The following is a 115,343-nucleotide window of genomic DNA, read 5'->3' on the forward strand; positions in this document are numbered from 1 at the left end:
ACCGACTTAGGGAGAAAGGCATGAACACAGGCAATGAACCGGCATTAACAGAAGTGGCACAGGCAGTGTTTGCCTGCCTGCTGGCCTTTGGCGAAGCCACCAGAAAACAAATGGCGGAAGAAACCGGCTTCAGTTTTCCCTCGCTTACCGTCGCTCTGGCCGAACTGGCGGCGGGCAACAGAGTCTGTGAACTGCGCCGTGAACAAGGTGCCCGCGGCAGAGCGACCCTGGTTTATGGCGTCAGTGATGAGGCCGGGTGGGTGCTGGGGGTTGATATCGGCTCTACGCAAATTAGCTATGTGGGACGCGCGCTGAATGGGAAACTGCTGGGCAGCGGCAGTATCAAACATGGCGAATCTGCGCTATCGCCGGGCGAGTTGGCGGGTAAACTGGTGGCCGGCGCCGCCTGTCTGCAGGCGATAACAGCGCCGCCGCAAGTGGTGACGGTGGCAATAAACCAGGTGGTGCCACGTCAATTATTGCATCCCGAACGCCCGCCATCGCGCGCCCTGGAGATAGCGTTGCAATTTGCCGCTTTTGCCGGTCTACCCTCCTCCACGCCTTTTATTCTCGAAAACAATGTCAATTGTGCTGCGGTCACCGAACACCAGCATGGCCTGATGCGCGGCTATGAAGATGCGGCCTATATGCAGATAGGCATCGGTATTGGCCTGGGATTTTTCAGTGACGGCACCTTGATTCGTGGCGGCCAGGGATGCAGCGGCGAGCTGGCGCAGATCCCACTGAGTTGGCATCATTCAGAACCGTCCGGCCCAGATGCTATCGAGCAGCGTTACGGCTCTAACGGCCTGATGCAGAGGGCGGCGGAAAACGTAAACCCTCAGGCGAGCATCAAACCGCTCTCGCCAAAAGCGCTGTTTGCACTGGCTGACGAGGGTCATCCGCAGGCGCTGGCGCTAATGAGAGAGTACAGTGTTGCCCTGGGACGTATCGCCACTACGGCTGCGACCATACTCGACCCCAGCATCCTGGTGCTCGGCGGCGGCTTAGCCCGAAATGCGGCCTTTGCCCGGATGATCGTCGATGAATTTGTGAGTCGGAATCGCGACACGCGGATTGAAATTTCACAGCTGGGGCCAGACGCTACCGTTGAAGGAGCCTGTTTACTGGCCCGGGATTTAGCCATTAGCCAGATTGTCGCTCGTTTTCATCGGCCCCTATGCGCCAGACCCACTTTATTGCCTCATTGACCGGGGGTACGGCCAGGCAATACCCCTGTTCAAACCAGCGCTAGCAAGTGCGTAGCGTCTGTTTATGCAGACACCCGGTTCGTATTTGTGAATCCAAACAAATTGTGCCATGCGGTAATCTCTCCCGTTCTCTCTCCATTACCTGTGCCCCACAGCATTACGTCGAAAAGGGAGCTCACGTTCTGCGTCGGATTATTCAGTCCGTTTCCAAGGCATAAATCCAAACGAGAGTTAAATAAAAGTTGATAAAATCGCTAACTCAGGTCACTGCATTGGCGTCGATTTTGCGCTCGGGTTAATATCGGAAATTATATATTTCATCACACTCTATTACAGAGTGCCTTATTTCCGTGGAAAGTAAAGCATGGCATTTCAGCATATCAGGACATTAAACCGTCGCAAAAACGTGTACCTGAAAAAGATTAAACTTGATATTAAATTATTTTTTCTCGATAAATTATCTCGTTCACGTCCTCATACTCAACCCGAAAGAATGAATATTATCATTCTATGTAATGGGTTTGGCATTGGTGACGCCATTGTCACCACCGGTCTGATTTTTTCACTTCATCAGCATGGGCATACCGTCACGGTGTTGTGCGAAAAAAGAACAGCATTTATCTTTGAGTACTCTCCTGCGGTGGAGCATGTTGTCATATATGATGGGTTGCGGCATCTTCGCTCACAGCATAGATCGCGTTACGACCTTCTTATTGACATCAATGAGAAAAACCACCTTAGTCCGCTGCGTTTTAGAATCATCAAAGCATTAAAGCCAGCAATAGCTTTGGGGATTAACCAGAGCAACTATAATATTTATGATGTTTCAGTTTATTACCGGCAGCCGTTGAAACATATCAGTAATAAGCATCAGGAAATATTGCATCACCTGGGGCTTGCTGTTGACAATTACAGCTATCACCTTACCGTCCCTGAGAACATTACCCTAGAGGTGAAGGCGTTTATTTCTCAGCTTGATTCAGACAATTTCGTGGTCATCAATCCGTTTGCATCAGAGCTTAGCCGAGACATGTCCGATGCCCAGATTGAAACCCTGACTAAGTATATCCTTCAGGAAATTGGAAAAACGGTTATATTTATAGGGACGCCGTGCCAATTAGAGCGTATAACGGTGAAATCAGGCATAAAGTTTCCCTCTGCTACCTTTTTGCATGCGGCAGCACTGATAGAATCGGCAAAGCTGGTCATTTCGCCGGATACATCAATCGTTCATTTGTGCAAGATATATGACAAAAAACTTGTCTGCCTCTACAACAATAAAATTATCAACGATGGAGAGCAGAACAATATCGTATGGGGTCCCGGTTACAGCAATGCCATGCAAATTCTTTCCACCGGCAACCGGATTGACGATATCTCTGCTGATGTCCTGTGCCGAACCGTTCTGGACGCGGCAATACAGCTAGGCTGGACCATTCCCGCTATAACTCGAATCAACGGCGAACTGCGTAATTTCGATGCACTGTTGGCGGAAATGACCCATTGAAGCCAACGCCATTCGGACTGCGGACTGGTCACCGCCAGGCAGGCTTCAATCCTTAGTCTTACCGCGACTATTGATGCCAATGCCGGTAACACCGCCGGTACTAAGCCGGCCGGGTTATCCGAGCCCAGTGGCAGTTGAACGCTCGCTGAATTAACCTGTACATATCCCTGAATAGAGTTATTCGCTTTACTTTCCAACTGTCAGCCTGTTTTATGCTCTTCTTTATTTTTGAAAGGGCCATAAGATGTTCTCTGTAAACAGCTGCCATAATAGTATCACTTTATATACTTTACCCGGAAATGATTTGGATGATTTGGCATACCCTGAAAAGCAGCATATAAGATATCTAAATGGCATTTCCAAAAATGGGAATATATCTCTTCCAATCAGCGAGACTGAGGCAATAAATGAAGTGCAAGACTGGTACGGCACCCATTTTATCAACAATGTTACCTTTTTGAATCTCTCTGAAGAAATCATTAATTTCAACCTCAACAGCGCGTTTGCAAAAGCGAATTTCATTGATTGGTTTTCATTCCGGGATTTTAAGGAAGATGGCTACATCCGAATAAATAATTTTTTACGCAATGTTAGCAACCAGGACCGCCGGACGCCTTTAGATGTATTTCAGCTTAAGTTATCCCTGATGCACCAAATGGTGTATCAATCCACCACCTTTAGCAACAATCTTACGTTAATGCGCGGCGAAATAAGACCCAGTTACGTCAAGCGCCAATGGCATGAAGGGTCTATTTTTTCCGCCAAAACGTTTATGAGCACCTCCCGGGACGAAGCGGCGGCCAGGACATTTTGTGGTCCTAAAGATGCATTAAAGTATGGCCAGATATATGTATTCTATACCATCACCAATAATAATCCTTACGCAGGCGCCAATATTTCCGATATCTTGTGCGATGGAGAAGAAGAATACGTGTTCCTGCCCAACACGGAATTTGTGATAACAAGCATGGATTATGACAAGCATGCGAAGGTGTTGTCTGTCGGATTATCCACCTGCCAATCAAATAGCCACGAGTTTACCTCCCGTCTGCATGAGCTGGTTTTTTCTACCAAATAAAATCCGTACCACAGAGTGAGTAAGGCGCCACGGCGGCATCAGCCAAAATCCTCGGCTGACCATGCTAAGAATGGATGGCGCCTTGAGTTTGTTCGATTGCTGTTAAATCAATTCTGCAAAAGGTTAACCTATCTGTATCCTGCCCCTGTGAATGACATTACGGCCTGTGACCAACTTATGCATCGACATCATGTGCTGTCTGCAAAACTGACTGGATAATTGACATTCCCTGGGCATCGAGATCAGTTCTAAAAATCCATGAACAGAGAGCATATCGCCGCTACCCTGCTACCGGCTAAGCACAGTCATCAGTCGAGAACGTCTGCAGAGCGCGCCCGGCCATGCCAGCTACAGATTCCTCAGGCTTGAGGATAAAATTGCGGCAGGGTTCGCTTCATGACCGATGCCGCTGCGCATAACTGCCGATATTCTCGCGTATTGTGGCATAATAGTGTCTATCCAGGCAGAACCGAGACCACAGACGATGCTTCACATTCAGACACGAGTATCCCCAGGCCCAGCAAAAATTTTGCGCAGATCATTCCTTCATGCGCTGAAATAAGGTACAAGGCTGCATGAAAATTCCAAATAGAATCCAGCCGCTGGTCGATGATGGCCTAGTCGATGATGTCATCCGCCGACTGAAAAGCGGCAAAGAAGCCGATGTCTACACCGTGTTATGCGGTGACAACATCCGTTGCGCCAAAGTGTACAAAGAAGCCAGCCAGCGCAGCTTCAAGCAGGCTGTGCAGTATCAGGAAGGCCGTACCGTCCGTAATAGTCGTAATGCCCGGGCAATGCAGAAAGGGTCGAAATTCGGCCGTAAACAGCAGGAAGAATCCTGGCAGACGGCCGAGGTTGACGCGCTGTTCCGTCTGGCCAATGCCGGCGTTCGCGTGCCGCAACCTTATCTCTGCCTGGATGGCGTGCTGCTGATGGAGCTTATCACTGACGCCGACGGCATGGCGGCGCCACGTCTAAGTGATGTCATTCTGACTGAACAGCAGGCCCTGGCCGATTTCGACACGATGATTCGCAATATCGTGCGGATGCTGTGTGCCGGCGTCGTACATGGCGATTTGTCTGAATTCAACGTGCTGATGGATGCGGAGGGGCCGGTGATTATCGACCTTCCCCAGGCGGTCGACGCTGCCGCGAACAATCATGCTGAATCGATGTTCGAACGCGACGTCAATAATATGACCGAGTATTACGGTCAGTTCGCCCCGCAATTGCTTACCACGCGCTATGCAAAAGAAATCTGGGCCCGTTACGAAGAGGGCAAGCTGACGCCGGAAACCATCCTCACCGGGGAATTCGCCGAAGATACCCATAAAGCTGATGTGGATGCGCTGCTGGATGAGATTATCTCCGCCGAGAACGAACACTACGAGCGCCAGCGAGCTCAGAAAGAGCGGGACGATCTCTAACACAGACGTCAAGCGATCTGACCGCCGCGAGTCCGGCTGACGTCAAGGGCCGATCTGCTGCCAACGGTGAAAGGAAAAGCCGTTGAGCATAACGGCCCCATTATGACGTTAAGCCTTAAGCCATTAAGCCTGAAGCCATTAAGCCATTAAGCCATTAAGCCATTGAGCCGTTAAGCCGTTAAGCCGTTTGCCATTAAGCACTTAGGCCATCAGGCGCTTTGGCGGGCCATCAATTTAAAGCCGACATCAACAATATTATTTGCAACCGGCCGCCCTTCTATCTTGGCTATCAGAATATCCGCAGCCCGCTGCCCTATCGCCTTCTTGTCAATATGCACCGTTGAAATGGACGGCGAACAGCAATGGGCGAAATCCAGATCGCCAAAGCCCATTACCGCCAGTTCGGCCGGTACTGAGATGCCGTTGATGCCTGCTTCAACGATTACCCCCTGGGCCAGGGCATCCGAACTGCAGATGATAGCGTCAAACGACTGACCGGTGGCCATCAGTTGAACCAGCCCCTGACGGCCCAGTTCCAGAATGGCGGGCGTAGGCACCCGAATGATCGGAATATCCGTTATGCCATGCGGTTTAACTCCCGCCAAGATACCTTGGCGGCGGATCTCGGCCCGTTCGTCGTCTGCCCACACCATGCCAAAACGACGATAGCCTTTGCCCATCAGATAACCGGCGATGTCATTGCCCACCTTTTCGTGGGAAAACCCTACCAGCATATCAATCGGCGTCGGTGTTAAATCCCAGATTTCCACAACCGGTACTCCGGTCAGCAACAGGCGCTTTTTCAATAGCTGGGTGTGATTGATCCCGGTAAGCACGATGCCGTCAGGTTTTCTGCTCAGAATGGCCGATACGAGCTGTTCCTCTGACTGCTGGGCATAACCCGCCAGGCAAAGCAGCATATGATAGCCATAAACCGCCAGTTGATCACTTAGCGCCTGTATGGAATCGACGAACATGGCATTGTTTATCTGAGGTACTGCCACCGCAATCATTTTGCTGCGCTTAGATGCCAGCCCACCCGCCAGCAGATTGGGAATATAGCCAGTCAACGCAATGGCGGCGTTGACTTTTTCAATGGTTTGCGGGCGCACCATATGGGGATGATTAAGCGCCCGGGAAATGGTAATCGGTGACAGGCCCGACACCCTGGCCACATCATCAAGGGTAGGAGCGCCGGGGCGGTTTTCGCTGGTTGATTGCGCACTTTTTCTGGCTACCATCGGAAACAGTCACTTATAGAATCAAAGGAAGTAAATAATAACATTAATTGAAGCCAGGTCTGCAAATCGAACGCTAGCCCGTGGCTGATATTTCATCGCCTATCGTTCAGTATTGGGCCAGTGGTAGCAATCACTTGAACATGGATGCGCAATCATTTAACTCGGTAACTCCATGATCACTGTCACATATTTATAATTGAGTTAATTTTTATCTATCTGTTTATATGCACTATTTTTAAAACATCTCCTGACTAACCTTTACATTTCCTGGTTTGAATTTATTATGATAGCGCTATCATTTACAAAATATGTCCTTTTTCCAGGCGTTGTTTCAAGCCCACCTTGCCAGCGCCATTATCCTACTATGGAGAGACATCCCATGGCTGTTGAATCAGATGTTGTGTCATACGCTAGCGCTAGCGGCGGTAAAACCGCCGCCGATGTCGCCGACCAGATCGAGAGCATCCAACTTTCGCTGATATTCCTACCGTTGGCGACACCGGTCAGTGACGCCAAAGTCTTGACCGGCAGGCAAAAACCGCTAACCGAAATCGCATTCATCTTTGCTGAAATACGCACCCGTGATGGTCATGAAGGCATTGGCTTCGGCTATTCCAAACGGGCTGGCGGCCCCGGTATTTATGCCCACGCCAAAGAACTGGCGCCCAACCTGCTGGGCGAAGATCCCAATGACATTGCCAAACTGTTCACCAAACTGCTTTGGGCAGGCGCATCTGTGGGACGCAGCGGCATGACCACCCAGGCCATTTCGCCTTTTGATATTGCCCTGTGGGATTTGAAAGCCAAACGCGCCGGATTGCCGTTAGCCAAGCTGCTCGGCGCCCAGCGCGATTCGGTTCAGTGCTATAACACCTCGGGTGGTTTTCTGCACACGCCGCTGGATCAGGTACTGAAAAACGTGGCTATCTCTCGCAGCAGCGGGATTGGCGGCATCAAGCTGAAAGTCGGCCAACCTGATATTGCTGCCGACCTTAAACGTTTGTCCGCGGTACGCCGCGAACTGGGCGATGATTTTCCCCTGATGGTGGACGCCAATCAACAATGGGACCGTGCCACCGCGATGCGCGTTGGCCGCCGCATGGAAGAATTCAACTTGATCTGGATTGAGGAGCCGCTGGACGCCTATGATTTCGAGGGACACAAAGCCTTGGCTGACGCTCTCGACACCCCGATAGCCACCGGTGAAATGCTGACCAGCTTCGGCGAACATGCCCAGCTCATCATGGGCGGCGCCAGCGATTTTATCCAGCCGGATGCGCCGCGCGTCGGCGGCATCACGCCATTCCTGCAGATTATGGCGTTGGCTGATTTTAAAGGCCGCAAACTGGCGCCCCACTTCGCCATGGAAATCCATCTCCATCTGGCGGCCGCCTTCCCTCAGGAGCCATGGCTGGAACATTTTGAATGGTTAGGTCCATTGTTCAACGAGCAGTTGGAATTGCGCGAGGGTCGCATGTGGGTTTCAGACCGTCCGGGACTGGGTTTCAGCCTGAGTGAACAGGCACTGGCGTGGAAAGTGGACAGCTGTCATTTTGGCAAGTAATCACCGGGCAACGCATTGAAAATAAAGGCGGCATAGCGTTATGCCGCCGGTATTTACTGGACGGAATTACCGTTAAGTCTGATAAACCGCCTATCCACCTATTCGCCTATTCGCCTATTCGCCTATAGCGTACAGCTATCGGTTCTGTATAAATAACGTTAATTGCTGCGGCTGAAATTAAAACTCAGCGTTTATATCCACCACCGATATCAACTTATGATTGACAAATTCCTTGATGCCCAGGCCAATCAGTTCGCGACCATAGCCTGAACGGCGGACACCGCCGAACGGCAGATCGGCTTTGACGCGGGTCGGATGATTGATATAGACCATACCGGTCGAGACTTGACGGGCCAATGACGCCCCCTTTGCCGCATCCCGGGTAAAAATGGAACCGCCTAAGCCGAAGGGGGAGTCATTGGCAATCCTGACGGCATCCTGGTCATCTTTTGCACGAAACAGCATCGACACCGGGCCGAAGAATTCCATCTCATACGCAGGATTATCAGGCGTGATACCGGTCAAAATAGTGGGCTGCACAAAAGCGCCGTTTGCCGGGACCTGCGGACCGACTTGCAGTGCAGTGGCGCCGTGCTGTACCGCCAGCCTGATTTTTTCTTTGACTTCATCGGCGGCTGCCTGCGAGGACAGCGGCGCCAGGGTGGTGGTGGCAAGCATCGGGTCACCGGCGCGCAGTCCCGCTACGCCTTCCTTGTAAAGTGTCAGGAAGTCGTCATAAACCTTTTCGACAATAATCATACGCTTGGATGAGACGCAGACCTGTCCGCCGTTCCAGTGACGGCCGAATACTGCCCATTTTACCGTCGGCGCCAAATCCGCATCCGCCAGAACAATAAACGCATCCGCGCCGCCCAGCTCCAACGTGGATTTTTTCAGCGCCTTGGCCGCCTGTTGGGCAACGATAGCGCCGGCCGCTTCGGAGCCGGTCAGCGCGACGCCCTGAACGTGCTTATGATTGAGGATAAGCTCGATTTGAGCCCGGCTGGCATAGAGGTTTTTAAACGCCCCTGCCGGTAAACCGGCGTCTTTCATGAGTTGCTCAAACAGGGCCGCCGCCTGGGGTACATTCGAGGCATGCTTTAGCAGTAGGGTATTGCCGGCAGAGAGTTGGGGAGCAATGATACGGGCGATTTGGTAGTAAGGAAAATTCCAGGGCTCAATCGCCAGCAGCACGCCAAGAGGTTCATGATAGACGATCGATTCCCCCTCTTCGGGCTTGGCCACCTTGAGTGTTTCAGGTGCCAATAGTGTCTCTGCCTCTCTGGCATAGTACTCGAATATCTGCGCCGATAGCTCGACTTCCGCTTTAGCTTCAGACAGCAGCTTGCCCATTTCCAAGGTCAACACTTTCGCAAAATGTTCGCTGTCGCGTCGTAGCAGGTTCGCGGCCTGCTGCATGATCTGGCTGCGCCCAGAGAAAGAGCTATTGCGCCATTCCAGGAAAGCGGCATGTGCATTGTCGATAGCGGATCGCACTTCGGCATCCGTCGCCTCTTGAAAAGTTTCGTATAACTCTCCGGTATAAGGATTTCTTGAAGCATAACCCATTTGACTCTCCTTCGCGGCCAGGCGCTGGCCGGCAACAGCAAACGCCTGGGGCCACGGCATAAAGCTTACTAACGGGAAATTGAGGCAACATCGACGGGTCTGATAACCGCGTAGTCAGGCGGGTTAGTTGCCGCTAATTATTGGCAGCAGGCATCAAGCGTCACCAACAGCGAGCGCCTGCTTGAGGAACAACTCGATAATACGCTCGGCTATTTTTCGATACAATGAAAACCACAACGCGATAAATTATTGGAGTCATCAAGAGCAGTCCGGTTAACATTAAAGCAGCCCGGCGGCAGCTCCCGGAGCGCCAGAAAAATCCGGCCAGTCTACCCGGCTGGACCGTGCTAAAGCCCACACCCGCAACGTCATACTGCTGACTCGGCTGCCTGGCTGGCTGTTTATCGTCTTTTTACTGCTGGTATGGCAATGGTTTGCTACTCACGTACCGGGTCTTAATCTGGTGTTATCGCCGGTAGATGTGATTGTCCGGCGCGGTCAGCAGGTGTTGGCTGATGGGACCTTGATGCAGCGTATGACCGAAACATTAAAGGTGATGTTTAGCGGTTATCTCGGCGGTTGCCTGGCCGGTTTGCTGCTGGGAATGCTGATTGGCCGGATAAAAATAGGCTACCTTTTGTTAGAGCCGCTGCTCGAACTGGCTCGGCCGATTGCGATTGCGGCAATTATCCCTATTTTGATGCTGTTTCTGGGTCTGGGTGATGGCTTGAAAATCGGCGCGGTCGTCATTGCTTCTTTCTTTCCGGCGATCATCAATACTTATTCAGCCATGCGCGCGACGCCGCAAACGCTTGAGGAAACCTCGCTGACCTTTGGCCTATCCAGACTGCAGGCTACCCTTCTGGTGGCGCTGCCGCATGCGCTGCCGGTGATTCTGATTGATTTCGACTGGCCTTGACGATTTCGCTGGTGGTGACCGTGTTTACCGAAATGATTGCCGGTAATAGCGGTATGGGGTACTTCATCTTGAACAGTCAGCAGAATATGGCGGTGGACGACATGTACACCGGCGTATGTTCACTGGCGATCATCGGCTATATGCTGAATCTGTTGTTTCTGTGGCTGGAACGCCGGCTGATCTTCTGGCATGCCAGCATGCATCGCCGGCCCGTTTAATCCCCCTTATGCAATGCTAAATTTCGGCCTCATACAGGGAATCTACCGATAGCAATTACAGCAGAGCGACACTTGCACGGGCGGTGTTGAAAGAAAGGTAGGCCGTGAGACGTTTTCCTGTAGCGACTCGCGTTTGAAAGGAGCCATGCTCTCATTCGACCGCAACATGCTCGCGCTAACTGCAAATGAAATCAGGCCTACGTCGACAGGCAGCTTCCGATCCGAAACTGGCGTCCAGTGTTGTTGGATAAAGTGTTAACTTACATTTACAAAATTCCGACGACACCATTATTTAATTAATTCGCCAATGCGGATATGAGGTGAGTTACCAGCGCTTGAACCTTAGTCGAGGGCCTGGGACCGGACGGAAATACGGCAAAGGCTTTCAATGGCTCAAGTTCGTACTCGGACATCAGCCGGACAAGCTTACCTTCCCGCAACTCCTGTTCGGACATAATCGTTGTCACATTCGCTATGCCCAAGCCTGCCAAAGCAGCAGCCAGGACTCCAGGCGCCGCATCAATCTTGAGCTTTCCGCGTAGCGTCACCTTCTGTGCTGTCCCTTCTTTCAGCAGTACCAAGGTACTTTTTCCTGGCGAGCCTAGTTCATGCAAAATCGTGTCATGATCGGTTAATTCTTCGGGCGTTCGAGGCGTACCTCGCTTAGCCAGGTAAGACGGCGCGGCGACTAGTAATCTTTCCACAGATGCAATTTTTCTTGCGCCGAATGTTGAGTCTTCAAGCGTACCCATCCGGATCGCCATATCAACTCCAGCGGAAACCAGATTTTGACGTTCATCCCGCATCGTAATTTCAACTCGTAGTTCGGGGTAGCGCTCAAGAAACCTGGGTAACGCTGGGATGATTGCTCTAGTACCGTAAACAATCGGTACGGCGAGCCGTATGGTCCCACGAAGAGAATCTATGCCTCGAACAGCATCTTCTGCGTCTTCAATATCGGCCGTTGCTTGGCGAGCTTTTTCCAGAAATAAAGCTCCAGCCTCGGTCAAAGCCACGTTCCTGGTCGTTCGAAGCAGGAGTTTCACCCCCAATCGAGCTTCCAGGCCTGTGACGATTCTGGAAGTGGAAGGTTGGGAGAGTTCAAGCTCCTGAGCGGCGCGAGAAAAACTCCCTGACTCAGCCACACGAGTGAAAACTTCAATCTCAAGCCAGCGGTTATTCATTCGATTCCCAAATAAGTGTTCTGTATTTCATCGGCATTATTTATATATGAAGAATAGACTAGTATGACCTACTCACCTAACCATCTGAAGGAGATCACCCATGATCCTGCAAGATAAGCTCGATGCCTTACGAACCGATTTCGAAGCCGGCCGGTTTCCCCGGGTTCCCACGGCGGCGCAACTCGAGACAATGGACCGTGCCACGAAGGAGCTGATCGCGTCTGGCCAAGCGGCGCACGCCCTGAAAAAAGGCGACCGTGCTCCCAATTTCGAACTGAACGATCCTGATGGCAGCCCCGTCAGGCTGCTTGACCTGGTCGCCTCGGGCCCGCTGGTCCTCACCTTTTATCGGGGCGTGTGGTGCCCTTATTGCAACCTGGACCTCGGTGCACTCGAAGCGGTGCGACCTGAACTGGAAGCCCTGGGCGCCCACCTGGTTGCAATCTCTCCGCAAACGGCAGCGAACAGCCGCAAGTCACAACGCGATAACAAGCTGAATTTTCCAATCCTGAGCGATCCGGGCGCCAAGACGGCTCAAGCGTTTGGACTGCGTTTCGAACTACCGGGCGACCTGATCGAGGTCTACAAATCGTTCGGCAGTGACTTACCCCGTTTTAACGGTATGAATGAGTGGGCTCTTCCAATGCCTGCCCGCTATGTCATCGGCCGCGACTACGTCATTGAATATGCTGAAGTCAATCCTGACTATAGCCGTCGACCCGACCCATCAGAACTTCTTCCAGTGCTGAAACGTCTGCAGCGCTGATCCAAAACCTCTCTATTTAAATCCAGGAATATTATGACTATTAAAATTTATGGCGACCCAGGTTCCGGCAGCCGCCGCCGCGTTACCAGCGCTGCAAAAATCATGGGTATCGACATCGAACGTGTAAATGTTGATTTGTTCAAGGGCGAGAGCCACACACCCGAATTTCTGAAGCTCAACCCGCACGGGCTTACTCCTGTACTTCAAGATGGTGACATCGTCATCTGGGAAGCCTCTGCCATTAACCTTTACCTTGCTGAGAAAATGAATTCCGATTTGCTCGGCCGCACGCAGGCGGAGCGTTTTGAAGTATTGCAATGGATGTTCTGGTCGGGTGAGCAATGGCGGATATTCGGAACGCTCACGTTCGATGAACGGATCGGGAAGCGCTTCATGGGCCAGCCCGAGGATGAGAGCATCGTCCAGCTAGCGTTTGCCAAGATCCGGGCTGGCGCGGCCGTGTTGGACGCACATCTGGCGGGGCGGAAATTTATCGTTGGTGACCACTTGACGCTCGCCGACATTGACATTGCGGCACCCTTCTCGCAATCGGCACGCTCCAAGATACCGCTGTCTGAATTTCCGAACCTTGTCGCCTGGCAGCAGCGCCTGCTCGACACCGTCCCGGCCTGGGCGGAGACAAAGCGGGAAGTGGATGAGCGTATCGACACCGCGCTGGCTGGCGCAGGGATAGCACTGTGAGCGAAGAAGCGTCGACGCTGGATCACGAACTGTTTTGGATGAGCGGCAGCCCTTACTCGTGGCGAGTGCAATTAGCGCTCGGATACAAGCGCATACCTTATATTTCTCGTCGCTTGGATTCGGCCAAACATGAGAATCGCACATCTGAATTCCTGGGGCTCAATCCGCGCGGGAAGGTACCGGTGTTGAAGACTGGCGATGCAGCGCTCTACGAGTCCGTGGCGATCATCGCCTTCCTGGATCGTGCTCATCCCGACGTGCCGCTGTTTGGCCAGACGTCACAGCAGCACGGCCGCATCTGGCAACGCGTGAACGAGTTCGAGAACTACAATCGCGATCTGTTCGATGTAGAGATTGTCCGCCCGTTGTTACGTGGACATGCAAAAGACAATCACGAGGGCATGCGCGCGTCCGCCGCGCGCGCTTATGATGCACTCGGCTGGATGGAGCAGGCGTTGTCAATCGCGCCTTATCTGGCGGGTGACGATATGACCGCGGCGGATATTGTCGCGCTACCGAACATTCAGATGCTGCGTAGGGTCGCTGCACGTCCCGAAGCAATTCAGATGGCGCTGGGCCTCGAAGATTTAAGCGTGCGCCTGCCGGCACTGGGCGCGTGGTTGTCGCGGATGGAAACCATGCGGGGCTATGACGCCGCTTATCCACCGCACTGGCGAAATTAACAAAAGGCTGCACCCAAGCGATTGAACGGCTGCTGGCCGCCAAGCTGCGCACGCCGCTGCAGGTCCAGTTGCACCTGACGCTGACGTTCGAGGCGGGCTACCAGACGGGCGAGAAGCCGGTCACGGCGGAATTGGTGGAGACGGTGCTGTCGCGCCAGCTCGACGACCTTGAGCCGACGCTGGCGCGCCACGGCTATCGGCTCAAGGACATGATCGAGCAGTTCGATGCCAAGGCGGCCGACATCCGGGCGATGTTCAGCAACCAGCTTGAACCGAAACACACGGCTGAGATCCGCGAGCGCATGCTGGCGGCGGGTTTGCCGATATGAGCCGTCATTTGCAGTTAGCGTGAGCCGGCGCCCATCGAATGCGAGCGGGCGCCGTCGAATGCAAGCTCAATTGCAGATAGCGTGAGCATAACCCTCCGTCATTTGCAGTTAATTCGAGCCGGACTCGGGGTCGAATGCGAGCACGGTCGGTTTGAAATGCGAGCCGCTACATTCACCGCCTACAATCGCACCCTGGCAATGAGATAAAACCTGCCCAGGTGATGGGCAGGTTTTATCGCTGACATTCTGGCCGCTCGCTTATTGACAGTGTCCAGTTCTTTCAGCTCTTCAGATCATCTTTGCCGTATAGGGGTGAGCGGGGTCCATACAGGATGCCGTTGAAATGGCCGGCCGATAACATTCGGTTACTGGTAATGCCAGCAATGGTATGGCCTTCATCCCTGATAGTACTGGATATCTGTTTAACTGCGGCGGTGATAAGCATGGCAATCAGATTATTACTGTTGTTGTGGTTGTTGTCTTCACTGCTTGATGCTGAAGCTTTACCGGACCAGAGCAAAGCCCCGCTGCGCAAATCAACCAATGTTGCGGTTGCCGTCACGCGGGTATCGCTGGATATCACCATGTAGCTGGTGCCATATTCGACCACTTTGACATACATTACCGCATCGGCCCCAAATATCTGCTGTAATTTGGCTGTGCTCAATGCATGTATATCTGTTGATTCGGTAAGTCCATTTTGCTTAAAGGTTTCATCTACGACTGCCACCGGCAATACATAATAGCCCGCTTCTGACAGCGGCTGAGTTATCTGGGTCAGCATGCTGGGTCCAGCATTGATATCCGGTGATTCGTTTATTGGCGGCAGTACCAAAATGGATTTGGGCTTACTTTTCTTAAGCTCAGTGTAGTCATAAGGGACAGGTGCCGCGCAACCAGCTAGCATCAGGGCGCATATCATTACTGTAAACGCGATAATCCGATTCATTTTAGGCTTCCTTTATCTTTCTTCATTAAAAAATCCATAAAGGCGGCAGATTCAGGGAAAAGCCTTTTTTCATTATTAAATTCTTCAAAGGCCAGATCGGCATGGCCAATATTGGCATAAAGCAATCCAAGGTGAGCATGCAATCCGGGGGGTGTTTTCTGTCCTTTGGCCTGTGATTTTTCCATTGATACAAGCAGCGTAGCAATTTGATCATCTGGTGTGGATTTTTTATCGTGGTAATATTGATAAACTGTGCTTGGATACTTATCCCAGTAATATATTTTCTTAGTTGCATGAGTGCAACCCGCCAAAAAAATAACCGAAATCAAAAATATTTTTTTATTTAACATTATCATTTATTATATCATCAACTAAATAAAATCATTTCCACGAACCGTTTTCCAGCGCTGCCACCAGGCTGTCAACCGCTTCGCGGATAGCCAGGTCCATCACTTTGCCATTAAGCGTGGCGTCATAACCCGCCGTTCCGCCAAAGCCAATCACTTCACGGTTGGATAAGCTGAATTCTCCGGCTCCCTGGGTGGAATACACCACTTCGGAGGTGTGAACATTCACCACATTAAGATTGACCTTGGCATAGGCTATCTGTGATTTACCCCGACCGAATATGCCCCACAGCTGTTGATCGCCAATTTCTTTGCGGCCAAATTCAGTGACATCGCCGGTAATCACATACTTGGCGCCCTGCAATCCCTGGGTCTTTCCAGCGAGTGCGGCTTCCGTTTTCAGCTCATCCATATTGGTGCGATCCAGGACGTTGAAATGACCGGTTTGCTGGAGATGGCTTATCAGGATGGTTTTGGACTGATTGCCCAGATAGTCTATTCCGTCGGAAAATATGCCGTTCATGTAAGGAGAGCGATTACCGAATTTGCCAACGGCAATAAGGCTGCGTGGTCCTTGATAGGATGAATGATAGCTTGCGACTTTCGCTACATCGAGTCGTTGAGAAGATTCAGTCGCACAGCCGACCAGCAATAGCGATGAAATCAATGCCCCAAGATAAATAGCCGTTCTTACCATATAATGTCCTTATTACCCGAATTTCAGTGGTGCAGTGACGCTTGACAATTAACTCAGCATCGTTTCAGAAGAGATGATTATCAAGGTAATTACGTTGATCCATGCTGTCCCATTAACCGTAGGGCATGAATATTTCCCGCATACCGTATCTGATATGACGATAGGACTGGCGGGCGATTATATTATAGTTTTCTATAAAAACATCTATTTTTCTATTTTTTTCAAAACAATAAGAGAATTCGATATATAATTTTCATAAATATTATATGTTATTTGCATAACCATACTAATTACAAATTATCATAATGATTATTCTTTTTATAAAATAGCCATTCAATTGATTGGCTGTGATATATCATCCCTTTTTGAGATATTATTCAGGAACGCCTGCGATATCGTAAAAATATCAAACATCGAAGGCTTCGGTTCGCTGGCCGCCGGATAAGCAAGGGCGCAAGCGCCCTGCAATTTTCAGCGCCACTCTAGGCCTGGTGCCACCTGGGTCAGAATAGCCTCAATAACATGCGCATTGTAATCCACTCCCAATTGGTTGGGCACCGTGAGCAGCAGTGTGTCTGCTTCTGCAATCGCCTCATCCTGAGCGAGTTGACTGATAAGCGCATCCGGTGCTGCCGCATAGCTGCGACCAAATATAGCGCGGGTTTTTTCATCCAGAAACCCTATCTGATCGCCCTCTGGTCTGCTATTGCCAAAATAGGCGCGATCCCGGTGGTCAATCAGTGGAAAAATGCTGCGACTCACCGATACCCTGGGGGTCCATGCATGTCCAGCTTCTTTCCAGGCGGCGCGGTAGGCACGGATCTGCCTGGCCTGCTGAATATGGAAGGGTTCGCCGGTTTCATCATCCTTTAGGGTGGAGCTCTGCAGGTTCATGCCCTGTTTTGCCGCCCATACCGCCGTCGCGTCCGAGCCGGCCCCCCACCAGATGCGTTCGCGCAGACCGGCGGAGAAAGGCTCCAGGCGCAACAAACCGGGCGGATTGGGAAACATCGGCTGCGGATTGGGTTTGGCAAAGCCTTGCCCGCGCAGCGCATCCAGCAATACTTCGGTATGTTGCCGGGCCATATCGGCATCGGTTTGCCCTGGGGCCGGCTGATAACCGAAATAGCGCCAGCCATCAATAACCTGCTCCGGCGATCCCCGGCTGATGCCCAGTTGCAGACGACCGCCGGCGATCAGATCGGCCACGCTGGCGTTTTCCGCCATATACAGTGGGTTCTCATAGCGCATATCAATCACGCCGGTACCGATTTCAATCCGCCGGGTTTTGGCGCCGATAGCGGCCAGCAGTGAAAACGGCGCGCTAAGCTGACGCGCAAAATGATGGACGCGAAAATAGGCGCCGTCAGCGCCCAATTCCTCGGCGGCGACGGCCAGATCTATCGATTGCAGCAAGGCATCGGCAGCTGACCGGGTTGCCGATTGCGATGAAAGGGCCCAGTGGCCAAAGGAAAGAAAGCCAATCTTCTTCATGGTGATTTGTTCCTGAAGTAAACCGTTGCCATTTTAGATGAAAACGTTAAGTGCAGATGTTATTCCATTAAAGCACAAACTTCAGTTCACGACGTCAGACGGGCTTTTGCTACTGCGAAAAAGCACTTTAGGCCCGCACCCGTGACTTAACGCTTTCCAGCATCACCGCCACGATAATGATCACCCCTTTGACCACCTGCTGGTTATAGCCGGAAATATTCATCAGATTCATCAGGTTCGAAATGATGCTCAAAATCAATACGCCGATGATGGTATTCATCACCGTGCCTCTGCCGCCGGCCAGGCTCGCCCCGCCGACCACCACCGCCGCGATGACATCCAGTTCGAAACCGATGGACATCACTGGGGAACCGACGCCGGTACGGGTGGAGGCCAGGACGCCGGCCAGCCCGCACGCCAGCCCGCTCAGCGCATAAACGGCAAACTTGAACCAATCGACCCGGACGCCGGCAAAACGGGTCGCGGTTTCATTTGAGCCGATGGACACCACCAGTCGACCGAACACCGTATAGCGATAGACGAAGTGCGCCACAACGGCGAAGGCGATAAACACATAGACCGGCAGCGGCAGCCCCAAAAAGTAACCGGTGCCAAAATTCACATACGACACATCATCGATAAAAATCGGCTGACCCTTGGCGGCAATCAACGCCACCCCACGTGCAATGGTCATCATCGCCAGGGTGGCGATAAAAGGCGCGATATTGAAGAACGTGACCAGGCTGCCGGCAGCGGCGCCGACCAGAGTGGCAATACCGGCACCGGCAATAATGGCCGGCATCACGCCGATTTCCGGAATCAGCAACGCCACTGCCACCGACACCAGCGCCATGATTGACCCCACCGAGAGATCAATACCGCCGGTCAGAATAACAAACAGCATGCCGATAGCCGCCAAGCCCAGCGGCACGCTTTGCCTTAATACATTGGTGATATTTTCCGGACTGTAGAAGCGGTCGGACAGGAAATTGGCCACCACCAGCATAATAAAAAACACCAGCAAGGTGGAATTATTGGAGAAAAACTTCAGCGCTTTGGATCGTAAAGCAAAGCCCGTGGGCTGTTCGGGGGTTTTTACCTGTTCCATATTCTTTCCTCAGCTAAGCTAGCGCGCGTTTGGGGATGGCAAACCGCATAATGTTTTCTTCCGTTATCTGGTCGCCCTGCAGCTCGGCGGTAATGGTTCCCTCGCTCATGACATACACCCGGTGCGCCAGAGAGATAACCTCAATCATTTCCGAAGATATGACGATAATGGCGTACCCTTTTTCGGCCAGTTCATGAATGACGTTGTAGATTTCCACCTTGGCGCCGACATCCACGCCACGCGTCGGCTCATCCAGGATCAACAGGTCGCATTCAGTCGCCAGCCATTTGGCAATCACCACTTTTTGCTGGTTGCCGCCACTGAGGCTTGAGATAGGATCTTCAATCGAACCCAGTTTGATCGCCAGCCGCTGGCGAGACCTTTCGCTAAAGGCACGTTCTTTGCCATAGTTGAGAATACCCAGCCGATAGCACACGTTTTTCAGGCTGGATAACGTCATATTCTCTCGAATCGGGCGGCTGAGAATGGCACCCTGCTCTTTACGGCTCTCCGGCACCAGGCCAATGCCCTGGCGCATGGCATCCGCCGGGTGACGAAGGGTTATCGGCTTACCGTTTTTAATCACTTTGCCTTGGCTCATGTGATCCAGCCCGAACAGGCAGCGTGAAATTTCGGTACGTCCCGAGCCGACCAGTCCCGCCAGGCCGACTATTTCGCCTTTGCGGGCCGTCAGGCTGATATCGTTAAGCAGCGACTTGGTCGACATGCCGTAGACCTCCAGAATGGTTTCCTCCTGGGGAATATTTTTCGCCGGATAAAGGTTCTCGAACTTGCGCCCGACCATACTGGTGATAATGTCATCTTCGGTACAGGTGGCCGGATCCAGATCGGTCACCGTTTCACCGTCTTTGATGACGGTGATGGCATCGGCAATGGCGAATATTTCATCCAGCCGATGGGAGATATAAAGGATGGTGACGCCCTGACCTTTCAACAGTTTCAACTGGCTGAACAGAATGTCGATTTCGCGATTGGACAGCACCGCCGAAGGCTCATCGAGGATCAGTATCTTCACATCCCGGGCCAGCGATTTGGCAATTTCGACCATTTGCTGATAGGCGACGCTCAGCGTACCCAGCTTGGCGGTCGGCGGAATGTGAAAACCCAGGTTCGACAATACCCTGCCGGCTTTCTGATTCATTTTCTTCCAATTGATCAACGGACCGCCGAAGCCCAGATCGCCCAGGAAAATATTTTCAGCCACGCTGAGATCGGGTGCCAAGGCCAGTTCCTGGTAAATGATGCCGATATGACTTTCCCGGCTCTGCTTGGGGGTGGTGAAATGGACTTCTTTTCCAAACACCTGAAGGGTGCCGCTGTCCTTGATATAAATACCGGACAGGATTTTCATCAACGTAGACTTACCGGCACCGTTTTCACCGACGATAGCGTGGATACTGCCCTTCTTTACTTTGAGATTAATGCTTTTCAGCGCATGGACGCCGCCGAAGCTTTTTGTGACATTCTCGATAACGACTGCATACTGGTCCATGAAAATACCCCATAGTCAGTCCCCCTTGGCGACAAGGGGGAAAGCGTATTAAAAAAGTGATTTAGGATCGTAAACTTTTTTGACGTTATCTTTGGTTACCAGAACCGTGGGGGTGTAGACGTAATCAGGAAACTCTTTGCTACCGGCCTGATATTTGCCGATAATATCCAGCACCGTAGCGGTCAGGGTATCCGGGTTATTTGCTGCCGTTGCCTGCAGGTCGCCACGTTCGATGGCTTCCAGTCCTTTTTTATAGCCGTCATGGGCATAGACTTTGACGTCCTGCAGCTTATTGGCTCCCTTTAGCGACAAGATGGCGCCCAATGCCATATCGTCCATCTCGCTGTAGACGCAGTTGATTTTATTGCCCTGCGCCACCACGATATCCTCCATGGCTTTCAACCCGCCCTGCTGATCCCAGTTGCCCCAGCCCTGACTGACGATGGTCAGGTTGGTCTGGTTATATTTACGCAACTGGGCTTCCATTACGCCGCGAATAAAGTTGGACCGCCGAGCTTCACCAACCAGATTGCCCTGATTGCCGCTGATGAGAACGCAGTTCATCGGCTTATTGCCGAATTGCTCGACGGCAAATTCACCGATGGCAATATTATTCTTGGCATTATTCGCCTGTACCCGAGTGATGACCGGCGCTTCCAGCGAGATATCGCTGTCGAGAATGACGGTGGGTATATTGGCACGCTTGGCGATTTGTGTAATGCGCAGGCCAGCCTCCGGATCCTGCGGATTGAGCACCAGATAGTTGATACCCTGGGATATCATGTCCTCCACATCTGAAATCTGCTTATTCAAATCGCCGCGCGCATCGGTCGTCACCAGGGTGTAACCGCGTTCCTGAGCATGGATTTTCATATACTCCGTCAGGCCGTTGAAAAATGCCCCATTCAGGGTGCGGTTAGCGAAACCGACCTTGATTTTGTCATCAGCGTGTGCTGCGACGCTGGCAGTGGCGGCAATCAGCAGTAGACTCAATAACGTTTTTTTCATATCACTTTTCCTTCTTCTTTTGCGATGGGGTAGACGTCCGGTAGGGTAAAAATGTCTACTTCTTATGGCTGTAGCTATAACGTTTTAGGCATTCTGATAAAGCGAGCGGTCTCTGGCTGCCACCTGCTGGCGGTAGTACAGCCTGAAACGCTGCAGGCGGCTCTGCAACGCCTCATGCCGTTCGCTGCCGGCGTTGAAACACTGCTGGATGGGCGGTTTGCGACAGACCTCGCTCTCATTGCCGCCAGCCGCCAGCCAGCCAAGCCGCGCTGCGCCCAAAGCGCCTCCGGCGGTGCCGTCCCGGTGGGTCACTACCGGCACATCGAGCGCATCGGCAATCAGCTGGGCCCACCAGGCACTGCGAGCGCCGCCGCCGACCAGGGAGAACTGTTCAATGCGACTGCCGGCCCGTTTCATGACGGCCAGTCCATCGACCAGGCCGAATGCCACGCCTTCCAGCACCGCATAGCCCAGCGCGGCGCGATCGGTGGTGTGGTTCATGCCGAGGAAGGCGCCACTGGCAATCGGATCGTTATGCGGCGTTCTTTCGCCAGAGAGATAAGGCAGGAAAATCGGCGTACGCTGCTGTTCAGTCAGGCTTAGGGCGGCGACCTCGGCCAACAGCGTGGCTTCGTCGGTGCCGGTCAGACCACACAGCCATCTGAGGGCGCTGGCGGCGGTCAGCATGACGCTCATCTGATGCCAGCGATCCGGTAAGGCATGGCAAAAAGCATGTACCGCCGACTGTGGATTGGGTCTGAAACTTTGGTTTACCGCAAAAATGACGCCGGACGTCCCCAGGGAGATAAACGCATCTCCGCTGTTCACCGCGCCGATGCCGACCGCGCTGGCGGCATTATCGCCACCGCCGCCAGCGATAATGACCTGGTCGGACAACCCCCAGTCACTGGCAACCTCTGGCCTCAGGTTAGCGGAGGGCGCGCTGCCTTCCACCAACTGGGGCATGTTATCGCGGGTCAGGCCGCAGGCCTGCAGCAAGCTATCTGACCAGTCTCGTTTGGCCACATCCAGCCACAGCGTACCGGCCGCATCCGACATATCCGACACCTTCTCGCCGCTCATCTTCAGGCGCAGGTAATCTTTGGGCAGCAAAACCGTTTTGACCCGGGCAAAGATGTCCGGTTCATGTGCCGCCACCCACAGCAGTTTGGGGGCGGTAAATCCCGGCATCGCCAGGTTGCCGGACACCTGATGCAGTTCTGGCGCCCTGTCGGTCAGTTGCTGGCACTCACGGGCGCAACGGGTGTCATTCCACAGTATGGCCGGGCGGAGGACCTGGTCCCGGCTATCCAGCAGCACTGCACCGTGCATCTGTCCCGACAGTCCGATGCTGCGGATGGCTGGCCATAGCGTCTGGCGACTGGCCCGCAATCGGCCGATGGCTCGCCCGAGGGCTGACCACCACTCGGCCGGATCCTGCTCTGACCATTGCGGTTGCGGACGCTGTACGCTGAGTGGCTCGCCCTCACTGGCGATAAGCCTGCCGCTGTCATCGATCATGACGATTTTCAGCTCCGAAGTGCCTAAATCAATACCGAGATACATAATCGCTTTCTCCGGTTTTATGCGTAAATGAAGTTAATGGCCGGCAAAAACCGCGCTGTTGTCTTGCACCCAGGCATCCAGTCGATTGATGGTCCGGCGCAGCAGTTGCTCAAACTCTGCATTGCCGGCCAGCGGTCCGAACAGCTTGCTGTCATTGGCATAGGCGGCTATCGGATCAGCCGAGGCGTACAGGGCATGGGTTGCCTGCTTATCAAGAATGCCGTCCTGATAGTCATAAGGCAGCGTTGCTTCATGCCAGCGGCGCATATAGAGAAAAAACAGCGCCGGCAGCACCGCGGTGGCGTCGGGCGACTGGCCGCGGCGGTAGCATTCCACCAAGGTGGGAGTGATAAAGCCCGGGATCTTTGAACACCCGTCCGCCGCCACCCGCTGATTGGTGTCCTGGATATAGGGATTACTGAATCTCTCCAGCACCACATCACGATAGTGGGCCAGATCCAGCGGGCTTGGCGACAATGACGGGATAACATCCTGAGTAACATAGTCATAAGCCATCTGCCGAATGGGAACGGTGCCGGTGCTCTGGTGAATATATGATTGGCCCAGCAAGGTGCCGGCCCAGGCGATACAGCTATGGCTGGCGTTCAGAATGCGGATTTTCGCTTCTTCATAAGGCACCACCGAATCCACCATTTCCACCTCGACCTGTTCCAGCGCCGGGCGGCCATTGATGAAATTGTCCTCCACTACCCACTGTATAAAGGATTCCCCCATGACCGGCGCTCGGTCATCAATGCCCAGCTTGTCTTTCACGCGGCCGGCTATCTCGGCGGCCGGGCGTGGGGTAATACGGTCGACCATGGTATTGGGAGTGGACGTATGCTCGGTTACCCAGTCGGTTAACTGCGTATCACCTTGCAGGGTCAGAAATTCTGTCAGTCCCTCATGGAATCGTTCGCCGTTATGGCGGACGTTATCGCAGCTGAGCAGCGTGACGCCGCCGCTGTCCGTTGCCCGGCGTCGGCGAAGGATATGCGCAACCGTACCGTAGATGGTGCGCACGCCGCCGTTCAAATCGGCCTTGATATCGTCATTTTGCTGATCCAGCTTAAAGTCGGTATTCAGGTAATAGCCACCTTCGGTCACGGTAAAGGAAATGACGCGCGTTTGGCGGTCTGCGCCTTTGGCAATCAGCGCCGACAGTTGTTCATCCCAGGCAATGATGCTGCGCAGCGACGTGATTTTTTCGTAGCTGCGCTCACCGGCCGGCGTTACTGTTTCCAATACATATTCCCCGTTTTGTGCCGTCAGGATGTCTAGCAGCGCCCTGGCATCGTCACGGATATTGCCCAGCGCTATCGACCAGCGATCATCCCCCTTTACCCGCAGGCGGTGCAGATACCAGGCCTGATGCGCGCGGTGAAAAGATCCGGCGCCGATATGCATCCAGGTAAACTCGTCTAAGGTGGTCATAGTGTCTATTACCTCGCGTCTGAGTGATGAGCATAAGCTCACAAATTGAGTAATTGCTTGAGAATGAGCTTAATCGAACAAAAGCCCAAATAATGAGCTTTAGCTCACACAACGAAAATGAATGTTTTACCCTATACTTGCCGGAGGTTATAGTGCGATAACGGTCAAAAGGTGAGCGTTTACAATGAGTAGAGTGGATAGAAAGTTGGATCAGGCCGCGCGCGCCGCCTGGATGTATTATGTGGCCGGCAAAACGCAGCATGAAATTGCCGATGTACTGGGGGTATCGCGTCAGGCGGCCCAACGCTTGGTCGCACTGGCATCTGAAAGCGGTTTGGTGCGCGTCAGCATTGTGCATCCGGTGGCCGGCTGTACCGCGCTTTCTCAACAGTTGGCCCGGCAGTTTGGCCTGTCGGTCTGCCGGGTGGTGCCTTCTGCCGGTATGGACAGCATCAGTCTTAACCGGATGATTGCGGTGGCGGGAGCCGAGCTGATGCTGCAGTTTATCGACCAGGAGCAGCCGCAGGTAATCGCCGTAGGCTCAGGCAGAGCTTTGCGCTCCACCATCAATGAGCTGCCGCAGCTCGACCGGCCGCAGCACAGCTGTGTCTCCCTTATCGGCGCTATCGCCTCGGACGGATCCTGTACCCGTTACGATGTACCGCTATGGATGGCCGAAAAGACCCAGGGCAAATATTTCATCCTGCCGGCGCCGTTGTTTGCTGATAATGCTACCGATAAAGAGCTTTGGTGCAATCATCGCATTTACCGCATGGTGACCGACAAAGCCGCCCAGGCTGACGTGACCTTTATCGGTATCGGACAAATGAACCTGCACTGTCCGCTGCACTATGACGGCTTTATCAGCTCTGAGGAAGTGCAGCGCCTGACCGAGGCCGGGGTGGTGGCCGAAATCGTCGGCCACTTTATCGGCCAGGATGGGCGCCGCGTGCCCAGCGCGCTGGATCAGCGCTTGACCAGCGTCACCATCAACGTTCGACCGGATAAACCGGTGATCGCCTTTGCCGGCGGGGCGGAAAAATACCCTGCGATCAGAGCGGTACTTAACGGCGGCTGGTTAACCGGGCTGGTTACCGACGAAGAAACCGCCATCAAGCTGCTGGCCGTTCCAGGCCCCACAGTAAGCCCGACGCCTGGCCGGGAGTGATTGTCAATCTATTTTATATCGACTAGTATATATATAACTCGATTACGCAGGAGTGGCAATGATGAGAACCGGCAGACCCCGGCAGTTTGATCGCGACGACGCGGTTCGCCAGGCAATGCATCTGTTCTGGGAACAAGGTTATGAAGCGACGTCACTGGCCCAGTTGAAGGCGGCCATCGGTCGAGGCATAACCGCGCCCAGTTTTTACGCGGCCTTTGGATCCAAAGCAGCGCTGTTTCTCGAAACGATCAGTTGCTATATGAACAGCCACGGCCGCGTCAACGACGTGCTGTGGGATGATGCGCTGCCGCCCCGCCAGGCAATAGAAACCGCCCTGCGCCAATCGGTAAAGATGCAGTTTGGCAGCGATCATCCCAAAGGCTGCATGGTTGCCCTGGGCGTCATGTCCGCCTGCGCTACCCTGCATCAGCCGTTGCTGCAACCCCTGCAGGACGCCCGACGTCGCACGCGTAACGGCTTCAAACGCTGTATTGAACGCGGTGTGCAGCGCGGCGAATTGAGCCCGGAAACCGATATCAATGCCTTGACCGCTTTGTTTGATAGCTTTCTATTGGGAGTGTCGACGCTTGTGCGTGACGGCGTCAATTTTGCTGCAGTCGATGGCGCAACCAGCGCCATACTCAAACACTGGGATTATGCCGCCTGAGCGGGACAGGCATCATTTCAGCGCAATGGGCATCGCATCGTCGGCCAACCTCGCTCGTTACTCGCAGCGAGTAACATGCTGCAATATCGGTTTTTGCCACACCCGCATGAGGCGGGTGTGGCCTAACTGCCGCAGTTGTGAGCAAACGAGGTAAAGCGCCAGATACTCGGTTGAAAATGATAATGATAATCAATATAGTTAGTCCCCACTAAGGTGTCGGCCGGGACAAGATGAGATGCAAGACAGTAATTTATTTGACGATAGCCAATTGATTTTCCGGGTGCTGGTCAATGACCGGCTAGAGTACAGCCTGTGGCCGACGGTTGCAGGTCTGCCCGCAGGCTGGGCCGAAAGTTTTGGTCCCGCGAGCTATGAGGCCTGTGCCAGCTGGCTCGAACGCCATTGGCAGCATCTTCGTCCGTCTGGCTTGCTGGCAAAAGGGGGGGGTCGTGGCTGATTTACCCTTTATTCCTGATTCGTCCCTGCCTTTGGTGGCCGCCCAGCCGGGCATTTGGATAGCCGATCAGCTCTCTGCCTCGCCCAATGCCTATGCCGTGGCTCACTATATTGATCTTTGCGGCCCGCTGGAGGAGGCACCGCTCTGCCAGGCCATTATGCAGGGCATGGCTGAAGCCGATACGCTACGGATGAACTTTGCCGAGGTAGATGGCGAAGCCCGGCAGTGGCTGGGGGCTACCCAACAACTTCCCCGGCCCGTTTGCCGGGACCTGCGTCAGCATCCGGATGCGGCATCGGTGGCCCTGGGGCTGATGCAACAGGACCTGGCAGGCGATTTACGCATCCTCGGCGGTAATCCCTTGCTGCATAACGCCCTGCTTCGCATTGGCGACCAGCGCTGGTTCTGGTACCAGCGCTACCATCATATTCAGGTCGATGGCTTTAGTTTCACCGCCATTACCCGCCGCATTGCCGAAATCTACCGCACACTGCTCGGTGACGGTCCGACGCCCGCCAGCCCCTTTATCCCCTTTAGCGATGTCGTCAGCGAGTATCAGGCCTATCGGCAATCATCAAGCTGGGAGAAGGATGCCCGCTACTGGCAGGACGTCAGCAGCGCCTTGCCTGAACCGGCCTCGATTTCTTCTCTGCCGCTGACTGTCTTGCCGACATCGTCTCGGGTGATTCGCCGGCAGTTGGCGTTTGACCAGGGCGATTTCCGACGACTTTGCGCTGCCCAGCGTTCAGCCCAGGTGGGCGAGACCGATTTGGCTATCGCCCTGGTGGCGGTCTGGCTGACCCGCTTGTGCCGCCGCCAGGCGCTGACCGCCGGTTTTATCTTCATGCGCCGTATCGGTTCTGCCGCTTTGCAGGCCACCGGGCCAGTGATTAATGTGTTGCCGCTGCCTATCCAACCGGCGGCGGGCCAAAGCCTGGCTGAAGTGGCGGCCGGCCTGGCCTCGACGCTGAAAAAAATGCGCCGCCACCAGCGCTACGACGCCGAGCAGATCCTGCGCGATCGCTCGCGAACCGCCGAGGATAACGCGCTGTACGGGCCGGTGATTAACCTCAAAGCCTTTGACTTTCGTCTGGATTTCAACGGTATCGACAGCGTAACCCATCACCTGGCCACCGGGCCGGTGCGGGATATGGAACTGGCGTTATATCTTGGCGATCAGGGTGAGTTCAGGCTGGAGCTGCTGGCCAACGCTGAACGTTATGATGAACAGGACCTGGCCTTACACCTCAAACGCCTGCCGATGCTGCTTAACGCCTTTGCTTTAGAGCCGGCATTAGCCTGGGACAAGGCCAGTCTACTGCTGCCGGAAGAGACCGCCTTGCTTGCGCGGATCAACCGCACCCAGCGGGAGGTCGCGCCGGATACCCTGGCCAGTTGTCTGGCCCGGCAGGCCGCCGCTACCCCCCAGGCCACCGCCCTGGTTGACCAGCAGCATTGCCTGAATTATCAGCAGATGCACCAGCAAGTGATCGCCCTGGCGCGACAGCTACAGCAACGGGGTGTCACACCCGGGGATATCGTCGCAGTTGCCCTTCCCCGTTCAATTTTCCTCTCCCTGGCGCTGCAGGCCATTGTCACCGTCGGCGCGGCGTATTTGCCGCTGGACACCGGCTATCCCGATGACCGCCTGGCGCTGATGCTCGACGACGCCCGGCCGCAACTGCTGATAGCCGACCGCCTGCAGGCAGCCAGACTCTCCGAGGCCACAGCCGGGCAGGTCCTGATTTATCAAGACCTGCTGACGCCGGTGCCATCAACGCTGCCGGCCGCCGCTGTACCGACGCCACAGCAGACTGCCTATATCATTTATACCTCCGGTTCAACCGGTCGCCCTAAAGGGGTGATGGTCAGCCATCAGGCGATCGTCAACCGTTTGCAGTGGATGCAGCATCAGTATCCGCTAGGCGCAGACGATGTGGTACTGCAGAAAACCCCTTGCAGCTTTGATGTGTCGGTGTGGGAATTCTTCTGGCCGCTGATGACCGGCGCCAGGCTGGTGATGGCCCCGCCTGACGCTCACCGCGATCCTGAACAGCTGCAGCAGCTGTTTGCCCATTATCAGGTCACCACCACCCATTTTGTGCCGTCCATGCTGGCCGCCTTTGTCCATGCGCTGGATGACCGGGACGCGATAGCCCGCCTGGCCACCCTGCGCCGGGTCTTTTGCAGTGGCGAAGCCTTGCCGACCGAGCTCTGCCGCCATTGGGAGCAGTTGACCGGCGTGCAACTGCATAATCTGTATGGACCGACCGAAGCCGCGGTGGATGTCAGCGGGTATCCGGCCTATGGCGAAGCCCTGCGCCAGATAAAGGGCAGCCATGTGCCGATCGGCTATCCGGTGTGGAACACCGGAATGCGTATTCTGGATAACCGGCTGCAGCCAGTGCCGGTAGGTCTGCCGGGCGATCTTTACCTGACCGGCGTGCAGCTGGCGCAGGGATATCTGGACCGACCCTCGCTGACTGCCGGCCGATTTGTCGCCGACCCCTACGCCCAGGGTGAAAGAATGTATCGCAGCGGCGATGTGGCCCGCTGGCTGCCCGACGGGGCGATAGAGTATCTGGGTCGCAGTGACTTTCAGTTGAAGATCCGCGGCCAGCGCATAGAGCTGACTGAAATTGACGCCGTGCTGCAAAGCCTGCCCGGCGTCGCCCAGGCAGTGACCCATGCCATGGTGCTGGCTGCAGGCGAAGCGGCCCATGGCGATAATCGTCAATTGGTCGGCTATTTTGTGCCGCAGTCCGGCCTCAAGCCAGACCCATCCGCCTTGCGGGCCAGGCTTGCCGAGCAGTTGCCGGCCTATATGGTGCCGGTGGCGTTGATTGAGCTGGCCGCCCTGCCGCTCAGCGCCAACGGCAAGCTGGACCGCAACGCCTTGCCCGCCCCGGCCGCCGCCGGCAATCGCCGCCGCCGGCAACCGGCCAGTGGGCTGGAACAGCAGATCGCCCTGGCGTTTGCCGAGGTATTGGCCTCGGGACCGGTCAGCGCCGATGACGATTTCTTTGCCTTGGGCGGGCATTCGCTGCTGGCGATGCGCCTGGCGGCGACCTTGCGACGGCAGTTGCAGGTCCCGCTGACCGTCGGTCAAATCATGGTAGCGTCAACGGTCGCGTCACTGGCGAAAACCCTTGCCGGCCGCTCTGCTGATGACGGTCTGCGCCGCGACGGTTTCGAGCCGCTATTGCCACTGCGCCGGACTGACGGGCCGACGCTGTTCTGTTTTCATCCCGCGTCCGGCTTTGCCTGGCAGTTCAGCATCTTGCTGCGCTATCTGGATCCGCGCTGGGCGCTGATGGGCATTCAATCGCCGACCCCGCAGGGACCGCTGGCCCAGGGCCACACGCTGACTGACGTATGCGATGCCCATCTTGCAACGGTACGTAGCGTCCAGCCTCATGGCCCCTATTATTTTATCGGCTACTCACTGGGCGGCACCCTGGCCCAGGGCGTAGCCGCCCGACTGCAGGCCATGGGTGAGCAGGTCGAGTTTCTCGGCCTGTTGGATACCTGGCCGCCGGAGAGCCAGAACTGGGATGAAAAGCGCGGTGAGAATGTGCTCGACCAGGCGGTGCTCGATGAAATGCAGCGCGAACGGCAACAGTTTATCGCCGCCCAGCAGGGGATGCTTTCACCTGAAGAGGATAGTTCTTTCCCGCTGTTTGATTATATCGAAGCCAACTACGCCAGCTCGGTCAGGTTACTGACTACCGCCCGCAGTAGTGAGTTTAGCGGCGAGGCTACGCTGTTCGTGGCCCAGCATACCCTGCCGGCCGGGATGGATGTCACCGCGACCTGGGGACGCTGGATTAAACAGTTGCGCACTTATCCGGTGAACTGCGATCATGTCGACATAATTTCCCCGGCCACCTTCCGCCAGTTGGGGCCGCTGATTAACCAATTACTGAGTCGCTTTTGAAACCTGCAGCCAACAACAAACCTTCGGTCTTTCTCAGCTTCAGCCTGTTGAAAACTCACCCGGCGTTTCGCTCGGTATTTCTGGCGCGGCTGATCTCCATCCTGTCGCTGGGGTTGCTGGGCGTCGCTCTGCCGGTCCAGATCCAGGCGCTGACCCAGTCGCCGCTGCTGGTCGGCCTGGCGGTTACGCTGGCCGGCGGCGGTATGTTTGTCGGCCTGCTGGCCGGCGGGGTACTGGCCGATCGCTATGAGCGCAAAAAGCTTATTTTGTTTGCACGATCCACCTGCGGTGTCGGCTTTGCCGGGCTTTGCGTCAACGCCATGTTGCCGGACCCGGCGCTGTGGGTTATCTATGCATTGTCATTATGGGACGGTTTTTTCGGCGCCCTCGGGGTGACCGCCCTGCTGGCGGCCACCCCGGCGCTGGTTGGGCGGGAAAATATCATGCAGGCCGGCGCGATAAGCATGCTGACGGTCCGGTTTGGTTCAATACTGTCACCGGCGTTGGGCGGCCTTATCATTGCCAGCGGCGGCGTGGCCTGGAACTATGGTCTGGCGGCGTTGGGAACCCTGATTACCCTGCTGCCGCTGTTGCGACTGCCGCGGCTTGATCCGCCGCCCCAGGGCCGTGAACACCCGCTGCGATCGCTTACCGGCGGCATCGGTTTTCTGTTCGAAAACCGTATTCTCGGCATGGTCGCGCTGCTCGGCGCGCTGCTGACCCTGGCCAGCGCCATCAGGGTACTTTATCCCTCACTGGCGTTTAAGTGGCAGATCGATGCCGCCCACATCGGCCTGATGTATGCTTCGGTACCGCTGGGCGCCGCTATTGGCGCGTTAACCAGCGGTCGGATCACCCATACTTCCCGGCCGGGACGAATAATGCTGATGACCGCCATCGGCGGTTTCGTCGCCATCGGCCTGTTCAGCCTGATGCCGAACGCGGCGCTGGCGTTGCTGTGCCTGATGGCTTACGGCTATTTGAGTTCGGTCAATGCCCTGCTGCAGTATTCGTTGATTCAGGCGCTGACGCCGGATGCGCTGCTGGGGCGAATCAATGGCCTGTGGACTGCCCAGAACGTCACCGGCGATGCACTGGGGGCCGCGCTGCTGGGGGGCCTGGGGTCGTTGCTGTTGCCGGTGCAGGCAGCGTCAGTGTTCGGTTTTACTGCGGCGGCAATCGGTGTTTTGATGCTGTTTACCATGAGCAGACTCTACTTTATGACGCCGCCGGCAGCCAGGGCAGCCGGGTGATGCAGCGGCACCCAGGGCAGTCAGGTAATGCAGCCGCCGGCAGCCAGGGCAGCCGGGTGATGCAGCCGCATCGGCAGGCGTCGTTGGTCGCCGCCTGATCGCGCCTGGCCCCGGCATCAACAATTCATTACATTTCTGTTCCCCTGCTGACGCCTGCAACCGCCGTATCGTGCCCACCCGGCTTGACATAGAGCCGCGGTTTACGTAGCTTACGGTTAGTTAATGATAATAATTATCAATTCGCTTATCATTTGTACGAGAATAAAATGACTAATACTCAACCCCGCAATACGGCTGCGGGTTTATTTGCCCCTCTCGACGACCGCTTTTTCTTTATGTCGCCGTTTAAAAGCCTGATTACCGAAGGCTGCTACCGCCGGATTTCCACTCCGGCACTGGGCGGCGACCAGCTTGATGGTGAGTTCCAGCAGTCTATCGCCCAGGCGATGCAGGCTGCCCGCGCCGAGGGGATCGAGCGGCCACTGGTGGTCGGGGCGATACCCTTTGATCCCGCTAGCCCTTCCTCACTGTATGTCCCCAGACAGTGGCAGTTCTTCGACAAGCAGCAGGCCCGTCAGCAGGCGGCCCGCTATCCTGATAACCCACTGCCTGCCGTCAGCCAGACCCGCCCGCTGCCCGCCAAGCCGGAATTCATCAACATGGTCGCTGCTGCGATCGAGGCCCTGCGCGGGGGTACACTGGATAAAGTGGTGCTGTCGCGGTTGCTTGACATTTCCACTGCCGGGCCTGCCGATGCCGCTCAACTGCTGGCCCGGTTGGTGACGCAAAATAGTGAAAGCTATAATTTTCACCTGCCGCTGCCCGATGGCAGCCGACTTCTCGGCGCCAGTCCTGAACTGCTGCTGCGCAAGCAGGGAAACCAACTGTTTTCCCAGCCGCTGGCCGGTTCGGCCAAACGTCATACCGATGATGCCGGACTGGACGCGGCGACCGCCCGACAGTTGCTGGACTCGACCAAAGACCGCTACGAGCACCGGCTGGTGACCCAGGCCATGAACGCGACGCTGCAGTCTCGCTGCACTGCGCTTTCGGTGCCCGAACGTCCTGAATGCATCTCTACCTCGACCCTTTGGCATCTGGCCACCTCGATTGAGGGCCAGGTGAAGGATCCGCGTGATAATGCGCTCTCGCTGGCCTGCCTGCTGCATCCGACGCCAGCGCTCAGCGGCTTCCCGCACCAGGCCGCCCAGACCCTACTGAGCCAGCTTGAACCTTTTGATCGCCAGCATTTCGGCGGTATTGTCGGTTGGTGCGATGACCAGGGCAACGGCGAGTGGGTGATTGCTATCCGCTGCGGCCATATTCAGGGCTGTCAGGTGCGGCTGTTTGCCGGTGCCGGCATCGTGCCCGACTCCAGTCCGGAGTCCGAATGGCGTGAAACCGGCGTAAAACTGACGACTATGCTGCATGCCTTCGGCATGCATTGAGGAAAACCGTTCATGAAGATCCCCTTTACCCGCTGGCCGGAAGATCTGGCCGCCCGCTATCGCGCCCTGGGTTACTGGCAAGACCTGCCGCTGACCGATATCCTGACCCGGCATGCAGACAGCGACCGGATTGCCCTGATAGACGGTGACCAGCAGTTAAATTACCGCCAATTGAATCAGGCAGCCGATCGCCTGGCCGCATCCCTGCTCAGACGCGGATTGGCCGTTGGCGACACCGCCCTGGTGCAGTTGGGCAATCAAGCGGAATTCTATATCGTGTTTTTCGCCCTGCTGAAGATTGGCGTCGCGCCGGTCAATGCGCTGTTCAGCCATCAGCGGCATGAACTGACTGGCTATGCCCGACAAATCTCGCCCTGTGTGCTGATTGCCGACCGCCAGCATAGGCTGTTCACTGATGACGTTTTCGTCGACGAGCTCAAGCAAAGCTGTCCCCGCTTGTCCGTTTGTCTGTTCCATCACCAGGAACAGGGGGACAGTTCACTGTCCCAGATGACTGCCTTTCCGGCCGATGGCTTTTCACCCTCGCCGTCGGCGGCCGACGAAGTGGCCTTCTTCCAGCTTTCCGGCGGCAGTACCGGTACGCCAAAGCTGATTCCACGCACCCACAATGACTATTACTACAGCATTCGCGGCAGCGTAGACATCTGTCGCTTCGATAGGGACACCCGCTTTTTGTGCGCCCTGCCGGCAGCCCATAATTACCCGCTCAGCTCGCCCGGCGCGCTGGGGGTGTTTTATGCCGCAGGGCAGGTCGTGCTGGCCAGCGATCCCAGCGCCACGACCTGTTTTGGCCTGATTGAACAACACCAGGTTAACGTCACGGCGCTGGTGCCGCCGGCGGTCAGTCTGTGGATCCAGGCGCTGCAGGATCAGTCAGACCGGCGGTCCCTGGCCTCGCTCAGGCTGTTGCAGGTGGGCGGCGCCCGACTGAGTCCAACGCTTGCCGCCAGCATCCCGGCGGTTTTCGGCTGTCAGCTGCAGCAGGTGTTCGGCATGGCGGAAGGGCTGGTCAACTACACCCGGCTGGATGACGACGAACAACGTATTTTCACCACCCAGGGACGGCCGATTTGCGCCGATGACGAAGTCTGGGTGGCCGATGCCGAGGGCAATCCGCTGCCGTCCGGCAGTATCGGCCGATTAATGACTCGCGGCCCTTATACCTTTCGCGGCTACTTTCAAAGCCCTGATCATAATGCGCAGGCCTTTGATGCCAAAGGTTTTTACTGCTCAGGGGATTTGGTCTCAATCGACCCGCAGGGCTATATCACCGTTCACGGACGTGAAAAAGATCAGATTAACCGCGGCGGCGAAAAAATTGCCGCCGAAGAGATTGAAAACCTGCTGCTAACACATCCGGCCATCATTGATGCGGCGCTGGTAGCGATGGAAGATGATTTGATGGGGGAAAAAAGCTGTGCCTTCATCATTACCCGCGAAACGGTGAGACCGGTAGAGCTGCGGCGTTTTCTGCGCGCTGAAGGGGTGGCGGAATTCAAATTGCCCGACCGGTTTGAAGCCCTGCCCTCGCTGCCGCTGACCGCGGTCGGCAAAGTCGATAAAAAACAGCTGCGTCTGCGATTACGGCAGAAAAACGCATCTTAATTATTCTGGAGATCACATGGCAATTCCTAAACTTGCCGGTTATGCCCTGCCCACCGAGGCGGAACTGCCGGTCAATAAAGTCAACTGGCCGTTCGAGCCGGCACGAGCAGCGCTGCTGATTCACGATATGCAGGATTACTTTCTGAATTTTTGGGGTGAAGAAAGCCCACTGGTCAGCCAGGTCATCGACAATATCGTCCGACTGCGTGCCTACTGCAAATCGCTGGGCATACCGGTGTTTTATACCGCCCAGCCGGCCGAGCAAAGCGATAGCGATCGCGCCTTGCTGAACGACATGTGGGGCCCCGGCCTAAACCGGCATCCCGAGCAGAATACCGTCACCGCAGCGTTGGCGCCAGAGGCGGACGACCAGGTACTGGTTAAATGGCGTTACAGCGCCTTTCAGCGTTCTGAGCTTGAAAGCAGGCTGAAAGCGTCCGGCCGTGACCAACTGATCATTTGCGGGGTTTACGCCCATATCGGCTGCCTGACCACCGCTACTGATGCTTTTATGCGCGATATCAAACCGTTTATGGTCGCCGATGCGCTGGCCGATTTCAGCCGCGAAGAGCATATGATGGCGCTGACCTATACCGCCGGGCGTAGCGGACGCGTCGTTACCACTCAGGATCTGCTGCTGACGCCTCAGTCTGCTGAGCAACTGCGCGACCAGATTGAAGCGTTGTTGGATGATGATGACCGGCCCGAGGACCACGATAACCTGGTCGATTACGGACTGGATTCGGTGCAGATTATGGCACTGGCGGCTCGCTGGCGGCAGGTGCACCAGGATATCGATTTTATCAAGCTGGCCCAACAGCCGACCCTTGCCCACTGGTGGTCTTTACTGTCACGAAAGGTCAATCCATGAGTGTAACGTTTGATTTCACCGACAAACAGGTCTGGGTGACCGGTGCCGGCCAGGGCATCGGTCTGGCCACTGCGCTGATGTTCCACCAGGCAGGCGCCAGGGTCGTCGGGCTGGATAAAACCTTCCACGCCGCCACCGACTATCCGTTTCTGACCCAGTCGGTGGATGTGGCCGATGCAGCACAGGTGAAAAGCGTTGCCCAGGCGCTGCTGGCCCGGTTCCCCCGCCTGGATGTGCTGGTCAATGCCGCCGGTGTACTGCGCATCGGTCAGACCGATGAACTGTCGGTCGACGACTGGCAGACCTGCATGAACGTCAACGCCGGCGGGGCATTTAATCTTTTCCAGCAAACGCTGCCGGTGTTTCGCCGCCAGCGCGCCGGCGCGATAGTGACGGTGGCATCCAACGCCGCCCATGCCCCACGGCTGGGCATGTCGGCCTATGGCGCATCCAAGGCGGCCCTGCGCAGTCTGTGCCTGACGGTCGGCCTGGAAATGGCGCCCTTTGGCGTGCGCTGTAATCTGGTGTCGCCCGGCTCAACCGATACCGAGATGCAGCGCAGCCTATGGCATAATGAACAGGCTGAACAACAGACCATCAAGGGTTTTCCGGATCAATATAAGCTGGGTATCCCGCTGCAGAAAATCGCCCAGCCGGCAGAAATCGCCGGCACGGTACTGTTTCTGGCCTCCGACGCGGCCAGTCACGTGGTGCTGCAGGATATTGTCGCCGATGGCGGCGCCACCCTGGGCGCCTAGGAGCCGAAACTATGCTGTGGAAACGCAATGCCGGCCTGGAGCAGCTAAACCAGATGAGCCTCGACTCGATGATTGATCGGTTGGGCATTCGCTTTACCGCCCTGACGGCAGACACTCTGACCGCCGACATGCCGGTGGATAATCGCACCCGGCAGCCGTTTGGCTTACTGCATGGCGGCGCGTCGGTGACCCTGGCCGAATCGCTGGGTTCGTTTGCCAGTTGGCTGGCGACCGAACCGGGCCAGAGCGTGGTCGGCACCGAAATCAATGCCAGCCACCACCGGGCGGTGTATCAGGATACGGTTATCGGCTGCTGCCATGCGCTGCATCTGGGGCGCAGCAATCATGTCTGGGCGGTGGAAATTCGCGACAGCAAAGGCCGGCTCTGCTGCACCGCCCGGCTGACTACCGCGGTTATTGGCTAAGTAAATACCGCCTACGGTTATTGGCCAGGCAAATACCCCCTACGGTTATTGGCCAGGCAAATACAGCCTACGGTTATTGGCCAGGCAAATACCCCCTACGGTTATTGGCCAGGCAAATACCCTCTACGGTTATCGGCTAGGGAAATACCGTCTGCCGCCCTTATGTTCAGGAGCACAGTGGCACAGTGGCACAGATGTTACAGCGTCACCTATTTGCCTGCTCCATAAATCCGTGGCTGGGCGGCAACGCTTGCATCGGCCAGGCGGCTCGCAAACAGCTTAACCGCAGTTACAGCGCCTTGCGCAGGGTAATATTGATCCGGTGCGAGCCGACCAGCGAATGCCAGCCCTCTTTCACCGGCAGGATGCCGTGATAGTTAAGTCGCGCAGGACCGCCCCAGACCACCACATCGCCATGGGCCAGCGGGATGCGCTGGGGCCGGTCGCCGCGCGCCAGTCCGCCGAACTGAAACACTGCCGGCAGGCCAAGGGAAACCGACACTATGGGTGCGTCGAAGTCATGTTCGTCTTTGTCCTGATGCAGCGACAGCTTGCTGCCGGGATCGTAGCGGTTCATCAGGCAGGAGTCCGGCACATAGTGACCAAAACCGGCCTGCATTGCGGCTTCGTCCGCCAAGGCCATCAGGATGGGCGGTATCGGCGGCCAGGGCTTGCCGGTGCGTGAATCGCGTTCTGAATAGCGGTAGCCCCGGCTATCACTGTTCCAGCCATTGCCGCACCAGCTCATCGCCACCGACATGGTATGCCCGCCGGGAGTGACCATATGACGCCAGGGCACCTGCGCTACCACGCTTTGCACCGCCGCCAGCAGCGCCGGGCCGTGATCGCGCACGAACCCATGCAGCACCACCGCTCCGGGGGCAATCTGCTCACGCCACGGCGGCGGCAGAGCATCTTCAAAAAGGTCAATCGTCATAGAACAAGCCTGTTTATATATCCAGTCATCATAGTAGCGGCTGGCGCGCGCTTGTAAAGCAATCCTCGGCCAGGCACCGAGTGTTTTTTGCCGGCAGGATCCGCGCTAAGCTTAATTGAACGACCTCAAGGAGTGGAATGCCCTATGTCCTCATTACCTGAACGCCCTGATCAACAAAGCAATAACAACCCAAACCTGGCCGATGACGACGATTTTATCTGGCTGGAGGAGCTAAAAAGCCCGACAGTGCTCGACTGGCTACAGCAGCAGAACCTGCGTACCACCCGCGCCTTGGCTGAAAGCCCGCGGTTTCAGCAGTTGGAAAGCCAGATATTGACCCTGCTTAATCAGGATACCCAGATCCCTTGGGTGACCCAATATGGCGACTATTACTACAATTTTTGGCAAGACAGCAGCCATCCCAGGGGTCTCTGGCGCCGCACTACGCTGGCTGAATACCGCCAATCACAGCCGGCCTGGGAAACGGTGATTGATATCGATGCGCTGGGAAAAACCGAAGGTACAGACTGGGTATTCCAGGGTGCCCAGCCGCTGACGCCGGCATATCGTCGCTGTCTGGTTAAACTCTCCCCCGATGGCGGCGATGCCGTGACGGTGCGCGAATTCGATTTAGTCGGTAAAACCTTTATCAGCGACGGCTTCAGCCTGCCGGTCGCTAAAAGCATAGTGTCATGGATAGATCAGGATACCTTATTCGTGGCCACCGATTTCGGTACAGGCAGCCTGACGCAGTCCGGTTATCCGCGCATGGCCAAGCGCTGGCGGCGCGGCACTGCCCTCGGCAACGCCGAAATGGTGTATCAGGGCGCGCCTGGGGACATGAGCGTCTTTGCTTATCATAATCCGACGCCGGGGTTCGAGCGCGATTTTATCCAGCGTACCGTCGACTTTTTTCATCGGGAAAGCTTTTATCTCACCCCTGATAACCGGCAGATCAGAATTGATATTCCGGCGGATGCGGATGCGGGTTGCCACCGGCAGTGGCTGTTGATTCACCTGCGAAGCGAATGGCGACTGGGGGACCAGGCCTACAGCTCAGGTACCCTGCTGGCGGCCGATTTCGATGCTTATCTGGCCGGCAGCCGTGAGGTGACAGCGCTGTTTGTGCCTGACGCCCGGACTGCGCTTAGCACCTATACCACCACGCGTTCCCATGTGATCCTCAATATCATGAGCGATGTCACCAATCGGCTGGAAATCGTCACCCCACAGGCCGATAACCGCTGGCAGCGCCGGCTGTTATGTCCGCCGGGAGCCCTCAGCAGCAGCTATGCCGCAGGCATCAATTTCCACTCAGATGACTTTATGCTGACCCAGACCGGTTTCCTGCAGCCAAACAGTCTCTATCTGGGCAAGCTGGGCCCGCAGGACGACCATCCAGGACCGCAAACGCTCGAGTTGCTCAAACAGGCGCCGGACGATTTCGACTGCAGTCGCTATCAGGTCAGGCAGCACTTTGCCACCTCGGATGATGGCACCCGGGTGCCTTATTTCGAAATTTCCGCCAAGGATCTGCGCCTGGACGGCAATAACCCGACGCTTCTGTACGGCTACGGTGGCTTTGAAATTTCCCTGCTGCCGTTTTACCTGGGCAGTAATGGCCTGTCGTGGCTGGAACGCGGCGGCGTCTATGTGGTGGCGAATATCCGCGGCGGTGGAGAATACGGCCCGGCCTGGCATCAGGCGGCCTTGAAACAGCACCGTTCCCGGGCCTATGAAGATTTTGCCGCCGTTGCCCGGGCACTTAGCGCACGGCAGGTCACCTCTGCCGCCCGTCTGGGTATCCGCGGCGGCAGCAATGGCGGGCTGCTGGTCGGTAACATGCTGACGCACTATCCCGAGCTGTTTGGCGCGGTGGTTTGTGAAGTGCCGTTGCTGGATATGCGGCGCTATACCCGTCTGTCGGCCGGGGCGTCCTGGATTGCCGAATATGGCGACCCTGACCAGCCTGAGCAATGGGATTTCATCCGCACATTTTCGCCCTACCACAATCTCAAAGCCCAGACGCCCTATCCGCCGGTGCTGTTTTATACCGCCACCAGTGATGATCGGGTGAACCCGGCCCATGCCCGCAAAATGATGGCCCGCATGCGTCAGCTGGGCTACCAGCAGGCATGGTTCTACGAAAATACCGAGGGTGGTCACAGCGCGGCGGCTGACAAGCAACAGACGGCGTTTCATGCCGCCCTGGTCAGCGAATTCCTATGGCATCATTTGACCGCCGCTTCTCGGTAGTTTGCGCATGCATGGCGCTTAGTAATATGCCTACCAACCAAAATGGTTAAGAGGCCGCACAGGGGAAAGGGCTGCCGTTCTGCCGGGATAAATCTATCCATTAACCGCGCCGGGATAAAGAAACCGTTGGTGTAAGTAGCCGGTAAGTCTCCAGGTTCTATGGTGGGTGTAGAATATCATCCACTTTAGGACTTCATGTGAAAAATCGCTACGACCTTAGCCGCGTTTACCCATTTCTGCCTATCGTACTGCTCCATTTCACCGCCCCGGCCGCTGCCGCAGACCCGGCAAACCGACCTGACGATAGCCTTAGCAGTTTTACCTGGTTCAGCGATGAACCAAAGCACACCCAATGGGGCCTGGGCCTCGGCGCCGGCTATGAAAAATCCATTTATAAAGACGATAATGCCCAGTTTTCAGTGGTGCCCCTGGTGTTGGTGGAAAACCGGTGGTTCCGTCTGCGGGGGCCAGCGGCTGATATCAAAATCGCCCGCTGGGAGAGCGTGGCATTTACCTTGCGGGCGGAATATGGGCTGGGCGATGGTTATGAGTCCTCCGATGCATCGATCCTTAAAGGAATGGATGAAAGAAAAGACGGACTCTGGCTGGGGCCGGCCATGGAATGGGAAACGCCGTTGGTCACGTTCAGCGCGCGTTATCTGTTCGCCGGCAATAAAGGGCAAAAAGCCCAGCTTGGCCTGGAGCGCAAATGGGATTATGGTGAGGTGTCGCTTACGCCTCATGCCGGTGTAGAATGGCTCAGCGATAAAAATATTGATTACTATTACGGCGTAAGGGAGCATGAAACCCGCGCGGGACGCAGCACCTTTGAGGGTAAATCAACCTATCGCCTGTCGGCCGGTGTCAGGGTAGATTATGACCTGACAGCCCACCAGACGCTCAGTGTGGATGCCGGCGTTTCCCATGCAGGCAGCGGCATTTCCGACAGCCCGATAGTCGACAGCGCCACGCTACCGGCCATCAGACTGGCCTACTTCTACCACTTCTAACTGAGTCAGTTTATGTCACGTATCGCGCTGATTGAAGATAACAGCCGCCTGGCCGAAATGATCGGCCAGGCGCTGGCCGGAGCGGGTATCGAAACCGACTACTTCTATACCCTGTCCCAAGCCAGACAGGGTTTCAGTCTGGCAGACTATGAAGTGATGATTATCGATCGCGGCTTGCCTGATGGAGATGGCCTGGATTTTTTGAAAGCCTTCAGAGCAACCGGAAATATGACGCCCAGCCTGATGCTGACGGCGCGTGACGCGCTACATGACCGCGTGGATGGCCTGGAAAGCGGCGCTGACGACTATGTCACCAAGCCTTTTGCCATGAGCGAACTGGTGGCCAGGGTTCGTACCCTGATGCGGCGTCCGGCACATACGGTCGTGCAGGCGGAGTGCTTCGTCAATATGATGCTTAACCCGCAGCAGCAGACGCTGCATTGTGGCGATACAATAGTGCAGCTGGCGCCGACCGAACTGCAGATATTGCTGGCGTTGTTTAAGCAGCAGAACCAGACGGTGCGCCATACCGCCTTGGAACATGCGGCCTGGGGCCTAGCGGGGGCCGTCACCCCCAATGCGCTGGAAGTAACGGTACATCGGCTGCGCAAGAAAATGGCCGCCGCCGGCGCGCATGCCCAGATCGTCAACATCCGCGGCGTGGGTTTTTCTCTCCAGCCACGAGGGGACTCGCCACTGCCTGGCGGGTGAGTGTCAGCCCGTCGTTGCAAAGCGTCTTGCTAAAATAATGATATGAGGCCCGCCGATATGTACTACCAAAATGTTGTCAATGACATGCTCAAATGGATTGAAGCTAATCTGGAGGAGACGTTGAATCTACAGGTCATATCGGTCAAAACCGGGTTCAGCAAATGGTATCTGCAGCGGTTATTCAAACGAATAACCGGCTATTCCCTTGGCAGCTACATGCGTAAGCGACGTCTGTCGATGGCGGCAGTCCGGTTGATGGAAACCCGTGAACCGATCCTGACGATAGCGTTTAAATACCAGTTTGACAGCCAATCCTCGTTCAATCGTGCATTTAAGCGACACTTCCACATCACCCCGAGTGAATACCGGCTTTCGAGCCGCCCGCCGGCCAATGGCCTGCAGTGGGCTATATCGCTGCCACAGACTGGGGCCTGGCCGGACAGCGATGCCGATTGCCAACCGGCATCTTCGCCAAACGCCGACCGTCAACCGAGATATCGGCCGGATGCCGCGCACCGCGCCGGTCTGCAGCCATCCCGGTCGCAGCAGCGAAACCCCCATGCAGAATAACCCTTCCAGGCGGCCGTTGTTTCATTACATAACCCAAAGCCTGTGGTGGCGATTATGGCTGACCAGCATTGTCGTTATGACCTGCAGCCTGACGGTTATCGCCGGTTTGGTGCTGTTCGCCTTTAGCCATTATCCGTTGCAAATGTGGCAACTGGACGATAACAAAGAGACGGCGGAAACGGTCGCCGCCGGGCTGAGCTATGACGACGAAGGCCGGCCGGCAGCGGTCACCGTCGACCCGCAAACCGCCTGGCTGCTTGATGTCGCCTCAACTGAAATCATGTATCGCGTGCTGGATGAACAAGGCCGCCAGTGGCTGACCTCCTCCCAAGCTGCAGCCGAATTTTCCTGGGATCGCCAGCGCCCTGAACAGTTGGCCGGCAGGCACCGGCAAATCCAGTTCAAAAATCTGTCCTATGATCTTTATACCCTTAAAACCTACCATAAAAATCGAACGTTCTATATCCAGTCCGTCACCAGCAACGCGGTGGGCAAACTGGTTCTCGATTTGCGTGTCAGCCTGTTGCCCAATATTGTGGTGATTGCTATTTTCGTTGCCATTATTGGTTTCGGGCTGGCGTTCCCCTTTACCATCCGCCGGGTGCTGCGCCCGCTGAAAGTGGCCTCCAGTGCGGCCATGTCGATTACACCGGCCAATTTAACCACCCGTTTAAATCAAAATGACATTCCCAGTGAGATCAAGCCACTGATTTTTGCTTTCAATGAAGTGCTGAAGAGGCTGGAAAAAGGCTTTATCGCGCAGCAGGAGTTCCTGGGTTCCGCAGCCCATGAGCTGCAGACGCCGCTGACTTTGCTGCGAGGACAAATCGAACTGCAGGGTGAAATACAGCATAAGCATCTGCTGTTCCGTGAAATCGATTTAATGGCCCGGCAGGTGCGTCAGTTGCTGCATCTGGCCGAAGTCAGCGAATCGCAGAATTACACCTATTGTGAAGTAGACCGGGCGACGATTGCCGCAGATGTCATTGACTACCTGGGCAGCAAAGCGGTCGGTCAGCAGGTTGAGCTGACCCTGGTCTCGGCACCTGACCTGCCCAAGCTCAAAGCCGATAAAAGCGCGCTGTTTATTTTGCTGAAAAACCTGGTCGAAAATGCCATCAACGTTTCGGCGCCTGGCCGGCGGGTAGTGCTGACCGTGGACCTCAATGCTATCAGGGTGCGGGATAATGGCTGCGGGATTGACCCGGATGATATCCCTTTTCTGTTTGACCGCTATTGGCGCGCCAAAGGAGCAGCCCACGGCGGCACTGGCCTGGGCCTGGCGATTTGCCGTGAAATCGCGGTCGCCCATCAATGGCGGGTCACCGCTCATAATATTGCCGGCGGCATGGAATTTGCGGTGCATTTTTAACGCCGACCCGGCGGTCAGTATTGCCGACGGAAATGATAAAGGAAGGCTTTTTGCAGCGCCAGCAGCGATACCGTCTGGTGGGATTGATCCGGGAAAATAAACAGCTCTGTCTGCAGGTTGACCGCGCCAGGCTGTTGCACAGTCCAGGCCAGTTCGCGAATGCCATCCACCATATGACGCTGGCGGCGATGTTTGGCCAGCGCCACGCGCTGCGGGGCCGGTAAACCGGTTTCCCAACGTTCCAGGGACTGCTCATACTCGCCAACCGAGACATACAGCATTTTCGGCGACAGCAGCGGCTGGACGGCCAGTTGCTGGGCGAAGGTTTCGGCCGCCCGGCAAATAGCGCGGTCATTCCACCACACCGACGGGCTGGAGGCAAAATAGTGCTGGAAAGCATCGCTTTGGGTGAACAGGGTATTTAGGGTAAACAGGCCGCCATAGGAATGGCCGAACAGCGCCTGCTGCTGGAGGTCCAGCGGCAGCTGCTCGGCGATATAAGGCTTGAGTTCCAGCTGGATGACATCCAGAAAGTCCTGCGCGCTGCCATCCATACCGGCCGCGTAATAGCCGCCGTGCGGATTGGCTTCGGCAACAATGGCCTCTGCCGCCGGGCGATAATCCCGCTCACGCCGTGAAGGCCCCGGATAATCAATCGCCACTACCACGCCTGGAACCATCGGGCAGCGCGGTCGCCCCAGCGTACTCAGCAGCGAGCTGGCGATAGCAAAATAACGGGCGCCGTCCAGCAGATAGATAACCGGCCAGCCCTCGTCCGGTGCCGGTTGGTCCGGCCAACACATCATAATGCGGTAGTCGCCGCAGTTTTGGGAATGAAAGATTTCGTCCCGGGTATGGTAAAGCTCCAACACTATCACGCTCTCATCAGGTTAACACTGCGTCCCGCCTGAGGGGATTATGATCCAGCGGCCGATGACCGGTCAAACGTCAATTGCCCTCAGGCAAAAAAAAACCCGACCAGCACAGGGGCTGGGCGAGCTGCAGATAGCGTTGACCGACAGGAAAAAAACCGTCCAGCCTAGGCTCAGTACCTTTCCAGCCAGTGGGCATAAGGCGCCGGTAGGGTCCAGGATGCCTTATCGACCCCCAATTCCCGCGCAGCGAAATAGCTCCAGTGCGGATCGGCCAGATGCGCTTTACCGACCATCACCAGGTCCAGTTGCTGTTCCTTGACCGATTGTTCCGCCAGCGCCGGCGTGCCGAATCCCCAGGCGGAAGCTACCGGCAGGCCGGTTTCCTGACGAACGCGCTGGGCGATGGGGCCCATGAATGCCGGTCCCCATGGGATCTGGGCGGTCGGTGTCGAGAAGCCGATACTGACGCTGAGCATATCCAGGCCACCCTGTTTAAACTGGCGCACCAGTTCAATGGACTCACGGAGGGTCTTTTCATCGCGGCCGTCAAATTCAAGCACCCCGAACCGGGCGGTCAACGGCAAGTGTTCAGGCCAGACTTCACGGACGGCGGCCAGGGTTTCCAGCAAAAAGCGGCTGCGGTTTTCCAGGCTGCCGCCGTACTGGTCGTCACGCTGGTTTGAATGCTCGGAGAAAAAGCTCTGGGCCAGATAGCCATGGGCAAAATGCAGCTCCAGCCACTCAAAACCGGCATCGCGCGCCCTTCTGGCGGCGGCTTTGAAATCGTCCCGTACCCGGGCGATGTCTTCCACAGTCATGGCTTTGGGTTGTTTCGGCAGGTTGGCGCCAAAGGGAATGGCGGAAGGGGCAATGGTCTGCCAGCCGTTGGCATCGCCTGCGGCGATATGGTCGTCTCCTTCCCAGGGGCGGTTGGCGCTGGCTTTACGTCCGGCATGGGCTATCTGGATGCCCGGAACCGATCCTGCGGCCTTGATGGCGTTGACCACCGGCACAAATGCCTCGGCCAGCGTATCATTCCAGATACCGGCACAGCCCGGGGTAATGCGCCCTTCCGGGGCTACCGCTGTGGCCTCAACAATCACCAGTCCAGCGCCGCCGCGGGCCAGGGATGCCAAGTGGACCTGATGCCAGTCGTTAATCAGGCCGTCTTTGGCGGTATACATGCACATTGGCGGTACTGCAATGCGGTTTCTGAGGGTAATATCTTTTAGCTTGAACGGTTGAAACAGGGCTGACATGAAATGGTCCTTCTGGGTCGACTATAATTCTATAGTTCGATATTAATCGAATTATGGATTTCTGACAACCCTTCAGTTATAATTTGAAACATGAGACCTTTCAAACATCCCGCCGTCAATGAGTTTATTCTTGAGCGCGTACTGTACGCCTTGAGTGACCCGATCCGCCTGGAAATCGTCTGTTGCCTGGCCCGGCTCGGCGAAGCGACCTGCGGTGAACTGGATGGCGGCCGGCCTAAATCCAGCGTTTCCCATCATTTTCGCGTACTGCGTGATTCCGGCCTGGTGTATACCCAGAATGTGGGCACCACCCATATGAATCGGCTGCGCCGGGAAGAAATGCACAGCCGTTTTCCCGGCCTGCTGGATGCCATCCTGACCCAGGTGGAACAGAGTGCCCCTGCAGGGCCAGAGCGTTGAACCCCCGAAGCTCACCGGTTACGCCAGCGACATTACACGACTGTCACTCGCTGCCGCCAAGGCGACCATATCCACGCCCTGTCGCCAAGCCGACCATATCCACGCCCTGCCGCCAAGCCGACCATATCCACACCCTGTCGCCAAGCCGACAATATTCACACTCTGCCCAAGCCAGCAATATCCCTTCTTTGCCGCCCAAGGGACACTCTTCACGCCCACGTCTTTCCAAAAGAGATGTACAACATCTTGTCAGTAACAACGTTGCTTAAAATCAAGGCAAACCCTGCTATGACATGAAAAACCGTTACCTGCCCCGGGCAGAATTACTTTATCGTATGGCGGTTATTTCGACACAACAACTGAATATTTATCGGCCAGCAGAGCCGAATCATGTTTACTGACAGGAACACGTCCAGATGGTTGATCATTCCAAAGAGGCCGTTACCGGCTTAGAGAGTTCCGATAAACTGCAGAGAAATCTCCATAATCGCCACATCCAACTGATTGCCATCGGCGGAGCGATAGGCACCGGGCTTTTTATGGGGTCGGGAAAAACCATCAGTCTGGCCGGCCCGTCGATCATTTTCGTTTATATGATCATCGGCTTTATGCTGTTTTTCGTTATGCGCGCGATGGGTGAAATACTGCTCTCCAATCTCGAGTACAAATCGTTCAGCGATTTCGCCGCCGATCTGCTTGGCCCCTGGGCCGGCTATTTTACTGGCTGGACCTACTGGTTTTGCTGGGTGGTGACCGGCGTGGCGGATGTGGTGGCGATAAGCGCCTATTTTCAGCTGTGGTTGCCGGATTTTTCGGTCTGGATGAGCGCCCTGCTCTGCGTGGCGGTGTTTCTGTCGCTCAATATTGCCACCGTGAAGCTGTTTGGCGAAATGGAATTTTGGTTTGCCATCATCAAAATCGTGGCCATTGTGGCACTGATCGCGGTCGGTATAGCGCTGGCGGCCATGCACTTTCCTTCACCGGCCGGCGGCACGGCAGCGCTGTCTAATATCTGGCAGCACGGCGGTATGTTCCCTAAAGGACTGAGCGGTTTCTTTGCCGGTTTCCAGATTGCCGTGTTCGCTTTTGTCGGTATCGAGCTGGTGGGCACCACCGCTGCCGAAGCACATGACCCCCATAAGGTGTTGCCCCGTGCGATTAATGCCATTCCTATCCGGGTAATTACCTTCTATGTGCTGGCGCTGATGGCCATCATGGCCGTCACTCCGTGGGACAGCATTGTGCCGGACCGCAGCCCGTTTGTTGAAATGTTCTTGCTGACCGGCTTGCCGGCCGCCGCCAGTGTGGTCAATTTTGTGGTGCTTACCTCCGCGGCCTCGTCGGCCAACAGCGGTATCTTTTCCACCAGCCGTATGCTCTATGGCCTGGCTGAACAAGGGGTGGCCCATCGCCGTTTTGGCCTGTTGTCCAAACGCGCGGTACCCACCACCGGCCTGCTGTTTTCCTGTTTTTGCCTGCTGGCTGGCGTGGCGCTGATTTACCTGATCCCCAATGTAATGATGGTGTTTACCCTGGTGACCACCGTATCGGCCATTCTGTTTATGTTTGTCTGGACCATCATCCTCTGCTCCTACCTGGCTTATCGCAAGAAGCATCCGGAGCGTCACCAGGCATCCCGATTCAAAATGCCGTTGGGCATCTTGATGTGCTGGGTGTGCATGGCGTTTTTCCTGTTTGTGCTGATACTGTTAACCCTGCAGCCAGATACGCGCCAGGCCTTGCTGGCGACGCCGCTATGGTTTGTCATGCTGGCCATTGGCTGGACGCTGCGCCGCCGGAAAACCCTTCGCGGCTAAGATTCTTTCCGGTCCGGCATGCAGGTCAACATCGAGATGATGGGATCCGGTCAACACGACTGATGCGTTTTAGCCTGACTTTTGGTCAGACCACACGTGATAAATATGTGACGATTTCTCGCAAAAATCGAATAAAAAGCATGGCGCCGTTGTTATTTGTTACTGAATAATTAACTTTATGTAGCAATGGCTCTATCCCAATGGTTTGGTCGGACCAACCAGCGCTAACACAGTCCACACCTCACCGGATTTACGCCATCAGTACTCTGCCGTGACATCGCGGCAGGGCTTTGCACCTCCCTCCTGTGAAAAGGGTGTTACGGAGAGCACAACATGCAAGTATGGCAACAAGTCTATGATCCGCTCGGCAATATCTGGCTATCGAGCCTTATCGCCGCCATTCCGATTGTGTTTTTCTTCTTTGCTCTGATTAAGTTGCACCTTAAAGGCTATCTGGCAGGCACCATCACCCTGTTATTGGCTTTGGCTGTGGCGCTGTTTTTCTATCGGATGCCGGCAGACAGGGCCATAGCATCGGTGATTTATGGCTTCTTTTATGGCCTGTGGCCTATCGCCTGGATCATTATCGCTGCGGTATTTGTCTATAAAATTTCGGTAAAAACCGGCCAGTTCGATATTATTCGTTCCTCCATTCTGTCAATCACCGCCGACCAGCGTTTGCAGATGTTGATTGTCGGCTTCTCATTCGGCGCCTTTCTTGAAGGCGCCGCAGGTTTCGGCGCGCCGGTGGCGATAACCGCCGCCCTGCTGGTAGGACTGGGCTTCAAGCCACTGTATGCCGCCGGGCTGTGCCTTATCGTTAATACCGCCCCGGTAGCCTTCGGCGCCATGGGGGTACCGATTATCGTCGCCGGCCAGGTGACCAGTCTGGACGCATTTGCTATCGGCCAGATGGTCGGCCGCCAATTGCCGTTCCTGACGATTATCGTGGTGTTCTGGATCATGGCGATCATGGACGGCTGGCGCGGGGTAAAAGAGACCTGGCCGGCGGTGATCGTCGCCGGCGGATCATTTGCCATCGCCCAATACCTTAGCTCCAACTTTATCGGCCCTGAGCTGCCGGATATTATCTCTTCGCTGGTCTCGCTGGTCTGCCTGACACTGTTTCTGCGGGTCTGGAAACCGGTACGGATTTTCAGATTTGATGATGCGCCCACCGACACTCCGACAGCGCTGATACCTAAGGTCAGCTACACGAAAAGCCAGATTATCCGCGCCTGGATGCCGTTTATTTTTCTGACCGCGACGGTGACTATCTGGAGCGTGCCGCCGTTTAAAGCGCTATTTGCCGCCGGCGGTCCGCTGGCCGGCTGGGTTGCCAATATTTCCGTGCCGTTGCTGGATAAGCTGGTGGCCAAAATGCCGCCGGTGGTGGCGGACAGCACCCTGTATGCAGCGGTGTACAAATTTGACTGGCTGTCGGCAACCGGTACCGCCATTCTGGTGGCGGCACTGATTTCTGTCGTGTACCTGCGCATGGCACCCAAGGCGGCGCTGGCCACTTTTGGCGAAACCCTCCGGGAACTGGCCCTGCCAATCTACTCTATCGGCATGGTATTGGCCTTCGCGTTTATTTCCAACTATTCCGGGCTGTCAACCACTCTGGCGCTGGCGCTGTCCCATACTGGCGGCGCTTTTACTTTCTTCTCGCCATTCCTCGGCTGGTTGGGGGTATTCCTTACCGGGTCTGATACTTCGTCCAATGCGTTGTTCGCCGCCTTGCAAGCCACTACCGCCCAGCAGATCGGCGTCTCGGACATTCTGCTGGTGGCGGCCAATACCACCGGCGGGGTGACCGGTAAGATGATATCTCCCCAGTCGATCGCCATTGCCTGCGCCGCGGTGGGACTGGTGGGCAAAGAGGGGGATTTGTTCCGGTTTACCGTGAAACACAGCCTGATTTTCTGCGCCATGATAGGGGTTATTACGACCGTCCAGGCTTACCTTATCCCCTGGATGATCCCATGACCGCACCCGGCGACCTGCGCCTGGCCGACCATATCGTCGGGCACCTTAAACGACTGATAAGTGAACGGCAGCTGGCACCGGGGGCACGCCTGCCGGCCGAGCGCCAATTGGCGGCCGAGCTGGGGGTGGCCCGCTCGTCGATACGCGAGGCTATCCAGAAACTTATCAGCCAGGGGCTGCTTATCAGTCGACGCGGCGGCGGCACCTTTGTCCGGGACGACTCTCATCAGTGGTCGGAACAGCGCATCGTTGCCCCGCTGAAAATGCTGATGGCGGCGGATCCCGGCTATCGCTATGACGTGCTGGAGGCACGGCTGGCGATTGAATCTTCAACCGCCTGGCATGCCGCGCTGCGGGCGACCGATAGTGATAAGCAGCGTCTGCAGATGTGTTTTGACGCCACGTTGCGGTTTAAGGAAAGCGATGACCCCAATCTGGCCGCCGAGGCCGATGTGCGCTTTCATCTGGCGATCGCTGAAGCCTCACACAACCTGGTGCTGTTGCAGACCATGCGCGGCTTTTTTGATCTGCTGCAGACCTCCGTGATGCAGAGCCGCCAGCGAATGTACACCGTGCCAGTCATTTTTGCCCGTATCACCGACCAGCATAATGACGTGCTGCAGGCGATATTGGCGGGCGATGCCGAGCGCGCACGCAATGCAGCGGTGTCCCATCTTGACTGCGTCCAGTCGACCGTCCGGGCCCTGCAGGAAGATGAAGCCCGTATGGCACGAGCCTCCCGATTGTACGATTCCTTCCCATCGAACGACCCAACCAGAGACAACTGACAATGATAATTTCAGCTGCAAATGACTATCGCGAGGCGGCCAGGAGAAAACTGCCGCCATTCCTGTTCCATTATGTCGATGGCGGTGCCTATTCTGAATACACGCTGCGGCGTAATGTTGAGGATCTGTCGTCAGTGGCGCTAAGACAGCGGGTGCTGCGCAATATGTCGGATCTCAGCCTGGAAACCCACTTATTTAAAGAAAAGTTGTCGATGCCGGTGGTGCTGGCACCGGTCGGTCTGTGCGGCATGTATGCGCGGCGCGGTGAAGTTCAGGCCGCCAGAGCGGCGGAGAATCGAGGCATTCCCTTTACCCTTTCCACCGTCTCGGTCTGCACCATTGAAGAAGTTACCTCGGCGATAAATCGGCCAATGTGGTTTCAGCTCTATGTGCTCAGGGATCGCGGCTTTATGCGCAACGCCCTGGAGCGGGCCAAGGCCGCAGGCTGCACCACGCTGGTGTTCACCGTCGATATGCCGGTGCCGGGCGCTCGCTATCGCGATGCCCATTCGGGCATGAGCGGAGCCAATGCCGCCATGCGCCGCTATCTGCAGGCAGTAACCCACCCAGCCTGGGCATGGGATGTCGGCGTCAACGGCCGGCCTCATGATCTGGGCAATATCTCCGCCTATCTGGGCAAGCCTACCGGTCTGGAAGACTATATTGGCTGGCTGGCGAACAATTTCGACCCATCGATCTCCTGGCAGGATCTGGAATGGATCCGCGAATTCTGGGATGGGCCGATGATTATCAAGGGCATTCTGGATCCGGCCGATGCGAAGGATGCCGTCAGCTTCGGCGCCGACGGCATCGTCGTCTCCAATCATGGCGGCCGCCAGCTGGATGGCGTGCTCTCTTCGACCCGCGCCCTGCCCGCCATTGCCGATGCGGTAAAAGGCGATATCGCCATTCTGGCCGACAGTGGCATACGTAACGGGCTGGATGTGGTTCGGATGATAGCGATGGGCGCCGATACCGTACTGTTGGGGCGGGCCTTTGTCTATGCTTTGGCCACCGCCGGCCAGCAAGGCGTGGAAAACTTGCTTACCCTTATCGATCGGGAAATGCGCGTCGCCATGACCTTGACCGGCGCCCGCAGCATTAGCGAAATCAGCCGTGAATCACTGGTGCAGGAAGGGCTGGCGCCAGTGACGGCCAGCGCAGGTTAAGGCCAGTGATGGCCGCATGGCACTGGGCTCTGACCAGGATGAGTCGCTGGGAAATAGTGACACTGTAACTCTAACCTTGTTGCCCGCAATCAGCCTTAGCCATAAGGATGCAGGATGCGTCCCTGGGCCATCGATACCGCCCGGTCGCACATATGGCCGATAACGTCAGGATCGTGACTGACCAGTACCATGGTCAGGTTCCCTTTGGCTTTGAGCTGATTGAGCAGGTTCAGGATTTCGGCCTGCACCGACATATCGAGCGCCGAGGTCGGCTCATCCAGCAGCAGCAGCCTGGGCCTGAGCAGCAGGGCCCGCACGATAGCGACCCGTTGACGTTGGCCGCCGGACAACTGATGGGGATAACGCGTTATCATCTCCGGGCTCAGACCGACCTGTCTGAAACCGTCGACAATTTTATCCTCGATATCACTCTCCTTGAGCAGTTTAAGCGGTTCCGCCAGGGTCCTGAGTAATTTATGCTTGGGATGCAGCGAGGAATACGGATCTTGAAACACCATCTGTACCTCCCGGCGCAGCGTACCGGTGAAATCCTTCCCCGGCGTCACTGCATTGCCGAGCAGGGCCATCTGTCCGCGCCAGCGGGTATTCAGGCCAGCCAGCGCCCAAAGCAACGATGACTTGCCACAGCCGGAAGGCCCAACCAGGCCAAAGCACTCGCCCTCATTAATCCTGAGGTTAACGTCATGCACTACGGTATTGAGGCCGCTTCCCTGGGGATGGGCGACCTGCATATCGCTAAGTTCAACCACCGGCGGGTTCATCGTAATGCCTCCAGGGCCGCGCGATCCAGCACCGGCAGTTGCTGGCCCTTGGTCGCGGTACTTGGCCGGCACGCCCACAGCGTGCGGGTGTAAGGGTGCTCGGCCCGGGGAAGTTCTGCCGCCGATAGCTGGTCAACCAACTGACCGCGATACATCACCAGCACCCGTTCGCAGTGTTCGGCCACCTGCTGCAGGTCATGGCTTATCAGAATCAGTCCCATATTACGGTCAGCGACCAATTTTTCGATAAGATTCAGCACCTGGTCACGCATTTCGTGGTCCAGCGCGGAGGTCGGTTCATCGGCAATCAGCAGTTCGGGATCATTGATAAGCGCAATTGCCAGCATCACGCGCTGGCCCATACCGCCCGACAGCTGATGCGGATAGCGCCGGCTCAGCATACCAGGATCCGGCAGCCCGACCGAGGCCAGCATAGCCAGCACTTTCTCACGCCGTTCGCGCCGGTTCAGCCGACTGTGCAGGATAAGCGGTTCCTCGACCTGCCAGCCGATAGTCTTGCCTGGATTGAGGGCGTATTTCGGGTCTTGCAGCACCATGGCGATACGCGTGCCCCGTAGCCGGTTCCACTGATTATCGTCAAGCGCGGTGACATCTTGACCGCCAAAGCGCAGTTCCCGGGCCGAAAGCGTCAGCGGATACGGCAACAGTCCCATCAGCGCCCGGGCGGTCAATGATTTCCCTGAACCTGACTCGCCAACCAGGGCTATCCGCTCCTGCCCCATGGCAAATGAAAGATTATTGACCAGAGTGACCGGCTGCGGTCCGGCCAAGGTCACCGAAAGGCGGTCTACCGCCAGCAGCGGCGGATTATCGGTTGGCATTTCTCGGATCCATTCTGTCTCGCAGGCCATCGCCCAGTAGGTTAAACGCCAGGCTGGCCAGTAAAATCGCGCCCCCGGGGGCAGCGGCCACCCACCATTGATCAAATATCACTTTACTGCCTTCAGCCACCATCGACCCCCATTCGGCGGTCGGCGGCTGCACGCCCATGCCGAGAAACCCCAGGCCGGCGGCAGACAAAATAATGCCGCCCAGGCTCAGGGCCGCCCGCACTACGGCGCTGGGCAGACACAGCGGCAGTATATGACCAAACATCAGTCTCAGGCCGCCAATACCCTGCATTCGCGCGGCGGCCAGGTAATCACTGCGTCTAAGGGCCAGGGTTTCAGCCCTTGACTGGCGGGCAAACGGCGGCCAACTGGTCAGGGCCAGCGCCAGAGCGCCATTCATCAGACCGGGCCCCATTACCGCCACCAGCGCCAGGGCAATGACCAGGCTGGGCAGGGAAAGTACGATATCGGTCAGCCGCATCAGTACCCGTTCGGTCCAGCCCCCCAGGTAGCCGGCGCTGATACCGACAAGCAGCCCGGCCGGCACGGTAAGCACCAGAATCAACGATACCAGGATAAGCGTAGGCCGGGCGCCATAGATAACCCGGGACAGCAGGTCCCGACCAAAGCCGTCGGTGCCCAGCCAGTGAGTAGCGGACGGCGGCAGCAGGCGCTGGGCGATTTGCTGGGCGTTGGGATCGAACGGCGACAGCCAGGGCGCAAACAGCGCCATGACCACCAGTAACGCCACCAGCAAGCTGCCGATGGACAGCGCCGTCAGACGGCGGCGACGGATAAACACCGCCGGCGTGGTAGCCGCGTTTTCAATCGGCCCCTCAGGCGGAATCGAATCATTCATTAATTGCGTCATCTTGTCTTGGGATCTATCAGCAGCGTCAGGGCATCAGCAAACGCATTAAGCAGCACGAAACAGGTACCAATCAGCAGCGTCGTACCGAGGATGGCCGGCGTGTCGGACGCAAACAGCGCATTGGTCAGGTAACGTCCGACACCCGGCCAGGCAAATACCGTTTCGGTCAGGACCGCACCTTCCAGCAGGCTGGCATAAGACAGCGCCAGTACCGTGATAAGCGGACCCAGCACATTGGGAAATACATGTCTGAGCAGGATGCGCAGCCGACCGGCGCCTTTGGAACGGGCCAACACCACATACTCCTTGTTGCTTTCTTCCAGCAGCAGCGCCCGCAGCAGTCGAGTGATGCCGGCCATCGACAGCATGCCCAGCACCAGTACCGGCAGCCACAGATGGCTGACCGCATTGCGGAACATCTCCCGATCGCCTGACAGCCAGCTGTCTATCAGTACAAAGCCTGTTTTCGGCTCCAGGGTATACAGGTAGATATCATCTAGCCGGCCAGGACCGCTGGCCCAATGCAGCACTGCATAGAACAGCAGCAGCCCCAGCAGGCCCAGCCAGAACACCGGTACCGAAAAGCCGAGCAGCGACACCAGACGCGCTATCGAATCCAGCCAGCTGCCGGGTTTATAGGCCGCCAGCAGCGCCAGCGCAATACCGCCGATGGCGCCAAACAGAATAGCGCAGGTGGCCAGCTCCAGCGTCGCCGGGAAGGTATGCAGTAAATCATTCACCACTGGCTGACCGGTGGTGCGGGAAATGCCCATATCGCCCTGGACCAGATGCTGCAGGTAGCGCCAGAACTGTACCGGCAGCGGCTGGTCCAACCCCAACTGATGGCGGACCTGGGCGTAGGTAGACTCGCTGGCATGATCGCCGACCAGCTGCAGCGCCGGATCGATGGGCGCCATATGGGACAGGGTAAAGGTAAAAATCAGCAGTCCGAGCACAGTGACGCCCAATGACAGCACGCCGGTAAACAGGCGTGCCGACAGGCGCCAGCTCCGCCGGGCAAGCCCGGCAGCGGGCAAATCGGTGGTCATTATTTGCTGACCTTGCTGTAGAACACCATATCCGGGTTGATACCCTGCACATAGCCTTTCAGGTTGTCACGCACTGCAATCAGGTTGCGCGCCTGCAGACCAATGACAAATGGCGAGCTTTGCTGAACTTCTTTTTGCATTTCCTCATACAACGCAACGCGTTTTTGCTGATCGCTCTCGGCGGTGGCGTCCAGCGTTTTCTGGCTCAGGGCCGGAATATGCCAATTGGCACGCCAAGCCAGGGTTTTGCTGCCGTCTTCCGGGTTATAGGCAAACGCCGCAGCATTGGTATTGGGATCAAAGTAATCCGGCCCCCAAGAGGAGAGCGATGCCTGGTAGTTATGGCTTTTGATATTATTTGACACCTGGGCGCTGATGCCCGGCACCACCTCGACCTTGACGCCGCCGCGGGCGAAGCTGCCCTGCAGCGCCTGGGCGATATCCAGATAGGGCGGCTGGTTAGTGACCGAGATTTTGAAGCTGGCATGGGTGATGCCGGCTTTGGCCAGGATGGCTTTGGCCTTCTCCGGGTCATATTGGTAAGGTTTGTCTTTCAGCGCCCCCAGATAACCCTCCGGCAGGAACGCCTGGTGCACCTGGAACTGCCCCTTTAGCAGATCATCGGCTATGCCGTGATAATCAAACAGGTAACGGGACGCTTCCCAGAAGGCCGGGTTTTTCAGCAGTGGCGAAGCCTCGGTATTGAATTGCAGGAAATAGACCGAAGCCATCGGGATAGCCAGCGGTTTGACGCCCGGCTTGTCTTTCAGCGCCGCCATCTGATCGGCACCCAGATTACGGGCCATATCGGCATCGCCCTGCTCGACCAGCAGCCGGCGGGCGGCCGGATCCGGCACATTCTTAATCAGGATATTGGCAAGTTTGGGCGCCCCTTCCGGAGAACTGGCGTTGGCCTGCAGCACCAGCACTTCATGGGGAACATAGGTACGAATTTTATAAGGGCCGCTGCCGGCAGAATGCTGACCCAGCCAGGCATGGCCGAAATCGTTATCTTTCTGATGAGACAGCGCCTGTTTGGCATCGACTATCGAGGACACCGGTGCCGACAAAAGACTTAATACATAAGTGGGGCTGACGTTGGCGGTCCAGCTGATTTTGACCTGGTTATCGGCGGTCTTCTGCAGCATGCTGTCGACATTGTTTGCATCCCAGCCAAGCTGAGTCAGAATAAATGACGGCTCCAGATTGAGTTTCACTACCCGCGAAAGGGAAAAAATCACATCCTCCGGTCGCAGCGGATTCCCGCTGGAAAATTGACTGTTGGGCCTGAGCGTAAAGGTCAGGCTGCGGTTGTCATCGCCGGCGGTCCAGCTTTCGGCAAGGGTAGGCTTAAGCGCAATCGGGTTGTGCGGATCAGACTGGATAAGCCGCTGGTAGAGACTGTTAAACGACTGAACGGTGGTCAGTTCAAATCCTTCAGCCGGATCAAAACTGCTGGCATCATCAATAGACTGGGCAATGACCAGGGTGTCGGCCGGCGTTGCCGCCTCGGCGCTATATGACATCGCCAAAGCCGTTGCTAAAACGGAAGGTAATAGGTATTGCATAACAGTATCCGATGCCTCTTTATTGACAGGCTGGCGCGCTAACCCAGCGCGCATTAATTCGATAAGTTACATCAAATGATATAACTATTGCGTTTGATTATATACAGGCCATCCGCCGCACGCCAATGCTGACCGATGGACCTGGGTGTGTTCGCTTATTTGCTGACCCGATCGTAAAAAACCATATCGGCGTTAAGCCCTTGCTGATACCCCTTCACTTTATTCTGTAATACCACCTGGGTTTTGGCCTGGTCGATAAAGACGTAGGGTGAGTTTCGCTGCAGCTCTTTTTGCAAACTGGCGTACAGCACGGTACGCCTTTGGGGGTCGGTTTCCGCAACCGCCGCCAGCGTCTGCTGACTCAGCGCCGGGATGACCCAGCCATTCAGGCCAGCGACCGTGCTGTCCTTGCCGGTGTTATAGGCGAAGGCGCTGGCATTGGAATGGGCATCGAAGTAATCGGGGATCCACAGACGAATGGCGGCCTGATGCTGGCGCGCGCGTACCCGGGAATAGACCTGGCTGCCGGCCGCCGGCAGCAGCTCAACCTTGATACCGGCCTGATTGAAGCTGGCCTGCAGTGATTCGGCGATATTGATGAACGGGGCTTTATTTTCCACATCAAGCGTGAATGCCGGGTGGGTTATGCCCGCTTTGGCCAGGATTGCTTTGGCTTTTTCCGGATCAAAATGAAAAGGCGTGGTGGTCAGAGCGCCGGGTAAGCCCACCGGTAGAAAGCTCTGCTGAACAAAATATTGCCCGCGCAGCAAGTCTCTGGTTATGCCCTGGTAATCAACCAGGTAGCGGGCGGCGTCCCAGAAAGCCGGGTTTTTGAGCAGCGGATTAGCGCCGTTGCCGGTATTGAACACCAGGTAGTGCTGCTCAGCGGAAGGGATCTGGAGCACCTTGACGCCGGCCTGCTGACTCAACTGGCTGGTCTGATCCGGTCCCAGTTCACGGGCGACATCCGCATCCCCTTGTTGCACCAGCAGTCGGCGGGCAGCCGGGTCGGGCACATTTTTGATGATCACGCTTTTAAGCAGCGGTTTGTCGCCGGGCGAGGTCGGATTGGCATCCAGCACGATCGCCTGGCGCGGCTGATACACGCGCATTTTAAACGGGCCACTACCGGCGGAGTGCATTCTCAGCCAGGCGTTGCCGTAGTCATTATCGGTGATATTGGCCTGCACCGCGCGGCTGTCGACAATCGACGCAATCGGCGTGGAAAGGATGTTCTGCACCACTGCCGGGCTGATATCGGCCGTCCATTTCAGTTCCAGCCGATGGTCATCGATTTTACGCAGTTGGCTGTCGATGTTGTCGCTAGTCCATCCCAAAACATTGAGAATAAACGCCGGTGATTTATTCAGTTTCACCGCGCGGGTAAAGGAATAAATCACATCATCGGCGCTGACCGGATTACCGCTGGCAAACACCGCGCCGGGTTTAAGCGCTACCGTCAGGGTGTTGGTCTTGGCATCCGGCTGCAGGCTTTCAGCCAGCACCGGCACCACCTGCTCCGGGTTATCCCGGTCGGCCTGCACCAGCCGCTGGTAAAGGCTGGGGATAGTCTGGATGCTGGACAATTCGTTACTTTCAGCCGGGTCCAGGCTGACGATATCATCAAGCGATTGGGCCACCACCAGGACATGGTCAGGGGTGGCGGCAAAGGCGGTGGGCGACAGTACCGCGGCAATCAAAAGGGGTAACAAACGTTTTTTCATGAAGTAGGCTTCCCGGCAATGGCCTGTGCAGCTAATGAAGAGATAGAACGTCACAACGTAACGCTTAGAAGATAAGGCATTTGCAGCGTAGGGGCATAGTCTGAATTCTTCTGTATTATAACCGGTTAGCCAGTCACGGCGGTTCTACCGGGCGAGGAACAATTGAATCATTCAACGCTAAGATGCCGGGTTCACCGCGCCCGGCTGACTTTATCCAGCACCATTTGATAGGCGTAATGTAAATGGCGGCGCATCATCTCGGCCGCCTGTTCCCGCTGTCCCGCCATCACCGCATCAATAATAGCCACATGCTCCTCGCACCACTCTTTGACGCGCGCCTTGTTGGTATAACTGCCGAATTCCAGCAATCGTCGCAGCCGGTTTTGCTGTTGTATCGACTGCAGCACAAAAACGTTGCCGCTGCATTCAGCCAACATTTCATGAAAGCGGGCATCGGTTTCGAAAATCTGCCGGCTATCGACTGCCAAAATATCCGGGTGCGACAGCAGATACAGATGCTGCAGGCGCAGGCGTTTAAGCGCCTGCTTATCGGCATGAAACCCCTCTGCAAGCAGTGCGGCGGGCTCGATCATCAACCGAAAACCATAGCCGTTGCTCAACGCGACATCGGTATTCAGGGTCGGTAAAAACGACCAGCCATGACCTTTGTTACGGGCAATTAGCCCATCTTCAGACAGCCGCAGCAGCGTGCGCGCCAGCACCCCGCGATCCGCATCATAGCGCTGGGCTATCTCGATTTGTGTCAGCGAATCCGGCAGCTTGCCGGCGATGCGATCCTTGACCAGTTGTTCGTACAGGTCCTGATCGCTGCTGGCCGGGATATCAATACTGATTCGCTGCAGCTCATCAAATCCTTTTTGCAAGAAAAACCCCTGGTTACGCCGTGCGGCGATGATGCCCAGTTCGGCAAGCAATTTTAGCGCTGCCCGCACCGGCGTGCGCGAAACACCCAGCATATCGGCCAGTTGTTGCTCACGCAGGTGATGACCTGGCTCGAATCTTGCTTCACGTATCAGGTCAAGGATTTGGTTGGCCAGCCGCCTTCCACTGGCGGTTGCGGTTGGTAACATGGCTAAAGGTCCAGTTTATAGTATTTTAAGTATTGATAAGTACAATATCATAAGCCGGTTCAACGGTGAAGCAGAGCCGCCAAAAGCCCTATATTTGTGCAGCCAGCGCACCAAAAAAGAGCCTTGACTCACATATTCAATTGTATTTAATGATACATAAAGAGCAATCGTGTTCATCACTTTCTGGAGTCTGACATGTCAAAAAAAACGTTTTTGCATCGGTTCGCCACCCTGTCGCTGGCCGCGGTGTGCCTCAGCACCCCATTAATCAGCCAGGCCGCCACGCCAGCATTGGTCAGCACGTCAAACCTGACCTATGGGGTGGCCGCTACTTTTATGCCGTTTGAATTTACCCGTGACGGCAAACTGACTGGCTTTGACATCGATCTTATCAATGCGGTGGCGGCGAAACTGTCCCTCACACCCCAGCCGATGCAGATGGAGTTCAAAGGCCTGATCCCGGCCCTGCAGGGCAAACGCCTGGATATCATTAACTCGGCGATGTACATCAACCCTGCCCGCGCCGAACAAGTGGACTTTGTTCCCTATCTTAAAATCGGCAGCCGGGTGGTGGTCGCCAAAGGCAATCCAGAAAACATTACCGGCCGGGACTTGTCGTTATGCGGCAAAAATATTGCCGTCACCCTCGGTGGTATTGAAGAGAGCCAGGCCCGGGCGGATAACCAAAAATGTCTGCAGGCCAATAAGCCGGCGGTCAATGTCATGACCTTCCCGGCGGCAACCGATTCTGCCGTGGCGGTAGCCCAGCGACGCGCTGACGCAGAGTTTCTGTCTACGCCCGGCGCGGTGGCGTTGCTGAATGAGAAAGGCGATACCTTTGAGGCGACAGGCGATGAATTCGAAGCCGACACCCACATCGGCTTTGCCCTGCGCAAAGGCGATAGCCAGATGAAAAGCCTCATTGAGTCCGGCCTTTCCCAGGTGGTGGCCGATGGAACCTACCAAAAGCTGATTGCCAAATGGCAGTTCCCGGCGTCGGTCGCCATGTTCTGATGTGGCTGTCTATTGGTCAGCCCCTGATGTTGAGGTAACACCATGTCCCTGTTATTAGTTTGGCAATACCTGTTTTCGCCGGCGTTCTTCCAGGGCGCGTTAATGACGTTGCTGTTAACGGTGTGCTCACTGTTTTTCGGCATTATCACCGGGCTGATTCTGGCCCTGCTGCAGGAATCCCGTTTCAAGGCCGGCACCGTGCTGGCCTTTGGCTACCTATGGCTGTTTCGCGGTACACCGGTACTGTTTCAAATCATATTTGTCTATAACGTGCTGCCGACGTTCGGCCTACGTTTTTCTGCTTTTACCTGTGCGGTGCTGGCGCTGTCGCTTAATGAAGGAGCCTATATGGCGGAGATCCTGCGTTCTGGCCTGCAGGCGGTCCGTCGTGGCCAGCGTACTGCCGGCATGGCGCTGGGCATGACGCAAAGGCAGATCATGCAAAAAATAGTGCTGCCCCAGGCGGCAAGGATCGTGCTGCCGCCGATGGGTAATCAGATGATCTCGATGCTTAAGTCCAGCGCCCTGGTATCGGTCATCGCGGTACAAGAGTTGCTGCTCATCGCCAACCAGACCGCCAGCGCCAGCTTCCGCTATTTCGAAGCGCTATGCGCCGCCGGTATCTACTATCTGGTGCTGACGTCGATATTTATGGTCGGTCAGGCATGGCTTGAGCGCTCGCTGGATCCGAAAAAGCGCAGAAAACCGGCCTTATCACTGACCGAACGGCTGCAGCAAAGCAGTGCCGCCCCCCATTGAGGAACAGAAAATGAAACCTGCCCAGCCAGTGCTGGAAATTATCGGCATCGAGAAACACTTCGGCAACCAGCACGTATTGAAAAACTGCTCTCTGAACGTGGCCGAAGGAGAAACGGTCGTGCTTATCGGCCCGTCCGGTTCCGGCAAGTCAACGCTGCTGCGCTGCGTCAATCTGCTGGAGCCCATCGAGGGCGGCGCTATATTCTTTCGTAATCAGGATATTACTCATCAAAGTATCGAGCCGCACAAACTTCGCCAGGACATCGGCATGGTGTTCCAGAACTTTGAGCTGTTCTCACACCTGACCGCTGCAGAAAACATCATGCTGGCGCCGATGACGGTGCTCGGGGTCAGCCGCCAGGATGCCGAGGCGCTGGCGCTGGCGCTATTGGGCAAAGTACGGATTCCGGATAAAGCCGATGCTTTTCCAGACGAATTGTCCGGCGGCCAGCAACAGCGGGTGGCGATCGCCCGCGCCTTGGCGATGAAGCCCAGGCTGATGCTGTTTGATGAGCCGACCTCGGCGCTCGATCCGGAGATGATCCGCGAAGTGCTGGATGTGATGGCCGATCTCAGCGCCGAAGGCATGACCAGTATCGTGGTGACCCATGAAATGGGCTTCGCCAGGCGGGCCGCCAACCATATCGTGTTTATGGAAAACGGCGAAATCATTGAGCACGCCAGCGGCGAGCATTTTTTCAACGGTGATGTCAGCGAACGCGCCCAGCGTTTTCTTGACCAGATACTGCACTGACCGGCCCGCCGGCAGATGCCCGTTTTTTCCTATCCAGCGAGTTGCAGGAGTTATTGATGAGTCAGTCATCACCCGATATCGAGAGAATGAAACGCGACCTGGCCGCCCTGGTCGCTATCAATACCGAAAATCCACCGGGCCGGGAGCGTGAAGCGGCCGAATGCATCAGTACGCTTTTACAGGCAGCCGGGTTCAGCCTTTCGCTGAGTGATTATCAGCCCGGGCGGACCAATGTGATTGCGCGCCTGGAGAACGGTCCGGGCCCCTGTTTTGCCTTTAATACCCATATCGATGTGGTGCCAGCCGGTGAGGGCTGGAGCCAGGATCCTTTTACCCTGACCGAACGCGACGGCCGGCTGTATGGCCGTGGCGCCTGCGATGCCAAGGGGCCGATGGTAGCGATGATCGAGGCAATGCGCATGCTGGCAAACCAGCGCCACAGCTGGACCGGCACACTAATGGGCATATTTGTCGCCGATGAAGAGGTGGCAAGCTTTGGCGCCAGACACTATGTGGCTGCTGCCCCCGCCGCCATCGATTATGTGGTAATCGGTGAACCAACGTCCAACACCACTTATTCCGCACACAAAGGCAGCCTGCGGCCGCTGGTCAGGGTTCATGGCGTGACTGCCCATTCCGGCACCCCCGAGCTCGGTGAAAACGCCATTCTGCGCGCTGCACAACTGCTGGGCCTGGTGGAACATGAGCATCAGCATCACGTCAGCTGCCGCAGCCACCCGTTGGTCGGCAATGCCAGCCTGACGGTAACCCGCATCAGCGGCGGCCATGCGGACAACGTATTGCCGGGAGCCTGCGACCTGCTGCTGGATCGCCGCATGGTGCCGGGGGAAGACGAAGCCCGGGTGAAACAGGAGATTTGCGATCTGCTGGCACTGGCCGAGGCAAAATTTGGCGTTCGCAGTGAGATAGTCAGCTTCAAGCCTACTACCGGCGGCGCCACCGAGACGGCCTTTGACGACGCTATCGTACAGGCAGGCGTAGGCGTATGCCGCGCCCGGGGCAATCCCACGCCCGGCCCGCTCGGCTTTCAGGGCGGCTGTGACCTGGTGCATTTCGCCAGCCTGGGCGCCAAGGGCATTATTCTCGGTCCGGGTTCGCTGTCGGTGGCCCATAAACCGGATGAGTTTATCCCGGTGGATGAATGGGTTACCGGCAGCCTAATCTATCGCGATGTGGCCCTGGCCATGATGCCGCGTTAAGGAACAGCCGATGAAAGTCAGTCTCTATCGGGCCAGCCTGCATTACCCTCATTTGCAACTGCATACGGCATCGTCCGGCAGTATCGGTGCGTTGGAAGAGCTGTATCTGCAGCTTGACGATGGCCGCTTCCAGGGCCTGGGCGAAGTTCGGGTCAATATTGCCTATCTGAACGGCTATCAGGCCGCCCTGGTACAGGACAATGTCGTCAAGGCGCTCAGGCAGCTTGACTGGCACCAGCCGCCGGACCGCCTGCTGGCAACGCTGCACCAGGCCGGCAGCACCGTCCTGCCACCGACCCGCATGCTTATCGATATTGCCCTGCACGACCTTATCGCCCGCCGCCAGGGAGTGAGCGTGGCGGCGTTGCTGGGCGCAACGTCGCTCTCGGCGGTAGGCCATAGCACAAATCAGACGCTGTTCTGGTCGCCGCTGCCGCAGATGCTCTCTCAGGCAACCGACTATGTCGAGCGCGGCTTTACCAGGCTGAAAGTGCGCCTCGGCGTGGCCTCGTTCGCCGAAGATGAACGGCGTATCGCCGCCCTGCGTCAGCGTTTTGGCCATCACATCAGCCTGTCGGCGGATGCCAATGGCCAGTGGTCTTCGGCCGAGGCGCTGAGCAATCTGCGGCGCCTTGGCCGCTATGAGCTCAGCTATCTGGAACAACCGATCGCCGATAGCCAGGCCGCGGCTTATCCGGCACTGGCCCGTCTGAGTCCGGTGCCGCTGATGCTGGACGAAAGCATGAGTAACACTGAGGACTTGGAACGCATTCTGGCCGAGGAAGGCAAACTGATGGCCCATCTGAAGCTGGTAAAAATGGGCGGCATCGCACCGACGCTCGCCGCCGCCAGACGTCTCTCAGCGGCCGGCATTTCCTTTATGGTAGGCCAGATGAACGAAGGCGCCGCCGCCACAGCCGCCGCGCTACAGGTCGCCTGCGCCGCCAGACCGGCCTATGCGGAGCTGTATGGCGCCGACGGCCTGGCGGACGACCCGGTCAGCGGGCTTTGCTATCACCAGGGGCTGGTATCCTGCCAGCCGACCTCTGGCCTGGGGGTCGCATTCAGCCCCGCCCGGGCCGAATTACTCCAGGAGTTCATTCAATGAAACTACAAGCAGCGCCGCCGGCTATGCCGTTACCGGATTTAGGTCAGGTCATTCCAGGATCCGAGTCCGCTTTCAGCCAGGCCGAATACCAGCGACGTATGGCCGGCGCACGTCAGTTACTGGTAGGCGCCGGGCTGGATCTGATGGTCATTACCAGCCCGGAAAACATTTTTTATCTGACCGGTCAGCAGACACCGGGCTACTACACCTTTCAGGCGCTGGTACTGCCGGTGGAAGGGGACGCGGTGTTTGTCATCCGACAGCTGGAATATTTCAATTTTATCGCCAATACCTTTATCCGCGACGCCGCTATCTACAGCGATGGCGATAATCCGGTCGATTTTCTGCTAGCGGTGCTGCAAGCCCGGGGCTGGAGCCAGCGCCGCATCGGCATCGATAAACGCGGCTGGTTTTTACCGATTGCGGTCTATGAAGCGCTGCAATCCACCCTGGGTACGCTTTATGACGCCGCCGGGGTGATTGAGCAACTGCGCGCCGTCAAGTCCGCTGCGGAACTGGAAAAAATGGCCCATGCCGCACGCTATGTCGACGCCGGCATGCTGGCCGGGCGTGCGGCGATCGCCGCCGGCGCCAGCGAAAATGACTTGGTGGCGGCCATGATGGGCGCCGCCATCGCCGCCGGTTCTGAATATATGGGCATGGATCCGCTGGTATCGACCGGACCACGCACCGGGGTGCCCCACGGCACCTGGCGGCGGCGTACCCTGCTGGCGGGCGACCCGATTTTTCTGGAAATGGCCGCCACCCATGACCGCTATCACGCCGCGCTGATGCGATCGGCGTGGCTGGGCAAACCGCCGGCAGCCGCCCTGGCAATGGAAAAAACCTGCCAGGAAGCGCTGCAGGCCGCCCTGGACGCCATCCGTCCCGGTGCCACCTGCGAAGCCCCGCACCTGGCTTGCCAGGCGGTCATTGACCGGGCGGGCTACAGCGATAATTTCCGCAAGCGTACCGGCTATTCGATTGGCGTTTCGTTCGCACCTGACTGGGGCGAAGGCGCCATTCTCAGCCTTTATAGCGGTATCACCACCGAACTCCAGCCGGGCATGACCTTTCATATCCCGCCGGCGCTGCGAATTTATGGCGAGTTTACCGTCGGCGTCAGCGAAACCATTGTCGTCACTGACACCGGCTATCGGATCCTCGGCGCTGTGCCGCGTCCGCTTTATCAGCTTTGACATCGTGGCCCGCCATCTGACGGGCGCCTTTAATGAAACAGGAAACCAATGCATGAAAGACATCAGTGAAAGTCAGGCGCGTCTGAAAGGTATTTTTAATATTACCGTGACACCGTTTACCCGCGCCGGCGAATTCGATTATGCCGGTCTGGCCCGAAATATCGAGCGGGTGATCGGACTGGGTTATGACGGCATTCTGATTGGCGGCACCTATGGTGAATTCCCGGCGATGACCGCCACAGAACGCGCTCAGATGTTTCGCCAGGTAATGGAGGTGGTCGGCGATCGCGTGCCGGTGATGCTGTGCAGCGCCGGCTCCGATGCCCGCGTGGTCAGGGAACTGACTGAGCTGGCCGGTTCGCTCGGCGGATTGCCGATGGTGACGCCGCCGTTTGTATCGGAAGTGACCGATGCGCAGATTGTCAGTTTCTTCAGGCAGATGGCCCCGCTGTCCCGCACCGGTATCCTGGTCTATAACGCCCCGGGCATCGGTATTACCCTGCCGCCGGTGGTGCTGGAACAGCTGGCCGATATTCCCGGTGTGGTCGGCATAAAACAGGGCGATCTGAACCCGACCGCCATCGATCAGCTAGCCCATCGCCTGGGCGGTCGGCTGCGTTTGTTCTGCGCCTCTGACCTGGCGTTCCTTGGGCCGATGATGTGCGGCTTTGATGGGATCAGCACCACTAACAGCGGCGCCCTGCCCGAGCTGATTCTGGCCACTTATCGGGCGCTGGAACAGGGTGATGCGGCCACCGCCCGCGATTTGCACCGGCTGTGGTATCCCTACCGGGCGCTGGCTCGCCGACTGGGGCAACCGCAGTTAGTCAAGGCGGCAATGAACCTGCGCGGCTTTGACGGGCAGCATGTCCGGCCACCGCTGAGTGATCTGAATGCAGAAGAGGTGTCGCTGATTGAAGCCGAGCTGCACCGTTTGGCAAGCGACAAACGCAGCGGAGTAACGCTTGCCTGACAAACGGCCGGCTCATGACAAACCGGCTGTTGCTTATTTGCAACGCCGGTTTGTCAGCGGCCAGTCGGCGTTGAATCACCCCCGTCCTGCTGCTGGCTGGCGGTAGTCCTGGGCTGCACTGATCAGCGCCAGCAACAACGGATGGGCCTTGCCACTGGCCGAAGAGAGTTCCGGGTGTCCCTGAGCACCCATATAAAACCGGTGAGACTGACATTCGATTATATCGGCAATGGTGCCGCTGGTATCGGTGCCGCTAATGATCAGGCCATGCTGGCCCAGCCCCTCCTTAAGCGACGGCGCAAGCTGATAGCGATGATTATAACGCAGCGTGCAGCGGGGTCCCATTAGCCTGGCGGCCAGCGTGCCTGGCCGGGTCAGCATCAGGTCGTCGCCCAGGCGATGGTGCGGATGGCCTGGCGTTTCGGCCAGTGGCACAAAGGTTTTTATCGCCGCCAGCGGGTCGGATTCGGCCAAATTGGCCTGGGTGGAACCCAGCATTCGCTGACACAGGGCAGTGGTCATGGTTTGCATGCCCAGGCACAGGCCAAGGGTCGGGATATTGTGGCGCAGGCCATAGCGGGCGGCGCTTATCTGGCCGCGCACATTTTCCATTGCCGCACCGCCCGGCAGCAACAGGCCATCAACGCCGGCCAGCTGTGCCTCAGCCTGTTGCTCAAGCGCCAGAGGATCGGCAAATACCACCTCAACCGGGATTGCCAGCTGGTCAGAGGCATCCCCCAACGCGGCCAGGGTCGCCGGATAGGCAGAGAACTGATGGTCTCTGGCACCTATCAGCGCAATGCGCAGCGGCAACCCGGCAGGCACTGATTCCGGGGTATTGATCCAGCGCCCGAACCGGTCCCGTCGCCAGTAGCCCAGTGAAACGTCAGTCTGCTGACCGCGGCTAAAGGCCAATCCTTGGCGGGTATCCCTGATGGTCAGCAGTTGGTAATCAATCCGCTGTGCCTTGGCCATTGAGATAAGCTGGTCAAGGGTGTTACCGGAATGGGCTGCCAGCACGACGACCCGAAAACCGGTAGCCGCATCGGCCAGCAGGGTCTTCAGGCCGGTGGCCTGACCCGCGGAACCGCCCAGCAGACGCTCGGCCCACAGTAGGCCGCTACCGGTCAACTTACCTTCACCGATCACATGCTGACAGGCATCAGCATAAGCGGAGTGACGCCAGTCAACCTCCAAATGTACCAGCGGTATTGCAAGCCTGGCGGCGAGGATAGCGGCCATTGCCCCATAGCGGGCCGGTTCAGTTGCATCGTCTTTAACAAATATAAGTGCCATAAATCAGTCCACATCAGTCACACAGCAACGGTGCCCGCCAGCCCGGTTGCCCTGGCGATCGGTGGCCAGACCAGGCAACTGTTCAAGAAACTGTGGGCATTTAGGCTAAAGTCATGCTAGCTTAAATTGGTTTTAATGAATCACATAATACAATTTAATATTTATCTCATTGGGGGAACCATGTCTGCTGAATTTCTGGCGCCGCGCTTACGGCGTGTACGCCCCTCGCCTACCGCGGCGATCTCTGATCAGGTTCGCGCCCTTGCTCAACAAGGTGTTGACATTATCAATCTGGGTGAAGGCGAACTGGATTTCGATACGCCCGGCCATATCAAGCAGGCGGGCATAGAGGCAATTGTACGGGGTGACACAAAATACACTGCCGTCTCCGGCAGTGCTGAGTTGAAAACGGCAATTATCACTAAATTTGAGCGGGAAAACGGCATCCGTTACCAAGCCAATGAAGTTATCGCCGGCACTGGAGCCAAGCAACTGATTTTTAATGCCCTGCTGGCCACGGTACGCCTTGGAGATGAAGTGCTGGTGCCGGCGCCTTACTGGGTCTCCTACCCAGATATGGTGGCCCTGGCTGAAGGTGAAGCCCGCTTCATTCCTTGTGCCGAGTCCAATGGCTGGAAACTGCAGGCTACCGATCTGGCCGCCGCCATTACTCCGGCCACGCGTTGGCTGATGCTCAATTCCCCTAATAATCCTACCGGTGCAGTCTACAGCCCGGAAGACTTGTATGCGCTAGGCCAGGTGCTGCTTGAACATCCCCAGGTTCTGATCCTGGCAGACGATATTTATGAGCAAATCTGCCATCCACCGTCACAATTCGCCTCGCTGGCCAGCATCGAACCCCGGCTTAAGCAGCGGATTTTGACGGTAAACGGGGTCTCTAAAGGCTATTCAATGACCGGTTGGCGACTGGGCTACGCCGGCGGGCCTTCCTGGCTAATCAACGCCATGCAGATCCTCCAGTCCCAGAGTACCTCAAACCCCAGTTCGATTTCTCAAGCCGCTGCCATCGCCGCTCTTGAGCAGCCGGCAGACTTCATGAACGGCTGGCTGGAAACGCTGCAACGCCGACGAAAAACGGTAATGTCATGTATCGAAGCAATAGATGGACTGAGTGCCGACCTGCCGCCGGGGGCTTTTTATGTTTTCGCCAACTGCAGCGGTTTGCTGGGGAAAAAGACCCCCGCCGGTGAAACACTTACCCGTGATAACGAGGTGGCGGCCTATCTGTTGCAGGCCGCCCATGTGGCCACTCTGCAGGGTTCAGCCTTTGGCGCGTCACCCTATCTGCGCATCGCCTATGCCATCGACGATGCCAGACTGAAACTGGCATGCGAACGCATCAGTCGCGCCTGCAGAGAGCTGCGCTAGCCGGCCGGTAATAGCGCATACACCGGGAGCTGCGCTAGCCCGCCCCAGCTTCGCCCGTTTATCTGGCATTGCGCTGACCGGCCGGTAGATCCCGCCGGTCAGCAGATATCAATCAGCAACATGTTCCACGACAGCGGCGGCAACACCACATCATGATGGTTGCCCGGCTCAGCCTGCAGCGACAGCGTCCGGGGACTGACATTATCGGGTTGGTCAAACGTGTTGCGCGCATTCAGGTCCTGGTGCTGCAGCAGCACCTGGGTGCGAGGCCGAGTGACGCCGAAGCCCTGCAAATCCAGCGCCAACGTAACCTGCTGACTGAAATCACAGTTAAGGGCAAACAAGACGATCTGTTGCCGTTCCTCATTGTAGACCAGTGCCGACTGCACCAGCCTGGCGTCGCCGTAGCGGGTCTCAAAGGTCGGGCAACGGGAGAAGCTCCTCAGGGCATATCCTTGTCCATACGTTGCCACCATTTGAAAAGGCCAGAAAATAGTTTGCCTGATTACATCGCCGCCGGGCTGGGTAAAAATCGGCGCTATCACGTTAACCAGCTGAGCCAGGCTGGCCATTTTGACCCGATCGGCATGGTTTACCAACGTACAGAGCAGGCCGCCGATGACCAACGCATCCAGGAAACTATAATGGTCTTCCAGCAGCGGGGGCGCTGGCTGAAACCGCTTGGCCTTATCCTTGAACACCGCATCCCAGGGATCAGTCTTGAGATACCAGACATTCCATTCATCAAAGGAAATCATCACTTCGCGGTCGGACCGGGTTTTGGCTTTGGCATAGTTAATGGTGCTGGTGATCGTCTCGATAAAGTTGTCCATATTCAAAAACGAGGCCAAAAAATCTTTCGGGTTACCCTCGTTCTCGTAATACTGATGGCAGGAAATATAATCGATATGCTCGTATAGCCCCTCCAGCACAATGCGATCCCATTCAGGGAAGGTCGGCATGGCCGAATGGGAACTCCCACAGGCGACAAGGGAAATTTCCGGGTCTATCCAGCGCATGATTTTTGCCGTTTCCCGGGCCTTCTTCATGTAGTCCTCAGCGCTGAGCTGCCCGGTCTGCCATGGGCCGTCCATTTCATTTCCCAGACACCACAGTTTGAAATCGTAAGGTGCTGCACGTCCGTGAGCCGCCCGTAAATCACTCAACGCCGTACCGGACGGATGATTGCAGTACTCCAGAAAATAACCGGCTTCCTGGGGGGTACCGGTGCCCAGATTGACGGCAATCATCGGCGTAACCCCGGCCTTTTGGCTCCAGTTGGCAAATTCATCAATACCAAACTGGTTAGTTTCTTTGCTTATCCAGGCATAATCCAGCCGCACCGGGCGCGATTCTTTCGGCCCGATGCCGTCGCGCCAGTTAAAGCCGGACACGAAATTGCCGCCGGGGTAGCGTACGGTGGTGACGCCGATGTCCTTCACCAGCTCAAGCACATCCTGGCGAAACCCCTGCTCGTCGGCCTCTGGATGCCCTGGCTCATAAATGCCGGTATACACCGCCCTGCCCAGATGTTCGACAAACGAGCCGTAAAGGCGGGGATCAATCCTGGCGATACGGCTGTCGGCATGTACCGTATAGGTTATTCGTGGCATAACATATTCTCCCTTATTTCGGTAAACTCAGGTCCGCTATCGCTCATCGCGCTTGACGGACTTCTCCCGCGCCAGCAGCGCCAACTGAATTTCGCGCATGGTATGGCGGTCCAGCCGGTAAAATCTAAACAGCAGCGCCGAGGCCAGATAACCGATGGCCGGCACCAGGCTGACCAGAAACAGTATCCCGCTCAGGGCCTGTGCCGGCTGGGCGGGGTTATCCGGGATATAGTCGGTGAGCGATAACGTGATCGCGATAAACGCACCGCAGAAGGCCAGGCTCAGTTTGAGGGCAAACAGATTTCCCGACGCGCAAATACCGGACATGCGTTTTCCCAGTTTCCACTCGCCATAATCATCTACGTCGCCAATAAAAGACCATAATATAGGGGTAGTGATCTGGTGGATGATATTTAGTACCACATAAAATACCAGCATCAACGTCAGGTTTAGCGGATCTATCAGATAAAAACCTAAGGACATGAATACCAGTACCAGTTTAATACCGATATAGACTCTCACCTTACACCAGCGAGTAGTGAAATATTTAGTCAGCATTGATCCGAGAATGGTGGCCGCCACACCAACACTCATAAATAAAGTGATCCAGGTCGTATTCAGCTGCATGACATATTTTGCAAAAAATATGATTGCTCCGCCGCGAATAAAGCTCGGTACACAATCCAAAAACATGCCGGCAGCGCAGATAACCCATTGGTCATTTTTTAGAATCGAGATAAAGCTACGAAAAATCCCTTCCTCATTTTCTTGCAGCGCTTTGACGCGTTCCCGGGTGGTATAGAAACAGGTCAGGAACATCGCCAGTCCCATCAGCGCAAACAGGGTCATCGCCCAGAAAAATCCCATCTGGCGATTACCGCTGCCGAGGAATTCCACCAGCGGCAGCAGGGTCAGCGAACAAAACAGAATGGCGACGCCCGCCATGGCAAAGCGGTATTGCTGACATGAAACCCGTTCCTCAGGGTTGGACGTTATCACTCCGCCCAGCGAGCAGTAGGGAATATTGACGATGGTATAGATGCCGGACAGAATAAAATAGGCGGCAAAGGCATAGAAAATCTTGAAGCGCTCGCTGGCCTCGGGGGTATAGAACATCATCATGCAGCTGATAACAAACGGCACGGCTCCCCAGAGCAGATAAGGCCTGAATCGTCCCCAGCGGCTGCGGGTCCGATCGGCAACTGCGCCCATAAAGGGGTCGGCTACCGCATCAAAGACGCGGACAAAGAGCAGCAGAGAGGCAATTAACGCCGGATCCAGGCGATATATATCAGTATAAAAATAGGTAAGAAACATGGTTATCGGGCCCCAAATCATGTTGCAGGCCGCATCACCAAATCCAAATCCCATTTTTTCTTTAATCGATAGGCGTTCTAAGCGGGTAGTATCTTTATTAAAGAGTTCTTCAGTAATCATGATAAGTCCTTCCAAACCAACCCGTACCGTTGATGGGAAACAGCAGCGGGATATTCTGGCTGTGCTATCAGCAATTGGCGATGAATAGCCAGCCTTATCCCTGGATAATATTCTTCACTCATCAGTATCACAGGATAGGGAGTCCCCAAGCAGGAAATATGAATTCTCTGTCTAGGTTTACGACAATATTAACATTCATTTATTGTAAGAATAATCGTCCATATATCCGGCCAGATATTGCATAACGTTGAACGGCTATTTTCTTTATGCTGCCAATAGTTCTGCCTGGCTGTCGGTGAGGATCCAATCTTGACGGTGGTAATGCTAAGCGCCGACCAATGTTTAACGCTGTCCATGTTAGGCGGCGTGGGAAACCAGGCCCTGCCCAGTGGGCGGACAGCGGCACTGGCGCTTTATCAGCACCGCGATAAGTGAGGCGACATTATGGCAGCAGCAGCACTTTGCCGCTGAAGTCGCGGCTTTCCAGTAACTGATGCGCCGCCGCTCCGTCTGCCAGGCTAAAAGGGCTTAACGGCGGCAGTGAAATCTGACCGGTAGCCAACGCGCTGAATAGCCGGTCAGCCCGTTGCTGACGCTGTTGACGGCTGCTCAGATAAGTCCAGAGATCGCCACCGATCACCCCTTTGGAATCAGCCAGCAGGGATGCCGGGCTGAGCGGCGGTATCTCACCGCCGGCCATACCGAACAGGACGACCCGGCCTGCCGGGCTCAGCGCCGACAGGCTGTGATCCAGTGTGGACCCCAGCGAATCGAACACCACCGCCACGCCACCTTCCCGGTGAAGCTGTACAGCCCAATCCTGGTAAGCCAGCACCTGACTGGCCCCCAGATTCAAGGCGATATCGCGTTTAGCCCTGGTTGAGGCAACGGCGTATACCCGCGCCTGCCGGGCAACCAGCAGCCCGGTCAGTAACCGACCGACGCCGCCGGCGGCGGCCAGTACCGCGACTTTATCGCCCGGTTTAATCGTTACCAGATCATTGACCAGATAATCGGCCGTCAGTCCCTGCAGTAAAATGGCCGCCGCCTGAACATCGCTGAGATTTTTCGGTAACCGGATGGCATGGCTAACGGGCACCTGTAGCTGGCTGGCGTGGGCGAAGGGCACATCAGCAAAGCCCACTCTGTCGCCGGCCCGCCATTCAGTCACCCCTTCCCCGACGGCTATCACTTCGCCGGCGCCCTCGTAGCCGCCGATATGGGGTGCGGTCCCGGCCAAAGAATAACGGCCCTGTCGACGGTAAATATCGGCGAAGTTCAGACCGGCGGCGCTCACCGAGACCAGCAGGCAACCTGGCGAAGCCGTCATATCCGGCAATTGACGATAGGCTAAAACCTCGGTACCGCCGAAGCGGGAAAATGTAAGTGCATACATACTGCTCTCCGTAATTACATCCTGATAGTGGTTATTATTAGTATGCATCGGCGAATATAGCGGAAAAAGGCGCTATAGTGGCACACAGAAAACACCAGGGGTTTATAATGGATAAGTTGCTCAGTATGAAGGTGTTCGTCAGTGCGATTGATCTGGGCAGTTTTACCGCCGCCGCCGCGGCCAATGACATGTCCCCTACCATGGTCGGCAAGCATATCCGCTATCTGGAGCAGCAGTTGGAAACGGCATTGATTCATCGGACCACGCGTCGCCAAGGACCGACCGAAGCCGGTAAAGAGTACTATGCCCGCTGCCGTGAGATCCTCGCCAGCCTGCTGGAAGCCGAGTTGATCAGCAAACGGCTGAACCGGGGTCCAGTGGGTGAGATTCGTCTCAGCGCCCCGGTCGCCTTCGGCAATCGGCTATTGACCCCGTTGATCGCGGCATTTTTGCAGCACCATCCTTACATCAACATTGAGGCGGTACTGACCGATCGCAAAGTGGATGTGGTGGCTGAACAGTTTCAACTGGCATTTCGCATTGGCGCTATCCTCGACGAAGGACTGATAGCGCACCCGCTGCCGGACTATCGCATGGTCCTGGCCGCCGCCCCGGGGTATCTGGCACGCCATGGCGTGCCGAAGCATCCGCGGGATCTGTCCCGGCATAATTGCTTCAGCTTCAGCCAGTGGCGGCATAATGCCCGCTGGCGGCTGCTGGGCCCCGATGGAGAACATGAAATCGCCCTGTCGCCACGGTTGCGCATTGATTCTGGCGAAGCGATAAGGCAGGCGGCATTGGCCGGCTTCGGCATTGCCTTGCAGTCTGATGTGGTGCTGCAAGACGATCTGCAGTCCGGTGCGCTGGTCAGGGTATTGCCTGACTATGCGCCGCCCGCCCGGCCAATGTGGCTGCTGCGCCTGCCCGCACATCCGGTTTCGGTCAAAATCGACGCCTTTAGCACTTTTGTGATTGAAACGCTGCACCGCCGGCAAGCCACACCCTGTTGAACTGTCGCTGAGACCGAGCCCATTTATGCCGGCAACTGGTCGCTGAGACCGAGCCCATTTATGCCGGCAACTGGTCGCTGAGACCGAGCCCTTTTATGCCGGCAACTGGTCGCTGAGACCGAGCCCTTTTATGCCGGCAACTGATTGAGGTTAGGGTTGGAGTGGATCGGTAAACCCACGCTATTTTAAGGATACCCTGCATCATTATTTCGGTAAATAACATGCAATCAGTCATCATCAACTCTGCAATGAAGCGTGCCGCTTTGGCGCTATCCGGGTACAGGGCATATTGCTGCTCTGACCTGCAACCGCTAATCTGTCATGGTTAAATGCGATCATTAATGAGAGATGCGCATCTGAAGCCACAATTTGAAGGAAACATGATGACAGACAATGGATCCGGCACCCGGCTTACCGCCGCTGAGGCCATCGACACACTGGAGGCCCTCTACTCTCAGGCGGTTTCCTCGCTGCGAACCGCGATTGGCGATTTTATCCATCATGGCCGGCTGCCTGACGAACAGGCCCGCGCCGATGGCCTGTTCGTTTACCCAGAACTGCGGGTCTACTGGGATGGCGTTTCGCCGGGCCATCCGCGCAATCGCGCCTATGGCCGCTTCACCCGGCCTGGCTGCTATACCACCACCATCACCCGGCCTGCCCTGTTCCGGCCCTACTTGATGGAGCAGTTGGCGATGCTGGAGGGGGAATATGCCGCGGTAATTGAAGTGGTGCCATCCCAGCAGGAAATGCCGTTCCCCTATGTATTGGATGGATCGGATCTGGTACTGGATCGTTCGATGAGCACCGGAATTGCTCAGCATTTCCCCACCACCGAACTGTCGCAAATCGGTGATGAAACCGCCGATGGCCTGTCCCCGTTCAGCCAGAACTTTCCGCTGTCGCATTTCGACGGACTGAGAACCGATTTCTCACTGGCCAGACTCAGGCACTACACCGGCACGCCGGTGGAATGTTTCCAACCCTATGTGCTGTTTACCAATTACACGCGCTATGTGGACGAATTCGTGCGCTGGGCCTGTGGTCAGATAGCCGATGCCGACAGTCCCTACCTGGCGCTGTCCTGCGCCGGCGGCACCTATATCACCGCCGAGACGCCCAACCCAGAACAGGCCGTCTCGGATCTGGCCTGGAAAAATCACCAGATGCCCGCCTACCACCTTATTGCCCGCGATGGCCAGGGTATCACCCTGGTGAATATCGGCGTCGGCCCCTCCAACGCCAAAACCATCTGCGACCATTTGGCGGTGCTGCGTCCGCATGCCTGGTTGATGATCGGCCACTGCGGCGGCCTGCGCGAAAGCCAGACCATTGGCGATTATGTCCTGGCCCACGCCTATCTGCGCGATGATCATGTGCTGGATTCGGTGCTCCCGCCCGATATTCCCATTCCGAGCATTGCCGAAGTGCAGCGCGCTTTATATGACGCGACTAAACGCGTCAGCGGCATGCCGGGCGAGGAAGTCAAGTTGCGACTGCGCACCGGTACCGTGGTCACTACCGACGACCGCAACTGGGAACTGCGCTATTCGGCCTCGGCATTACGCTTTAACCTCAGCCGGGCAGTGGCGGTCGATATGGAGAGCGCGACCATCGCCGCCCAGGGCTATCGTTTCCGCGTCCCTTACGGCACCCTGCTTTGCGTCTCGGACAAACCGCTGCACGGCGAAATCAAGCTACCGGGCCAGGCAAACCGGTTTTATGAAGGCGCAATATCGGAGCATCTGCAAATCGGCATCAGTGCGATAGACCAGTTGCGGGCGGAAGGCGATACCCTGCATTCCCGTAAACTGCGCACCTTCAATGAACCGCCATTCCGCTAGGTGCTACCCATAAACATCCCCGGGTACCTTAGCCCGGGTGGTGTAATTACCGAACGGCAGTGCATGCAGCGCCAGCGACCTTTCCCCTGTCGCTGGCAGGAAAATGCCACTATACTGCCCGGCTTGCCTTAACCCAACGTAACAAAATGACAGGCTAACCATGCTGAATAATGATGTACTGCGCAGTCTGCGCTATATGCTCAAAATGAATAATGATCATCTGGTGGACATACTCTCCTCAATGGAGATGGCGATCCCGGCTGTACAAATGGCGAACTTCGTCAAAAAAGAGGAAGAGCCGGGCTTTGTGGCTTGCCCCGACGTGGTGATGGGCTATTTCCTGGATGGCCTGATTATCCGCCTGCGCGGCACGGACCAAGACCGTCCGGCGCCTAAACCGGAACGTCGTATCAACAACAATATTATCCTGAAGAAATTGCGGGTGGCGTTCTCCCTGAAGACCACAGATATCGCCGAGATCCTGGCATCGCAGGATTTCAGGGTTTCACAGCCTGAGTTGAGCGCCATGCTGCGCGCGCCGGATCACAAGAACTATCGGGAGTGCGGCGATCAGCTGCTGCGTTACTTCCTGAAAGGACTGACGGCGCGTATTCGTCAAGCGCCTAGCGGCGGATTGACCACACCGAGTCACTCTCTGAAGATTAAATAAATGGCCACTGAGCGCAGTGGCCATGCAGGGTTTGATACCTGACTGGGTATCAGAGTCTTGCTGACTGGGTATCAGAGTCTTGATGACCGGGTATCAGAGTCTTGATGACCGCGTTATGCGTTAACTCATTTCCTGCCAGGCCTGATGCAGGATCGAATCATCCAGCTCCAGCGCTTCCAGCGGGATCAACTGCCCCGCGGCCACGTCGGCGGTCAGGGTCTTGTTCGCCAGCAGGTAGAACGGCGCAACCCCTGCCGCATCGCTTTTCGCCAACAGGCGGGCGCTGACGTCTGCGATGGTATGATGATGGCCGCCCATGGTCAGCGTTTCGCCCTTGTTCAGCGGACGCTCGGCGTAGCCGGCCATCACCGCATGGATTTGCTGATCGCGGGCACCGGAGGCCCGGCGGTGCAATACCGCTGAAAACAGACTGTGTGGCGATTCGACACCCATAATGTGATATGGCAGGTACAAACAGGCATAACGGCCGTTTTTGCTGACGATATGCCCTTTTTCAGCCAGCATCTGCCAGGTTTCAGCGTCTTTGCAACGCACAATGATGAACACCCCGCCACCGAAGCTGACCTCATCATCCCGGCGCAGGCAGTTGAATACATCGACCACACCGGTCTGGGTCAAGATGCCGCCTTCTGCTGCAGGAATAAACACATCGGCCAGTTCACGGATATGGCAGACCGGATAGTTCAGGGTCGGACAGGCCGGGACGAAACCGATGGAATTGGCGACCACGTTCATTTCGCAGTAATCGGGCGTAGCGCTTTGCGGCAACATTGACAGCAGCGCTGAGCGACGACGTAGCGTAGTGGCAATATCGGCAGCATCCAGATGCCACAGCCCGGCCAGTTCCGGCACCTCTACCTCGGTGCCGGTATAGGTCAGCTTGCCGGTTTCTTGGCTGTACACATAGTCATATTCGCTGGATTTACCGGCGGCAATGATATCGAGCCCCAGCACCCGCGCCCAGGTCACCAGGCCAATCAGATTGCTCGGCTGATCACCGTCCACGGTGGTGTAGACCGCATTATGGCGGATGGCCAGCTGGTTGAGCCAAGGCCCGGCTACCGAATCGGTTTCTTTACTGACCATGCCGACATGGACGCCGCGCTTAAGCGCGGCCACGGCGATGGCAACGCTGATTTCCGGTTTGCCGGTCGCTTCCACCACCATATCGAACGCCAGTCCATCCAGCAGCCGGTAGTCGCTGATGATGACCGTGTCTCCCGCTTGCTGAGCGGCCGCCGCCTGCTCGGCGGTCTGGCACAGCCGGCTGTTATCCTGGCGATAGGAAAGCGAGCGCAGCAGTTCACGGGTGCCGTCAGTATTGATGTCGCACAGGGCAACGATATCGATGGCCGCGATTTCACGACACTGTGCCAGCAGGGAGCGACCAAAGCCGCCGCTGGCTCCGGTGATAGCGATACGGATACGACGATCCTTTAACGCATCAAACAGTAGCTCATAGTTCATCAGTCATTCCTCGTAATAGGTATAGGGCTTATAAAGATCGGGCTTAACCAATCAGGCTGTTAAGCAGCAAGACAAAAATCAGACCCAGCAAGGACTGGAACGACACCAGCAATGTCCAGCTTTTAAATGTTTCACTGACCGTTAGCTTGAAATACTCCTTGTAGAGCCAGAAGCCGGAGTCATTGACGTGGGACAGCATCAGGCCGCCGGTACTGGTCGCCAGCACCAGTAATTCCAGATTGACGCCGCTGTTGGCCGCCAGCGGTGCGATAATGCCGGCGGTGGTCACCACCGCGACGGTAGCCGACCCTATAGCGATCCGGATAAGGGCCGCCACCAGCCAGGCCAGCACCAGCGGTGAAATATTCCAGTGCACTGCCCAGTCGGCGATAAGCGTGCTGACATGGGTCGCCAGCAGCATCTCTTTCAGACCGCCGCCAGCGCCCAGTATCAGGATGATAACGGCGCACGGTCCCAGGCATTTGCCCAGTATTTTCTGCAGTTGCTGCATGGTAAAACCGCTGCGAATGCCCAAGGCATAGACCGCAAACAGCACGGCGATCAGCAACGAGACGATAGGATCGCCCACCGCATTGATGATTTCATACCAGGGGCTCTCTTTGTTTACCAGGCCGATGACCAGTGAACGGGTCATCATCAGCAGCGGCGGCAGCAGGATGGTCAGCATCGCCAGCCAAAATGACGGCGTGCGCGGGGCCTTTTGCGTCTGCGTTTCCTGGGCATCATTATCGGCGTTGAACTGCTGCCGGCCGAGGTCAGGGAAATACTTCATGGCAAAATGGGTAAATACCGGACCGGATAACGCCGCCATCGGTACGGCAATCAGCAGGCCGTAAAGCATCGACATGCCGGCATCCGCATGATAGGTACTCATCGCCAGAGTAGGCGCCGGGTGAGGCAGCAGCAGACCATGGGCCACATAGAGACCGGCGGCCATCGGGATACCGATGCGCAGCAGTTGGCTATGGGTACGGCGGGCAATGGCGTACACCAGCGGGACCAGCATTACAAAGCTGACGTCAAAAAGATGCGGCAAGCCGATCACCAGCGCCGCCACGCAGATGGTCGCCGGGATCCATGACACCGGACCCAGCTTGATAAAGGTATTGGCTATTTTGTCCGCCCCGCCTGACTCAAGCAACAACCCGCCGAGCATCGTGCCAAGCCCGACCACCAGACCGGTGGACCCCAGCACCCCGCCAAAGCCTTTTTCAAAACTTTTAATGGTTTGGGTCGGCGTCAGGCCGGCAGCCAACCCGAGAAAACCGGCGGTAATAATCAGCGCTAGAAAAGGATGAAACTTGAAATAGGTTATCAGCACAATAAGAATAGCGATGGCGCTGATTAATGCCAGAAATTGCGAAATATCAAAATGCATATGTCCTCCGGACGGATAGAGTACAGTTAATTATTATTTTTTATCCCAGATACGGTGCGCAGCGAACTGACTCCCTCAATAAAGTGAAGACATGCTTTACTCTCCAATTCATATAATCTGGTGTTAATGAAGCGTGGCTTTATGTAAACCGATGTGCATCAGCTTTAATTTCTCTTCAATGGTTTCAGGTAATAAATCGTCATAAATAATGTCGTCCAACTCATTCAGCGGGCAAATATGGAACATACCGTATTTCCCGTATTTACTGCTGTCAGAGACCAATACATTACGACGGGCAGATGCCAGTACCGCCTGTTTTACCTGGGCTTTACCTTCATCCGGCGTCGATAGCCCATGTTCAATATCCCAAGAACTGGTGCTGATAAAGGCCACATCTATATTTAATGAGCGGATAAAATTGGCCGCGCTATTCCCCACACAGGATCGATTGCGAATATCTACCTGGCCGCCGGTATGGAAAAGATTAATGTGCGGCATATTCATCAGGAAATCACTGATAGTGAAATCATTGGTAATTATTGTCACTTTCTTTAATTTACTGGCAATACATCTGGCAGCTTCATAAGTAGTGGTCCCCGCATCCAGATAAATAACCTGCCCTGACTCCACCAGTCTTTCGGCCGCTGCGCCAATAGATCTTTTACTCTGATGATGAAGCATGGATTTTTCCAGATAGGGCAATTCCTGCCTGAGCACTTCATTAAGCTTCACGCCGCCGCTTATCGTGACAACTTTGCCCTCTTGCTCCATACACTGTACATCCCGACGCACCGTCATATGGGATACATCCAGCAGTTTGGCCAGATCGCCGATAGTTACCCGCGCATATTGATGCAGGTAGCTGTATATAAAATTACGACGTTCATCTGGCAGCATATGGCTAACCCTCAGGGCTACGATTTTTTAAAGGTCTTTTCCAGGTCGGCTATCTGGCTGTCGGTCAGCATTACCATGCCATGGGGTAGCAATATCAGAAAGAGTCGGGCGGTATCCTCGAGTTCTTCGGCATTGTAAATGGCTTCTCGCAAACTGCCGCCGCTGACCACCGGGCCATGATTTGCCAGCAACATCGCGCTGTGGGTCGGCGCCAGGGCTGCCACTGCCTCGGCCAGCCCACTGTCGCCAGGCCGGTAATAGGGCACCAGCGGCAGCTTGCCGACGCGCATGACGTAATACGGCGTTATCGGCGGCAGACAATTATCCACCTTCAGTCCCGGCAGGCAGGAGACCGCCGTCAGCGCCGGCGAATGCAAATGGACAATGCCGCCGACCGTCGGTCTGCTGCGATAGAATGCCAAATGCATCACCGCTTCCTTGGAGGGACGCTCGCCGGCGATATGCTCGCCCTGGGCGTCCAGCTGACTGAGCGTAGCCGGATCCAGGGTGCCGAAACTGGAGTTGGTCGGCGTAACCAGAAAGCCGCCTTCAGGCAGTCGGCAGCTCAGGTTACCCGCCCCGCCGCTGCTGTAACCACGCATGAAGAGCGAGTGGGCCATCTGGACCATTTGTTCCCGTAGTGCGGTTTCGGTCATTGGTAATGCTCCTGTGCCTGATTGAAAAAATTCTCCTGGCCGAAATTGCCGGACTTCAGCGCCAGCCATAACGGCCGCTGGATGTCCTTCACCCAAGGAACGCCCGGGGCGATAGTCTGACCGATGGTGAAGCCCTTGACGCCAAGTTGCTGGGCCACCAGGCTAGAGGTTTCACCGCCGGCGATAATAAATTTGTTGAAACCCAGGTTCTGCAGTTGGCACGCAATATCGGCAAACAGCTGCTCAATAGCCTGGCCGATAACCGCTGCGCCGTGGCGAGCCTGAATGGCGCCGACTGCCTGGGCTGACTGAGTGGCATACAGCAGCGGCGCAGGGTCGCCTGGCTGGCTGATAACCCATTCCACCAGTTCAGCGGCATAGCGGTGCGCCTCGGTGAGGCAGCGTGCGGCCTCAATCGGACGACACCAGGCAGCGGTAGTAGTCCCGTTATCCGTCGGGGTTGATTGGCTGAGATCAGCCTGCTGGTAACGAGCCACCTGACGGTTGGTCATGGCGGAACAACTGCCGGATAAGATCACGGCGCGCCCGGTCGCCGACGGCAATCTTTCGGTCTTGACCCGTCGGGCTGCGCCTTGGGCCAAGGCTATCGCCCCGCCCAGTCCCGATCCGCCGGTCAGCAGTATCTCTGCTGGCAACGCTGCGGCCAGCAGGGCCAGGTCGCTGTCGTGTTCAATATCCGCTAGCGCATAGCGCACTCCCTGCTGCCTGAGTTGATCCAGGCGCTGAGCGACCGCCTGGCCACCTTGTCTCACCGTCGCCAAGGGAATAAGCCCGGTTTTGCCCTCGGATTGGGCATCCATCACTCTGGGCAGGTAAGCATCGGTCATCGGCGTCAGCGGATGATGCTGCATACCGGACTCATTAAGTGCTACGCCATTCACCAGCAGGTTGCCGCCGATAACCTGCCGATGGTTAACCGGCAGCGCCGGACAAAGTACCGCCATTGACCGCCCGGTCGCCTGCAGTAAGGCATCCGTTACCGGCCCGATATTGCCTTTGGCGGTGGAATCAAAGGTAGAGCAATATTTGAAATATACCCGGCGGCACTGATGGGCGTCGAGCCATGCCAGGGCTTCCAGCGATTCAGCCACCGCCTGCCCGGCCGGGCAGGATCGGGTCTTCAAGGAAATAACCACCGCATCGGTATCGTCCGGCAACCGGACATCGTCGGCCCGTCCATTAAGCTGGATAACCTGCCATCCGGCCTGAGCCATAAAGCTGGCAATATCGGTGGCGCCGGTAAAATCGTCGGCTATCACGCCTAATTTCAAATTCATGCTATCGCTACCTCGGGAAGGTCATGCTGACTGTGTGAAATTTTGGACCGATTTGTTTCACAAAGAGAGGAGCTACATCACAAAAACGGACTCGCCGGAATCGGGAAATAAAAAGATTAATATATTGATAAATATATCTTTTGAGAAATAACTTCGCTTCACACACTCATGTGAATATCTGTGAAGTTATGTGCAACAGCGGTTAACGGCGCTACCCGAGCTGCTGGCTATGGCCGCTAGCCGGGAGCATCACCTCGGGGGAGATAAGCAGCTGGCCCGGGTGCAGGTCCGGGCGTTAATGGCTCAAGGGGTGGCAGGAAGTTGCAAGGGCCAACCCGCACGGTGCGATAGCGGAGATAAACCGGCTATCAGCCGCGGTTGATATAGCGGAGATAAACCGGCTATCAGCCGTGGTTGATATAGCGGAGATAAACCGGCTATCAGCCGTGGTTGATATAGCGAAGATAAACCGGCTATCAGCCGTGGTTGATCATGACATGGCGCACTGCGGTATAGTCTTCCAGCCCATACATTGACATGTCTTTACCGAATCCCGAGAGCTTCTGCCCGCCGTGCGGCATTTCACTGACCAGCATAAAATGGGTATTCACCCAGGTACAGCCATAGTGAAGCCGGGCGCTTAAACGATGGGCGCGGCCAATATCCCGGGTCCAGACTGATGACGCCAGCCCATAGCCAGAGGCATTGGCCCAGCCGAGCACCTGCTGTTCATCATCAAAGGGCGTGATGCTGACAACCGGCCCGAAAACCTCCTGCTGGACAATTTCATCCTCCTGGCGAGCGCCTGCCAGTACCGTGGGCTCGAAGTAAAAACCCGGCCCTGCCATGGGTTTTCCGCCGGTCACGACCTTGATATGCGGCAAGCGGCTGGCCCGAGCGACAAATCCGGCCACCTTCTGCAAGTGGTCAGCCGATATCAGCGGACCGAGTTCGGTCTGCTGATCATTGGGGTCACCGACCTTTAATGACGCAACAGCCTGACCGAGCTTTTCGACCAGTGATGCATAGACGCCGCGCTGGACATAAAGCCGGCAGGCAGCAGTACAGTCCTGTCCAGCATTATAAAAACCGAAAGTCCGTACCCCTTCCACCACCGCATCCAGCGAGGCATCATCGAATACGATAACCGGCGCCTTGCCGCCCAGTTCCATATGGGTCTTTTTAATCCCGCCGGCGGTGTGGGCAAGGATATGCGCCCCGGTAGCAATCGAACCGGTCAGCGATACCATGCTGACTTTGTCATGACCGGTAAGCGCATCGCCAATCCCATCGGCAGTTCCCAGCAGAACATTAACCACCCCGGCCGGGAAAATACCGGCCAGCAGCGTGGCCAGATACAGGGTGGTCAGCGGCGTCTGGTCGGCGGGCTTGAGCAGCACGCAATTGCCTGCCGCCAGGGCAGGCGCCAGCTTCCATGCCGCCATCATTAAGGGATAATTCCACGGAGTAATCGAGGCCACCACCCCAATGGGATCACGGCGGATAAACGAGGTATGGCCCGCCAGATATTCCCCCGCCGCACTGCCGCCGAGGCAGCGGGAAGCGCCGGCAAAAAAACGGAACACATCGGCCACGGCCGGGATTTCATCACTGAGCACCGCATGCAGCGGCTTACCGCAGTTCAGCGACTCCAATCTGGCCAGCTCAGCGGCGTGCTGCTCGATGGCATCAGCCAATTGTAACAACAGACTGGCTCGGGTTTGCGGCGTTGTCTGGCTCCACTGCTCGAACGCGCGTTCTGCCGCCGTTGCCGCCGCATCTATTTGTGTCAGGCTGGTTTGTGACAACGTCACGATGACCTCCCCAGTCGCCGGATTGACCACCTGCAGGGGCGCGCCTTCACCGGCCACCTTTTCGCCATTAATCAACAGCTTATCATTCATCGTCTGCTTCCTTCTTAGGCATCTTCAGTCTGGATGACCGTTACCGCTAGGCCGGATTAACCCGTGGACAGTGCGGCATGGACGGCAGTGGCCGGATTAACCCCTCGTCTGTGGGGTATTAACGGATGTAGCCGGATTAACCCGTAGGCAGTGCGGCATTGACGGTAGTGGCCTGAACCGGCTTGCGCAGGGTTTCCACTACCTCGCCGGCGGTGCTGAGTACCTGCTGGCATAACTCCAGCGTAATGGTCAGGGGAGGCTCGATACGGATAGTGGTGGCATTGTTCAAGGTGCCGGCCACCAGTACCTGGCGGCGGAACATTTCCTGAGCAAAACGGTAGCCCATTTCATTGTTAACGAAAGCCAACCCGATCAGCAGCCCCTTGCCACGAGCTTCCACAATGATATCCGGATAGCGGGCGGCCAGGCTTTTCAGTCCATCGAGTAAAAACTGGCCCTGGACCATGGCCTGACGCGGTAGATCGTGCTCGAGCAGGTAATTGATCGCGGCCAGTGCGGCGGCACAGGCCAACGGATTGCCGCCGAAGGTGGTGGTATGCAGGAATGGATTGTCAAACATGACCGAGAACACTTCTTCGGTGGCAATGGTTGCGCCTATCGGCATCACCCCGCCGCCGAGGGCTTTGGCGAGGCACAGGATGTCCGGCTGAATACCGGCATGCTCGCAGGCAAACATTCTGCCGGTGCGCCCCATGCCGGTCTGCACTTCATCGAGTATCAGCAGAGCGCCGACCTCGTCGCACAGCTGGCGAACCGCGCGCAGATAATCATCGGGCGGAATATTGACGCCGCCTTCACCCTGAATCGGCTCCAGCACAATCGCCGCCACGCCTTCACCCCTGTTATTACACCGGAATACCCGCTCTCTCATCGCCTCGATATCACCGAACGGCACATGATGAAAGCCGGGCAGCAGCGGCATGAAGGGCCGCCGAAATGCCGCTTTAGCGGTCGCAGACAGGGCGCCGAGGGTTTTACCATGAAATGCGCCGTGGGCGGCGATAAAGGTATATTTGCCGCGTGTGGATTGATAAGCCTTGGCCAGTTTCAGCGCCGCCTCGACCGATTCGGTGCCGCTATTGCTAAAGAAACTGTATTTGAGGGAGCCCGGCGCCAGGGCGCAGAGGGTTTTTGCCAGCATACCGCGCAGCGGATCAAGCAATTCCTGGCTGTGCAGAGGCTGTTTAGCTAACTGGTGTTCTACCGCAGAGATAACAGCTGGATTACGGTGCCCCACATTGAATATGCCGAAACCGCCCAGGCAGTCGATATATTCATTTCCCCGGGTATCGAGCAGCGTATTCAAACTGCTGGCCCGCCATTCTACGGCTCCGTAATCCCCGCTGGTCGTCACTGACTTGCGATATTCCAAAAAGGCCGGGTTAACGTACTCTTTAAAACTCTGGAGGGTGTCCTGATTAAGCAACGTGCTTTCTTCAAACGAGAGTGAGGGTTTTTCTATCCATTCGAGGGCCTGTCTGGCACAGGCAGCGGCGTCGAGAGTCTGACTCTTAGCTTTCATGATAAGCCCCTGGGTAATTAGCATTACCTTCAGTTAACGGTTACGTCACGGTAAACTCGCATGACAGTCGCACAGCGGGTGTGGAACGACAGGGTATGGCTGACTGAACATCGTCATCGATACCTGCAAGGCTCATGCCAGGGCATCTGAAGCCTCGACCGGCGCCTGATACGACCCCGCGGCGCTAGCCTGACGGCTCAGCGCAGACGGCTCCGGTATTGCCATTACGCCCTAGGCGGTACCGGGCAACGGCAATTTGGGATTAATCTCATAATAACTATTGGTTAAAAAAAGCGAAACGGCAACTGCCGCCTCACATTTTCATGCTCCAGGCCTCATTTCTCGTGGTTGTCTGCCATATTGTGGTGCCAACGTCGGCATTCGCCCTGTTACGGTGCGATTGCGTTGACTTTTTGCTGACCGCATCGCATCAGAAATGAACGCTGCCGCCCAGATAAATGCCATCGGCTATGCGGCTGCTGTGGCCATTGCGGCCTTCCAACATCAGATAACGGTAGCCAAGGGAAACGCTGGTAAGCATGATCGGGGTGAATCGCAGGCCTGCAGTGGCTTCGGTATAGTTTTTCAGGCCGCTGGAGAGCGAATCCGGCGAGTAGTAATAATCGCCATACAGGCTGAACATCGGGAAGAAGCTAAACGACGCACCGGCACCTACCGCCAGCACCAGACCGTCTTCACTGAATTTGGGACTGGTGTAGAGTGCTCTGCCGCCGGCGGCAACCATCACCGGCCCGAGCGGAATACGGTAATCGAGCCCCAGGCCTGTCACCGTGCCCTGCTTGTCGTTATCTACCCAGGTGCCGCTCAGACCAAGTCCGGGGGAATCGGTGCCCAGTCCGATACCGGCGCGCGTGTACTGCCTGCCTAGCTCTCCGCCTACGCTAATGGCCTGCGCCGCAGTGCTGGCCAACAGCAATACGGCGGCTGCACCGGCTGTGTTGAAGTTTTTCATAAGGTCCTTCCTGAAAATGATAATAACCGCCCGTACTTTAGCAGCCCAGCCAGTTGATAAATCAGCCGAATAGCGCCAGTAAGCATGGCCTTAACTGCCCTTCGGACCAGCCAATTAATGCAAATAGACAGACATTTTTGTTGTTTTGCCCGGCAGCCGGGATCTGGTAAGAGAATAAGTCTCTTTTCTATCCTCAACTGACGTGACTTATCTTAAGGGCTTAATTGTGATTGCTATCAAATCGCCGGAACACTACCTCAATCAGGATGGTCTTACCGGCCGTGTGGGTGAATATGTCTCTCCCTATGCCAAGCGTATCGCCATCATTACCAGTCCGACCGCCTGGCAACTGACCAGAACCGACATTGAACGCAGCCTGGCGGAGTATCAGGTAACTTATAGCCTGCTGTATCTGCGCGGTCCCTGCACGCGAGAACTTATCGACTCTCTGGCCGACACTGTCTGCGACGACGGAGCGCAGGCCATCCTGGGCATTGGCGGAGGCCGCGTGATGGATGCCGCCAAAGCCGTTGGCCATGTCACCGGCGGCTTGCCGGTGATAAACCTGCCGACCATCGCCGCCACCTGCGCCGCCTGGTCGCCGATAAGCGTGATTTATGATGAGCGCGGCGGCCATCAGGGTCCGCTTGATCTGGCCCGTTTGCCGGTATGGGTATTGGTGGACAGCGAGCTGATTGCCAAAAGCCCGGTGCGCTATTTGAAGGCCGGCATTATCGACGGACTGGCCAAGTGGTATGAGTTCTCCCCTTATCAGCGCAGCGGTGATGGATCCCTCGGTCTGCTGGTCAAAGCGCAGGCCGCCCGCCTGGCCCAGCAAGTCTTTGCCCATGACGGCGTACAGGCGGTTGAGGACAATCAGCAGCAGCGGGTCACGCCGGCATTGAGAAACGTCATCGACGGCGTTATCGCCCTGGCAGGCCTTGCCAACAGCGTGCGCGATGATATTGCCCGCATCGGTGTGGCCCATGCAATCCATAACAGTATTACCCATCATCAGGCGTTTCATCATCTGCTGCATGGTGAAAAAGTGGGCTTCGGGCTGGCGGTGCAAGGATTGCTCGAGTATCCGCTGGACGCGGACCGGCAAGAGCTACTGCAATTACTGGTGGCCTTTGACGCGCCCGTCACGCTGGACTTGCTCGGCCTGGATGTTGCCGACAGCGCCACCCTCGGCGCCATTGCCGCCGGCGTACGTATTGCGCCATCGGTGCTTGCCCGTTTGCCATTTGAAGTGGATGCTGACCGGATCACCCGCGCTATCCTGGCCACCGCTGATCTGAATGTGGAAGGCATCAGGCAGGCACGCCTGGCGGCTACAGCGGCCTGATGCAGCCGCAAAGGGGGTTAAACGCGGGTATAGGCTTAACATGCACTATGTTATGCCAAAGAATTATCATATAACCATTAGATATACTATACAGTGCTAAGCCTCATGCTATGCTCTACATTCATCTGCTTAGCCGGCATCAGGCCGGTGCTGTTACTGACCCTGGGAGGGGGCGATAATGAATACCGAAACACACTGTAAAGCCTTAGCCCAGTTTATTGAATCCTTTCGTCATGACTTACATCGTTTTCCAGAACTGTCCTCGCAGGAATTCCAGACGACCGGTAAAATTCGCCAGGCGCTGGAAAGCGCCGGTGTCAGGGTGCTTAATCTGCAGCTTGAGACCGGCCTGGTCGCCGAGCTGGGCAAGCCGCACCAGGGACCGTTGGTCGTGCTGCGCGCGGATATCGACGCCCTGCCGATAAACGAGCAGTCCGGCGTTGAATATGTGTCGCAACATCCGGGTGTCATGCATGCCTGTGGCCATGACTTCCATACCTCAGCCGCCTTGGGCGCCGCCCTGTTGCTCAAACAGTCGGAAGACGCATTGCCGGGACGCGTCAGGATCCTGTTCCAGCCGGCGGAGGAAACCGGGGTTGGCGCGGCTCAGATCGTTAAAAGCGGCGCGCTTGACGGCGCTGATGTAATTTTCGGCATCCATAATGATCCGTTGCTGCCGATCGGTGTGGTGGGCAGCAAGGCCGATGCCCTGACCGCCGGCGTCGACAGGTTCGAAATCCTGGTAACGGCCAAAGGGGGGCATGCGGCGATTCCCCAGGAAAGCAATGACCCGGTGATTATTACCGGCCAGCTGATTACCGCCATTCAGACCCTGGTCAGCCGTAACATCTCATCCAACGATAATGCGGTGGTGTCGATTACCCAGGTCCACAGCGGCAATACCTGGAATGTGATCGCTGATTCCGCCTATCTGGAAGGCACGGTACGTACCTTTTCGCCACCGGTGCGGCAAAAAATCGAACAGCGCCTCCGGCAGGTCATCAGCGGCATGGCTCAAGCGTTCGACGCCGGCATCGAGCTTCGCTGGCATGCAGGCCCGCCGTCAGTATTAAACAGCGCCGAATGGGTAGACTTTTCACTTCAGGTGGCCGAGGGGGAAGGTTTTAAGTCACGCCGTATCGAAGCCAGCCCGATTGGCGAGGACTTTTCATACTATCAGCAAAAGATCCCCGGCGCGTTCATGATGGTCGGATCAGGCGGGCCTTATTCCCTGCACCATCCCAAATTCCGCGTCGATGACCGGGCGCTGTTTCCGACTGCCCGCTATCTGGCGGCACTGGCCAGGCAAAGCCTGGCTCAGTTAGCGGCCGCCAGCCCGCAGGTGGATGTCGCCTAACGTCACCAGTGACGGCTAAACTCCTGGGATTGAGGCTCAATGCCAGGCGGTCATCAGCTGTTTTGCCACTCACTTACCGGCCAGGTCCAGATTCGGGCGTTGTGGGTTGATGAACAGTTTGTAGAAACCGTGCCGTGCGGGCATGTTGTGGCGCACCGAACACTTGTTCAGGTGTACCATCCTCCAGAATGACGCCTTCATCCATAAAGATAATCCGATCGGCAATATCGCGTGCAAACGCCATTTCATGGGTCACCAATAGAATGGTGGTCTGATGATCGATAATCGCCCGTATCACCTGCAGTACTTCGTTAACCAGTTCCGGGTCGAGCGCCGATGTCGGCTCATCAAGCAGCATCACCCGCGGACTCACTGCCAGGGCGCGCGCAATTGCCACCCGCTGCTGCTGGCCGCCGGAGAGCCGTGAAGGGTAGCTGTCCGCCTTTAGCGATAAGCCGACTTTATCCAGCAGCGCCAGGCCAATTGCATTGGCTTGTTGCCGGGGCATCTTCTTACCAATGATCAATGACTCGGTTATATTTTCCAGGGCCGTCTTGTTTTTAAACAGGTTGTAATGCTGGAACACCATCGCCGTCTGCTGGCGTAGTTGGTTGGCATCGGCTCGGCTCATGGACGCCACATCCAGCCTCTGGGAGCCGATAGTCATTTGCCCACTCTGAGGCGTTTCCAGCAAATTAACACAGCGCAGCAGTGTGGACTTACCTGAACCAGAGGGACCGATAATGGCCACAACTTGTCCTTGGGCAACCTCAAGAGAAATATCATGCAGCACCTGAGTGGCACCATAGGATTTATTCAGCTTAGTGATTTTTAACATGTAAGACCCTAGTTATACGGCCGATTCAACCGAGTCTCCAGCCGTTTTTGCAGCAGGGTCAGCAGTATGGTCACTGCCCAGTAAATCAACGCCACCGCAATATAGCTTTCAAGGAAGCGAAACGAATTACTGGCGATAATTTTGGTCTGGGAAAATATTTCGGTCACACCGACGGTAAACGCCAGGGATGATTCCTTAATCAGCATAATCAGGTAATTACTCATGCCTGGAATGGCGATACGCACCGTTTGCGGCAATATCACCCGGCGAAACCCCTGCCAGCGCGTTAGGCCGACCGACAGACAGGCCTCCATCTGTCCCGGATCTACCGAACTCATCGCCCCGCGAAACTCTTCGGCCAGATTAGCGGCGTTTTTGAAACTGAGGGCGATGATAGTGGCGCTGATGGCATTGATAAAACTTATCCCGGGAAACAGCTGCGGAATACCGAAATAGAAAATAAACAACGTGACCAGCGTCGGCACCGAGCGAAAGAACGAAATATAGAGTTCAGCCAGATGAGACAGTAGCGGAGTCCGATGACGGATCAAAACCGCCAGCAGCAGCCCCATCAATGACGCTATAATCATGGATGTGACCGCCAGAAACAGCGTCATCGGCAGATAAGCGATCAAAGCCGGCAAGGCGGTAATCATGAAGCCCAGATCAAAATTCATTGCTTAGTTTTCCTTGCTTACGTCCTGCTTAAGCCACTGCTCAGACAGTTTCGTCAGCGTGCCATCTTGGGAAAGCTCATCCAGCGCCTGTTGAAATTTTCCTCGCAGGTCATCTCCTTTTGGCGTTTTGACAAAAGGAAAAGCTTCCTGGTAACGATATACCGGATCTCCGGCCAGCTTCAGCGGCAGGCGTGAACTGGCAATAAGTAATTGCGCACCCGCACGGTCCATGATGTAGGCGTCGAGACGACCAAGAGCTACGTCTTGAACGATCACGCTCGGATCTTCGTAGGTATTGATGGTTATACCAGCGTCGGGGTAGTTTTTACGCAGAAAATTCTCTTTGCTGCTGCCGACATCTACCCCCAGCTTTTTGCCCTTCAAGTCTTCAATACGGTTAATGCTATTATCATTTTCGCGCACGACTAATTGAGCGCCGGAATAAATATAAGTCGGTGAGAATTGATACTTTTCGCGTCGTTTGTCGTTGACTTCAACCTGATTGGCGATGGTCTCGATTTTACCGGAATCCAGCATGCCAAAAAGCCCGGTCATGTCGGCCGAGGTAAGTTGCACCCGATCATAGCCGAGCTTTTTGGCCACCGCTTCAATCACCGCGATGTCATAACCTTCGAAATCCTGGCCATTTTGCTTAGAGGAAAATCCAATACTGACGCCGAAAGTCCCTACCTGCAGCACCTTTCCCTGGGAAGCCGCCTGCTTATCGGCAGCATCGCAACCCACCAGAGCCAAGGTGGCTGCCAGTATTAATGCACACCACCCATTTGCAACATTTTTCATCCTATTCCTCCATTCTGCCTATATGCCAAAAAAAACGCCCCTGTAATAGGGGAACGCGGGTTAAAGGGCGGTCATTTTACTCATAAGCGTTGGTTATAGCGTTATGTAGGTCCAAAAAACCTATAACTTAAGGAAATAATATATATCAATCGGTTATATCATGTTACCACTCACTATTAACGCTGCCCTTGCGCCTTACCGGGTATAAATGAATAATACCCTCCAAATTATCGATCCTACGCTGATGTTTTACCCGCAACGACTTACTCTCGGAACATCGCTTTCCTTAAGTACAACGCATACCCGTTGCCCATTATTAAATTAAGCCGGTAAACATCTACAACATTTAACGAACCGTATATAGAGGTTTCAACCATGCGTATTATTGCCTGCGGCGATGCTCTTTTTTCTAGCCGGAGTCTCGCTAAAAGACTGGATAAGAGACTGGTGGCTAAACTCGCAGATGCTGATGCGGTCTTTGCTAATGCGGAATTCTGCTGCCCTAAGCACACTACCCCGCCGGCCGCCGGCCGTGGTTACATAACCGCGGTAAAGCCCGAAACCCTGGACGAATTCGTCAACCTCAATATAAAAATGGTCTCTTTTGCCAATAACCATACCGGTGATTTTGGCTGGCAGGGGGTTGTCGACACCATAGAAGCAGCGGAAAAGCGCGGCCTGATTCACTGCGGCATTGGCCGCAGTCTGGAAGATGCCCGCACCGCACGCTTCCTTGATACACCCAATGGCCGGGTAGCTGTGGTTGCCGTCTGCACCACCCGCTCGGAAGTCTTCGCCGGTAGCACAGCAGGAGCGGGAGTCGCTGCCCGTCCAGGCCTTAATCCCCTCCGCTGGGGGCGATCTTATGTGTTGCCTGATAAAGAATTTTTTCAATTACAGGATATGACTGAACTGTTAGGCACCGCGGCCAGCACGCGAGAAGGGGCACGCATCGAAGTCATGCCTGACCAAGGGCCTGACAGCTTCAAATTCGGCTCACTGTTTGAAAGTGCGGTCCAAATTGAGCGTGGTGAGCGGGCACAGGTCCGTACCTGGATGAATCCCAAAGACTGCGACGCCATTTTGAAAAGTGTCCGCGATGCCGTCAACCGCGCCGATGCAGTGATCCTTAGTCTGCACACGCATGAAGGAGAGGATGACAATTGGTATTCTGAGCTGCCGCCGGCCTTTATTGAAGACTTTGCCCGGCAGGCCATCGACGCGGGCGCCCATGCCGTGGTCGGACATGGCGCTCATTTCTTGCGTGGCATCGAAATTTACCGAAAAAGACCAATATTCTATAATCTGGGCTCCATTCTGATGGAATTCGAAGCGGGGGAATCTATCGTCGCGCCGGAAATGTATGAGGCCTATGGTTATGCTAATGATGCCCGCCCATCGGATCTTCATCGTGCCCGGGCCAAGGATAAAGACGGCAACTTCCACGGCTTCGCCTCGGAGTCCCGTTTCTCCAAAAATTGCCTGGCGGCGCTTCAAATCGAAAATGACGCCGTGTGTTTCACCCTCACGCCGCTTGATCTTGGCATGAGTCGCCCTCGTCCGCTTGAGCGTGGCCTGCCGGTGATTCCTGACGCGGCGATGGGTCATGAAATCGCCGCCGACCTGACTCGACTGAGTAAAAAATACCATACCGTGCTGCGCTACGATGAACAGACCGGCACCATTGCCCTCGCAGTAGAACAACCCCAGTGACGATCCGGGCTGTTGCGCCGCGGGGGCGCAGCCCGGATGGGGCATGCGGCCGGTGATAAGTTACCGCGATAATAATGTCTTTGGATGCATTCATTCCCGCTTTTATTCCCGGAGCATCAATGAACACTCCTCGCCCCCGCACCACACGCAGAAAACCCTTGAAGTTGGGTATATCGGTAGCGCTGATGGTCAGCGCTGTGCTGGTGTCGGTGTTGCTGGCGGTTCACGCCCTGCACTTTTACCAGCTCAGCCATATTACACGCGAAAACCTACAGGATAAGGCCGAGAACGTTGGACGTACCCTGGCGGACAGTCCGACCCTGCAAAGCGGTCTGCTGCTGCCGCCGGATGCATTGCTGATACAGAATTATGCCGAGCGTGTCCGTGAGCACAATAACCTGTTATTCGTGGTGGTTACCAATATGGCCGGTATTCGCTACTCCCACCGCGATCCAACCTTGATAGGCAAACCCTTTATCGGCGAAGACCTGCAGCCGGCGCTACAGGGCAAGGAAAATACCGCGGTCAACCGGGGGGTGCTTGATGAAGCGCTGCGGGTTTTTGTGCCGATATTCGACCAGCAGCATCGCCAACTGGGCGTGGTAGTGGTAGGCATTTCCCTGTCCAACGTGGCCGCAGTGGTCAATGAGACCCGCTGGAGCATTCTCTGGACGGTGCTGTTCGGCATGCTGGTCGGCTCGCTGGGTACCTGGGCATTGGTCTATGCGCTAAAACGCATCATGCTGGGCTTTGAACCCTATGAAATTTCCGACCTGTTCGAGCAGCGCCATGCCATGCTCCAATCGATTAAGGAAGGAGTAATCGCCGTTGACGCCGATGCCCATATCCAGGTCATCAACCAGGAAGCCAAGCGGATGTTTACGCAGCAAGTCTCGCTGGAAACGCTGCTGGCTGGCAATGATGTCGCTAATTGGCCGATGTTGGCAAGCCTTCAGCAGGTGCTCATTAGCGGCATCCCCCGCCGTGACGAGGAAATCAGTTTCAAGGGACGGCTGTTGCTGACCAATACCGTTCCAATAGTAACAAATGGTATTATTACTGGAGCAATCTGTACCTTTCGTGACAAAACCGAAGTCAGCCAACTGGTACAGCGTTTAACCGGAATGGTGAATTACGCCGATGCGCTGCGGGCTCAATCCCATGAATTTATGAATAAGCTGCATGTTATTCTCGGCCTGTTGCATATGAAGTCCTATCCCCAGTTGGAAGACTTTATTCTGAAAACAGCGACTGATTATCAGGCTGAGATCGGTTCCCTGCTGGCAAAAATAAAATCGCCGGTGATCGCCGGCTTTCTGTTGGGTAAAATCAACCGGGCCCGCGATGCCGGTATTGCGCTGTCCGTCAGTGAAGACAGTCTGCTGCCCGCTACCGACGACGAACGGACCACCACTGCCCTGATTACCGTGCTGGGTAACCTGATTGAAAACGCGCTGGATGCCCAACAAAACCAATCAAAAGGTGAAATCCACGTCAGCTTCCACCATCAGGCGAACATCCTGCACTGTGTCGTCGGTGATGACGGTCCCGGGATAACTGCCGGGCACGACGACGACATTTTCCAGCAGGGATTTTCGACCAAAGGCGAAGGCCGCGGGCTGGGGCTTAGCCTGGTTCGACAGTGTCTGGACTCGCTGGGCGGTTCTATTACCGTCGAGTCGGAGCCTGGGGTTTATACTCAGTTTTATCTCCATCTTCCCTATAAAAACGTAACGGTGACATCGTGATAAATGTGCTGGTCGTCGATGATGACGCCATGGTAGCCGAGCTTAATCGCTGCTACCTGAATCAGATAAGCGGCTTTAGCTGCTGCGGTACCGTTTCTACGCTGCAGCAGGCCAAAAACCGCATCCTGCAGGACCCGCCGGACATCGACCTGGTGCTGCTTGATGTCTATATGCAACAGGAAAACGGCCTGGATCTCTTGCCGATCATCCGGGAGTTCTGCCAGCAGATCGACGTCATCGTGATTTCCTCGGCCAGCGATGCCGCCACCATCAAAAAGGCGTTGCAGTATGGGGTGGTGGATTACCTGATAAAACCATTCCAGTTCAGCCGCTTTGAAGAAGCCCTTGGCGCTTACCGTGAAAAAAAGACGCTGCTGGAACAGCACGACTGTTATCAACAGTCTGATGTGGACCGGCTGCTGCGACGGACCGATCCCCAGGCAACCGATCCAGAAAAGCTGCCCAAGGGGCTGACGGTGCCGACCTTGCGTACGGTGTGCGAATGGATAGATAGCCATCCCGACATCGAATTTTCGACCGATAATCTGGCGGCCGCGATTGGTATTTCCCGGGTATCCTGCCGAAAATACCTTATTTACCTGACCCAGACCAAGATCCTGACCACGCATATCCAGTATGGTGTCACCGGCCGACCGGTTTATCTTTACCACCTCCTGCCTCTTCAGCAAAGCCGCCTGAAGCAGCATTGCGTCATTTAACGGAGAAGATAACGCCTGGGCCGACCAGGCGTTGCTCTTTTTTGCCTGAACGCCGAGCCTCTGAATGTCAGCTGCCGCCGGGCCAGTAAATAACCTTGTGCGCCGGCAGTATGATTAACTTGGTTAAATGATGAATGACTTTTCATAATGAGGTGCCGACCTGATGTCGATGTTTAGAACCCGTATGGGAAAAATGCTGCTTATCATACTGGTGGGCCTCTGTGGGTGGTTCAGCCCGATTCCGCAAGGTGTCGATCCACAGGCATGGCATCTGATGGGCATCTTTGCGGCGACGGTCATCGGACTGATTCTGTCGCCCTATCCGCTGGGCGCAATGGCCGTGTTCAGCTTAACGGTAGTGGTGGCAACCGGTCTGCTGAATATGAAAGCGGTACTGGCCGGGTTCGCCGATCCCACTATCTGGATGATCGCCTGTGCTTTCTTCATCTCGCGCGGTTTTATCAAAACCGGCTTTGGTCGCCGGGTCGGTTATGCCTTTATCAGCAAGCTCGGACACAGCTCCCTCGGCCTGGCTTATGGCCTGGTGCTGACCGATTTGCTGTTTGCCCCGGCCATGCCCTCAACCTCAGCGCGCTGCGGCGGCATTATCACGCCATTATTCCGCTCCATTGCCGAAGCCTATGAGTCGACGCCTGAAAGGGGCACCGAGCGGCGGATTGGCGCCTTTCTGGTTCAGTGTATTTTTCAGTGCAATGCCATCACCTGCGCTATGTTTTTGACCTCGATGGCGGGAAACCCAATGGTAGGTAAACTGGCAGGATCCCTGGGCATAACCATTACCTGGACCCAGTGGGCGGTGGCCGCCATCGTTCCCGGACTGGTATCGCTGGCGGTTATTCCGCTGCTGTTGTACCGTTTTTATCCGCCGGAGCTCAAAAAAACGCCGGAAATGCGCCTCATGGCGATTGAAAAGCTGCGTGAAATGGGGCCGATGACGCGCAATGAATGGATTGTACTGCTGGTATTTGTCGGCTTGGTCGCGCTGTGGGTGTGTGGCGCAGCGCTTGATATCGATGCTACCCTGACCGCCTTTGCTGGTCTGGCAGTGCTGCTGCTGACCGGGGTGCTAAACTGGGATGATGTCATCAGTGAAAAAGAAGCCTGGCATACCATGGTGTGGTTTGCGGTGCTGCTGACGCTGGCGAGCCAGTTGAACCAACTGGGATTTGTCACCTGGTTCGGCGGTGAAATCGCCCAATCGGTGCAGGGCATGAACTGGATACCGATGCTGGGCATTCTGCTGCTGGCCTACTACTACAGCCATTATATGATGGCCAGCGCCATTGCCCATATCAGCGCCATGTATGCCATTTTTGTCTCGATAGCCATCGCTGCCGGGGCCCCGCCCATGCTCACGGTGCTGGTGTTCGGCATGTTCAGCAATCTGTACATGGCGACGACTCACTATTCCGGTGGGCCGGCGCCGATTCTGTTCGGCTGTAATTTCATCCCGCTGGCAACCTGGTGGAAAATAGGTTTTCTGATAAGTCTGGTGGTGATTCCTATCTGGCTGATTCTGGGCAGCGCCTGGTGGAAAGTGCTGGGTTTCTGGTAGCGGCAGCGCCAAAAGTCCGATCAGGCGGGTCGCCTTGAGCATACGGAAATATCCTTTTCTTTGAACCAACGCGCATTTCAGCGCGTTGTTTACTGGTATGCCGAGTAAACCTCTTAAACTTAATATGCCTCATGATTCAACGTCATGAGCGTCGGTCTGCGTTCACCGTTCCGTTATCGGCCAGTGAATGGGTACTTAAGTTCATGCAGGAAAGTCAACTAAAGGAGAGACAAAACCATGCCGGAAAGACATTACAAAGGACTTCGTGTTGCCGTATTCGCCATCGCCCTGGCCTTGGGCACCAGCCCGCTTTTGCCGGCATCCGCCGCTGGGCAGACGGCAAGCCAGGCCACGGTCAACCTACAGGCTTCTGCGCCTTTGCCACCGGACCAAACGCTCGGCCCGCTTTTTAATGACGTACAGCTGGCGAAATTGTTTCCTGATCAGAAAACCTTCGCCGATGCGATTCCCCGTCAGGCCCCTGAGCAGATACTCGCCGATTATCTGCAGCAAAAGCAGCAACCAGGCTTCAGTTTGAAAAAATTCACTGAAAGCCGGTTTATCCTGCCGCAGGAAGCTGAACCCTATATACCGCCTGCCGGTCAGACCCTACGTCAACATATCGACGGACTCTGGCAGGTGCTGAGTCGCAAAACCGATCGCGTCGAGCCGCATGATTCACTGTTACCGCTGCCCAACAGCTACGTGGTGCCGGGCGGACGTTTCAGAGAAGTCTATTACTGGGACAGCTACTTCACCATGCTTGGCCTGGCCGAAAGCGGCAATTGGCAACAGGTGAGAAACATGACCGATAATTTCGCCTACCAGATTAGCCAGTACGGCCATATCCCCAACGGCAACCGCAGCTATTACCTCAGCCGTTCGCAGCCGCCTTTTTTCTCCTTTATGGTGTCACTGCTGGCAACCCATGAGGGTGATGAGGCGCTAAAACGTTATCAGGCCCCGCTCAAAAAAGAATATGACTATTGGATGGCCGGCAGCAATGGCCTGGCGAAGAATACCGCACGCCATCGGGTGGTCAGATTGTCGGACGGCAGTCTGCTGAACCGTTACTGGGATGAGCGCGACACACCGCGCACCGAATCATGGCTTGAAGATATCACTACCGCCAGGCAGGCTGCCGGGCGCGCGGCCGCCGATGTTTATCGAGATTTACGCGCCGGCGCAGCCTCAGGCTGGGATTTCAGCTCCCGCTGGCTGCGAGACCCTCATGATTTGTCAAGCATTCGCACTACCGCCATCATTCCAGTGGATCTCAATGCCCTGCTTTACCACCTGGAACGCACTCTTGCCAGGGCCAGTACTGTTGCCGGGCAGCCGGCCGAGGCCGGCCGTTATTCTCAACTGGCGGATGGAAGGATGACAGCCGTCAACCGGCTGCTGTGGAATGACCAGCAAGGCTATTATACCGACTTCGATTGGCAACTGGATAAACAGACTGCGCCAGTGACTGCTGCCACCCTTTTCCCGTTATATGTACAGATGGCACCGCGCGAGCGGGCAGTCAGGACCGGGGAGACTGTGCGCCGGCTGCTGCTTAAAGAGGGCGGACTGAGCACCACGACCGTTCATAATGGTCAGCAATGGGATGCGCCCAATGGCTGGGCACCGCTGCAGTGGGTGGCGGTAGAAGGCCTGGGTCATTATGGCCAGGACGCACTGGCCCAGGCTATCGGCAGTCGCTTTCTGACCAGTGTCCAGGCGCTTTATGAGGCTGAACACAAGCTGGTTGAAAAATATGCGGTTGAAGGAGAACAGCTGGGCGGCGGCGGCGGCGGCGAATATGCGCTGCAGGATGGTTTCGGCTGGACCAATGGCGTCACCCTGATGTTGATGGATAAATATTGCGCAGTGGTAGCCGGATGTCAGGCCAAGGAAGCCGAGACCGCTGATTGATGCCTGTCGTTAGCGTTCAAGGTATGAAGGTCCCCCCTGAGTCTGGCCGCTGCAAGCCTCTGGCTTGCGGTGGCCCAGCGCCATAAAGGGTTTTTCTATCTTCAGGTAACTCAAGGCGCTAAGCACAATAACGCCGACAAACGCTATTCCCAGTGCCGCCATCGCGCCCAGCCGGGGATAAACCCAGGTAAAAGACGCACTCAGCACCAGGCCGTGCAGCAGGTACGTGCTGTAGCTTATCAGGCCACTGAACCGCAGTGGCCTGGCGTTAAGCAGTCCCCACAGATCATTACCGGTCGCGGTAATGATAAAAAACAGACCGATAAGCAATACCGCCAGTCCGTTATAGGCGAAATCGAAAAGATAGAAACCCAGGCCGATAGCGGCCAACGCCACTATCCCCATCAGTGTTTTGAGCCATGGCCGCCGGTTTATAGCCGCGGTTTCAGCGCAAAATCCCGGAAATGTCTGCAGCGTGGCGGTCATCATGCCGCAAATAAAGGCAAACAAGATACTGAATTGAACCGAACTTATTACTGCCGACCAGTGCAACAGCAACAGGACAACCACCGTCCATGCCAGGGCACCGAGCCTGGGTCGTCCCTGCGCAAACCGACTGGCCAGCAGCGGAAACAGAACATAAAACTTGATTTCAATCGCCAAGGTCCAGAATACACCGCACAGAATCAGCCAGCCCGGTTTATGGTCGGTCAGGGTTTCCCCCTTGATAAAGCCAAACGACAGCCAGGAAGACAGTGATTTCACCAGGTAATGGGCGTCCATTCGTTCGGTAAAGCCAATCACCGAGGACAACAGATAGACGCCGGTAACCGCAACCAGATACATCGGCACCAGCCTGAACAGCCGGCGGCGGTAGAACACGCTGACTTGGCCGACGCCGTTTTTCAGCGCTTTGGTCCAGAACAGATAGCCGGTAATCATGAAAAATACCGTCACGCCAAAAGAACCCAACTGGGTCAGCACCCGATGCACCAGCGAACTGAAATCCGCGACATAACCGGCGTTGATCTCCCAGTGAGAATCGACAAACAGGTTGGTCATCAGGATACCGTGGTGAACGATAACGGCCGTGGCGGCTACGCCACGCAAGCCATCAATGGTGGAGATTTTGCCGTTATCATTCACTTCGGCGGCAAACTGCCGTTTCATCAGCGGATAAAGCCACAGGCAGGTGACAAAAGGGATCAGGCATAAAGACAGGTAAAACAGATCATGCATTAGTGGGTATGCTCGCCGGTGAACTAAACAGATAATGTTAGCTTATCCAACGCTGCAGGGGCAAATTGCCGGTGAAATGACTACTGCGGGTGAAATGAGTACATGACGAGGGGTTGCATAGCATTGCGGCTAGCATGCGCTCTTAATGAGAGACTGCTTTTCATTGGCTGTAAAATCATAAAAGGGCCTGGCTAATAATTACCCGTCCCTTTTTGATTCATCCTGCGCACCGGCGCCGCTGTAGCCGGGGAAAGCCGGTTATCAACGCATCGCCAGATAGGCGGTATTGACCTTCCATAGATAGCGTGGGGCCTGCGGAGCCGGGTGTTTTTCCTGGACATGACGGTAGAACTGCTCCGGCGTCAGCCGGTTTATTTTCGCCACCGCCAGATTCCTGTCGGATGAAAATGTGCGCAGCAATGCGCCAGCGCCGTTAACATAGGAAACGGTCATGGCATAACGGCGGGTTTCGGCGTTGGTGATACCTGCCAGCTGTTTTTGCAGAATACCCAGATAAGCGGTGCCGAGATCGATATTGGTGGCGGCATCCTTTAATTCATGGTTGCTGGGCTGTCCCTGACGGCCTTGCAGGCGATAGGCGTCGCGGCCGGCGGTCGAGGCTTTCAACTGCATCAGACCAATCGCATTGGACTTGCTCACCACGGTCGGATTGTAGCCGGACTCGACCTGGATAATGGCCCGGACCAGCGTTTCATCGACACCGTAGATACTGGACGCATTATGGATGTAATCACCATAGATGCCGCGATGCTGCTTGGCCGGCAGCAATTTCTGCTGCGGTGCACTGACCAGGCTGGGAGGCTGCTGCGCCACTTGTTTAGCGCAGCCCGCCAGACCCAGCACGGTAAACAAAACCAGAATGTTATGTTTCACGTTATCTCTCACATGGCGGTAACGAGTGCCAGCTTATACAGATTTATTATTAACGTGAATCTTTTTTTAACCGCAGCGGGGGCGGGACCTTATTCCAGCGCTGCAAATGCGGCGCGGATCTGCTCTTCGGGCAAGTTAATGCCGATGAACACCATGATGCTTTCACGCCGTTCATCCTGCCGCCACTCCCTGTCCCAATCAGCGCTGTAGAGACGCTGCACCCCTTGAAACAGCAGGCGGCGGGGGTCGTTCTCAATCTCCAGCAGCCCTTTGTATCGCAGCAGGCTATCGGCATAATCCAGCAGCAGCTGTTCCATCACCGCCGACACCTGGGCCAAATCCAGCGGACGGCTACAGGTGATAACGATGGAATAAATCGCGTTTTCGGGCTGCACCAGCGGCCTGAAGCGTGGTTTTTTCAGATCCAGGCGGTCATTGAGGATAAATCCCTCAACGTTAAACAGCGTCTCAAGCGAGGCCTCGCCCTGCACCACTTTATAGACCGGTGCCCGGGCATTGATCCGCTGCAGCCGTTCAATAAGCGGCTCACTGTCGCCGGCGATATCGGTTTTGCTGAGGATGATGCGATCGGCAAAGCCCACCTGGGCCTGGGCCAGCGGGAACTGACTCAATTGCTGGTCGGCATGTACCGCGTCCACCAGGACGATAACGCCATCCAGCAGAAAGCGCTGGCTGATGGTGGGATGTGAAAAGAAGGTCTGGACAACCGGCCCCGGATCGGCCATGCCGGTGCATTCAATCACCAGACGGGAGAAATCCAGCGTACCGCCGTCGATACCGTCAAGCAGATCCAGCAGGGCATTCTCCAGCTCATTGGCGCTGCTGCAGCAAATGCACCCATTGCTGAGGGTGGTGATCCGGGTTGCGCGGTCGCCGAGGATGCCGGAGTCAATCGGCACCTGACCGAATTCGTTTTCGATAACGGCGATTTTTTCGCCGTGGCTGGCATTAAGGATAAAGCGCAGCAGCGTAGTTTTGCCTGCGCCGAGAAAGCCGGTCAGAATAGTGGCCGGCAGTGGCTTGACCATGGGTATGTCCTCTTGGGCTAACAGCAGCGGAAGCCGCCTTTGCCGCTCCCGCCATAGCGCGCTTCCTGACGATCGCGAAAAAACGCTTCGTAGGTCATTACCGGCTTGTCGGGATGGTTGACCGCCATGTGCTGCACGTATTTATCGTAATCCGGGATGCCGACCAGCATGCGTGCCGCCTCTCCCAGATATTTACCTGCCTGACCCAGATTTCCAAACATAAGACCTCTTGAAAGCACCATGCCGGCGTCCTGTTATCGAACACGCCGGCGGTTGATTCTCTGGACGACCTTAATGGCCGGAAGAGATTTCTACGCCACCCTCAGGCACCGGGACAAACGGCGTTTCTTTATCCACACGTTCGGGCTTGTTACGAGCCTTGATCGCGGTCTTGATACCATAGAAGATTATACTGTAGACAACAATCAGGAACAGGATACTCAGCCCGGCATTGGTGTAGTTGTTGATAACAATGTGATGCATATTACTGATTTGCAGTTCAGTGACATCAGCACCCGCTTCGTTGATCTTCGCATTATAAGCACGGGCCAGATACAGGAAACCTTCAAGCTGCGGATCTTGACTGAACAGTTTCAGGCCCAGCGCCCAGGTGGTACAAATCAGCAGCCAAATGGCCGGCACCAGCGTGACCCAGATATATTGAGCGCGTTTCATCTTGATAAGCACCACGGTCGCCAGCACCAGCGCCACGGCGGCCAGCATCTGGTTGGAGATGCCGAACAGCGGCCACAGACTCTTGACGCCGCCCAGCGGATCAACCACGCCTTGATACAGCAGATAGCCCCACAGCCCGACACAGCCTGCAGTACCGATCATCCCGGCCACCAGCGAATCGGTTTTTTTCAGGAACGGCACGAAGTTACCCAGCAGATCCTGCAGCATAAAGCGGCCTGAACGGGTACCTGCATCCAGCGCGGTCAGAATGAACAGCGCTTCGAACAGGATACCGAAGTGATACCAGAAGCCCATATCGGCGCCGGGAATGATTTTGTGGAATACGTGGGCTATACCTACCGCCAGAGTCGGTGCGCCACCGGCGCGGTTAAGCACCGAAGGTTCGCCGATATCGCGGGCTGTCTGCAGGATCTCCTCCGGGGTAATCACAAAGCCCCAGGAACTGACGGTCACCGCCGCCTGCGTCGTTACATCTTTCAACTGCGCCATGATAAGCGGTGCATCTGCGGTGCCGAGGTTATGCAGGTCGGGCATGGTAATGCCCAGTGCCGCCGGCGGGGTATTCATGGCAAAATACAGGCCGGGTTCAATGATGGATGCCGCAACCAGCGCCATAATGGCGACAAAGGACTCCATAAGCATCGCGCCATAGCCAATGAAGCGGGTGTCATTTTCGCTGGCCAGCAGTTTTGGCGTCGTGCCTGAGGCAATAAGCGCATGGAAACCGGATACCGCGCCACAGGCGATGGTAATAAACAGGAATGGAAACAGAGCGCCCTTCCACACCGGTCCGGTCCCGTCGATGAACTGGGTGGTGGCCGGCATTTTCAGACTCGGGTTCAGAATCAGAATACCCACCGCCAGACCGACGATAACGCCGATTTTCAGGAAGGTCGCCAGGTAGTCGCGCGGCGCCAGAATCAGCCACACCGGCAGCAGCGCGGAGACAAACGCATAACCGATAAGCGTATAGGTAATGGTGGTGTCTTTAAAGGTCAGCGCCGGCCCCCAATACGGGTCAGCGGCAATCACCCCACCCCCCCAGATAGCCAGCAGCAGTAACACTACCCCTAATACCGACACCTCTCCGACCCGTCCAGGCCGCAGGAATCGCATATAGATCCCCATGAACAGCGCAATCGGCACAGTCGAGCAAACGGTGAACACGCCCCAGGGGCTCTCCGCCAGCGCTTTGACCACGATAAGGGCCAACACCGCCAGGATAATGATCATGATAAGAAAGCAGCCGAACAGCGCAATAGTGCCCGGCACCGCGCCCATTTCTTCCTTGATGATTTCGCCCAGCGACACGCCATTGCGCCTGGACGACAGGAACAGCACCATAAAGTCCTGCACTGCCCCAGCCAGTACTACCCCCGCCAGCAGCCAGAGGGTGCCGGGAAGATAGCCGACCTGGGCGGCCAATACCGGCCCGACCAGTGGCCCCGCACCGGCAATGGCGGCAAAATGGTGGCCGAACAGCACGTTGCGATTGGTGGGTACATAGTTAAGGCCATCATTATTGACCACCGCTGGGGTAGCCCGGTTAGGATCAAGCCGCATCACTTTGGTGGCGATATACAGGCTGTAATAACGGTAGGCCACCAGGTAGACGGCAATAGAGGAAACGACGATCCACAGGGCGCTGACATGCTCGCCGCGACGCAGCGCAACCACCGCCAGGCAGAATGCGCCGATGATGCCGATAATGAGCCAGGGTACATGTTTGAGGAGTTTATTTTTCATATAATGCACTCGTTAATGTTATACATTTGCGGGTACTTTATGCCCACGGCAAGCCAGGAAAAGCGTTATTTTACTGAGGGGTCAAATACCGAGACGAACGGTCAAATGACGGGTTAAACGGTTGGCTATGGCAAGCTTAAGATACGAACCCGCCCCCTGGCGGAACATTATTATTTCCCTCCATGTGCTTTTTGGTGTCTTTCTTCCATACTTCATTTTCACTCTGTCGAGAAAGGCCACCACCTGATGCGCAACCCCACGCTGATGCAGTATTTCCACTGGTATTACCCTGATGGCGGCAAACTGTGGCCAGAGGTGGCCGAGCGTGCCGGCTGGCTGGCAGAAATAGGCATCAGCACAGTCTGGCTGCCGCCCGCTTATAAAGGGGATTCAGGCGGCTTTTCGGTCGGTTATGACACCTACGATCTGTTTGATCTCGGCGAATTCAACCAAAAAGGGACCCGTGCGACCAAATACGGTGATAAAGCACAACTGCTTACGGCCATTGATGCGCTGCATGCCAATGGAATAGCCGTGCTGATGGATGTGGTGCTCAACCATAAGATGGGCGCCGATGAAAAGGAAATCATCCGGGTTAACCGGGTTGATCATGAAAATCGGCAGGATATCGAAGACCGCATAATCCAGGCCGAAGGATGGACCAAATTCACCTTTCCGGCCCGTGAGGGAAAATACTCACGCTTTATCTGGGACCAGCACTGTTTCAGCGGCATCGATGTGATTGAAAACCCTGATGAGCAAGGCGTATTCAAAATCGTCAATGACTATACCGGCGAAGGCTGGAACCAGGAGGTAGATGACGAATTAGGGAATTATGATTACCTGATGGGCGCCAATGTGGAGTTTCGCAATCCGTCAGTCGCCGCCGAGCTTGAGCACTGGGCATGCTGGCTAATGAATGAAACCCACTGCGACGGCTTTCGGCTGGATGCGGTCAAACATATTCCCGCCTGGTTTTATAAAGACTGGATCGAGCAGGTACAGGACGCCGCCGACCAACCGATGTTTATTGTGGCGGAATACTGGTCCCACGAAGTGGCTGCCCTGCAGCATTATATTGAGAAGGTTGATGGCAAGACCATGCTATTTGATGCGCCGCTGCAAATGCATTTTCACCATGCCTCAGTACAGGGAGCGGATTACGATTTGCGTACCCTGTTCGACGATACGCTGGTCGGCGCCGATCCATTCCATGCGGTTACGCTTGTGGCAAACCATGATACCCAGCCACTGCAGTCCCTTGAAGCACCGGTTGAACCCTGGTTCAAGCCGCTGGCCTATGCCCTTATCCTGCTGCGCGAGCAGGGTGTGCCCACGGTGTTTTACCCTGACCTGTTTGGCGCGTCATATCTGGGCGATGGCCAAGATGGCAACCCCTGCACCGTCGATATGCCGGCCATCACTGAGCTTGAAACGCTGATACGCGCCCGTCAGCACTATGCCCACGGCAGCCAAAGCGACTATTTTGACTCGCCCCAGTGCATTGCCTTTAGCCGTAGCGGTACCGAAAGCGAACCGGGCTGTATCGTGGTGCTGTCCAACGCCGGTGAAGCCGAAAAGCCCATCGATGCCGGCGCACATTTCGCCGGAACCTGCTGGCGCGATCTGCTGGGCCACTGCCAGGATAACGTCACCTGCAATGAAAACGGCACCGGTCAGTTCCGCTGTCAGGCCGGCAGCGTCAGCGTCTGGGTACTGGCCGACTGACGCCGGGGACCCTGTCCGCCCGGAAGCCGACAGTGCCTGGTTACTGGCCGACTGGCGTCAGGGACCCTGTCCGCCCGGAAGCCGACAGTGCCTGGTTACTGGCCGACTGGCGGCAGGGGCCGCTTGCTGCTAGTCCAGCTGCTCGCCGTTGGAGGCAATGACCTTTTGATACCAGTAAAAGGATTTTTTCCTCAGCCGGTTGAGCGTACCGCCGCCGGCATCGTCCCGGTCGACATAGATAAACCCGTAGCGCTTAGCCATCTCACCGGTGGAAGCGGCGACCAGGTCGATACACCCCCATGGGGTATAGCCCAGCAGCGGTGCCCCATCGCCAATCGCCTGCTTCATGGCTTTGATATGCTCACGCAGGTAATCTATGCGATAGTCATCGGCGATATCGCCATCCTCGCCGACCACATCCCGGGCTCCCAAACCGTTCTCCACCAGGAACAGCGGCTTTTGATAGCGGTCATAGAGCGTATTAATGGCGATGCGCAGTCCAAGCGGATCGATGCCCCAGCCCCACTCACTGGCGTTGATCCAAGGATTTTTCAATGATTTCACCACATTGGCGGCACTGGTATTGCCTTCATTCATGTCCGCCGAGGCGCAGCGCGACGCATAGTAGCTGAACGAAACGAAATCCACGGTGTTTGTCAGGATTTCACGGTCGCCCGCTTCCATTTGCACGACAATCTGCTTATCGGCAAACATCCTGGCGGCATAGGCCGGATAGGCCCCTCTGGCCTGGACATCAATAAAGAATAGATTTTCCCGGTCTTTCTCAAGTGCCGCCCAGACATCTTCGGGCTTACATGAGTAAGGATAAAAATTACCGCCGGCCAGCATACAGCCGACCTGGTTAGCTGGGTTTATCTCATGGGCAATGCGCGTCACCGATGCGCTGGCCACCAGTTCATGATGGGCCGCCTGGTATTTGACTTGCTCCTTGTTTTCCCCTTCCTTGAATAGCAGGCCGGCACCGGAGAACGGGCTGTGCAACAGGATATTGATTTCATTAAATGTCAGCCAATACTTCACCAGGCCATTGAATTCGGTGAAGCAGGTGCGGGCATAACGTTCAAAAAAACCGATCATCTTACGATTGCGCCAGGATCCGTACTGGTTTACCAGATGAAGCGGCACATCGAAATGGCAAAGCGTGACCAGCGGTTCAATGCCGTATTTTTTACATTCACTGAACAGGTCCTGATAGAAACGGATGCCTTCCTGATTGGGCGTGGTTTCGTCGCCATTGGGATAAATACGACTCCAGGCAATAGAGGTCCTGAACACCTTGAATCCCATTTCAGCCAGCAGGGCGATATCTTCTTTATAACGATGATAAAAATCTATTGCCTGATGGCTGGGATAATATTCATCCTCGGCAATGCCGACCTTATCGACCAGGCCCAGCTTGACCGCCATCCGGTGCTTGCCGTGCGGGATCACATCAACCGTGGTCAGCCCTTTGCCGCCTTCCAGATACGCGCCTTCCGCCTGGTTGGCGGCGATAGCGCCGCCCCACAGAAAGTCTGCTGGAAATGATATATCACTCATGCTAATTTCCTTTTGCCGTGGCGCCGGCCATCGCCGACGCCGAAGTTACGCTTTCGCCGTCGGTCGCAACCGGGGCCGGGCTATCGACCTTCTTCTCCGGGATATCCTCAAAGCCAATCATAAGCGTCAGGACAAACGACAGCACCACCGATAGCACCATGACACCGGCCACCCAGACAATACTCATTGGGTTGAGGGCGTCAAAAAACTGCACACTGGTAAACAGTCCCGGAGACGCCATCGAATGACTGGCCAGCCCGCCTATGCCAGCAACCGCTCCGCAGATAAAACCACTGATAAGACAGGCAATCAGTGGGCGCTTTAAACGCACTGCCACGCCATACAGCGCCGGTTCGGAAATACCGGCCACAATTGCCGATGCGGCAGCTGCCAGCGCCGTCTGTCGCAGTTCACTGTTTTTGGTCTTGAAGGCCACCGCCAGGGAAGAACCGCCGAGAGAAAGATTGGCGCCGATTTCCGATGGCATCACCATCGCCTCTTTGCCGGTCTCGGCTATGGTCTGGATAATGGTCGGGGTAAAGACGCGATGCATACCGGTCATGACCAGCAACGGCCACAGGCCGCCCATAATGGCTACCGCCAGCCAGCCCAGGCTGTTATGGACGGTATACACTACTTTGGAAATGCCGGTACCAATCCAGATACCCGCCGGGCCAATGATGATGATGGCGACCGGTGCGGCGATAAGCACGATTAGCATCGGCTTAAGGAAGTTTTTGGTCACCGCCGGTGTGATGCGATCCACCCCGCGTTCAATATATGACAGCACCCAGGTCATACAAAGCGCCGGAATAACCGTATAGGTATATTTCACCGGTGACACCGGAATCATTGAAAAGGTGACCTCGGTTCCCTGGGCCGCCTTGGCCATCAGATCGATAAAATTGGGATGTATCAGCACACCGGCGATGGCGATAGCCAGCGACATATTGGTTTTGAACTTGATGGATGCCGAGGCCGCCACCATCACCGGCAGGAAGAAGAAGGCACCGTCGCCAATGGTATTAAGAATGATAAGTGATGAAGAGCCGGTCTCGAACACGCCCAGCATATCGAGCATCATCGCCAGCAACTTGACCATTGACCCACCGATAATCGCCGGTATCAGTGGAGACATCGTGCCAATCAACGCATCAAGAATGCCGGCGCCAATCACCCGAGACGTCAGCCTGACCTTTTTCTTACCCTTCGCTTCCAGGCTTTGGTCACCAAAATCGCCCTGCTTAAGCACTTCTTTATAGGCATAAGAGACGTTATTACCGATAATCACCTGGCATTTGTCATCGTTGTGCACCACCCCCATCACGCCATCGACGGTTTTAAGCGCAGCGACATTGATGAGGCTCGGATCTTTGACCACAAAACGCAGCCGAGTCATGCAGTGGGTAACGGCGGCAATATTGCTGATTCCGCCCAGGTTTTCAACAATTGCGCGGGAAATTGGCGCGTAATCTTTAGCCATTGCTCAGGTTCCTGCTTAATGTTTATCCATCGAGTCCGGCGCAGGAAGGCATTAGGTTGTAATCGCTTTCATTACATCCTCGCCTTTAACTCATCGGTATGCTTTGAGATCAGCCCGGCGAAATGTTACGGGTAACTTGTAACGATTACATTCTCTTTACATGTAGCGGGTAGAACAAGAGAAGAAAAAGAAATGTGCCTTTAAATGCATTAGTGATCACAATCTGCAAAAGGAAAAATTGCAAGTGTTACATTATTATGTGCTATCAATCACATTTTAAGCCAGCCACAGGGGCAATCGATGAGTTCTCCTCTTCAGGCAGTCACCGCTCAATCCACTGCCATGTCGCACTCAGCAGGGTGACCCGCCCGTTCAGCAGACTTATCTGACTTATCAGAATCAACAGACCCAGCAAACTTATCAGGCCCAGCAGACTTATCAGACTCAGCAAACTTATCAGACTCAGCAAACTTATCAGACTCAGCAAACTCAGCAAACTCAGCAAACTTTGCAGGTTCAGCACGTTCAGCACGTTCAGCACGTTCAGCACGTTCAGCACGTTCAGCAGGCCCAGCAAGGTAATTCTTGCCGTTCATCAGGCCTATTAATCTACATGGATATAATTCAGTCGCGCCGTCAAAAGCAATACCTCCTGAACCGGGGTAATACGCATGCTATATAACTGGCTGTTGCTATAACTGAGTAAAAAAGTATTTAAAGTAATAATTATTGCGACAATCATTACTTCCTTAGAAAATCCGCTTAAGGCATCCATCTTATAGTGATGCGACTATAATTTTTCAGGTTTCCGCCATGATGACGTTAGAGGCTTGAATATGAATATCCCTGATGATGCTTATTTTTTATCGAAAAAATCCAAGTGCAAGTCATTCATGGAGCGGGGGCGCGAAATTATAGTCCAGATGAAAATAGGCATTTTTCCCTTACCCTTATTTTTATTGGCAGGTGGATTGATTACTTTTGAATGCATTAATGAGAGTTTATCCAGTGATATCGTGGTCATGGTAGCCACCTTGGCATTTTTTGGTTTTGCCTGCGCCGAGTTCGGTAAACGACTACCGATAGTAGGTAAAATGGGGGCGGCGCCGATTTGCGCTGCTTTTATTCCTTCGGCGCTGGTTTATTACGGTTTCCTGCCGGACTTGCTTCGCAGCTCGATTTCGAGCTTCTTTGAATCCAGCCATATTCTCTACCTGTATATCTGCTGCATTATCGTCGGCAGCATTATGAGCATGAACCGGACAACGCTTATCCAGGGTGTGATGCGTATTTTTTTCCCGCTGCTGTGCGGCGAAGTTGTCGGCATGAGCGTCGGCATGGGCGTCGGCATGGCACTGGGTATGGAACCTTTCCATCTATTCTTCTTCCTGCTACTGCCCATCATGGCAGGTGGAATAGGTGAAGGCGCCATTCCACTGTCTATGGGCTACGCCGTGCTGCTGAACATGGATCAGGGTACGGCGTTTGGCCGCATCCTGCCCATTGTCATGCTGGGCAGCCTGACGGCTATCATCATTGCCGGCAGCCTGAATCAACTGGGCAAGCGTTTCCCCCATTTGACCGGAGAAGGTGAACTGTTGCCGGCCGGCAACGGTTTTTCTGCGTGTACCGCTGCTCCTGGTATCACGCCGTCCGGTGCTGATCTTCCTGTTTCCGCTATCGCTTCAGGGGTCTTACTGGCGGTACTGTTGTATATGGTGGGCATGCTAATCCATAGACTGGTCGGCTTGCCGGCACCGGTCGGCATGCTTTTTGCGGCAGTGATTATGAAACTTTGCCATGCTGTCTCCCCAGAAATACAAGCAGGATCTAAAAGAGTATATTGCTTTTTTCAGGCCTCGGTTACCTATCCGATCCTGTTCGCGGTGGGTGTTGCCATCACTCCTTGGGAACAGCTGGTTGACGCCTTCACGCTGCCCAATCTGCTGGTGATTGCCAGTACCCTCTGTGCCCTGGTCGGAACCGGATATTTGGTCGGCACGAAAATCGGCATGCATCCGATTGATGTGGCCATCATATCCTGCTGCCAGAGCGGACAAGGCGGAACCGGTGATGTGGCTATCCTTACGGCCGGCAACCGTATGATGCTGATGCCGTTTGCTCAGATAGCCACACGGATTGGCGGAGCCATCAACGTCTCTCTGGCGCTGCTGCTCCTGAGTCAATTAGCGGCCTGAATTTATCTTGACCAACGTAAACCCGGCACGCGTGCCGGTACCCGACTTAGCGTGGTTGAATTATCAGCTTAAAAAAAGCGACTCATAACCGCTCCGCGCTTAAAAATAATAGCGTATGCCAAGCCGAATGCGGTACTGCTCAGCATTGTTGCCCACATCGCGATCCAGCCAGGAGAGTTGAATAAAGGGCCGCCAGGCCTGGGTCATTTTCCAGGTGAATTTATTGTTCAGTTCCCAACTGTGATCCTTACCATTCTTTCGGTTGTACTCGTTGCTATTGAGATAATAATTAGGTTCAAATTCATAGCTAAGCACATCATTGATTTTATAATTGACCACTAAAATAAGTTGATGGCTGTCGTTATAGTTCATCTCTTTATTCAGATCTTTGGTCTCGTAATTCATATGATTGTAACGGTACTTGAATGCCATCGCCAAATCATCAGTAATAACATAGCCCAATTGCGCATACGGCGCGGTTGTTGAACCTGCGTTAGTTGAATTAATCAGTCCGCCGGCATAGAATGTCAGGTCATCGTTAATCTTCCATAATGGATACCATCCTTCAACTTCATCAAAGCTGTGTTTCAGTTGATCCAGTTTGCCGGTGTTATAGGCACTCTGGTATATAAGCCCAGCGCCATTCTGGAAGTTATACCCAGCCCCTACTTTGAATTGATGTTCTTCAGAAGCACTGTTCCAGGCTTCACGCACTTCCAGATATCCACCGGCAAAACTTTGTGCTGAAAAGGCGAATAAACAGGTGACAGAAAGTAAAATTATTCTATTCATGATAAAAATTCCAAAGTCAATCATCCTCCAGAGGAGGATGAATATGATTATTATATGATTACCAATAAGCGGGTAACGGAGCAGCCAGGCGAGAAATCAATTCAAAGAAAAAATAATCCCCCCAGGTGCTGTATTCGTCCACCCCCCGTTTTTTATTCATGTTATAAACCGAATGCTTCAAATATCCACTTTGGTCATGCTGGTCGTCGACATAGCTAAGGCTCAATTCTTTAGCCATAAGTAATGCGGCTTCGATAAACTTTTTTTGCAAGGGGTCAAGTACCGAAAGATACTTGGCAAGCTCCAGTAAGCCACAGGCGGCAATGGCGGCTGCAGAGCTATCACGATGCGTATCCGGTTCAGTCAAGGCCAAATCCCAATAGCATATTTTGTCTGCAGGTAAATGCGCCAGATAATACTCGGCAGTTTCTCTGGCTGCATTAAGGAAACGGTCATCACCGGTGTAACCATAGCTCAGTGTAAACCCATATATTGCCCAAGCCTGGCCCCTCGCCCAGCATGAATTGTCGGCATAGCCTTGGTGGGTAGAACCTTTAAGTGGCTCACCACTGTGCACATCCATGTAAAAGGTATGGAAGGTTGAAAAATCATCACGTAACAGGTAGTTATAAGCTTGTTCCGCATGATTGAAAGCCAGCTCAGCGTATTGTTTGTGGCCGGTTTCACGGGATGCCCAGTAGAGCAGTGGCAGGTTCATCAGGCAGTCGATAATCATACGCCCCTGCTGCTGCGGATCGCTCAAATCACCCCAGGCCTGAATAATCCGCGCCACCGGCAGATAACGGCTGATAAGCGCATCCGCCGCCGCCAGCGCATATTGGCGAGCAGATTCATTGCCTGACAGATGCCAGGCATTGACGCATGACAGGGAATACAAAAAACCCAGATCATGGGTATCCAGATCATGCTGCAAATCCAGACGCTCACCAAAGTCCCGCACCTGTTTATCCAGTTCTTCAGCGAAGACTTTATCCCCCGTAAGCTTCCAGGCCAAGCCAGTCATGCCGCTCCAGAATCCAGTGGTCCAGTCGGTATTGCCGGTTAACGGATATTGCCCATCAATGCTGCATGCCGCAGGATATTTTCCGGAGAAATGCTGCAATTGATGTTTTAGCTTATCCGTAATTTTTTTCGCCACCTGGCTCAGGTCAAACTCATATTTAAGGT

General features: G+C 55.8%; 97 protein-coding genes and 1 pseudogene (1 of these 98 only partly in view). 51 read left to right on the forward strand and 47 right to left on the reverse strand.

What is annotated here, in order from left to right; all coding sequences use genetic code 11:
• The first annotated feature begins 20 nt into the window (after window positions 1-20).
• The 4 genes from EDC52_RS13195 to EDC52_RS13210 all read left to right on the forward strand — a co-directional run bounded on the left by EDC52_RS13195 (window position 21) and on the right by EDC52_RS13210 (window position 5,226).
• Window positions 21-1,211, forward strand: a complete 1,191-nt coding sequence (locus EDC52_RS13195) for an ROK family protein (RefSeq protein ID WP_131865804.1) — start codon at window positions 21-23, stop codon at window positions 1,209-1,211.
• 364 nt (window positions 1,212-1,575) lie between these two features.
• Entirely contained in the window at window positions 1,576-2,718 is a 1,143-nt protein-coding gene (locus EDC52_RS13200) for a glycosyltransferase family 9 protein (RefSeq protein WP_131865805.1), read from the forward strand.
• Between the two features lie 304 nt (window positions 2,719-3,022).
• On the forward strand, window positions 3,023-3,796 hold the full coding sequence (locus tag EDC52_RS13205; RefSeq protein WP_131865806.1) for a hypothetical protein: 774 nt from the start codon (window positions 3,023-3,025) through the stop codon (window positions 3,794-3,796).
• A 575-nt stretch (window positions 3,797-4,371) separates the two neighbouring features.
• Window positions 4,372-5,226: a PA4780 family RIO1-like protein kinase gene (locus EDC52_RS13210; protein WP_131865807.1), complete on the forward strand. Its 855-nt coding sequence runs from the start codon at window positions 4,372-4,374 to the stop codon at window positions 5,224-5,226.
• A gap of 209 nt (window positions 5,227-5,435) precedes the next feature.
• Here the strand turns inward: EDC52_RS13210 and EDC52_RS13215 are convergent, their stop codons facing one another.
• The gene (locus EDC52_RS13215; protein ID WP_131865808.1) at window positions 5,436-6,467 is read right to left on the reverse strand and encodes a LacI family DNA-binding transcriptional regulator; all 1,032 of its coding nucleotides are present in this window, start codon (window positions 6,465-6,467) and stop codon (window positions 5,436-5,438) included.
• 379 nt (window positions 6,468-6,846) lie between these two features.
• Between EDC52_RS13215 and EDC52_RS13220 the strand changes: the two genes are divergently transcribed.
• Window positions 6,847-8,031, forward strand: a complete 1,185-nt coding sequence (locus tag EDC52_RS13220) for an L-talarate/galactarate dehydratase (RefSeq protein ID WP_131865809.1) — start codon at window positions 6,847-6,849, stop codon at window positions 8,029-8,031.
• Window positions 8,032-8,208: 177 nt separating this feature from the next.
• Here EDC52_RS13220 and EDC52_RS13225 read toward each other — a convergent pair whose 3' ends face one another.
• Complete coding sequence (locus EDC52_RS13225) at window positions 8,209-9,600, reverse strand: NAD-dependent succinate-semialdehyde dehydrogenase (protein ID WP_131865810.1); 1,392 nt, start codon at window positions 9,598-9,600, stop codon at window positions 8,209-8,211.
• 463 nt (window positions 9,601-10,063) lie between these two features.
• Here EDC52_RS13225 and EDC52_RS13230 point away from each other — a divergent pair, with 463 nt between their 5' ends.
• A complete protein-coding gene (locus EDC52_RS13230; RefSeq protein WP_131865811.1) occupies window positions 10,064-10,519 on the forward strand; it encodes an ABC transporter permease subunit in 456 nt (151 codons plus the stop codon).
• Window positions 10,516-10,737 (forward strand): hypothetical protein, encoded by a 222-nt coding sequence (locus tag EDC52_RS13235; protein ID WP_131865812.1) that lies wholly within the window; start codon window positions 10,516-10,518, stop codon window positions 10,735-10,737. The genes EDC52_RS13230 and EDC52_RS13235 overlap by 4 nt, the downstream gene beginning before the upstream one ends.
• A 296-nt stretch (window positions 10,738-11,033) precedes the next feature.
• Here the strand turns inward: EDC52_RS13235 and EDC52_RS13240 are convergent, their stop codons facing one another.
• Complete coding sequence (locus tag EDC52_RS13240) at window positions 11,034-11,921, reverse strand: LysR family transcriptional regulator (RefSeq protein ID WP_131865813.1); 888 nt, start codon at window positions 11,919-11,921, stop codon at window positions 11,034-11,036.
• 100 nt (window positions 11,922-12,021) lie between these two features.
• Here EDC52_RS13240 and EDC52_RS13245 point away from each other — a divergent pair, with 100 nt between their 5' ends.
• The 4 genes and pseudogenes from EDC52_RS13245 to EDC52_RS13260 all read left to right on the forward strand — a co-directional run.
• Complete coding sequence (locus EDC52_RS13245) at window positions 12,022-12,687, forward strand: peroxiredoxin-like family protein (protein ID WP_131865814.1); 666 nt, start codon at window positions 12,022-12,024, stop codon at window positions 12,685-12,687.
• A gap of 33 nt (window positions 12,688-12,720) precedes the next feature.
• Window positions 12,721-13,389, forward strand: coding sequence for a glutathione S-transferase family protein (locus EDC52_RS13250; protein WP_131865815.1), 669 nt, complete (start codon window positions 12,721-12,723; stop codon window positions 13,387-13,389).
• Window positions 13,386-14,072 (forward strand): glutathione S-transferase family protein, encoded by a 687-nt coding sequence (locus EDC52_RS13255; protein WP_131865816.1) that lies wholly within the window; start codon window positions 13,386-13,388, stop codon window positions 14,070-14,072. The genes EDC52_RS13250 and EDC52_RS13255 overlap by 4 nt, the downstream gene beginning before the upstream one ends.
• 11 nt (window positions 14,073-14,083) lie before the next feature.
• Window positions 14,084-14,401: pseudogene (locus tag EDC52_RS13260) on the forward strand (ExeA family protein); the annotation flags it as partial.
• A gap of 280 nt (window positions 14,402-14,681) precedes the next feature.
• On the opposite strand, the gene EDC52_RS13265 reads toward EDC52_RS13260, so the two are convergent.
• From EDC52_RS13265 to dalD, 9 genes are all read right to left on the reverse strand, one after another.
• Window positions 14,682-15,350 (reverse strand): DUF799 domain-containing protein, encoded by a 669-nt coding sequence (locus EDC52_RS13265; protein WP_131865818.1) that lies wholly within the window; start codon window positions 15,348-15,350, stop codon window positions 14,682-14,684.
• Complete coding sequence (locus EDC52_RS13270; protein ID WP_131865819.1) at window positions 15,347-15,706, reverse strand: DUF4810 domain-containing protein; 360 nt, start codon at window positions 15,704-15,706, stop codon at window positions 15,347-15,349. The genes EDC52_RS13265 and EDC52_RS13270 overlap by 4 nt, the downstream gene beginning before the upstream one ends.
• A gap of 25 nt (window positions 15,707-15,731) precedes the next feature.
• The gene (locus EDC52_RS13275; protein ID WP_131865820.1) at window positions 15,732-16,394 is read right to left on the reverse strand and encodes a CsgG/HfaB family protein; all 663 of its coding nucleotides are present in this window, start codon (window positions 16,392-16,394) and stop codon (window positions 15,732-15,734) included.
• A gap of 471 nt (window positions 16,395-16,865) precedes the next feature.
• Complete coding sequence (locus EDC52_RS13280) at window positions 16,866-17,888, reverse strand: LLM class flavin-dependent oxidoreductase (RefSeq protein ID WP_131865821.1); 1,023 nt, start codon at window positions 17,886-17,888, stop codon at window positions 16,866-16,868.
• A 127-nt stretch (window positions 17,889-18,015) separates the two neighbouring features.
• Window positions 18,016-18,894 (reverse strand): ABC transporter permease, encoded by an 879-nt coding sequence (locus EDC52_RS13285; RefSeq protein WP_131865957.1) that lies wholly within the window; start codon window positions 18,892-18,894, stop codon window positions 18,016-18,018.
• A 115-nt stretch (window positions 18,895-19,009) separates the two neighbouring features.
• Window positions 19,010-20,509 (reverse strand): sugar ABC transporter ATP-binding protein, encoded by a 1,500-nt coding sequence (locus EDC52_RS13290; RefSeq protein WP_131865822.1) that lies wholly within the window; start codon window positions 20,507-20,509, stop codon window positions 19,010-19,012.
• 48 nt (window positions 20,510-20,557) lie between these two features.
• A complete protein-coding gene (locus tag EDC52_RS13295; RefSeq protein ID WP_131865823.1) occupies window positions 20,558-21,517 on the reverse strand; it encodes a substrate-binding domain-containing protein in 960 nt (319 codons plus the stop codon).
• Between the two features lie 84 nt (window positions 21,518-21,601).
• Window positions 21,602-23,083 carry a xylulokinase gene (xylB, locus tag EDC52_RS13300; RefSeq protein ID WP_131865824.1) on the reverse strand — a complete coding sequence of 494 codons (1,482 nt, stop codon included), beginning with the start codon at window positions 23,081-23,083 and terminating at the stop codon, window positions 21,602-21,604.
• A gap of 33 nt (window positions 23,084-23,116) precedes the next feature.
• On the reverse strand, window positions 23,117-24,517 hold the full coding sequence (gene dalD, locus EDC52_RS13305) for a D-arabinitol 4-dehydrogenase (protein WP_131865825.1): 1,401 nt from the start codon (window positions 24,515-24,517) through the stop codon (window positions 23,117-23,119).
• A gap of 184 nt (window positions 24,518-24,701) precedes the next feature.
• Here dalD and EDC52_RS13310 point away from each other — a divergent pair, with 184 nt between their 5' ends.
• From EDC52_RS13310 to EDC52_RS13355, 10 genes are all read left to right on the forward strand, one after another.
• Window positions 24,702-25,685 carry a sugar-binding transcriptional regulator gene (locus tag EDC52_RS13310; protein ID WP_131865826.1) on the forward strand — a complete coding sequence of 328 codons (984 nt, stop codon included), beginning with the start codon at window positions 24,702-24,704 and terminating at the stop codon, window positions 25,683-25,685.
• Between the two features lie 58 nt (window positions 25,686-25,743).
• Window positions 25,744-26,352 carry a TetR/AcrR family transcriptional regulator gene (locus tag EDC52_RS13315; protein ID WP_131865827.1) on the forward strand — a complete coding sequence of 203 codons (609 nt, stop codon included), beginning with the start codon at window positions 25,744-25,746 and terminating at the stop codon, window positions 26,350-26,352.
• A gap of 235 nt (window positions 26,353-26,587) precedes the next feature.
• Window positions 26,588-26,809 (forward strand): MbtH family protein, encoded by a 222-nt coding sequence (locus EDC52_RS13320; RefSeq protein WP_131865828.1) that lies wholly within the window; start codon window positions 26,588-26,590, stop codon window positions 26,807-26,809.
• Window positions 26,802-30,746, forward strand: a complete 3,945-nt coding sequence (locus tag EDC52_RS13325) for an enterobactin synthase subunit F (protein ID WP_230468045.1) — start codon at window positions 26,802-26,804, stop codon at window positions 30,744-30,746. Before EDC52_RS13320 ends, EDC52_RS13325 begins: the two co-directional genes overlap by 8 nt.
• Window positions 30,743-31,999, forward strand: coding sequence for an enterobactin transporter EntS (gene entS, locus EDC52_RS13330; protein ID WP_131865830.1), 1,257 nt, complete (start codon window positions 30,743-30,745; stop codon window positions 31,997-31,999). The genes EDC52_RS13325 and entS overlap by 4 nt, the downstream gene beginning before the upstream one ends.
• A gap of 266 nt (window positions 32,000-32,265) precedes the next feature.
• Complete coding sequence (locus EDC52_RS13335) at window positions 32,266-33,447, forward strand: isochorismate synthase (RefSeq protein WP_131865831.1); 1,182 nt, start codon at window positions 32,266-32,268, stop codon at window positions 33,445-33,447.
• Window positions 33,448-33,459: 12 nt separating this feature from the next.
• The gene (locus tag EDC52_RS13340) at window positions 33,460-35,073 is read left to right on the forward strand and encodes a (2,3-dihydroxybenzoyl)adenylate synthase (protein ID WP_131865832.1); all 1,614 of its coding nucleotides are present in this window, start codon (window positions 33,460-33,462) and stop codon (window positions 35,071-35,073) included.
• A 16-nt stretch (window positions 35,074-35,089) separates the two neighbouring features.
• Window positions 35,090-35,944 (forward strand): isochorismatase family protein, encoded by an 855-nt coding sequence (locus EDC52_RS13345; RefSeq protein ID WP_131865833.1) that lies wholly within the window; start codon window positions 35,090-35,092, stop codon window positions 35,942-35,944.
• A complete protein-coding gene (gene dhbA, locus EDC52_RS13350; RefSeq protein WP_131865834.1) occupies window positions 35,941-36,702 on the forward strand; it encodes a 2,3-dihydro-2,3-dihydroxybenzoate dehydrogenase in 762 nt (253 codons plus the stop codon). Before EDC52_RS13345 ends, dhbA begins: the two co-directional genes overlap by 4 nt.
• 11 nt (window positions 36,703-36,713) lie before the next feature.
• On the forward strand, window positions 36,714-37,127 hold the full coding sequence (locus EDC52_RS13355) for a hotdog fold thioesterase (RefSeq protein ID WP_131865835.1): 414 nt from the start codon (window positions 36,714-36,716) through the stop codon (window positions 37,125-37,127).
• Window positions 37,128-37,416: 289 nt separating this feature from the next.
• Here the strand turns inward: EDC52_RS13355 and alkB are convergent, their stop codons facing one another.
• Window positions 37,417-38,064 carry a DNA oxidative demethylase AlkB gene (gene alkB / locus EDC52_RS13360; RefSeq protein WP_131865836.1) on the reverse strand — a complete coding sequence of 216 codons (648 nt, stop codon included), beginning with the start codon at window positions 38,062-38,064 and terminating at the stop codon, window positions 37,417-37,419.
• A 144-nt stretch (window positions 38,065-38,208) separates the two neighbouring features.
• On the opposite strand from alkB, the gene EDC52_RS13365 reads away from it, so the two are divergent.
• From EDC52_RS13365 to EDC52_RS13385, 5 genes are all read left to right on the forward strand, one after another.
• Entirely contained in the window at window positions 38,209-40,320 is a 2,112-nt protein-coding gene (locus EDC52_RS13365; RefSeq protein WP_131865837.1) for a prolyl oligopeptidase family serine peptidase, read from the forward strand.
• Window positions 40,321-40,517: 197 nt separating this feature from the next.
• A complete protein-coding gene (locus EDC52_RS13370; protein WP_165911716.1) occupies window positions 40,518-41,330 on the forward strand; it encodes a MipA/OmpV family protein in 813 nt (270 codons plus the stop codon).
• Window positions 41,331-41,342: 12 nt separating this feature from the next.
• Window positions 41,343-42,041 carry a response regulator transcription factor gene (locus tag EDC52_RS13375; RefSeq protein ID WP_131865839.1) on the forward strand — a complete coding sequence of 233 codons (699 nt, stop codon included), beginning with the start codon at window positions 41,343-41,345 and terminating at the stop codon, window positions 42,039-42,041.
• A gap of 57 nt (window positions 42,042-42,098) precedes the next feature.
• Window positions 42,099-42,611: a helix-turn-helix domain-containing protein gene (locus tag EDC52_RS13380; RefSeq protein WP_165911717.1), complete on the forward strand. Its 513-nt coding sequence runs from the start codon at window positions 42,099-42,101 to the stop codon at window positions 42,609-42,611.
• A gap of 16 nt (window positions 42,612-42,627) precedes the next feature.
• Window positions 42,628-43,983 carry a sensor histidine kinase gene (locus EDC52_RS13385; protein ID WP_230468046.1) on the forward strand — a complete coding sequence of 452 codons (1,356 nt, stop codon included), beginning with the start codon at window positions 42,628-42,630 and terminating at the stop codon, window positions 43,981-43,983.
• 14 nt (window positions 43,984-43,997) lie between these two features.
• Here EDC52_RS13385 and EDC52_RS13390 read toward each other — a convergent pair whose 3' ends face one another.
• Together EDC52_RS13390 and EDC52_RS13395 are read right to left on the reverse strand one after the other, a co-directional pair.
• Window positions 43,998-44,789 carry an alpha/beta hydrolase gene (locus tag EDC52_RS13390; RefSeq protein ID WP_230468047.1) on the reverse strand — a complete coding sequence of 264 codons (792 nt, stop codon included), beginning with the start codon at window positions 44,787-44,789 and terminating at the stop codon, window positions 43,998-44,000.
• A gap of 239 nt (window positions 44,790-45,028) precedes the next feature.
• On the reverse strand, window positions 45,029-46,117 hold the full coding sequence (locus EDC52_RS13395) for an NADH:flavin oxidoreductase/NADH oxidase (RefSeq protein ID WP_131865843.1): 1,089 nt from the start codon (window positions 46,115-46,117) through the stop codon (window positions 45,029-45,031).
• Window positions 46,118-46,207: 90 nt separating this feature from the next.
• Here EDC52_RS13395 and EDC52_RS13400 point away from each other — a divergent pair, with 90 nt between their 5' ends.
• The 5 genes from EDC52_RS13400 to lldD all read left to right on the forward strand — a co-directional run bounded on the left by EDC52_RS13400 (window position 46,208) and on the right by lldD (window position 52,300).
• Window positions 46,208-46,537 carry an ArsR/SmtB family transcription factor gene (locus EDC52_RS13400; RefSeq protein WP_131865844.1) on the forward strand — a complete coding sequence of 110 codons (330 nt, stop codon included), beginning with the start codon at window positions 46,208-46,210 and terminating at the stop codon, window positions 46,535-46,537.
• Between the two features lie 416 nt (window positions 46,538-46,953).
• Window positions 46,954-48,354: a D-serine/D-alanine/glycine transporter gene (gene cycA, locus EDC52_RS13405; RefSeq protein ID WP_131865845.1), complete on the forward strand. Its 1,401-nt coding sequence runs from the start codon at window positions 46,954-46,956 to the stop codon at window positions 48,352-48,354.
• A 333-nt stretch (window positions 48,355-48,687) separates the two neighbouring features.
• On the forward strand, window positions 48,688-50,343 hold the full coding sequence (lldP, locus tag EDC52_RS13410) for an L-lactate permease (protein WP_131865846.1): 1,656 nt from the start codon (window positions 48,688-48,690) through the stop codon (window positions 50,341-50,343).
• Window positions 50,340-51,131 (forward strand): transcriptional regulator LldR, encoded by a 792-nt coding sequence (gene lldR, locus EDC52_RS13415; protein ID WP_131865847.1) that lies wholly within the window; start codon window positions 50,340-50,342, stop codon window positions 51,129-51,131. Before lldP ends, lldR begins: the two co-directional genes overlap by 4 nt.
• Before the next feature lie 2 nt (window positions 51,132-51,133).
• Window positions 51,134-52,300, forward strand: a complete 1,167-nt coding sequence (gene lldD, locus EDC52_RS13420) for an FMN-dependent L-lactate dehydrogenase LldD (protein ID WP_131865848.1) — start codon at window positions 51,134-51,136, stop codon at window positions 52,298-52,300.
• A 95-nt stretch (window positions 52,301-52,395) separates the two neighbouring features.
• Here the strand turns inward: lldD and EDC52_RS13425 are convergent, their stop codons facing one another.
• From EDC52_RS13425 to EDC52_RS13455, 7 genes are all read right to left on the reverse strand, one after another.
• Window positions 52,396-53,082 carry an ABC transporter ATP-binding protein gene (locus EDC52_RS13425; RefSeq protein ID WP_131865849.1) on the reverse strand — a complete coding sequence of 229 codons (687 nt, stop codon included), beginning with the start codon at window positions 53,080-53,082 and terminating at the stop codon, window positions 52,396-52,398.
• Window positions 53,079-53,924: an ABC transporter ATP-binding protein gene (locus EDC52_RS13430; protein WP_131865850.1), complete on the reverse strand. Its 846-nt coding sequence runs from the start codon at window positions 53,922-53,924 to the stop codon at window positions 53,079-53,081. Before EDC52_RS13430 ends, EDC52_RS13425 begins: the two co-directional genes overlap by 4 nt.
• The gene (locus EDC52_RS13435) at window positions 53,911-54,792 is read right to left on the reverse strand and encodes an ABC transporter permease (RefSeq protein ID WP_407924217.1); all 882 of its coding nucleotides are present in this window, start codon (window positions 54,790-54,792) and stop codon (window positions 53,911-53,913) included. Before EDC52_RS13435 ends, EDC52_RS13430 begins: the two co-directional genes overlap by 14 nt.
• Window positions 54,793-54,800: 8 nt before the next feature.
• Entirely contained in the window at window positions 54,801-55,853 is a 1,053-nt protein-coding gene (locus EDC52_RS13440; protein ID WP_131865852.1) for an ABC transporter permease, read from the reverse strand.
• Complete coding sequence (locus EDC52_RS13445; RefSeq protein WP_131865853.1) at window positions 55,853-57,421, reverse strand: ABC transporter substrate-binding protein; 1,569 nt, start codon at window positions 57,419-57,421, stop codon at window positions 55,853-55,855. Before EDC52_RS13445 ends, EDC52_RS13440 begins: the two co-directional genes overlap by 1 nt.
• 155 nt (window positions 57,422-57,576) lie before the next feature.
• A complete protein-coding gene (locus EDC52_RS13450) occupies window positions 57,577-59,145 on the reverse strand; it encodes an ABC transporter substrate-binding protein (protein WP_131865854.1) in 1,569 nt (522 codons plus the stop codon).
• 191 nt (window positions 59,146-59,336) lie between these two features.
• Window positions 59,337-60,236, reverse strand: a complete 900-nt coding sequence (locus tag EDC52_RS13455) for a GntR family transcriptional regulator (RefSeq protein ID WP_131865855.1) — start codon at window positions 60,234-60,236, stop codon at window positions 59,337-59,339.
• A 195-nt stretch (window positions 60,237-60,431) separates the two neighbouring features.
• On the opposite strand from EDC52_RS13455, the gene EDC52_RS13460 reads away from it, so the two are divergent.
• From EDC52_RS13460 to EDC52_RS13490, 7 genes are read left to right on the forward strand one after another with little or no spacing between them, the layout of a single operon-like run.
• The gene (locus tag EDC52_RS13460; protein ID WP_131865856.1) at window positions 60,432-61,250 is read left to right on the forward strand and encodes an ABC transporter substrate-binding protein; all 819 of its coding nucleotides are present in this window, start codon (window positions 60,432-60,434) and stop codon (window positions 61,248-61,250) included.
• A 42-nt stretch (window positions 61,251-61,292) separates the two neighbouring features.
• Entirely contained in the window at window positions 61,293-62,009 is a 717-nt protein-coding gene (locus tag EDC52_RS13465; RefSeq protein ID WP_131865857.1) for an amino acid ABC transporter permease, read from the forward strand.
• 10 nt (window positions 62,010-62,019) lie between these two features.
• Window positions 62,020-62,763: an amino acid ABC transporter ATP-binding protein gene (locus tag EDC52_RS13470; RefSeq protein ID WP_131865858.1), complete on the forward strand. Its 744-nt coding sequence runs from the start codon at window positions 62,020-62,022 to the stop codon at window positions 62,761-62,763.
• Between the two features lie 56 nt (window positions 62,764-62,819).
• On the forward strand, window positions 62,820-63,983 hold the full coding sequence (locus EDC52_RS13475; RefSeq protein ID WP_131865859.1) for a M20 family metallopeptidase: 1,164 nt from the start codon (window positions 62,820-62,822) through the stop codon (window positions 63,981-63,983).
• Window positions 63,984-63,993: 10 nt separating this feature from the next.
• Window positions 63,994-65,091: a mandelate racemase/muconate lactonizing enzyme family protein gene (locus EDC52_RS13480; protein ID WP_131865860.1), complete on the forward strand. Its 1,098-nt coding sequence runs from the start codon at window positions 63,994-63,996 to the stop codon at window positions 65,089-65,091.
• Window positions 65,088-66,290: a M24 family metallopeptidase gene (locus EDC52_RS13485; RefSeq protein ID WP_230468048.1), complete on the forward strand. Its 1,203-nt coding sequence runs from the start codon at window positions 65,088-65,090 to the stop codon at window positions 66,288-66,290. Before EDC52_RS13480 ends, EDC52_RS13485 begins: the two co-directional genes overlap by 4 nt.
• Window positions 66,291-66,342: 52 nt before the next feature.
• Window positions 66,343-67,263, forward strand: coding sequence for a dihydrodipicolinate synthase family protein (locus EDC52_RS13490; RefSeq protein WP_131865861.1), 921 nt, complete (start codon window positions 66,343-66,345; stop codon window positions 67,261-67,263).
• Between the two features lie 75 nt (window positions 67,264-67,338).
• Here the strand turns inward: EDC52_RS13490 and EDC52_RS13495 are convergent, their stop codons facing one another.
• On the reverse strand, window positions 67,339-68,559 hold the full coding sequence (locus EDC52_RS13495; RefSeq protein WP_131865862.1) for a glutamine amidotransferase-related protein: 1,221 nt from the start codon (window positions 68,557-68,559) through the stop codon (window positions 67,339-67,341).
• A gap of 180 nt (window positions 68,560-68,739) precedes the next feature.
• On the opposite strand from EDC52_RS13495, the gene EDC52_RS13500 reads away from it, so the two are divergent.
• On the forward strand, window positions 68,740-69,948 hold the full coding sequence (locus tag EDC52_RS13500) for a pyridoxal phosphate-dependent aminotransferase (RefSeq protein WP_131865863.1): 1,209 nt from the start codon (window positions 68,740-68,742) through the stop codon (window positions 69,946-69,948).
• 98 nt (window positions 69,949-70,046) lie between these two features.
• On the opposite strand, the gene arfA is transcribed toward EDC52_RS13500, so the two are convergent.
• From arfA to EDC52_RS13515, 3 genes are all read right to left on the reverse strand, one after another.
• Window positions 70,047-71,561 (reverse strand): arabinosylfuranosidase ArfA, encoded by a 1,515-nt coding sequence (arfA, locus tag EDC52_RS13505; protein WP_131865864.1) that lies wholly within the window; start codon window positions 71,559-71,561, stop codon window positions 70,047-70,049.
• Between the two features lie 36 nt (window positions 71,562-71,597).
• Window positions 71,598-72,998: an MFS transporter gene (locus tag EDC52_RS13510; protein ID WP_131865865.1), complete on the reverse strand. Its 1,401-nt coding sequence runs from the start codon at window positions 72,996-72,998 to the stop codon at window positions 71,598-71,600.
• 442 nt (window positions 72,999-73,440) lie between these two features.
• The gene (locus EDC52_RS13515) at window positions 73,441-74,394 is read right to left on the reverse strand and encodes a zinc-binding dehydrogenase (RefSeq protein WP_131865866.1); all 954 of its coding nucleotides are present in this window, start codon (window positions 74,392-74,394) and stop codon (window positions 73,441-73,443) included.
• 107 nt (window positions 74,395-74,501) lie between these two features.
• Between EDC52_RS13515 and EDC52_RS13520 the strand changes: the two genes are divergently transcribed.
• The 3 genes from EDC52_RS13520 (at window position 74,502) to EDC52_RS13530 (ending at window position 77,918) form a co-directional block, all read left to right on the forward strand.
• Window positions 74,502-75,404 (forward strand): LysR family transcriptional regulator, encoded by a 903-nt coding sequence (locus EDC52_RS13520; protein WP_131865867.1) that lies wholly within the window; start codon window positions 74,502-74,504, stop codon window positions 75,402-75,404.
• 383 nt (window positions 75,405-75,787) lie between these two features.
• Window positions 75,788-77,248 carry an AMP nucleosidase gene (locus EDC52_RS13525; protein WP_131865959.1) on the forward strand — a complete coding sequence of 487 codons (1,461 nt, stop codon included), beginning with the start codon at window positions 75,788-75,790 and terminating at the stop codon, window positions 77,246-77,248.
• A 160-nt stretch (window positions 77,249-77,408) separates the two neighbouring features.
• A complete protein-coding gene (locus tag EDC52_RS13530) occupies window positions 77,409-77,918 on the forward strand; it encodes a YehS family protein (RefSeq protein WP_131865868.1) in 510 nt (169 codons plus the stop codon).
• Window positions 77,919-78,038: 120 nt separating this feature from the next.
• Here EDC52_RS13530 and EDC52_RS13535 read toward each other — a convergent pair whose 3' ends face one another.
• The 8 genes from EDC52_RS13535 to EDC52_RS13570 form a co-directional block, all read right to left on the reverse strand.
• Entirely contained in the window at window positions 78,039-79,406 is a 1,368-nt protein-coding gene (locus tag EDC52_RS13535) for a homoserine dehydrogenase (RefSeq protein WP_131865869.1), read from the reverse strand.
• 43 nt (window positions 79,407-79,449) lie between these two features.
• Window positions 79,450-80,805 (reverse strand): GntT/GntP/DsdX family permease, encoded by a 1,356-nt coding sequence (locus EDC52_RS13540; RefSeq protein ID WP_131865870.1) that lies wholly within the window; start codon window positions 80,803-80,805, stop codon window positions 79,450-79,452.
• 123 nt (window positions 80,806-80,928) lie between these two features.
• A complete protein-coding gene (locus EDC52_RS13545; protein WP_131865871.1) occupies window positions 80,929-81,702 on the reverse strand; it encodes a DeoR/GlpR family DNA-binding transcription regulator in 774 nt (257 codons plus the stop codon).
• A gap of 17 nt (window positions 81,703-81,719) precedes the next feature.
• Window positions 81,720-82,358, reverse strand: coding sequence for a 3-oxo-tetronate 4-phosphate decarboxylase (gene otnC, locus EDC52_RS13550; protein WP_131865872.1), 639 nt, complete (start codon window positions 82,356-82,358; stop codon window positions 81,720-81,722).
• Window positions 82,355-83,656: a 3-oxo-tetronate kinase gene (gene otnK / locus EDC52_RS13555; protein ID WP_131865873.1), complete on the reverse strand. Its 1,302-nt coding sequence runs from the start codon at window positions 83,654-83,656 to the stop codon at window positions 82,355-82,357. Before otnK ends, otnC begins: the two co-directional genes overlap by 4 nt.
• Window positions 83,657-84,132: 476 nt before the next feature.
• Window positions 84,133-85,560 (reverse strand): gamma-aminobutyraldehyde dehydrogenase, encoded by a 1,428-nt coding sequence (locus tag EDC52_RS13560; RefSeq protein ID WP_131865874.1) that lies wholly within the window; start codon window positions 85,558-85,560, stop codon window positions 84,133-84,135.
• 136 nt (window positions 85,561-85,696) lie between these two features.
• Window positions 85,697-87,103, reverse strand: coding sequence for a putrescine aminotransferase (ygjG, locus tag EDC52_RS13565; protein WP_131865875.1), 1,407 nt, complete (start codon window positions 87,101-87,103; stop codon window positions 85,697-85,699).
• 430 nt (window positions 87,104-87,533) lie between these two features.
• Window positions 87,534-88,076, reverse strand: a complete 543-nt coding sequence (locus EDC52_RS13570; protein WP_131865876.1) for a YfaZ family outer membrane protein — start codon at window positions 88,074-88,076, stop codon at window positions 87,534-87,536.
• 226 nt (window positions 88,077-88,302) lie between these two features.
• Between EDC52_RS13570 and EDC52_RS13575 the strand changes: the two genes are divergently transcribed.
• Window positions 88,303-89,424: an iron-containing alcohol dehydrogenase family protein gene (locus EDC52_RS13575; protein ID WP_131865877.1), complete on the forward strand. Its 1,122-nt coding sequence runs from the start codon at window positions 88,303-88,305 to the stop codon at window positions 89,422-89,424.
• Window positions 89,425-89,602: 178 nt separating this feature from the next.
• On the forward strand, window positions 89,603-90,781 hold the full coding sequence (locus EDC52_RS13580) for an amidohydrolase (protein WP_131865878.1): 1,179 nt from the start codon (window positions 89,603-89,605) through the stop codon (window positions 90,779-90,781).
• Between the two features lie 73 nt (window positions 90,782-90,854).
• Here the strand turns inward: EDC52_RS13580 and EDC52_RS13585 are convergent, their stop codons facing one another.
• Genes EDC52_RS13585 through EDC52_RS13595 form a run of 3 tightly spaced genes read right to left on the reverse strand, consistent with a single transcriptional unit; the run spans window position 90,855 to window position 93,097 of the window.
• Window positions 90,855-91,619: an amino acid ABC transporter ATP-binding protein gene (locus EDC52_RS13585; protein ID WP_131865879.1), complete on the reverse strand. Its 765-nt coding sequence runs from the start codon at window positions 91,617-91,619 to the stop codon at window positions 90,855-90,857.
• An 8-nt stretch (window positions 91,620-91,627) separates the two neighbouring features.
• Window positions 91,628-92,296 carry an amino acid ABC transporter permease gene (locus tag EDC52_RS13590; RefSeq protein WP_131865880.1) on the reverse strand — a complete coding sequence of 223 codons (669 nt, stop codon included), beginning with the start codon at window positions 92,294-92,296 and terminating at the stop codon, window positions 91,628-91,630.
• A gap of 3 nt (window positions 92,297-92,299) precedes the next feature.
• Window positions 92,300-93,097, reverse strand: coding sequence for a transporter substrate-binding domain-containing protein (locus EDC52_RS13595; protein WP_131865881.1), 798 nt, complete (start codon window positions 93,095-93,097; stop codon window positions 92,300-92,302).
• A gap of 447 nt (window positions 93,098-93,544) precedes the next feature.
• On the opposite strand from EDC52_RS13595, the gene EDC52_RS13600 reads away from it, so the two are divergent.
• The 5 genes from EDC52_RS13600 (at window position 93,545) to treA (ending at window position 100,770) form a co-directional block, all read left to right on the forward strand.
• Window positions 93,545-94,810: a CapA family protein gene (locus EDC52_RS13600; RefSeq protein ID WP_329955559.1), complete on the forward strand. Its 1,266-nt coding sequence runs from the start codon at window positions 93,545-93,547 to the stop codon at window positions 94,808-94,810.
• A 119-nt stretch (window positions 94,811-94,929) separates the two neighbouring features.
• Window positions 94,930-96,558, forward strand: coding sequence for a sensor histidine kinase (locus EDC52_RS13605; protein WP_131865883.1), 1,629 nt, complete (start codon window positions 94,930-94,932; stop codon window positions 96,556-96,558).
• Window positions 96,555-97,277 (forward strand): two-component system response regulator DcuR, encoded by a 723-nt coding sequence (dcuR, locus tag EDC52_RS13610; RefSeq protein ID WP_131865884.1) that lies wholly within the window; start codon window positions 96,555-96,557, stop codon window positions 97,275-97,277. Before EDC52_RS13605 ends, dcuR begins: the two co-directional genes overlap by 4 nt.
• Before the next feature lie 163 nt (window positions 97,278-97,440).
• Window positions 97,441-98,853: an anion permease gene (locus EDC52_RS13615; protein ID WP_131865885.1), complete on the forward strand. Its 1,413-nt coding sequence runs from the start codon at window positions 97,441-97,443 to the stop codon at window positions 98,851-98,853.
• 237 nt (window positions 98,854-99,090) lie between these two features.
• Complete coding sequence (gene treA / locus EDC52_RS13620) at window positions 99,091-100,770, forward strand: alpha,alpha-trehalase TreA (protein ID WP_131865886.1); 1,680 nt, start codon at window positions 99,091-99,093, stop codon at window positions 100,768-100,770.
• A gap of 9 nt (window positions 100,771-100,779) precedes the next feature.
• Here the strand turns inward: treA and EDC52_RS13625 are convergent, their stop codons facing one another.
• The 5 genes from EDC52_RS13625 to EDC52_RS13645 all read right to left on the reverse strand — a co-directional run bounded on the left by EDC52_RS13625 (window position 100,780) and on the right by EDC52_RS13645 (window position 106,394).
• Window positions 100,780-102,009, reverse strand: a complete 1,230-nt coding sequence (locus tag EDC52_RS13625; protein ID WP_131865887.1) for an acyltransferase family protein — start codon at window positions 102,007-102,009, stop codon at window positions 100,780-100,782.
• A 261-nt stretch (window positions 102,010-102,270) separates the two neighbouring features.
• The gene (locus EDC52_RS13630) at window positions 102,271-102,903 is read right to left on the reverse strand and encodes a transglycosylase SLT domain-containing protein (protein ID WP_131865888.1); all 633 of its coding nucleotides are present in this window, start codon (window positions 102,901-102,903) and stop codon (window positions 102,271-102,273) included.
• Between the two features lie 89 nt (window positions 102,904-102,992).
• Window positions 102,993-103,952 carry a GTPase gene (gene yjiA, locus EDC52_RS13635; RefSeq protein WP_131865889.1) on the reverse strand — a complete coding sequence of 320 codons (960 nt, stop codon included), beginning with the start codon at window positions 103,950-103,952 and terminating at the stop codon, window positions 102,993-102,995.
• Window positions 103,953-103,969: 17 nt separating this feature from the next.
• Entirely contained in the window at window positions 103,970-104,173 is a 204-nt protein-coding gene (locus EDC52_RS13640) for a YbdD/YjiX family protein (RefSeq protein WP_131865890.1), read from the reverse strand.
• A gap of 70 nt (window positions 104,174-104,243) precedes the next feature.
• Window positions 104,244-106,394, reverse strand: coding sequence for a carbon starvation CstA family protein (locus tag EDC52_RS13645; protein ID WP_131865891.1), 2,151 nt, complete (start codon window positions 106,392-106,394; stop codon window positions 104,244-104,246).
• 246 nt (window positions 106,395-106,640) lie between these two features.
• On the opposite strand from EDC52_RS13645, the gene amyA reads away from it, so the two are divergent.
• On the forward strand, window positions 106,641-108,122 hold the full coding sequence (gene amyA / locus EDC52_RS13655; RefSeq protein WP_131865893.1) for an alpha-amylase: 1,482 nt from the start codon (window positions 106,641-106,643) through the stop codon (window positions 108,120-108,122).
• Between the two features lie 129 nt (window positions 108,123-108,251).
• On the opposite strand, the gene EDC52_RS13660 is transcribed toward amyA, so the two are convergent.
• The 3 genes from EDC52_RS13660 to EDC52_RS13670 all read right to left on the reverse strand — a co-directional run bounded on the left by EDC52_RS13660 (window position 108,252) and on the right by EDC52_RS13670 (window position 111,742).
• Complete coding sequence (locus tag EDC52_RS13660) at window positions 108,252-109,682, reverse strand: 6-phospho-beta-glucosidase (protein ID WP_131865894.1); 1,431 nt, start codon at window positions 109,680-109,682, stop codon at window positions 108,252-108,254.
• A 1-nt stretch (window position 109,683) separates the two neighbouring features.
• A complete protein-coding gene (gene ascF, locus EDC52_RS13665; protein WP_131865895.1) occupies window positions 109,684-111,165 on the reverse strand; it encodes a PTS cellobiose/arbutin/salicin transporter subunit IIBC in 1,482 nt (493 codons plus the stop codon).
• 322 nt (window positions 111,166-111,487) lie between these two features.
• A complete protein-coding gene (locus EDC52_RS13670) occupies window positions 111,488-111,742 on the reverse strand; it encodes a hypothetical protein (RefSeq protein ID WP_131865896.1) in 255 nt (84 codons plus the stop codon).
• Between the two features lie 259 nt (window positions 111,743-112,001).
• On the opposite strand from EDC52_RS13670, the gene EDC52_RS13675 reads away from it, so the two are divergent.
• Window positions 112,002-113,363, forward strand: a complete 1,362-nt coding sequence (locus EDC52_RS13675; RefSeq protein ID WP_131865897.1) for a 2-hydroxycarboxylate transporter family protein — start codon at window positions 112,002-112,004, stop codon at window positions 113,361-113,363.
• Between the two features lie 99 nt (window positions 113,364-113,462).
• On the opposite strand, the gene EDC52_RS13680 is transcribed toward EDC52_RS13675, so the two are convergent.
• A complete protein-coding gene (locus EDC52_RS13680) occupies window positions 113,463-114,179 on the reverse strand; it encodes an oligogalacturonate-specific porin KdgM family protein (protein WP_230468049.1) in 717 nt (238 codons plus the stop codon).
• Window positions 114,180-114,213: 34 nt separating this feature from the next.
• Window positions 114,214-115,343, reverse strand: partial view of a glycoside hydrolase family 88 protein gene (locus EDC52_RS13685; RefSeq protein WP_131865898.1) — the 3' portion only. Its footprint extends 34 nt past the window's final position; 1,130 of the gene's 1,164 nt are visible here — the last part of the coding sequence; the start codon falls outside the window, past its right edge — the gene reads right to left on this strand; it ends in the stop codon at window positions 114,214-114,216.

Source organism: Biostraticola tofi, from assembly GCF_004343195.1.
Taxonomy (GTDB): Bacteria; Pseudomonadota; Gammaproteobacteria; order Enterobacterales; family Enterobacteriaceae; genus Biostraticola; species Biostraticola tofi.

Bases quoted from the DNA above. Each gene is read 5' to 3' on its own strand.
- EDC52_RS13195 (WP_131865804.1), top strand. From the start codon at position 21: ATGAACACAGGCAATGAACCGGCATTAACAGAAGTGGCACAGGCAGTG.
- EDC52_RS13200 (WP_131865805.1), top strand. From the start codon at position 1,576: ATGGCATTTCAGCATATCAGGACATTAAACCGTCGCAAAAACGTGTAC.
- EDC52_RS13210 (WP_131865807.1), top strand. From the start codon at position 4,372: ATGAAAATTCCAAATAGAATCCAGCCGCTGGTCGATGATGGCCTAGTC.
- EDC52_RS13215 (WP_131865808.1), bottom strand. From the start codon at position 6,467: ATGGTAGCCAGAAAAAGTGCGCAATCAACCAGCGAAAACCGCCCCGGC.
- EDC52_RS13220 (WP_131865809.1), top strand. From the start codon at position 6,847: ATGGCTGTTGAATCAGATGTTGTGTCATACGCTAGCGCTAGCGGCGGT.
- EDC52_RS13225 (WP_131865810.1), bottom strand. From the start codon at position 9,600: ATGGGTTATGCTTCAAGAAATCCTTATACCGGAGAGTTATACGAAACT.
- EDC52_RS13240 (WP_131865813.1), bottom strand. From the start codon at position 11,921: ATGAATAACCGCTGGCTTGAGATTGAAGTTTTCACTCGTGTGGCTGAG.
- EDC52_RS13245 (WP_131865814.1), top strand. From the start codon at position 12,022: ATGATCCTGCAAGATAAGCTCGATGCCTTACGAACCGATTTCGAAGCC.
- EDC52_RS13250 (WP_131865815.1), top strand. From the start codon at position 12,721: ATGACTATTAAAATTTATGGCGACCCAGGTTCCGGCAGCCGCCGCCGC.
- EDC52_RS13265 (WP_131865818.1), bottom strand. From the start codon at position 15,350: ATGAATCGGATTATCGCGTTTACAGTAATGATATGCGCCCTGATGCTA.
- EDC52_RS13270 (WP_131865819.1), bottom strand. From the start codon at position 15,706: ATGATAATGTTAAATAAAAAAATATTTTTGATTTCGGTTATTTTTTTG.
- EDC52_RS13275 (WP_131865820.1), bottom strand. From the start codon at position 16,394: ATGGTAAGAACGGCTATTTATCTTGGGGCATTGATTTCATCGCTATTG.
- EDC52_RS13280 (WP_131865821.1), bottom strand. From the start codon at position 17,888: ATGAAGAAGATTGGCTTTCTTTCCTTTGGCCACTGGGCCCTTTCATCG.
- EDC52_RS13285 (WP_131865957.1), bottom strand. From the start codon at position 18,894: ATGCTGGTGGTGGCCAATTTCCTGTCCGACCGCTTCTACAGTCCGGAA.
- EDC52_RS13290 (WP_131865822.1), bottom strand. From the start codon at position 20,509: ATGGACCAGTATGCAGTCGTTATCGAGAATGTCACAAAAAGCTTCGGC.
- EDC52_RS13295 (WP_131865823.1), bottom strand. From the start codon at position 21,517: ATGAAAAAAACGTTATTGAGTCTACTGCTGATTGCCGCCACTGCCAGC.
- xylB (WP_131865824.1), bottom strand. From the start codon at position 23,083: ATGTATCTCGGTATTGATTTAGGCACTTCGGAGCTGAAAATCGTCATG.
- dalD (WP_131865825.1), bottom strand. From the start codon at position 24,517: ATGACCACCTTAGACGAGTTTACCTGGATGCATATCGGCGCCGGATCT.
- EDC52_RS13310 (WP_131865826.1), top strand. From the start codon at position 24,702: ATGAGTAGAGTGGATAGAAAGTTGGATCAGGCCGCGCGCGCCGCCTGG.
- EDC52_RS13315 (WP_131865827.1), top strand. From the start codon at position 25,744: ATGATGAGAACCGGCAGACCCCGGCAGTTTGATCGCGACGACGCGGTT.
- EDC52_RS13320 (WP_131865828.1), top strand. From the start codon at position 26,588: ATGCAAGACAGTAATTTATTTGACGATAGCCAATTGATTTTCCGGGTG.
- EDC52_RS13335 (WP_131865831.1), top strand. From the start codon at position 32,266: ATGACTAATACTCAACCCCGCAATACGGCTGCGGGTTTATTTGCCCCT.
- EDC52_RS13340 (WP_131865832.1), top strand. From the start codon at position 33,460: ATGAAGATCCCCTTTACCCGCTGGCCGGAAGATCTGGCCGCCCGCTAT.
- EDC52_RS13345 (WP_131865833.1), top strand. From the start codon at position 35,090: ATGGCAATTCCTAAACTTGCCGGTTATGCCCTGCCCACCGAGGCGGAA.
- dhbA (WP_131865834.1), top strand. From the start codon at position 35,941: ATGAGTGTAACGTTTGATTTCACCGACAAACAGGTCTGGGTGACCGGT.
- EDC52_RS13355 (WP_131865835.1), top strand. From the start codon at position 36,714: ATGCTGTGGAAACGCAATGCCGGCCTGGAGCAGCTAAACCAGATGAGC.
- alkB (WP_131865836.1), bottom strand. From the start codon at position 38,064: ATGACGATTGACCTTTTTGAAGATGCTCTGCCGCCGCCGTGGCGTGAG.
- EDC52_RS13365 (WP_131865837.1), top strand. From the start codon at position 38,209: ATGTCCTCATTACCTGAACGCCCTGATCAACAAAGCAATAACAACCCA.
- EDC52_RS13375 (WP_131865839.1), top strand. From the start codon at position 41,343: ATGTCACGTATCGCGCTGATTGAAGATAACAGCCGCCTGGCCGAAATG.
- EDC52_RS13380 (WP_165911717.1), top strand. From the start codon at position 42,099: ATGTACTACCAAAATGTTGTCAATGACATGCTCAAATGGATTGAAGCT.
- EDC52_RS13390 (WP_230468047.1), bottom strand. From the start codon at position 44,789: ATGATGTGTTGGCCGGACCAACCGGCACCGGACGAGGGCTGGCCGGTT.
- EDC52_RS13395 (WP_131865843.1), bottom strand. From the start codon at position 46,117: ATGTCAGCCCTGTTTCAACCGTTCAAGCTAAAAGATATTACCCTCAGA.
- EDC52_RS13400 (WP_131865844.1), top strand. From the start codon at position 46,208: ATGAGACCTTTCAAACATCCCGCCGTCAATGAGTTTATTCTTGAGCGC.
- cycA (WP_131865845.1), top strand. From the start codon at position 46,954: ATGGTTGATCATTCCAAAGAGGCCGTTACCGGCTTAGAGAGTTCCGAT.
- lldP (WP_131865846.1), top strand. From the start codon at position 48,688: ATGCAAGTATGGCAACAAGTCTATGATCCGCTCGGCAATATCTGGCTA.
- lldR (WP_131865847.1), top strand. From the start codon at position 50,340: ATGACCGCACCCGGCGACCTGCGCCTGGCCGACCATATCGTCGGGCAC.
- lldD (WP_131865848.1), top strand. From the start codon at position 51,134: ATGATAATTTCAGCTGCAAATGACTATCGCGAGGCGGCCAGGAGAAAA.
- EDC52_RS13425 (WP_131865849.1), bottom strand. From the start codon at position 53,082: ATGAACCCGCCGGTGGTTGAACTTAGCGATATGCAGGTCGCCCATCCC.
- EDC52_RS13430 (WP_131865850.1), bottom strand. From the start codon at position 53,924: ATGCCAACCGATAATCCGCCGCTGCTGGCGGTAGACCGCCTTTCGGTG.
- EDC52_RS13435 (WP_407924217.1), bottom strand. From the start codon at position 54,792: ATGAATGATTCGATTCCGCCTGAGGGGCCGATTGAAAACGCGGCTACC.
- EDC52_RS13440 (WP_131865852.1), bottom strand. From the start codon at position 55,853: ATGACCACCGATTTGCCCGCTGCCGGGCTTGCCCGGCGGAGCTGGCGC.
- EDC52_RS13445 (WP_131865853.1), bottom strand. From the start codon at position 57,421: ATGCAATACCTATTACCTTCCGTTTTAGCAACGGCTTTGGCGATGTCA.
- EDC52_RS13450 (WP_131865854.1), bottom strand. From the start codon at position 59,145: ATGAAAAAACGTTTGTTACCCCTTTTGATTGCCGCGGTACTGTCGCCC.
- EDC52_RS13455 (WP_131865855.1), bottom strand. From the start codon at position 60,236: ATGTTACCAACCGCAACCGCCAGTGGAAGGCGGCTGGCCAACCAAATC.
- EDC52_RS13460 (WP_131865856.1), top strand. From the start codon at position 60,432: ATGTCAAAAAAAACGTTTTTGCATCGGTTCGCCACCCTGTCGCTGGCC.
- EDC52_RS13465 (WP_131865857.1), top strand. From the start codon at position 61,293: ATGTCCCTGTTATTAGTTTGGCAATACCTGTTTTCGCCGGCGTTCTTC.
- EDC52_RS13470 (WP_131865858.1), top strand. From the start codon at position 62,020: ATGAAACCTGCCCAGCCAGTGCTGGAAATTATCGGCATCGAGAAACAC.
- EDC52_RS13475 (WP_131865859.1), top strand. From the start codon at position 62,820: ATGAGTCAGTCATCACCCGATATCGAGAGAATGAAACGCGACCTGGCC.
- EDC52_RS13480 (WP_131865860.1), top strand. From the start codon at position 63,994: ATGAAAGTCAGTCTCTATCGGGCCAGCCTGCATTACCCTCATTTGCAA.
- EDC52_RS13485 (WP_230468048.1), top strand. From the start codon at position 65,088: ATGAAACTACAAGCAGCGCCGCCGGCTATGCCGTTACCGGATTTAGGT.
- EDC52_RS13490 (WP_131865861.1), top strand. From the start codon at position 66,343: ATGAAAGACATCAGTGAAAGTCAGGCGCGTCTGAAAGGTATTTTTAAT.
- EDC52_RS13495 (WP_131865862.1), bottom strand. From the start codon at position 68,559: ATGGCACTTATATTTGTTAAAGACGATGCAACTGAACCGGCCCGCTAT.
- EDC52_RS13500 (WP_131865863.1), top strand. From the start codon at position 68,740: ATGTCTGCTGAATTTCTGGCGCCGCGCTTACGGCGTGTACGCCCCTCG.
- arfA (WP_131865864.1), bottom strand. From the start codon at position 71,561: ATGCCACGAATAACCTATACGGTACATGCCGACAGCCGTATCGCCAGG.
- EDC52_RS13510 (WP_131865865.1), bottom strand. From the start codon at position 72,998: ATGATTACTGAAGAACTCTTTAATAAAGATACTACCCGCTTAGAACGC.
- EDC52_RS13515 (WP_131865866.1), bottom strand. From the start codon at position 74,394: ATGTATGCACTTACATTTTCCCGCTTCGGCGGTACCGAGGTTTTAGCC.
- EDC52_RS13520 (WP_131865867.1), top strand. From the start codon at position 74,502: ATGGATAAGTTGCTCAGTATGAAGGTGTTCGTCAGTGCGATTGATCTG.
- EDC52_RS13525 (WP_131865959.1), top strand. From the start codon at position 75,788: ATGACAGACAATGGATCCGGCACCCGGCTTACCGCCGCTGAGGCCATC.
- EDC52_RS13530 (WP_131865868.1), top strand. From the start codon at position 77,409: ATGCTGAATAATGATGTACTGCGCAGTCTGCGCTATATGCTCAAAATG.
- EDC52_RS13535 (WP_131865869.1), bottom strand. From the start codon at position 79,406: ATGAACTATGAGCTACTGTTTGATGCGTTAAAGGATCGTCGTATCCGT.
- EDC52_RS13540 (WP_131865870.1), bottom strand. From the start codon at position 80,805: ATGCATTTTGATATTTCGCAATTTCTGGCATTAATCAGCGCCATCGCT.
- EDC52_RS13545 (WP_131865871.1), bottom strand. From the start codon at position 81,702: ATGCTGCCAGATGAACGTCGTAATTTTATATACAGCTACCTGCATCAA.
- otnC (WP_131865872.1), bottom strand. From the start codon at position 82,358: ATGACCGAAACCGCACTACGGGAACAAATGGTCCAGATGGCCCACTCG.
- otnK (WP_131865873.1), bottom strand. From the start codon at position 83,656: ATGAATTTGAAATTAGGCGTGATAGCCGACGATTTTACCGGCGCCACC.
- EDC52_RS13560 (WP_131865874.1), bottom strand. From the start codon at position 85,560: ATGAATGATAAGCTGTTGATTAATGGCGAAAAGGTGGCCGGTGAAGGC.
- ygjG (WP_131865875.1), bottom strand. From the start codon at position 87,103: ATGAAAGCTAAGAGTCAGACTCTCGACGCCGCTGCCTGTGCCAGACAG.
- EDC52_RS13570 (WP_131865876.1), bottom strand. From the start codon at position 88,076: ATGAAAAACTTCAACACAGCCGGTGCAGCCGCCGTATTGCTGTTGGCC.
- EDC52_RS13580 (WP_131865878.1), top strand. From the start codon at position 89,603: ATGAATACCGAAACACACTGTAAAGCCTTAGCCCAGTTTATTGAATCC.
- EDC52_RS13585 (WP_131865879.1), bottom strand. From the start codon at position 91,619: ATGTTAAAAATCACTAAGCTGAATAAATCCTATGGTGCCACTCAGGTG.
- EDC52_RS13590 (WP_131865880.1), bottom strand. From the start codon at position 92,296: ATGAATTTTGATCTGGGCTTCATGATTACCGCCTTGCCGGCTTTGATC.
- EDC52_RS13595 (WP_131865881.1), bottom strand. From the start codon at position 93,097: ATGAAAAATGTTGCAAATGGGTGGTGTGCATTAATACTGGCAGCCACC.
- EDC52_RS13605 (WP_131865883.1), top strand. From the start codon at position 94,930: ATGAACACTCCTCGCCCCCGCACCACACGCAGAAAACCCTTGAAGTTG.
- EDC52_RS13615 (WP_131865885.1), top strand. From the start codon at position 97,441: ATGTCGATGTTTAGAACCCGTATGGGAAAAATGCTGCTTATCATACTG.
- treA (WP_131865886.1), top strand. From the start codon at position 99,091: ATGCCGGAAAGACATTACAAAGGACTTCGTGTTGCCGTATTCGCCATC.
- EDC52_RS13625 (WP_131865887.1), bottom strand. From the start codon at position 102,009: ATGCATGATCTGTTTTACCTGTCTTTATGCCTGATCCCTTTTGTCACC.
- yjiA (WP_131865889.1), bottom strand. From the start codon at position 103,952: ATGGTCAAGCCACTGCCGGCCACTATTCTGACCGGCTTTCTCGGCGCA.
- EDC52_RS13640 (WP_131865890.1), bottom strand. From the start codon at position 104,173: ATGTTTGGAAATCTGGGTCAGGCAGGTAAATATCTGGGAGAGGCGGCA.
- EDC52_RS13645 (WP_131865891.1), bottom strand. From the start codon at position 106,394: ATGAAAAATAAACTCCTCAAACATGTACCCTGGCTCATTATCGGCATC.
- amyA (WP_131865893.1), top strand. From the start codon at position 106,641: ATGCGCAACCCCACGCTGATGCAGTATTTCCACTGGTATTACCCTGAT.
- EDC52_RS13660 (WP_131865894.1), bottom strand. From the start codon at position 109,682: ATGAGTGATATATCATTTCCAGCAGACTTTCTGTGGGGCGGCGCTATC.
- ascF (WP_131865895.1), bottom strand. From the start codon at position 111,165: ATGGCTAAAGATTACGCGCCAATTTCCCGCGCAATTGTTGAAAACCTG.
- EDC52_RS13675 (WP_131865897.1), top strand. From the start codon at position 112,002: ATGAATATCCCTGATGATGCTTATTTTTTATCGAAAAAATCCAAGTGC.
- EDC52_RS13680 (WP_230468049.1), bottom strand. From the start codon at position 114,179: ATGATTGACTTTGGAATTTTTATCATGAATAGAATAATTTTACTTTCT.